At 60.0% G+C, this 115343-nt stretch carries 101 protein-coding genes and 1 riboswitch (2 of these 102 running past the window's edge); of the genes, 49 read left to right on the top strand and 52 right to left on the bottom strand.

Annotation, left to right across the window (positions count from 1 at the left end):
* Together B0D71_RS22455 and B0D71_RS22460 are read left to right on the top strand one after the other, a co-directional pair.
* Window positions 1–1243: the 3' portion of an MFS transporter gene (locus B0D71_RS22455; RefSeq protein WP_103396669.1), read on the top strand. 56 nt of this gene lie to the left of the window's left edge; 1243 of the gene's 1299 nt are visible here — the last part of the coding sequence; its start codon lies off the left edge, out of view; it ends in the stop codon at window positions 1241–1243.
* 183 nt (window positions 1244–1426) lie between these two features.
* Entirely contained in the window at window positions 1427–2056 is a 630-nt protein-coding gene (locus tag B0D71_RS22460) for a glutathione S-transferase (protein ID WP_205886028.1), read from the top strand.
* A 49-nt stretch (window positions 2057–2105) separates the two neighbouring features.
* Here B0D71_RS22460 and B0D71_RS22465 read toward each other — a convergent pair whose 3' ends face one another.
* Together B0D71_RS22465 and rloA2 are read right to left on the bottom strand one after the other, a co-directional pair.
* On the bottom strand, window positions 2106–4730 hold the full coding sequence (locus tag B0D71_RS22465; protein ID WP_240635724.1) for an RHS repeat domain-containing protein: 2625 nt from the start codon (window positions 4728–4730) through the stop codon (window positions 2106–2108).
* A gap of 380 nt (window positions 4731–5110) precedes the next feature.
* Complete coding sequence (gene rloA2, locus B0D71_RS22470; RefSeq protein ID WP_103396770.1) at window positions 5111–5617, bottom strand: retropepsin-like aspartic peptidase RloA2; 507 nt, start codon at window positions 5615–5617, stop codon at window positions 5111–5113.
* Window positions 5618–5781: 164 nt separating this feature from the next.
* Here rloA2 and B0D71_RS22475 point away from each other — a divergent pair, with 164 nt between their 5' ends.
* Entirely contained in the window at window positions 5782–6669 is an 888-nt protein-coding gene (locus B0D71_RS22475) for an acyltransferase (protein WP_103396672.1), read from the top strand.
* Window position 6670: 1 nt separating this feature from the next.
* On the opposite strand, the gene B0D71_RS22480 is transcribed toward B0D71_RS22475, so the two are convergent.
* Window positions 6671–7225 (bottom strand): DUF2780 domain-containing protein, encoded by a 555-nt coding sequence (locus tag B0D71_RS22480; RefSeq protein WP_103396673.1) that lies wholly within the window; start codon window positions 7223–7225, stop codon window positions 6671–6673.
* Window positions 7226–7512: 287 nt separating this feature from the next.
* On the opposite strand from B0D71_RS22480, the gene B0D71_RS22485 reads away from it, so the two are divergent.
* Genes B0D71_RS22485 through B0D71_RS22495 form a run of 3 tightly spaced genes read left to right on the top strand, consistent with a single transcriptional unit; the run spans window position 7513 to window position 9458 of the window.
* Window positions 7513–8106: a fasciclin domain-containing protein gene (locus tag B0D71_RS22485; protein ID WP_103396674.1), complete on the top strand. Its 594-nt coding sequence runs from the start codon at window positions 7513–7515 to the stop codon at window positions 8104–8106.
* A 54-nt stretch (window positions 8107–8160) separates the two neighbouring features.
* A complete protein-coding gene (locus B0D71_RS22490; RefSeq protein WP_103396675.1) occupies window positions 8161–8787 on the top strand; it encodes a sigma-70 family RNA polymerase sigma factor in 627 nt (208 codons plus the stop codon).
* Entirely contained in the window at window positions 8784–9458 is a 675-nt protein-coding gene (locus B0D71_RS22495) for an anti-sigma factor (RefSeq protein WP_103396676.1), read from the top strand. Before B0D71_RS22490 ends, B0D71_RS22495 begins: the two co-directional genes overlap by 4 nt.
* Before the next feature lie 205 nt (window positions 9459–9663).
* Here B0D71_RS22495 and fdhA read toward each other — a convergent pair whose 3' ends face one another.
* From fdhA to B0D71_RS22535, 8 genes are all read right to left on the bottom strand, one after another.
* Window positions 9664–10863 (bottom strand): formaldehyde dehydrogenase, glutathione-independent, encoded by a 1200-nt coding sequence (gene fdhA, locus B0D71_RS22500; RefSeq protein WP_103396677.1) that lies wholly within the window; start codon window positions 10861–10863, stop codon window positions 9664–9666.
* A 201-nt stretch (window positions 10864–11064) separates the two neighbouring features.
* Window positions 11065–11922, bottom strand: a complete 858-nt coding sequence (gene purU, locus B0D71_RS22505) for a formyltetrahydrofolate deformylase (protein WP_007981374.1) — start codon at window positions 11920–11922, stop codon at window positions 11065–11067.
* A gap of 150 nt (window positions 11923–12072) precedes the next feature.
* Window positions 12073–12705, bottom strand: a complete 633-nt coding sequence (locus B0D71_RS22510) for a sarcosine oxidase subunit gamma (protein WP_103396678.1) — start codon at window positions 12703–12705, stop codon at window positions 12073–12075.
* Window positions 12706–12855: 150 nt separating this feature from the next.
* Window positions 12856–15873 carry a sarcosine oxidase subunit alpha gene (locus B0D71_RS22515; protein ID WP_103396679.1) on the bottom strand — a complete coding sequence of 1006 codons (3018 nt, stop codon included), beginning with the start codon at window positions 15871–15873 and terminating at the stop codon, window positions 12856–12858.
* Window positions 15870–16199 (bottom strand): sarcosine oxidase subunit delta, encoded by a 330-nt coding sequence (locus B0D71_RS22520; protein ID WP_056726580.1) that lies wholly within the window; start codon window positions 16197–16199, stop codon window positions 15870–15872. The genes B0D71_RS22515 and B0D71_RS22520 overlap by 4 nt, the downstream gene beginning before the upstream one ends.
* Before the next feature lie 15 nt (window positions 16200–16214).
* Entirely contained in the window at window positions 16215–17465 is a 1251-nt protein-coding gene (locus tag B0D71_RS22525; protein ID WP_007947735.1) for a sarcosine oxidase subunit beta, read from the bottom strand.
* A gap of 23 nt (window positions 17466–17488) precedes the next feature.
* Window positions 17489–18742, bottom strand: coding sequence for a serine hydroxymethyltransferase (glyA, locus tag B0D71_RS22530; RefSeq protein WP_008048190.1), 1254 nt, complete (start codon window positions 18740–18742; stop codon window positions 17489–17491).
* A 314-nt stretch (window positions 18743–19056) separates the two neighbouring features.
* The gene (locus tag B0D71_RS22535; RefSeq protein ID WP_103396680.1) at window positions 19057–19773 is read right to left on the bottom strand and encodes a TraX family protein; all 717 of its coding nucleotides are present in this window, start codon (window positions 19771–19773) and stop codon (window positions 19057–19059) included.
* 156 nt (window positions 19774–19929) lie between these two features.
* Between B0D71_RS22535 and B0D71_RS22540 the strand changes: the two genes are divergently transcribed.
* On the top strand, window positions 19930–20970 hold the full coding sequence (locus tag B0D71_RS22540) for a threonine aldolase family protein (RefSeq protein ID WP_103396681.1): 1041 nt from the start codon (window positions 19930–19932) through the stop codon (window positions 20968–20970).
* Window positions 20971–21139: 169 nt separating this feature from the next.
* On the top strand, window positions 21140–21964 hold the full coding sequence (locus tag B0D71_RS22545; RefSeq protein ID WP_103396682.1) for an SDR family oxidoreductase: 825 nt from the start codon (window positions 21140–21142) through the stop codon (window positions 21962–21964).
* 125 nt (window positions 21965–22089) lie between these two features.
* On the opposite strand, the gene gbcB is transcribed toward B0D71_RS22545, so the two are convergent.
* Window positions 22090–23190 (bottom strand): glycine-betaine demethylase subunit GbcB, encoded by a 1101-nt coding sequence (gene gbcB / locus B0D71_RS22555; RefSeq protein WP_103396771.1) that lies wholly within the window; start codon window positions 23188–23190, stop codon window positions 22090–22092.
* A 296-nt stretch (window positions 23191–23486) separates the two neighbouring features.
* Here gbcB and gbcA point away from each other — a divergent pair, with 296 nt between their 5' ends.
* Complete coding sequence (gene gbcA / locus B0D71_RS22565; protein WP_103396683.1) at window positions 23487–24782, top strand: glycine-betaine demethylase subunit GbcA; 1296 nt, start codon at window positions 23487–23489, stop codon at window positions 24780–24782.
* 764 nt (window positions 24783–25546) lie between these two features.
* On the opposite strand, the gene B0D71_RS22575 is transcribed toward gbcA, so the two are convergent.
* The 8 genes from B0D71_RS22575 to B0D71_RS22610 all read right to left on the bottom strand — a co-directional run bounded on the left by B0D71_RS22575 (window position 25547) and on the right by B0D71_RS22610 (window position 35500).
* Window positions 25547–26764: a retropepsin-like aspartic protease gene (locus B0D71_RS22575; RefSeq protein WP_240635725.1), complete on the bottom strand. Its 1218-nt coding sequence runs from the start codon at window positions 26762–26764 to the stop codon at window positions 25547–25549.
* A gap of 185 nt (window positions 26765–26949) precedes the next feature.
* Complete coding sequence (locus tag B0D71_RS22580; protein ID WP_103396685.1) at window positions 26950–27516, bottom strand: GNAT family N-acetyltransferase; 567 nt, start codon at window positions 27514–27516, stop codon at window positions 26950–26952.
* Window positions 27517–27648: 132 nt separating this feature from the next.
* Window positions 27649–28431, bottom strand: a complete 783-nt coding sequence (gene etfB, locus B0D71_RS22585; RefSeq protein WP_103396686.1) for an electron transfer flavoprotein subunit beta — start codon at window positions 28429–28431, stop codon at window positions 27649–27651.
* A 15-nt stretch (window positions 28432–28446) separates the two neighbouring features.
* Window positions 28447–29667 (bottom strand): electron transfer flavoprotein subunit alpha, encoded by a 1221-nt coding sequence (gene etfA, locus B0D71_RS22590; RefSeq protein ID WP_103396687.1) that lies wholly within the window; start codon window positions 29665–29667, stop codon window positions 28447–28449.
* A complete protein-coding gene (dgcB, locus tag B0D71_RS22595) occupies window positions 29667–31616 on the bottom strand; it encodes a dimethylglycine demethylation protein DgcB (RefSeq protein ID WP_103396773.1) in 1950 nt (649 codons plus the stop codon). Before dgcB ends, etfA begins: the two co-directional genes overlap by 1 nt.
* A 221-nt stretch (window positions 31617–31837) precedes the next feature.
* Window positions 31838–33898 carry a dimethylglycine demethylation protein DgcA gene (gene dgcA, locus B0D71_RS22600; protein ID WP_103396688.1) on the bottom strand — a complete coding sequence of 687 codons (2061 nt, stop codon included), beginning with the start codon at window positions 33896–33898 and terminating at the stop codon, window positions 31838–31840.
* Window positions 33899–33913: 15 nt separating this feature from the next.
* Complete coding sequence (locus B0D71_RS22605; protein ID WP_103396689.1) at window positions 33914–34444, bottom strand: DUF5943 domain-containing protein; 531 nt, start codon at window positions 34442–34444, stop codon at window positions 33914–33916.
* Between the two features lie 78 nt (window positions 34445–34522).
* Window positions 34523–35500: a dipeptidase gene (locus B0D71_RS22610; RefSeq protein WP_008033250.1), complete on the bottom strand. Its 978-nt coding sequence runs from the start codon at window positions 35498–35500 to the stop codon at window positions 34523–34525.
* Between the two features lie 236 nt (window positions 35501–35736).
* Here B0D71_RS22610 and B0D71_RS22615 point away from each other — a divergent pair, with 236 nt between their 5' ends.
* The 5 genes from B0D71_RS22615 (at window position 35737) to B0D71_RS22635 (ending at window position 40183) form a co-directional block, all read left to right on the top strand.
* Entirely contained in the window at window positions 35737–36138 is a 402-nt protein-coding gene (locus B0D71_RS22615; RefSeq protein ID WP_103396690.1) for a lysozyme inhibitor LprI family protein, read from the top strand.
* Window positions 36139–36349: 211 nt separating this feature from the next.
* The gene (locus B0D71_RS22620) at window positions 36350–36604 is read left to right on the top strand and encodes a type II toxin-antitoxin system RelE family toxin (RefSeq protein WP_103396691.1); all 255 of its coding nucleotides are present in this window, start codon (window positions 36350–36352) and stop codon (window positions 36602–36604) included.
* Window positions 36588–36911, top strand: coding sequence for a helix-turn-helix domain-containing protein (locus B0D71_RS22625; RefSeq protein WP_103396692.1), 324 nt, complete (start codon window positions 36588–36590; stop codon window positions 36909–36911). The genes B0D71_RS22620 and B0D71_RS22625 overlap by 17 nt, the downstream gene beginning before the upstream one ends.
* 33 nt (window positions 36912–36944) lie before the next feature.
* Window positions 36945–37361, top strand: coding sequence for a DUF3010 family protein (locus B0D71_RS22630; protein WP_103396774.1), 417 nt, complete (start codon window positions 36945–36947; stop codon window positions 37359–37361).
* Between the two features lie 89 nt (window positions 37362–37450).
* Entirely contained in the window at window positions 37451–40183 is a 2733-nt protein-coding gene (locus B0D71_RS22635) for an RHS repeat domain-containing protein (RefSeq protein WP_103396693.1), read from the top strand.
* Here the strand turns inward: B0D71_RS22635 and B0D71_RS22640 are convergent.
* Window positions 40180–41175, bottom strand: a complete 996-nt coding sequence (locus B0D71_RS22640) for a GlxA family transcriptional regulator (protein ID WP_103396694.1) — start codon at window positions 41173–41175, stop codon at window positions 40180–40182. The genes B0D71_RS22635 and B0D71_RS22640 overlap by 4 nt on opposite strands.
* A 209-nt stretch (window positions 41176–41384) precedes the next feature.
* Between B0D71_RS22640 and B0D71_RS22645 the strand changes: the two genes are divergently transcribed.
* From B0D71_RS22645 to aac(6'), 7 genes are all read left to right on the top strand, one after another.
* Window positions 41385–42329 carry a choline ABC transporter substrate-binding protein gene (locus B0D71_RS22645; protein WP_103396695.1) on the top strand — a complete coding sequence of 315 codons (945 nt, stop codon included), beginning with the start codon at window positions 41385–41387 and terminating at the stop codon, window positions 42327–42329.
* A gap of 96 nt (window positions 42330–42425) precedes the next feature.
* Window positions 42426–43313: a 3-dehydrocarnitine:acetyl-CoA trimethylamine transferase CdhC gene (gene cdhC / locus B0D71_RS22650; RefSeq protein WP_103396696.1), complete on the top strand. Its 888-nt coding sequence runs from the start codon at window positions 42426–42428 to the stop codon at window positions 43311–43313.
* Window positions 43314–43485: 172 nt separating this feature from the next.
* Window positions 43486–44451: an L-carnitine dehydrogenase gene (locus B0D71_RS22655; RefSeq protein WP_103396697.1), complete on the top strand. Its 966-nt coding sequence runs from the start codon at window positions 43486–43488 to the stop codon at window positions 44449–44451.
* Between the two features lie 133 nt (window positions 44452–44584).
* Entirely contained in the window at window positions 44585–45061 is a 477-nt protein-coding gene (locus tag B0D71_RS22660) for a thioesterase family protein (protein ID WP_103396698.1), read from the top strand.
* A gap of 13 nt (window positions 45062–45074) precedes the next feature.
* Window positions 45075–46238 (top strand): gamma-butyrobetaine dioxygenase, encoded by a 1164-nt coding sequence (locus B0D71_RS22665; RefSeq protein WP_103396699.1) that lies wholly within the window; start codon window positions 45075–45077, stop codon window positions 46236–46238.
* Between the two features lie 340 nt (window positions 46239–46578).
* On the top strand, window positions 46579–46842 hold the full coding sequence (locus B0D71_RS22675) for a hypothetical protein (protein WP_103396701.1): 264 nt from the start codon (window positions 46579–46581) through the stop codon (window positions 46840–46842).
* 47 nt (window positions 46843–46889) lie between these two features.
* Complete coding sequence (aac(6'), locus tag B0D71_RS22680) at window positions 46890–47336, top strand: aminoglycoside 6'-N-acetyltransferase (protein ID WP_103396702.1); 447 nt, start codon at window positions 46890–46892, stop codon at window positions 47334–47336.
* A gap of 157 nt (window positions 47337–47493) precedes the next feature.
* Here aac(6') and gbdR read toward each other — a convergent pair whose 3' ends face one another.
* Window positions 47494–48597, bottom strand: a complete 1104-nt coding sequence (gene gbdR, locus B0D71_RS22685) for a choline metabolism transcriptional regulator GbdR (RefSeq protein WP_090325880.1) — start codon at window positions 48595–48597, stop codon at window positions 47494–47496.
* Window positions 48598–49133: 536 nt separating this feature from the next.
* Window positions 49134–50510, bottom strand: coding sequence for an L-serine ammonia-lyase (locus tag B0D71_RS22690; protein WP_103396703.1), 1377 nt, complete (start codon window positions 50508–50510; stop codon window positions 49134–49136).
* A gap of 435 nt (window positions 50511–50945) precedes the next feature.
* Between B0D71_RS22690 and B0D71_RS22695 the strand changes: the two genes are divergently transcribed.
* The 3 genes from B0D71_RS22695 (at window position 50946) to choV (ending at window position 53977) form a co-directional block, all read left to right on the top strand.
* A complete protein-coding gene (locus tag B0D71_RS22695; protein ID WP_103396704.1) occupies window positions 50946–51890 on the top strand; it encodes a choline ABC transporter substrate-binding protein in 945 nt (314 codons plus the stop codon).
* 66 nt (window positions 51891–51956) lie between these two features.
* A complete protein-coding gene (gene choW / locus B0D71_RS22700; protein WP_103396705.1) occupies window positions 51957–52802 on the top strand; it encodes a choline ABC transporter permease subunit in 846 nt (281 codons plus the stop codon).
* Complete coding sequence (gene choV / locus B0D71_RS22705) at window positions 52799–53977, top strand: choline ABC transporter ATP-binding protein (protein ID WP_103396706.1); 1179 nt, start codon at window positions 52799–52801, stop codon at window positions 53975–53977. The genes choW and choV overlap by 4 nt, the downstream gene beginning before the upstream one ends.
* A 253-nt stretch (window positions 53978–54230) precedes the next feature.
* Here the strand turns inward: choV and B0D71_RS22715 are convergent, their stop codons facing one another.
* The gene (locus B0D71_RS22715; RefSeq protein WP_240635728.1) at window positions 54231–56171 is read right to left on the bottom strand and encodes a BCCT family transporter; all 1941 of its coding nucleotides are present in this window, start codon (window positions 56169–56171) and stop codon (window positions 54231–54233) included.
* 381 nt (window positions 56172–56552) lie between these two features.
* Here B0D71_RS22715 and betI point away from each other — a divergent pair, with 381 nt between their 5' ends.
* The 9 genes from betI (at window position 56553) to yccS (ending at window position 70364) form a co-directional block, all read left to right on the top strand.
* Window positions 56553–57146, top strand: coding sequence for a transcriptional regulator BetI (gene betI, locus B0D71_RS22720; RefSeq protein WP_103396709.1), 594 nt, complete (start codon window positions 56553–56555; stop codon window positions 57144–57146).
* Between the two features lie 62 nt (window positions 57147–57208).
* Window positions 57209–58681: a betaine-aldehyde dehydrogenase gene (betB, locus tag B0D71_RS22725; protein ID WP_103396710.1), complete on the top strand. Its 1473-nt coding sequence runs from the start codon at window positions 57209–57211 to the stop codon at window positions 58679–58681.
* A gap of 215 nt (window positions 58682–58896) precedes the next feature.
* Window positions 58897–60597 (top strand): choline dehydrogenase, encoded by a 1701-nt coding sequence (gene betA, locus B0D71_RS22730; RefSeq protein ID WP_103396711.1) that lies wholly within the window; start codon window positions 58897–58899, stop codon window positions 60595–60597.
* 268 nt (window positions 60598–60865) lie between these two features.
* Entirely contained in the window at window positions 60866–62308 is a 1443-nt protein-coding gene (locus B0D71_RS22735; RefSeq protein WP_103396712.1) for a TldD/PmbA family protein, read from the top strand.
* The gene (locus B0D71_RS22740; RefSeq protein WP_103396713.1) at window positions 62308–63645 is read left to right on the top strand and encodes a TldD/PmbA family protein; all 1338 of its coding nucleotides are present in this window, start codon (window positions 62308–62310) and stop codon (window positions 63643–63645) included. The genes B0D71_RS22735 and B0D71_RS22740 overlap by 1 nt, the downstream gene beginning before the upstream one ends.
* 156 nt (window positions 63646–63801) lie before the next feature.
* On the top strand, window positions 63802–65229 hold the full coding sequence (mdtD, locus tag B0D71_RS22745) for a multidrug transporter subunit MdtD (protein WP_103396714.1): 1428 nt from the start codon (window positions 63802–63804) through the stop codon (window positions 65227–65229).
* Window positions 65230–65334: 105 nt separating this feature from the next.
* Window positions 65335–66672, top strand: a complete 1338-nt coding sequence (gene dbpA, locus B0D71_RS22750; RefSeq protein ID WP_230853210.1) for an ATP-dependent RNA helicase DbpA — start codon at window positions 65335–65337, stop codon at window positions 66670–66672.
* 154 nt (window positions 66673–66826) lie between these two features.
* Window positions 66827–68005, top strand: coding sequence for a BaiN/RdsA family NAD(P)/FAD-dependent oxidoreductase (locus tag B0D71_RS22755; RefSeq protein WP_103396715.1), 1179 nt, complete (start codon window positions 66827–66829; stop codon window positions 68003–68005).
* 175 nt (window positions 68006–68180) lie between these two features.
* Window positions 68181–70364, top strand: coding sequence for a YccS family putative transporter (gene yccS, locus B0D71_RS22760; protein ID WP_103396716.1), 2184 nt, complete (start codon window positions 68181–68183; stop codon window positions 70362–70364).
* A 129-nt stretch (window positions 70365–70493) separates the two neighbouring features.
* Here yccS and B0D71_RS22765 read toward each other — a convergent pair whose 3' ends face one another.
* Entirely contained in the window at window positions 70494–71231 is a 738-nt protein-coding gene (locus B0D71_RS22765) for a substrate-binding periplasmic protein (RefSeq protein WP_103396717.1), read from the bottom strand.
* Between the two features lie 257 nt (window positions 71232–71488).
* Here B0D71_RS22765 and B0D71_RS22770 point away from each other — a divergent pair, with 257 nt between their 5' ends.
* Window positions 71489–71941, top strand: a complete 453-nt coding sequence (locus B0D71_RS22770; protein WP_103396718.1) for a GNAT family N-acetyltransferase — start codon at window positions 71489–71491, stop codon at window positions 71939–71941.
* A 96-nt stretch (window positions 71942–72037) separates the two neighbouring features.
* On the opposite strand, the gene B0D71_RS22775 is transcribed toward B0D71_RS22770, so the two are convergent.
* The 3 genes from B0D71_RS22775 to B0D71_RS22785 are packed head-to-tail and all read right to left on the bottom strand — an operon-like array spanning window position 72038 to window position 75030.
* Complete coding sequence (locus B0D71_RS22775) at window positions 72038–72334, bottom strand: winged helix-turn-helix domain-containing protein (protein ID WP_095964160.1); 297 nt, start codon at window positions 72332–72334, stop codon at window positions 72038–72040.
* A 35-nt stretch (window positions 72335–72369) separates the two neighbouring features.
* Window positions 72370–72861: a YgjP-like metallopeptidase domain-containing protein gene (locus B0D71_RS22780; RefSeq protein WP_103396719.1), complete on the bottom strand. Its 492-nt coding sequence runs from the start codon at window positions 72859–72861 to the stop codon at window positions 72370–72372.
* A 45-nt stretch (window positions 72862–72906) separates the two neighbouring features.
* Window positions 72907–75030: a putative bifunctional diguanylate cyclase/phosphodiesterase gene (locus tag B0D71_RS22785; RefSeq protein ID WP_103396720.1), complete on the bottom strand. Its 2124-nt coding sequence runs from the start codon at window positions 75028–75030 to the stop codon at window positions 72907–72909.
* Between the two features lie 323 nt (window positions 75031–75353).
* On the opposite strand from B0D71_RS22785, the gene B0D71_RS22790 reads away from it, so the two are divergent.
* Complete coding sequence (locus B0D71_RS22790) at window positions 75354–76022, top strand: polysaccharide lyase family 7 protein (protein ID WP_103396721.1); 669 nt, start codon at window positions 75354–75356, stop codon at window positions 76020–76022.
* Window positions 76023–76240: 218 nt separating this feature from the next.
* On the opposite strand, the gene fba is transcribed toward B0D71_RS22790, so the two are convergent.
* The 6 genes from fba to tkt all read right to left on the bottom strand — a co-directional run bounded on the left by fba (window position 76241) and on the right by tkt (window position 82652).
* Window positions 76241–77305 carry a class II fructose-bisphosphate aldolase gene (gene fba / locus B0D71_RS22795; protein WP_007981624.1) on the bottom strand — a complete coding sequence of 355 codons (1065 nt, stop codon included), beginning with the start codon at window positions 77303–77305 and terminating at the stop codon, window positions 76241–76243.
* Between the two features lie 260 nt (window positions 77306–77565).
* Window positions 77566–77907 (bottom strand): MliC family protein, encoded by a 342-nt coding sequence (locus B0D71_RS22800; RefSeq protein WP_103396722.1) that lies wholly within the window; start codon window positions 77905–77907, stop codon window positions 77566–77568.
* A gap of 56 nt (window positions 77908–77963) precedes the next feature.
* Window positions 77964–78185: a hypothetical protein gene (locus B0D71_RS22805; RefSeq protein ID WP_103396723.1), complete on the bottom strand. Its 222-nt coding sequence runs from the start codon at window positions 78183–78185 to the stop codon at window positions 77964–77966.
* A gap of 35 nt (window positions 78186–78220) precedes the next feature.
* Window positions 78221–79384 carry a phosphoglycerate kinase gene (locus B0D71_RS22810; protein ID WP_103396724.1) on the bottom strand — a complete coding sequence of 388 codons (1164 nt, stop codon included), beginning with the start codon at window positions 79382–79384 and terminating at the stop codon, window positions 78221–78223.
* Between the two features lie 26 nt (window positions 79385–79410).
* Window positions 79411–80469 carry an erythrose-4-phosphate dehydrogenase gene (epd, locus tag B0D71_RS22815; protein ID WP_103396725.1) on the bottom strand — a complete coding sequence of 353 codons (1059 nt, stop codon included), beginning with the start codon at window positions 80467–80469 and terminating at the stop codon, window positions 79411–79413.
* Window positions 80470–80654: 185 nt separating this feature from the next.
* Entirely contained in the window at window positions 80655–82652 is a 1998-nt protein-coding gene (gene tkt / locus B0D71_RS22820) for a transketolase (protein WP_103396726.1), read from the bottom strand.
* Between the two features lie 262 nt (window positions 82653–82914).
* Here tkt and B0D71_RS22825 point away from each other — a divergent pair, with 262 nt between their 5' ends.
* The 4 genes from B0D71_RS22825 to B0D71_RS22840 all read left to right on the top strand — a co-directional run bounded on the left by B0D71_RS22825 (window position 82915) and on the right by B0D71_RS22840 (window position 87461).
* Window positions 82915–83910 carry an ArsR/SmtB family transcription factor gene (locus B0D71_RS22825; protein WP_103396727.1) on the top strand — a complete coding sequence of 332 codons (996 nt, stop codon included), beginning with the start codon at window positions 82915–82917 and terminating at the stop codon, window positions 83908–83910.
* Window positions 83911–83928: 18 nt separating this feature from the next.
* Window positions 83929–85119: a methionine adenosyltransferase gene (metK, locus tag B0D71_RS22830; protein ID WP_103396728.1), complete on the top strand. Its 1191-nt coding sequence runs from the start codon at window positions 83929–83931 to the stop codon at window positions 85117–85119.
* 170 nt (window positions 85120–85289) lie between these two features.
* The gene (ligB, locus tag B0D71_RS22835) at window positions 85290–86969 is read left to right on the top strand and encodes an NAD-dependent DNA ligase LigB (RefSeq protein ID WP_103396729.1); all 1680 of its coding nucleotides are present in this window, start codon (window positions 85290–85292) and stop codon (window positions 86967–86969) included.
* A gap of 96 nt (window positions 86970–87065) precedes the next feature.
* Window positions 87066–87461, top strand: a complete 396-nt coding sequence (locus tag B0D71_RS22840; protein WP_103396730.1) for a DUF1090 domain-containing protein — start codon at window positions 87066–87068, stop codon at window positions 87459–87461.
* A gap of 49 nt (window positions 87462–87510) precedes the next feature.
* Here the strand turns inward: B0D71_RS22840 and B0D71_RS22845 are convergent, their stop codons facing one another.
* Window positions 87511–87960, bottom strand: a complete 450-nt coding sequence (locus B0D71_RS22845; protein ID WP_103396731.1) for a c-type cytochrome — start codon at window positions 87958–87960, stop codon at window positions 87511–87513.
* A 128-nt stretch (window positions 87961–88088) separates the two neighbouring features.
* Here B0D71_RS22845 and mltA point away from each other — a divergent pair, with 128 nt between their 5' ends.
* On the top strand, window positions 88089–89273 hold the full coding sequence (mltA, locus tag B0D71_RS22850) for a murein transglycosylase A (RefSeq protein ID WP_103396732.1): 1185 nt from the start codon (window positions 88089–88091) through the stop codon (window positions 89271–89273).
* Between the two features lie 128 nt (window positions 89274–89401).
* Here the strand turns inward: mltA and B0D71_RS22855 are convergent, their stop codons facing one another.
* Together B0D71_RS22855 and B0D71_RS22860 are read right to left on the bottom strand one after the other, a co-directional pair.
* Window positions 89402–89785, bottom strand: coding sequence for an MAPEG family protein (locus B0D71_RS22855; RefSeq protein WP_103396733.1), 384 nt, complete (start codon window positions 89783–89785; stop codon window positions 89402–89404).
* A gap of 49 nt (window positions 89786–89834) precedes the next feature.
* A complete protein-coding gene (locus tag B0D71_RS22860) occupies window positions 89835–90668 on the bottom strand; it encodes an EamA family transporter (RefSeq protein WP_103396734.1) in 834 nt (277 codons plus the stop codon).
* Window positions 90669–90982: 314 nt separating this feature from the next.
* Here B0D71_RS22860 and B0D71_RS22865 point away from each other — a divergent pair, with 314 nt between their 5' ends.
* Entirely contained in the window at window positions 90983–92152 is a 1170-nt protein-coding gene (locus tag B0D71_RS22865) for an MFS transporter (protein WP_103396735.1), read from the top strand.
* 33 nt (window positions 92153–92185) lie between these two features.
* Here B0D71_RS22865 and B0D71_RS22870 read toward each other — a convergent pair whose 3' ends face one another.
* The 3 genes from B0D71_RS22870 to B0D71_RS22880 all read right to left on the bottom strand — a co-directional run bounded on the left by B0D71_RS22870 (window position 92186) and on the right by B0D71_RS22880 (window position 95607).
* The gene (locus B0D71_RS22870) at window positions 92186–94048 is read right to left on the bottom strand and encodes a DUF3857 domain-containing transglutaminase family protein (protein WP_103396736.1); all 1863 of its coding nucleotides are present in this window, start codon (window positions 94046–94048) and stop codon (window positions 92186–92188) included.
* 113 nt (window positions 94049–94161) lie between these two features.
* Window positions 94162–95034: a formate/nitrite transporter family protein gene (locus B0D71_RS22875; RefSeq protein WP_103396737.1), complete on the bottom strand. Its 873-nt coding sequence runs from the start codon at window positions 95032–95034 to the stop codon at window positions 94162–94164.
* A 168-nt stretch (window positions 95035–95202) separates the two neighbouring features.
* A complete protein-coding gene (locus tag B0D71_RS22880; RefSeq protein WP_103396738.1) occupies window positions 95203–95607 on the bottom strand; it encodes an acyl-CoA thioesterase in 405 nt (134 codons plus the stop codon).
* Window positions 95608–95805: 198 nt separating this feature from the next.
* Window positions 95806–95905: riboswitch (S-adenosyl-L-homocysteine riboswitch) on the top strand.
* Between the two features lie 23 nt (window positions 95906–95928).
* Here B0D71_RS22880 and ahcY point away from each other — a divergent pair.
* From ahcY to B0D71_RS22900, 4 genes are all read left to right on the top strand, one after another.
* Window positions 95929–97338: an adenosylhomocysteinase gene (gene ahcY, locus B0D71_RS22885; protein ID WP_103396739.1), complete on the top strand. Its 1410-nt coding sequence runs from the start codon at window positions 95929–95931 to the stop codon at window positions 97336–97338.
* A gap of 200 nt (window positions 97339–97538) precedes the next feature.
* Window positions 97539–98384: a methylenetetrahydrofolate reductase [NAD(P)H] gene (metF, locus tag B0D71_RS22890; protein WP_103396740.1), complete on the top strand. Its 846-nt coding sequence runs from the start codon at window positions 97539–97541 to the stop codon at window positions 98382–98384.
* 192 nt (window positions 98385–98576) lie between these two features.
* Window positions 98577–99392: a substrate-binding periplasmic protein gene (locus B0D71_RS22895; protein ID WP_103396741.1), complete on the top strand. Its 816-nt coding sequence runs from the start codon at window positions 98577–98579 to the stop codon at window positions 99390–99392.
* Between the two features lie 222 nt (window positions 99393–99614).
* A complete protein-coding gene (locus tag B0D71_RS22900) occupies window positions 99615–101477 on the top strand; it encodes an RNA helicase RhlE2 (protein ID WP_103396742.1) in 1863 nt (620 codons plus the stop codon).
* 166 nt (window positions 101478–101643) lie between these two features.
* On the opposite strand, the gene B0D71_RS22905 is transcribed toward B0D71_RS22900, so the two are convergent.
* Complete coding sequence (locus B0D71_RS22905) at window positions 101644–102237, bottom strand: YceI family protein (protein WP_103396743.1); 594 nt, start codon at window positions 102235–102237, stop codon at window positions 101644–101646.
* A 32-nt stretch (window positions 102238–102269) separates the two neighbouring features.
* Complete coding sequence (locus tag B0D71_RS22910; protein WP_103396744.1) at window positions 102270–102821, bottom strand: cytochrome b; 552 nt, start codon at window positions 102819–102821, stop codon at window positions 102270–102272.
* Window positions 102822–103284: 463 nt separating this feature from the next.
* Between B0D71_RS22910 and B0D71_RS22915 the strand changes: the two genes are divergently transcribed.
* Window positions 103285–103833 (top strand): hypothetical protein, encoded by a 549-nt coding sequence (locus tag B0D71_RS22915; protein ID WP_240635726.1) that lies wholly within the window; start codon window positions 103285–103287, stop codon window positions 103831–103833.
* Between the two features lie 409 nt (window positions 103834–104242).
* On the opposite strand, the gene B0D71_RS22920 is transcribed toward B0D71_RS22915, so the two are convergent.
* Window positions 104243–105994 (bottom strand): flavin monoamine oxidase family protein, encoded by a 1752-nt coding sequence (locus B0D71_RS22920; protein WP_103396745.1) that lies wholly within the window; start codon window positions 105992–105994, stop codon window positions 104243–104245.
* A 223-nt stretch (window positions 105995–106217) separates the two neighbouring features.
* Between B0D71_RS22920 and B0D71_RS22925 the strand changes: the two genes are divergently transcribed.
* Both B0D71_RS22925 and B0D71_RS22935 read left to right on the top strand, forming a co-directional pair.
* Entirely contained in the window at window positions 106218–107624 is a 1407-nt protein-coding gene (locus tag B0D71_RS22925; RefSeq protein WP_103396746.1) for an adenosylmethionine--8-amino-7-oxononanoate transaminase, read from the top strand.
* 199 nt (window positions 107625–107823) lie between these two features.
* On the top strand, window positions 107824–108543 hold the full coding sequence (locus B0D71_RS22935; protein WP_103396747.1) for a 16S rRNA (uracil(1498)-N(3))-methyltransferase: 720 nt from the start codon (window positions 107824–107826) through the stop codon (window positions 108541–108543).
* A gap of 122 nt (window positions 108544–108665) precedes the next feature.
* On the opposite strand, the gene B0D71_RS22940 is transcribed toward B0D71_RS22935, so the two are convergent.
* The 3 genes from B0D71_RS22940 to trhA all read right to left on the bottom strand — a co-directional run bounded on the left by B0D71_RS22940 (window position 108666) and on the right by trhA (window position 110514).
* A complete protein-coding gene (locus B0D71_RS22940) occupies window positions 108666–109502 on the bottom strand; it encodes an IS3 family transposase (RefSeq protein WP_240635652.1) in 837 nt (278 codons plus the stop codon).
* Window positions 109499–109804 carry a transposase gene (locus B0D71_RS31920; protein WP_240635653.1) on the bottom strand — a complete coding sequence of 102 codons (306 nt, stop codon included), beginning with the start codon at window positions 109802–109804 and terminating at the stop codon, window positions 109499–109501. Before B0D71_RS31920 ends, B0D71_RS22940 begins: the two co-directional genes overlap by 4 nt.
* A gap of 92 nt (window positions 109805–109896) precedes the next feature.
* The gene (trhA, locus tag B0D71_RS22945) at window positions 109897–110514 is read right to left on the bottom strand and encodes a PAQR family membrane homeostasis protein TrhA (RefSeq protein WP_103396748.1); all 618 of its coding nucleotides are present in this window, start codon (window positions 110512–110514) and stop codon (window positions 109897–109899) included.
* Window positions 110515–110737: 223 nt separating this feature from the next.
* On the opposite strand from trhA, the gene B0D71_RS22950 reads away from it, so the two are divergent.
* Window positions 110738–111652 carry a LysR family transcriptional regulator gene (locus tag B0D71_RS22950; protein WP_103396749.1) on the top strand — a complete coding sequence of 305 codons (915 nt, stop codon included), beginning with the start codon at window positions 110738–110740 and terminating at the stop codon, window positions 111650–111652.
* Between the two features lie 93 nt (window positions 111653–111745).
* Here B0D71_RS22950 and madM read toward each other — a convergent pair whose 3' ends face one another.
* The 6 genes from madM to B0D71_RS22980 form a co-directional block, all read right to left on the bottom strand.
* Complete coding sequence (gene madM, locus B0D71_RS22955; RefSeq protein WP_103396750.1) at window positions 111746–112510, bottom strand: malonate transporter subunit MadM; 765 nt, start codon at window positions 112508–112510, stop codon at window positions 111746–111748.
* 1 nt (window position 112511) lies between these two features.
* The gene (gene madL / locus B0D71_RS22960) at window positions 112512–112928 is read right to left on the bottom strand and encodes a malonate transporter subunit MadL (RefSeq protein ID WP_103396751.1); all 417 of its coding nucleotides are present in this window, start codon (window positions 112926–112928) and stop codon (window positions 112512–112514) included.
* Between the two features lie 61 nt (window positions 112929–112989).
* On the bottom strand, window positions 112990–113901 hold the full coding sequence (mdcH, locus tag B0D71_RS22965; RefSeq protein ID WP_103396752.1) for a malonate decarboxylase subunit epsilon: 912 nt from the start codon (window positions 113899–113901) through the stop codon (window positions 112990–112992).
* Window positions 113898–114518 (bottom strand): malonate decarboxylase holo-ACP synthase, encoded by a 621-nt coding sequence (locus tag B0D71_RS22970; RefSeq protein WP_103396753.1) that lies wholly within the window; start codon window positions 114516–114518, stop codon window positions 113898–113900. Before B0D71_RS22970 ends, mdcH begins: the two co-directional genes overlap by 4 nt.
* The gene (gene mdcE / locus B0D71_RS22975) at window positions 114512–115315 is read right to left on the bottom strand and encodes a biotin-independent malonate decarboxylase subunit gamma (RefSeq protein ID WP_103396754.1); all 804 of its coding nucleotides are present in this window, start codon (window positions 115313–115315) and stop codon (window positions 114512–114514) included. Before mdcE ends, B0D71_RS22970 begins: the two co-directional genes overlap by 7 nt.
* Window positions 115312–115343, bottom strand: the 3' end of a protein-coding gene (locus B0D71_RS22980) for a biotin-independent malonate decarboxylase subunit beta (protein WP_103396755.1). Its footprint extends 820 nt past the window's final position; the window shows 32 of its 852 coding nt (coding positions 821–852); the start codon falls outside the window, past its right edge — the gene reads right to left on this strand; the stop codon is at window positions 115312–115314. Before B0D71_RS22980 ends, mdcE begins: the two co-directional genes overlap by 4 nt.

Raw genomic sequence — 115343 nt, forward strand, 5'->3', positions numbered from 1 at the left:
GGTCAACTACCTGGCTCGCAATACCCTGTCAGTGGCCGCCCCGACCCTGATGAGCGAAATGAACATCTCCACCGAGCAGTACTCGCACATCGTGGTCGCATGGCAGGTGTGCTATGCGCTGATGCAACCGGTGGCCGGCTACATCATCGATGCCATCGGCACCAAAATGGGCTTCGCCATTTTTGCCTTTGCCTGGTCGATTGCCTGCGCACTGGCAGCCCTGGCGACCGGTTGGCAGGGCCTGGCCTTTGTCCGCGGTCTGCTTGGCCTGACCGAAGCGGCGGGGTTGCCGGCAGCGGTCAAGACTTCCACTGAATGGTTCCCGGCCAAAGAGCGCTCGGTGGCCATCGGCTGGTTCAACATCGGTTCGTCGATTGGTGCCGTACTGGCGCCGCCACTGGTGGTCTGGGCGATTCTGCACAGCGGCTGGGAACTGGCGTTCCTGATCGTGGGCGGCCTGGGCGTGGCCTGGACGTTCCTGTGGATGGTCCTCTACAAGCACCCACGAGACCAGAAGCGCCTGAGCGACGAAGAACGTGACTACATCCTCAGTGGTCAGGAAGCGCACTTCAAAGACACAACCACAAAAAAAGGCAGCTGGAAAAAGATCATCGGCAGCCGCAACTTCTACGCCATCGCCAGTGCGCGGATGCTCTCGGAACCGGCGTGGCAGACCTTCAACGCATGGATTCCGCTGTACCTGATGACCGAACGGCACATGAACATCAAAGAAATCGCGATGTTCGCCTGGCTGCCGTTCCTGGCCGCCGACCTCGGCTGCGTACTTGGCGGCTACCTGAGCCCGTTCTTCCACAAGTACTGCAACGTGTCGTTGTTCACCTCGCGCAAGATGGTCCTGCTGTTCGGTGCCTCGTGCATGATCGGCCCGGCCTGCATCGGCTTGGTCGCCAGCCCGTACACCGCGATTGCACTGCTGTGCATCGGCGGCTTCGCTCACCAGACCTTGTCGGGCGCGCTGTATGCGATCACCTCTGACTCGTTCGGCAAAAACGAAGTGGCCACCGCCACCGGCATGGGCGGCATGTTCGGTTACCTGGGCGCGGCTGCGTTCACCTTGGTGTTTGGCGTGATGGTGACCAAGATCGGCTACAGCCCGCTGTTCGTGGTGCTGGCGATTTTCGACATCGTCGCTGCGTTCATCGTCTGGACCGTGGCTCGTGAGATCAAGCCGCAGGTGGCTCCGGCTTCTGAAGCAGGGCAGACACTACAACCCGCCAGCTAAAACGCAACCCCTGTAGGAGCGAGCCTGCTCGCGAAAGTCGTTAACGATGACGCTGGGCACCTGACACCACGCGGCGCCCTCAGGTTTTTCGCGAGCAGGCTCGCTCCTACAGGTGACAGTGATCTTGAGCTATCGCATCCACACGCTATGCTGCCCGACACTGCCACCGATCGAGACACTGCCATGTCCGCCCCCAGCATGACCCTGTACCACAACCCGCTCTCTCCCTTCGTTCGCAAAGTCATGGTGCTGCTGCACGAAACCGGTCAACAGGACCGCGTGGCGTTGCAGACCAGCGTACTCACCCCGGTCAACCCGGACCTCACGCTGATCGAAGACAATCCCCTGGGCAAAATCCCGGCGCTGCGCCTGGCCGATGGCAACATCATCCATGACAGCCGGGTGATCCTCGATTACCTCGACCAGCAGCACGTCGGCAACCCGCTGATCCCCCGCGAAGGCTCGGCCCGCTGGCGCCGCCTGACCCTGGCGTCGCTGGCCGACGGGATCATGGACGCGGCCGTGCTGGTGCGCTACGAAACCGCCCTGCGCGCCCCGGAAAAACACTGGGACGAATGGCTCGACGGCCAGCGCGACAAGATCCGCCGCGCCCTGGCATTGCTGGAAAAGGACGCGATTGCCGAGCTGACCTGCCACTTCGACGTGGCGGCGATCAGTGTGGCGTGTGCGTTGGGTTACCTGGATTTGCGCCATCCGGATCTGGATTGGCGCACGGCGAACCCGCAACTGGCGGCCTGGTATTTCGAGGTGAGCCAGCGGCCTTCGATGCTTCAGACTCGGCCGTCGGGTTGATTTCCAATCAGTAGAAAACAGAACCCCTGACCCGAACTGGCCACAAGGATCAATAATCCGGTTCAGGCTCGGGCATCGGGTTACTGTTATGTCTAAACAAATTCCTGAGCGCTCCTCCACCAACAAGCATCGCTGTCATCGAAAAGGAATCGGCATTGTAGAACAGGGCTCTGGATCGAAACTGTGGATCCGTTTCAATACCGCGGGCGAGTGTTGACAAATTTGCGGTGCCAAAAATACCAACTAGCTCTCGATCACTAATTTTTTTATCCGCGACGAGCGCTGTCAGTTTTTTTACAATATCTGATGGACTACCCTCCAAACCTTTGCTAGCAACTTCGGCCTCGTACTTCAACCCATCCAATAAGCCGTGATAATCTTCATTTGACAATGCCGCCTCTGAATAATAGTAAAAGTCATGTGTATTAAGTACCAAATGTGAAACTTCATGAATAAGCGTCATAGCCAAATTAAGTGTCTTTTTTTCGTCTTGAACTGCCTTAGCCGTTAAAAACACGCGCCTGTGTTTATCTTGAGGAAACACAAAAGCTAGCGTTGAATTTTTTTTCTGGACAGAATTCAAAAACACAAATTGATCTCTGTTACTTCCAGAAATGTATGACACAAACTCATTCCTGAGCTTCTTATACCAATTAATCAATGCAGGCTTGAAGCCAATACCTATTCCTTTCCCGTATACATCATCCAGCCTGGTGTCCATCGCTGAGCCACTTTCCAGCTCAGCGATAGTTTGGTGAAGTACGCGTTGAGCCGCATCCAGCCCTCGATCGAGGAGTAGGTTTGTTGATGGTGTTTGTTGCGAGCGACCACGACCAAGAATCCTGTAGCCGAGAACTTGCTCAACGGCAATTTCATCTATATCACCAACACCACTATATAAGCCAAACTCATCCCTAAGGACGATCGGGTTATTACGCACCATTTTATAAAAGTTCAATCCATCAATACCCCACGCCGGATCAGGATTAATCCACCGCCCTAACCAAGGTGCATAATAACGAAACCCATAATAATAAAGCCCCGTTACATCCAGCTCCTTACCAGAGTAACGCACGAACTTATATTTAACCTCTACTTGGGAGCGCCCCATCCACCAGGCGGTCCCTCCATAAGGGTAATATCCTTCATAGCTGATCAAGTCAGCCTGTTCATCCAGCTCCAACGCACTACTACCCAAAAGATCATCGAGACTATAACGAAGTTGATCTTTTGAAATCTCAGAGGGCCGACCCTCTTTCCAATGTAATAGCCGAACAGAACTGCGTCCGGCCTGCGTCGTGATGACATGCAGCACTTCGTCATCGGTATCTGCCCCTTCGGTGCGAATTTCCAGACCGGGCAAATACCGTACCTGCACCTTTCGGGTCACCTTTGCCGCGAGCAAAGTGCGCAGTTTGCGAACCCGCAAGCCTGCACTGTCATAGAGGTATCGTTCGCTGTCGTTCTCAGCACCTGGCCGATGGACCAGGATCACTTCCGCCAGTTGGTTGCGCACCGTCCAGCGCATCAGTTGGCCTGGAACCAGCACCTTGAGATTTCCGTTGCTGTCGAAACTCGCGCCAAAATCCGGCTCCTTGCCTTCAACTCGAACCAGGCCACGATTACTGTCAGGCGCAATGTCCATGAAATGGCTCGGCCTATCGCTATGACGTTGTTCGATCCGGTTGCCGCCTGCGTCATAGCTCCACGTTTGCAGGTAATTCTGCAGTCGACTGGGGTCCACGGGCGATATCAAGCCAGGCAAGCCAGGACCGTTGCCCGCTGAAGCCACCTCACGACCGGTAGCACTGATCAGTTGATAAAGGGAGTCGTAGCAGTAACGGTTGATTGGATCAACGCGCTGGTTGGCAAACCAGGTGACCGGCTGGGACTGATCGTCCATGGAAATAATGTTGCCCACAGGATCATAGTCGTACCGCAGGTCTTGCAGAACTCGTCCACCTTTGCGGGCTGACAATTGCCGCATACGGTCGTCAGCAGGATCATAGGTCCACATGCTAATGACGCCGTTTCCTGCCTTTTCCTGTTCTATCTTGCCTGAGGCGTTGTACATCTGATCGCTAACCAGGAGGCGCTCATCCTTGTCGGCTACAACCAGCCAGGCCGCCTCCAACTGACCGGCCAAATCGTACCGATAACGCCGGGCGTGCCCGGCGGCATCAATCTGCAGAAGGGACTCCCCCAGCACGCTGTACTGCCACCGAGTGGTGTAGATTTTATCGGCGCCCGGTTCAAGCAGAGCATCCTGCTCATCCTCGTTAGCGGGCCAGCCGACGTGTTCGAATTCGGTTAGAAAGCGGCGGGACTCTTCAAGCGGTGCTCCTTGCAGACCAAAGTGAGCCACGGCATGAACCCCCGCCGTATCCGCATGACGAATCAGTTGGCCGCAATGATTTCGCTGACTGAACTCAGGCCCGCACGATCCATAGTAAAAACGCTCAATGCACAGATCCGGGCCGTGAGCAGTCGATTGCTCAATGCTCAGGGGCCGCCCCATCCCATCAAACTCAAAGCAGGACATATTCCCCATGCCATCCCATTGTTGGCGTACTTGGCCAGTCTCATCCTGCAAGGAAAGGCGCCAACCCGCATCAACGCTCTGGGCCAGTAGCACTGCCCCGGACAAGCTGTTCACGCGGGTGACCGCATCCACGCCAACGCCCCCTGCACTCAGGCGCGGGTCCTGGTTCGCCACCAGGTGCCCAGGCACGGAGTAAATCTGCCGGGTAGTGCGCGGGGCGGGGCGGGTCACAGAATCGGGTGTCTGGTGATAAACCACAGTCGCTGCCGCGAGGCCACGAGGGTCAATCAGGGAAAGTTGGGGGGTATGTCGATGTACGACAGTGACGAATTCCATTCTTGGGCCCTCCGCGCTGATCGATCAAGGCTAGATGAACACCCAGAGGGGCCGCCTTGCCGGTCGTCTGGACTATCAGAATTGATAGTCCAGGCACAGGCTCATGCAGGGGTGACCTTCTCGCCTTGCAGGGCAAAAAATCAGCGCGCCGGCAATGGCCGCTTCGTCATCGTCAATCAGCAATCGGGTTTGTCTGCCGTAAACCGCCGGGCCGGGTTCACCGCCGCGCCAAATTCACGCAACGCCTTGGCGCCAATCAGTAACGGGTAGTTGAAGCTGCTGCGGTCGGTGAGGTTGACCTCGACGGTGCGCTTGACGTTGCCCAGGCACAGTTCCAGATCAACCACCGGACGCTTGGTGGGCGCGACGACTTCGTTGTCTTCTTCATCCTCTTCGGAACGGGTCTTGATCTTGCTGATGCGCGCGATCTTGTGTTCGTAGACCTGGTTGCTCGCATCCTTGGTGCCGAGGCGGAATCGCACCCAGTCTTCACCGTCACGCTTGAAGGTTTCGATGTCCCTGGCCGACAGCGATGCGGTCAGGGCGCCGGTGTCCATTTTGGCCTTGAGGACTTGCCCGCCGATTTCCGGCAGGGCGATGTATTCGTAACGCCCGTACAGGGTCGGCTCGGCGGCCATGACCGGCAGAGCGATGAGGGAGAGCACTGCAAGGAGGGATTTCACGTGATGGGCTTCCATGAGAGTGAACAGCCGAATTTTAGACCGTTGTCCGCTTGATCGTTCCCACAAGGTTACCGGCCTGAAGGTGAAACATTCGTCACCCCCGATTTGGCCTGTCGCCCGAAGCTGCTTATCATGGCGCGCCCAACCGCTTCCACGAGTGACCTATGCGCCGCCTGCTCACCGGCTGTTTCGTGACCCTGCTGCTTTTGCTCAACACCCTGGTCCTGATCGGGCCGTTGATGGTGTTTGCCCTGCTCAAACTGGTCTTGCCCGGCCGCTTTCGCGATTACGCTTCATCGGCGGTGATGTGGATCGCCGAGACCTGGTCGGAATTCGACAAGCTGATTTTCCGCCTGTGTATTCCCACCCGATGGGACATCCGTGGCGGTGACGATCTGCGCCGCGATACCTCGTATCTGGTGATCAGCAACCATCAATCCTGGGTCGACATCCCGGCGCTGATCCAGACGCTGAACCGGCGTACGCCATTCTTCAAATTCTTCCTCAAGAAAGAGCTGATCTGGGTGCCTTTCCTTGGCCTGGCGTGGTGGGCGCTGGATTACCCGTTCATGAAGCGCTACAGCAAGGCGTTCCTGGCCAGGCACCCGGAACTGGCGGGCAAGGATCTGGAGATCACCCGACAAGCCTGCGAGCTGTTCAAGCGCCAACCGGTGACGGTGGTCAATTATCTGGAAGGTACGCGCTTCACCCCGGCGAAAAGCGCTCAACAGCAGTCGCCATTCACTCACCTGCTCAAGCCCAAGGCCGGCGGAGTGGCCTTTGTGCTGGCCGCGATGGGCGAACAGCTGGACGCGATTCTCGATGTGACAGTGGTCTACCCGCAGCAGAAGATTCCGGGGTTCTGGGACTTGATCAGCGGCAATGTGCCAAGGGTCATCATCGACATAAAGACCCGCGAACTCGACCCGGCGCTGTGGCAGGGCGATTACGAAAACGATCCGCTGTTTCGCGAAAAAATCCAGAACTGGGTCAACCAGCTCTGGATCGAGAAGGACCGGCGCATCGACGCCTTGCGCGCCGAGTCTCGTTGAATCAGCTACCGGTGCCGGCACCCCAGATGCTACCCAGGCTGCCCAGCAGCGAACCACCGACGCCCTGCTGACCGAGGTATTGCAGGAGCACCGGAGCAAACTGGCCGATCATGCCGCTGTCCATGCCCAGGGCGCTGAAGGCGTTGTTCAGGTCGTTGGTGTCCTTGACGTTGCCCAGGGCGTTATCCAGCCCTGCCGCTTTGCCGCTGGAACCGAGCAGGCCGGCCAGCGCGCCCAACTCACCGCCGCCCGAGAGCATGTCGATGCCCGGCACGCTTTTGGCCAGTTCCGAGTAATCGGTCGAACTCAACTGATTCTTCGCCAGGCCCAGCATCGCCCCGGCACCGCCGACGGCTTGCTGTGGGGTGATGTTCAATTGACTGAGCGTGCTCAGCAGGTCGGCTGTCTGCGGCGTTGGTGCGGCAGTCGCAGCCGCGTCACCGCCCTGCATGCCCGCAATCGCGCTGGCCGCATCGCTCAGGTTGAACTGTGCAAAGGCCGGGCTGACCGCCAGGGTCAAGAGCGATGCCAGGGCAAAACCACGTAAAACCTTCATTCAGACATCCTCTATGAACACCGCCCGGCAATGGGCGGCGAAAAACTGCCCATTGGACTGGAATCCCCGAGGATTGTTCCCTCCCCCCTGTAAGAGCGAGCTCGCTCGCGATGAACTCCAAGGCAACGCGTTGATTCAGGAAGTGTGCGTTAGCGTTGACGTCCATCGCGAGCGAGCTCGCTCCTACATGAAAAAACTTCCCCACCCTGCATCCAGTCTGGCTCCTCCCGCGTATATCAAGCACGGACAGACACTCCTGGCCGATTCTCATCACAAGGATCATCCCCATGAAACGCACTTCGATCAAAACGCCATTGATTGCCAGCCTGCTGACCCTGGCCCTTGGTGGCGGACTCGTCCTGAACACCGTGCAAGCGGCGGACATGGGCCACGATGTCGTCACGGTCGGTGGCCAGACCATGCTACCGAGCAAGGACATCGTCGATAACGCGGTGAACTCCGCCGATCACACCACCCTGGTTGCCGCGGTAAAAGCCGCCGGCCTGGTCGACACCCTCAAGGGTAAAGGCCCGTTCACCGTGTTCGCCCCGGTCAATTCGGCCTTCACCGCCCTGCCTGCCGGCACCGTCGACACCCTGCTCAAACCGGCCAACAAGGCCACGCTGACCCACATCCTCACCTACCACGTGGTCGCCGGAAAACTCGACATGATGACCCTGGCCGAGAAGATCAGGGCCGGTGGCGGCAAAGCCGAACTGACGACGGTTGCCGGCGGCAAACTGTGGGCAATGATGAACGGCCCGCACAACATCACCATCAAGGATGAAAAAGGCGACGTCGCTGATATCACCATCTATGACGTGTACCAGTCCAACGGGGTGATTCAGGTCATCGACAAGGTGCTGATGCCGAAAAGCTGAGCCGAGCCGCCGTCCCCGCGCCTCGGGGGCGGCCGTCTTCCCGAGGTGTTCGCCGTGAATGGAACAACTGCGCACCGTGAACTAACCTCTGCCTGCAACCGGCCCCCTGCCCCGCTTTCCGGGAGAACCGCTATTCCCATCACCGACGCCGATCAGCTCAGGCAACTGCTGGCCCAGTGTTCACTGGGCGACCGCCGCGCGTTCGAGACGCTGTACCGCAGTGTCGGCCCGCGTTTGCACGGGGTAGCGCTGCGCTTCATGGGCCGGCCGGACCTGGCCGAAGAGGTACTGCAAGAGAGCTTTGTGCGCATCTGGAACAATGCATCGCGCTACGAAGCGCATCTGTCGGCGCCGCTGACCTGGATGATCAACATCACCCGTCATCAGGCCATCGACCAGCTGCGCAAACATCGCGATCGGCCATTGAACGATCTCGAGGAACAGATGCTCGTGGATGAAAGCCCATCGGCCCACGAGCAACTGGCCAGTGCCCGCGACGCCAGCGCCTTGAACCGCTGCCTGGACAGCCTCGAAGGCATGCAGCGCCAGTCGATTACCGTCGCCTATTTCCAGGGGCTGTCATGCTCCGAGCTGGCCGAACACCTGGCCGCGCCGCTGGGCTCGGTGAAATCCTGGATTCGCCGGGGCATGGAACGCCTGCGCAGGTGCCTTGAATCATGAACTATCGAACCCCGACCCTGCGCCGCGCCCTCGCCGCCGACTATGCCATTGGCCTGATGCCCGCCACCGCGCGCCGGCGTTTCGAACAGCTGTTGCTGGAGGATGCGGCCTTGCGCGCGGAATTGGCACAGTGGCATGAAAGCCTGGCCAGCCTGACCGACGCCCTGCCGGAGCAGCCGGTACCGGATCGCATCTGGCAAGGCATTACCGCGCGAATCGAACCACAAGTGCTGCACGTGCCAGAGAAGCGTCCGTTCTGGAATTGGCTGCGGGTGACGGCGGCGGTGTGCTCGCTGGTGATCGCAGTGACTCTCGGCGTGCTCTACCTCCCCGACGATGCCCGCTACAGCGCCACGCTGGTCAACGCCGAGGCACAAGCGGCATTGCGCGTGCAGGCCCACCAGGATTACCTGCAGGTCGAGCCGCTGGCGTTGGCCGCGATCGAGCCGGACCGCAGCCTGGAACTATGGGCAATCCCCGCGGACGGCAAGCCGATTTCCCTTGGTGTGATCCCGGCGGGCGGCAAAGGCAAAGTTGAGCTGAGCGACGCGCAGAAAGCGCTGATCGGCAAGCCGATTGCGCTGGCGGTCAGTCTTGAACCGAAGGGCGGTTCGCCGACCGGGCAACCGACTGGGCCGGTGCTGTACCAAGGGGCGTTGGCAGCCCTGTAATTGCCTTTGTGGCGAGGGGGCTTGCCCCCGCTGGACCGCGAAGCGGTCCCAAATCCTGAAAAAGGGAACTGTCAGACACACCGCATTTGCTGGTTTCACGACTGCTTCGCAGCCGAACGGGGGCAAGCCCCCTCGCCACAAGGTATTGTTTACAGCTCAAAAAAAACGGCGACCCGAAGGTCGCCGTTTCATTTGGCCTGAAGGCTTACGCCGCGCTGAACATCTTGTGCGGATCGATCACAAACTTCTTCGGCACGCCGGCATCGAACTCGCCATAACCCTGCGGCGCCTGATCCAGGCTGATCACCTGAACACCCACCACTTCGGCGATGTTGATGCGGTCCCACATGATCGCTTGCATGAGCGCGCGGTTGTACTTCATTACCGGGGTCTGACCGGTGTGGAAGCTGTGGGATTTGGCCCAGCCCAGACCGAAGCGAATGCTCAGGCTGCCCATTTTCGCGGCAGCGTCGACAGCACCCGGGTCTTCGGTCACGTAGAGGCCGGGGATGCCGATCTTGCCTGCCACACGCACCACGCCCATCAGCGAGTTGAGCACGGTGGCCGGGGCTTCGTGTTTCACGCCGTCGTGGCCATGGCCACGGGCTTCAAAGCCGACGGCGTCGATAGCGCAATCCACTTCCGGTTCGCCCAGCAGCGCGGCGATCTGTTCGTGCAGCGGCGTGTCCAGCGACAGGTCGGCGATCTCGAAGCCCTGGGCCTTGGCGTGAGCCAGGCGAACGGTGTTGACGTCACCGACAATCACCACTGCCGCGCCGAGCAGGCGAGCGGATGCGGCCGCCGCCAGACCGACCGGACCGGCACCGGCGATGTACACCGTGCTGCCAGGACCAACGCCGGCGGTCACGGCACCGTGATAGCCGGTCGGCAGGATGTCGGAGAGGCAAGTCAGGTCACGGATTTTTTCCATGGCCCGGTCGCGATCCGGCAGTTTCAGCAGGTTGAAGTCGGCGTACGGCACCATGGCGTATTCGGCCTGGCCACCGGTCCAGTCGCCCATGTCGACATAACCATAGGCACCGCCCGGACGCGCCGGGTTGACGCTCAGGCACACGCCGGTATGCATCTCTTTGCAGGAACGGCAGCGCCCGCAAGCGACGTTGAACGGTACGGATACCAGGTCGCCGATTTGCAGGTTCTCGACGTCGCTGCCCTTCTCGATCACTTCGCCGGTGATTTCGTGGCCCAGTACCAGGCCGGTTTGAGCGGTGGTACGACCGCGCACCATGTGCTGGTCGGAACCACAGATGTTGGTGGAAACCACACGCAGGATGACGGCGTGGTTAATCTTCCTGCCACGCGGGTCCTGCATTTTCGGATAGTCAATCTTCTGCACTTCGACCTTGCCAGCGCCGAGATACACCACACCACGATTGCCAGACATGCTTTCACCTCGCTGTTGTTTTTATGAAACCGCGTTGCCCAGGCAGGCAGCGCGTTAAGTGCTCGGGTATAGATGCTGTTTCTTTTGTTGCCTGTTAGGGCCTCATCGCTGGCAAGCCAGCTCCTACAGTGATTCGGGGCGAACACAAGATTTGTGAACGACACAAAATCTTGTAGGAGCTGGCTTGCCAGCGATGGCGATCTAGAGAACGACCGTGCGATTGGCGTTCAAAAACACTCTTCGTTCAATGTGATACCCAACGGCACGGGCCAAAGTCAGCCCTTCGATATCCCGCCCCTTGGCGATCAGATCTTCCGGGTAATGACTGTGATCCACCGCCTCGACGCCCTGGGCAATGATCGGACCTTCGTCGAGATCGTTATTGATGTAATGCGCCGTGGCGCCCACCAGTTTCACGCCCTTGTTGTAGGCCTGGTGATACGGCTTGGCGCCCTTGAACCCGGGCAGCAGGGAGTGATGGATATTGATCGCCTTGCCATCGAGCTTGCGGCACAGCTCCGGCGACAGCACTTGCATGTAGCGCGCAAGGATCACCAGTTCGGCACCGGACTCTTCGATCACCTGCCACACCTGACGCTCTTGCGACGGCTTGTCGTTCGGGTCCAGCGGGAAGTGGTAGTACGGAATCTGGTGCCAGTCGGCCAGTGGCTTGAGGTCCGGGTGGTTGGAGACCACGGCAGCCACGTCCATCGACAACTGGCCGATGCGCTGGCGATAGAGCAAGTCGTTGAGGCAGTGATCGGCCTTGGAGACCATGATCACCACTTTCGGCCGATAGTTCGGCGCGGTCAGTTCGAAGATCATGCCAAACGCTTCGCCACGCTCGGCCAGGCCCGCGCGGAACGACTGTTCGTCGAAGCCATCGGGTTGGCGGAATTCCACGCGAATGAAGAAACGGCCGGAGAGCCGGTCATCGAAGGAATGGTGCTCGGTGACGTAGCAGCCCTGCTCGAACAGAAAGCGGGTCACCGCGTCCACGGTGCCGAGCACGCTGGGGCAGTCGGCGGTCAGAATCCATGTGTCTGGGGCGCGGCTCATGGTGCGGTGACTCCTGTGAAATCGGTGGATGCCTACTGTAGGAGCGAGCCCTGCTCGCGATGGAGGCCAACGATGACGCGTACTTCCTGATTCAACGCGTTGCCTTGAAGTCCATCGCGAGCAGGCTCGCTCCTACAGTGGCGGTGGTGATCAGGCCTGAACGCTGAGCCCGTATTCAGCCGACGCATCCTGCAACCACAGCCACCAGTAATCCGAGAAGCTGCGACGAATCAGCAGTTCCCAGGTGTCTTCGGCGGTGTGACGGATCATCAGTTGCGACTTGGCGAACACCGTGCCGACGGCTTTGCCCACCGGGAAGTTGTTCGGGTGCACGTCGTAGCTGGTGGACTTCATCAGTACCTGGCGCACGTTCGGGCCGCTCAGCTCGAGGACTTGCTGACCACCGCTGACGTTGACGATTGCAATGTGCAGATCGCCCAGCGCTTCGCGTAGTTTTTGCTCGGCGGCCAGTTCTTCACCGGTCGGCACGATCAGCAACCACTCATCCGGCCCCATCCATTGCAGGCTGGTTTCGCCTTTGACGATGACGGTCAGTGCACCCGGCAATTCGATGCCCAGGGCTTTGTGTACGCCTGCGGCAAACGCGGCATCGTGGCCATCGCCACGGATGGTCAGGTGGCCGAGAAGTTTTTTCTCACGCACGGTCACGCCGGCGTTCTTGCGGCCCTTACCCACCAGGCTGGCGAGGTCGGCGTGATGCAGCGACGACTCGGCCTTGGCCCCGGAGGTTGGGCGTTGTTGGTAAACATTGGCTGCGGTCATAAAGCACCTTTCCTGAATTCTGTTGATGGTGCGGTTGCCTCCTGTGGGAGCCGGCTTGCTGGCGATCCAAACGACGCGGTGTATCAGATGCACCGCGTTATCGTTCATCGCCAGCAAGCCGGCTCCTACAGTCATCACCACATCCGGCAATCACACGTTCTGGCGTTCGCCTTTCGGATCGAAGAACACCGAAGAAACGATTTCCGCCTCGATCACGCTGCCGTCGGCCAGCGGTGCGAACACGCGCTCGCCCATCCGCTGCAACCCGCCCTTGACCACGCCCATGGCGAACGAATAGCCCAGGGAGTTGTGCAGGTAACTGGAAGTCACGTGACCCACCATGGTCATCGGGATGGCTTGCTTGGTGTTGAACACCAGTTGCGCACCTTCCGGCAGCCATTTGTTCGGATCGATCGGCTTCAGGCCAACCAGCTGTTTGCGCTGATCACGCACGCAGTCTTCACGGTTCATGCCACGCCAGCCGATCCACGAGAACGGTTTGGTGCGACCGACACACCAGCCCATGTTCAGGTCGTCCGGGGTCATCGAGCTGTCAGTGTCCTGACCGACGATGATGAAGCCCTTCTCGGCCCGCAGCACGTGCATGGTTTCAGTGCCGTACGGGGTCAGGTTGTACTTCTTGCCAGCATCAACAATTTTTTCCAGCACGCCCATCGCATAGTCGGCTTGCACGTTGACTTCGTACGAGAGCTCACCGGTAAACGAAATCCGGAATACCCGCGCCGGCACACCACCGACCAGACCTTCTTTCCAGGTCATGAACGGGAAGGCTTCGTTGCTCAGGTCGATGTCGGTGACTTCGCTGAGCAGCTTGCGGCTGTTCGGCCCGGACAGGGTCATGGTTGCCCAGTGGTCGGTAACGGAGGTGAAGTACACCTTCATGTCCGGCCATTCAGTCTGGTGGTACAGCTCCAGCCACTGCAGGACGCGAGCCGCGCCGCCAGTGGTGGTGGTCATGACGAAATGGTTGTCGGCCAGGCAAGCCGTCACACCGTCGTCGAAGACCATACCGTCTTCTTTGCACATCAGGCCGTAACGCGCCTTGCCCACATCGAGCTTGGTCCAGGCGTTGGTGTAGACGCGGTTGAGGAACTCACGCGTATCCGGGCCCTGGATGTCGATCTTGCCCAGGGTCGAAGCATCCAGCAGGCCGACGCTGTCGCGCACGGCTTTGCATTCGCGCTTCACCGCGGCATGCAGGTCTTCACCGGATTTCGGGAAGTACCAAGGACGCTTCCACTGGCCGACGTCTTCGAACTCGGCGCCGTTTTTCAGGTGCCATTGATGCAGTGCGGTGTAGCGCACCGGCTCGAAGATGTGCCCACAGTGACGGCCGGCCACGGCGCCGAAAGTCACCGGCGTGTAGTTCGGACGGAACATGGTGGTGCCCATCTGCGGGATGGTCACGTTCAGCGAGCGGGCAGCGATAGCCAGGCCGTTGACGTTGCCGAGCTTGCCCTGATCGGTGCCGAAGCCCAGCGCGGTGTAGCGCTTGACGTGCTCGACCGACTCGAAGCCCTCACGGGTTGCCAGTTCGATGGCGGCGGCGGTGACGTCGTTTTGCAGGTCGACGAATTGCTTCGGCGCCCGTGCGGTGTTCTTTTCATGGGGCACCTGGAACAGCGCCAGGGTCGGCTCTTCGAGACGGCTCAGGGCTTTCGGCAACAAGCCCTCGACAGTCTGGAACCCGGCTTCAGCGGCGGCGCGAGCGCCTCCTTCAAAACCGTCGGCCAGGGAATCGCCGAGGCCGTAGACGCCGTTGATGCCACCGACGCACACGCGTTTCTGCGGTGCTTCGCCCGGTACGAAACCGAGGATGTCTTCGCGCCAGATCGGCTTGCCACCCAGGTGCGAAGCCAGGTGAACCACCGGGCTGTAGCCGCCGGAGCTGGCCACCACGTCGCAATCGAGCCATTCGCCAGGGCTGGTCACGGTGTGCGCCTTGACATCGATGGCGGCCACGCGGGCAGCGGTCACGTGCTTGCTGCCACGGGCTTCGATCACGGCGCTGCCGGTGAGGATGCGGATACCTTTGGCGCGGGCTTCTTCCACCAGCGCCCCGCGAGGGTTGCTGCGGGCGTCGGCGATGGCCACCACTTGCAGGCTGGCATCGAGCCAATCCAGGGCAACGCGGTAGGCGTGGTCGTTGTTGGTCGACAGCACCAGCTTCTTGCCCGGTGCCACGCCGTAACGACGCACGTAGGTCGAGATGGCGCCGGCGAGCATGTTGCCCGGTACGTCGTTGTTGCCGTAGACCAGTGGACGCTCGTGAGCGCCGGTCGCCAGCACCACGCGCTTGGCGCGAACCCGGTGGATGCGCTGACGCACCTGGCCAATCGGTGCGCGGTCGCCGAGGTGATCGGTCAGGCGCTCGTGAATGGTCAGGAAGTTATGGTCGTGGTAGCCGTTGACGGTGGCGCGCGGCAGCAGCAGCACGTCCGGGGTGTTCTTCAGTTCTTCGATGACGCTGTCCACCCACTCCATCGCAGGCTTGCCGTCGAGGCTTTCGCGGGAATCGAGCAGGCTGCCGCCGAACTCTTCCTGTTCGTCAGCCAGAATGACACGGGCACCGCTGCGCGCAGCCGCCAGTGCAGCGGCCAGGCCAGCAGGGCCGGCACCGACAATCAGCACGTCGCAGTGCTGGTTCATGTAGTCGTAGGTGTCCGGATCGTTCTCGGTCGGCGAGCGGCCCAGGCCGGCAGCCTTGCGGATGTACTTCTCGTAAGTCATCCAGAACGATTGCGGGTACATGAAGGTTTTGTAGTAGAAGCCCGGCGGCATCAGCTTGCCGCCGACCTTGCCGAGAATCCCCATCATGTCGTTGTTCACGCTCGGCCAGCCGTTGGTGCTGGTGGCGACCAGGCCTTGGTACAGCGCCTGTTGCGTGGCGCGCACGTTCGGGATCTGCGTGGCTTCGGTGGCGCCGATCTGCAGCACCGCGTTCGGCTCTTCGGCACCGGCGGCGAAGATGCCGCGCGGACGGGAATACTTGAAGCTGCGACCGATGATGTCGACACCGTTGGCCAGCAGTGCAGCGGCCAGGGAATCGCCTTCGAAGCCTTTGTAGTTCTGGCCGTTGAAGGTGAAGCTCAAGACTTTGTTGCGGTCGATCCGTCCGCCGTTGGACAGGCGATTGATCTGGCTCATACCTTCTCTCCCAGAGCCGTGCTGGCCGCTTTCGGGCTATCGGTCTTGTCGGTGAATTGTGGCTTGGCGCCGATCTTGTAGGTTTCGAGAATCTCGTAGGTCACGGTGTCGCGGGTGACGTTGAAGTACTGACGGCAACCGGCGACGTGATCCCACAGCTCGTGGTGCAGACCGCGCGGGTTATCGCGGAAGAACATGTAGTCGCCCCACTCCTCGTCGGTGCAGGTGTTCGGATCCAGTGGACGCGGGATGTGCGCCTGGCCGGATGCATGGAATTCCTCTTCGGAGCGCAGTTCGCCGCAGTGAGGACAGAAGATATGCAACATAGGAAATTTCTCCTGTTAGTGGGCGACGGCAGCAGCGCCGTGTTCGTCGATCAGCGCACCGTTGTGGAAGCGGTCGATGGAGAAAGGTGCCGCCAGCGGGTGCATTTCACCCTTGGCCAGGCTTGCGGCAAACACGTTGCCCGAGCCGGGTGTGGCCTTGAAGCCGCCGGTGCCCCAACCGCAGTTGAAGAACATGTTCGGGACCGGGGTTTTCGAAATGATCGGGCAGGCATCCGGCGTGGTGTCGACGATGCCGCCCCACTGACGGTTCATGCGTACACGCGACAGCACCGGGAACATCTCGACGATGGCCTGGATGGTGTGCTCGATCACCGGGTACGAACCACGCTGGCCGTAGCCGTTGTAGCCGTCGATACCGGCGCCGATCACCAGGTCGCCCTTGTCGGACTGGCTGATGTAGCCGTGTACGGCGTTGGACATGATCACGCTGTCGATAATCGGTTTGATCGGCTCGGACACCAGCGCTTGCAGCGGGTGGGATTCGATCGGCAGGCGGAAGCCGGCGAGCTTGGCCATGTGCCCGGAGTTACCGGCGGTCACCACGCCGACGCGCTTGGCACCGATGAAGCCCTTGTTGGTTTCAACGCCGATGCACACGCCGTTTTCCTTGCGGAAACCGATCACTTCGGTCTGCTGGATCAGATCCACGCCGAGGGCGTCGGCGGCCCGGGCAAAGCCCCAGGCCACGGCATCGTGACGGGCCACGCCGCCGCGACGCTGGACGGTCGCGCCCATCACCGGGTAGCGAGTGTTCTTGGAGCAGTCGAGGTACGGAATCTCGTCGGCCACTTGCTTGGCATCGAGCAGTTCGCCATCGACGCCGTTGAGGCGGTTGGCGCTGACACGACGCTCGGAATCACGGATGTCCTGCAGGGTGTGGCACAGGTTGTAGACGCCGCGCTGGGAGAACATCACGTTGTAGTTCAGGTCCTGGGACAGGCCTTCCCACAATTTCATCGCGTGTTCGTACAGGTGCGCCGACTCGTCCCACAGGTAGTTGGAACGCACGATGGTGGTGTTGCGCGCGGTGTTACCGCCGCCCAGCCAGCCTTTCTCGACCACGGCCACGTTGGTGATGCCGTGTTCCTTGGCCAGGTAATAGGCCGTTGCGAGACCATGCCCGCCACCGCCGACGATGACCACGTCGTAGACCTTTTTAGGGGTCGGCGTGCGCCACATTTTCTGCCAGTTTTCATGGTGGCTGAGAGAGTGTTTGAAGAGGCCGAAGCCCGAGTAGCGTTGCATAGTCATTTACTCCAAAACCGCACTCAGCGATAAACCGGGAAGTCCGCGCACAGGGCTGCCACTTGCTCGGCGACATTGGCCTCGACATCGGCATCGCCGAGGTTGTCGAGGATGTCGCAGATCCAGCCGGCCAGCGTGACGCACTGGGTCACCTTGAAGCCGCGGGTGGTGACCGCCGGGGTGCCGATGCGCAGGCCGGAGGTCACGAACGGCGACTGTGGATCGTTCGGGACAGCGTTCTTGTTCACAGTGATGTGGGCGCGACCGAGGGCGGCATCCGCGTCTTTGCCGGTCAGGCCCTGACGGATCAGGCTGACCAGGAACAGGTGGTTATCGGTGCCGCCGGACACTACATCGTAGCCGCGTTTGATAAACACGCCGGCCATGGCCTGGGCGTTGTCGATCACTTGTTGTTGGTAAGCCTTGAAGCCAGGCTCCAGCGCTTCCTTGAAGCACACCGCCTTACCAGCGATCACGTGCATCAGCGGGCCGCCCTGGGCACCCGGGAAAACTGCCGCGTTGAGCTTCTTCTCGATTTCTTCGTTGGACTTGGCCAGGATCAGGCCGCCACGTGGACCACGCAGGGTCTTGTGGGTGGTGGTGGTGACCACATCGGCGTACGGCAGCGGGTTCGGGTACAGGCCGGCAGCGACCAGACCGGCCACGTGGGCCATGTCGACGAACAGCAGCGCACCGACCTTGTCGGCGATCTGACGGAAGCGTGGGAAGTCCAGCGTCTTGGAGTAGGCCGAGAAACCGGCAACGATCATCTTCGGTTTGCACTCAACCGCCAGGCGCTCGACTTCGTCGTAATCGATCAGGCCGGTCTTGGTATCGATGCCGTACTGCACGGCGTTGTATAGCTTGCCCGAGGACGACACTTTGGCGCCGTGGGTCAGGTGACCGCCATGGGCCAGGCTCATACCGAGGATGGTGTCGCCAGCTTGCAGCAGGGCCAGGTACACGGCGCTGTTGGCCGAGGAGCCGGAGTGCGGCTGGACGTTGGCGTAATCGGCGCCAAACAGTTGCTTGGCGCGTTCGATGGCCAGGGCTTCAACCTTGTCGACGTGTTCGCAACCGCCGTAGTAGCGCTTGCCCGGGTAGCCTTCGGCGTACTTGTTGGTCAGGCCGCTGCCTTGCGCTTCCATGACGCGTTTGCTGGTGTAGTTCTCCGACGCGATCAGCTCGATGTGATCTTCCTGACGTTGCTCTTCGGCATTCATCGCCGCCAGCAGTGCATCGTCGTAACCCTGGATCTGGTCTTGCTTGCTGAACATCGCGTCTCTCCCAGCGGCGGCGGTGCGCCATTCGTCTCGGTGAGGCACTGGTTTTTCGGCAGTGCCCTTTGATAGCGATGGTATGACTGGCTTGGAGTCGTCAAATGCCTACGGGCGCCACGCAAAGGTTCGTTTACGACATGGCGGGAAATGGCTGGGCTGAGGATATCTCTGTGGCGAGGGGGCTTGCCCCCGTTCGACTGCGAAGCAGTCGCAAATCCGGCAGGCGTGGTGTACCTGAAAAAACGCTGTTCCAGCATTCGGGGCCGCTACGCAGCCCAACGGGGGCAAGCCCCCTCGCCACAAAAGCAGAGTCAGGCAATGAGTTGGCGCACTGCAAGCAACAACAGGAAATGCACGGGATAGAGCGCATACGCCCAACGCCGCATCGGTGGTGGTTTTACGCCCTTTGCATGTCGCAACAAGAACAGCCCCAGCCATGGCGCAATCAGGCACGTGACGATGGCCGGAATCGCCGCGGCATTGCCCAGCCGGGCAGCGTGATACAGCACCTGCCATTGGTTGGCGGCCACACAGACCAGCCCCGCCAACAGCCCGAAATACCAGGGTCGATGCAGTACGAGCAGCAAGGCCAGCGGCAACAGAACGCCAAAAAAACCGAACATCAATCGCTGGGAGAAAAACCCTGCCAGCAGCACCGCGCCAACAGCCAGCAGGCGCGACGCAAGCACCGGTTGCTGCCAGCCACGAACCACCAGCAAGCCCAGGGCAAGGGTAGGCAGCACATTCAAGGTGTCGGGACTGGAAATGAACATTCGATAAGGAATTTCACTCACCGCGCTGAACAGCAACAGCCAGCCCAGATAGCGCCACTGGCCACCGGTCGTCGTAGTCCGTACGCGCGCCAGATTGGCCGCCATCGCCAGGCAGAACCACGGAAATGCCAGGCGTCCCGGCACATACAGCCAATCGGCGGAATACCCGACATATCGCAGGTGATCGAGCACCATGCTCAAAAGCGCCAGCCACTTGAGCAGATCCAGTGCCCCGTCCCGCTGCTTTAAGTGCATGGTCTTGTCTATTGTCACGTGCATAATTGCCCTTCGACACTGTATTTTCCCGACAGCGACATCCTGTGCACTCCACCTGACGATCTTGGGTACAGTGCGCACCCTCATTGACCACGGGACGCTTCACCATAGGCATCTCGACCACGGAAGCAGGCCATGACCGACAAGAGCCAACAATTCGCCAGCGACAACTATTCCGGCATCTGCCCTGAAGCCTGGGCAGCCATGGAACAGGCCAACCACGGCCACCAGCGTGCATACGGCGACGACGAGTGGACCGCCCGCGCCTCCGACGGTTTCCGCAAGCTGTTCGAAACCGACTGCGAAGTGTTTTTCGCCTTCAACGGCACCGCCGCCAACTCGCTGGCACTGTCGTCCCTGTGCCAGAGTTACCACAGCGTGATCTGCTCGGAAACCGCCCACGTCGAAACCGACGAATGCGGCGCCCCGGAATTCTTCTCCAACGGCTCCAAACTGCTGATCGCCCGCACGGAAAACGGCAAGCTGACCCCGGACTCGATCCGTGAGGTTGCGCTCAAGCGCCAGGACATCCACTACCCGAAACCCCGCGTCGTGACCCTGACCCAGGCCACCGAAGTCGGCAGCGTCTACACCCCGGACGAAATCCGCGCCATCAGCGCTACCTGCAAGGAACTGGGCCTGAACCTGCACATGGACGGCGCGCGTTTCTCCAACGCTTGCGCATTCCTCGGCTGCACCCCGGCTGACCTGACCTGGAAGGCCGGCGTCGACGTGCTGTGCTTTGGCGGCACGAAAAACGGCATGGCCGTGGGCGAAGCCATCCTGTTCTTCAACCACAAACTGGCTGAAGACTTCGACTACCGCTGCAAACAGGCCGGGCAGCTTGCTTCAAAGATGCGCTTCCTGTCGGCACCGTGGGTCGGGGTCCTGGAAAACGACGCCTGGCTCAAATACGCCAATCACGCCAATCACTGCGCTCAATTGTTGGCCGAACTGGTCAGCGACATTCCCGGCGTGGAGCTGATGTTCCCGGTACAGGCCAACGGCGTGTTCCTGCAACTCTCGGAACCGGCCATCGCCGCGCTGACCGCCAAGGGCTGGCGTTTCTACACCTTCATCGGCAACGGCGGCGCACGCTTCATGTGCTCGTGGGACACCGAGGAAGAGCGAGTGCGTGAGTTGGCGAAGGACATTCGTGAAGTGATGTCTCACTAAATTTCTCTGTGCACATCCTGTAGGAGCTGGCTTGCCAGCGATGACGGCCGACCTGGTACCGCGTCGTCCGGATCGCTGGCAAGCCAGCTCCTACACAAAGCAGTGCGCGCTCATGGTCTACATTGTTTGTCGAGCCTGTGCTCACATAACAATAACCAGGAGCGCACGCATGTCCCTTCAAGGCAAAACCCTGTTCATCACCGGCGCCAGCCGCGGCATCGGCCGCGAGATCGCACTGCGGGCCGCCCGCGATGGCGCCAACATCGTGATCGCCGCCAAAAGCGCCGAACCCCATGCCAAGCTGCCGGGCACGATTTTCAGTGTGGCCCAGGAAGTGGAAGCGGCAGGCGGCAAGGCACTGGCCTTGCAGGTGGACGTGCGTGAAGAGGATGCCGTACGCGAGGCACTGGCCCAGGCCAACGAACATTTCGGTGGCATCGATGCGCTGGTCAACAACGCCGGGGCGATCAAGCTGACAGGCGTACAGCACCTCGAACTCAAGCGCTTCGACCTCATGCACCAGATCAACACCCGCGCCGTCTTGCTGTGCAGCCAGGCTGCGTTGCCGTACCTGAAAAAATCCGGCGGCCACATCCTCAACCTGTCCCCGCCGCTGAACCTGGCCACCAAGTGGTTCGCCCAATACAGCCCCTACACTGTCACCAAGTACGGCATGAGCATGCTGACGTTGGGCATGAGTGAGGAATTCAAGAATTACGGGATCAGCGTCAACTCGCTATGGCCACAGACGATGATCGCCACCGCCGCGATCGAGTTTCAGTTGGGGTCGAGGGAGTCGTTCAAGCACGCCAGGACGCCGGCGATCATGGCCGATGCGGCCCACGTCATTCTCGGTAGCACGAATCGCAGCCTGACCGGGCAGTTGTTGATTGATGAGGAGATACTGCGGAAGAACGGGGTGACGGAGTTCGAACACTATCGGTTCGCGCCGGACAGCAACGACAAGCTGATGACAGATCTGTTTATCGATTGACCCCCCCTGTAGGAGCGAGCTCGCTCGCGATGGAGGCTAACGATAACGCGTGCTTTCTGGATAAACGCGGCGTTTTCAAGTCCATCGCGAGCAAGCTCGCTCCTACAAGAGGCATTTCACAGCAATTAGAACTCGATCCGCACATCCCCCTTCGGCACGCTGCAGCACGACAGGATGTACCCTTCGGCTTCGTCTTCCTCGGTGATCCCGCCGTTGTGCTCCATCTCCACTTCGCCACCCAGCTTCAACACCTTGCAGGTGCCACAGATGCCCATGCCGCAGGCTTTCGGGATCATCAGGCCGACCTTGGCCGCCGCCGCATGCACGGTCTCGCCCGGTGCCACGCGAATGCTCTTGCCGGAGGCGATGAACTCCACTTGATGCAAGTCCGCGGCGTCGACTTCCGGTGCCTCGGCCGCTTGTTCGGCGTGTTCCACGGCGTCAGCGCGGGCCTCTGGCGGGGTCGCGCCGAAGGATTCTTCGTGATAACGCGACATGTCGAAGCCAGCGGCTTCCAGCAAGCGCTTGACCGCATTCATATACGGTGTCGGGCCGCAGCAGAATACTTCGCGCTCAAGGAAGTCGGGCGCCATCAGTTCAAGCATTCTGTGGTTCAGGTAACCGCGATAACCGGCCCAGGGCTCACCCATACCGTGCTTCTCGCAGATCAGGTGCAGGCTGAAGTTGTCGATCCGCGACGCCATGTGTTCCAGCTCACGGTGGTAAATGATGTCTTTAGGCGAACGGGCGCTATGGATAAACACCATGTCGACATTACCGTTGGTGTCGTAGAACCAGCGCGCCATGGACATGACCGGCGTGATACCAACGCCGCCGCTAAGGTAGAGTACTTTCGGCGCGGTGAAGTCCATCGCGTTGAACAGCCCGACCGGGCCGTGCACCGCCAGCTCCTGGCCTTCGTGCAGGGTGTCGTGCAGCCAGTTCGAGACCTTGCCGCCCGGCACGCGCTTGATGGTCACCGAAAAGCTGTACGGCACCGATGGCGAGCTGGAAATGGTGTACGAACGCATGATCGGCTGGCCTTCGATTTCCAGCTCCAGGGTGACGAACTGCCCCGGCTTGAAAAAGAACAGGATCGGCTGGTCGGCCATGAAGCAAAAGGTGCGCACATCCCAGGTTTCCTGGATGACTTTGACGCAACGGACGATGTGCCGACCATTGGCCCAGGTCTGGGTGGTTACCGGATTCAGGAAACTATTGGACATGCTGATCTCCACGGCCGACTGTCGGCCTTCATGTTGGCGATTCTGCGTATAGCGCGAACCACCCATTTACCTATCTGCGACATTGACATGCTTATCGCGACCAGCCCCCAACGACCGGGGCTTGCGCGTCGGGAACAGATTGCACCATGTCGCCCATGGATAAGGTTCTGGCCAGCGCCGGCCCCACACTCGCCCCATACCTAGACACTCCCTTTACACCTTGCGTAGTTACCCAAAGCAGTACACCTGATTAGCCACTTTCGCCGGCCACACAGAATGGCCTTGAGGATTAAACGATGGACGTCACTACTACCCTGAGCCTGGGCGATCCGCTGGAACCCGCACGCAAGGCCACTGCGCAGATGCTGCAAGAGCGCGAGCGTACCTTCTCGCTGCCGCAGCCGTTTTACTCGGACGAGCGCCTGTTTGATATCGACATGCAGGAAATCTTTCAGAAAGAGTGGCTGATCGCCGGCATGACCTGCGAGATCCCTACCAAGGGCAACTACCTGACCCTGCAGATCGGCAAGAACCCGATCATCGTGATCCGTGGCGCCGAAGGCGTGGTGCATGCGTTCCATAACGTCTGCCGCCACCGTGGCTCGCGCCTGTGCACCAGCGAGAAAGGCAAGGTCGCCAAACTGGTCTGCCACTACCACCAGTGGACCTACGAACTCGACGGCCGCCTGCTGTTCGCCGGCACCGAAATGGGCGCCGACTTCGACATGAACCAGTACGGCCTCAAACCGGTGAACGTGAAGACCGCTGGCGGCTACATCTTCATCAGCCTGGCGGAGAACCCGCCTGCCATCGATGACTTCCTGTCGACACTGAACCATTACATGGAACCGTACGACATGGAGAACACCAAGGTGGCGATCACCACCACTTTGATGGAAAAGGCCAACTGGAAGCTTGTGCTGGAAAACAACCGCGAGTGCTACCACTGCAACGCGTCGCACCCGGAACTGCTGAAAACCCTGCTCGAATGGGACGACGTCACCGACCCGCGCGCCGACCAGGCGTTCAAGGACCACGTAGCCGCCTCCGCCGCTGCCTGGGAAGCCGAGAAGATCCCTTACGCCCACGCCAGCTTCGGCCTGCGTAACCGCATCGTGCGCATGCCGCTGCTCAAGGGCACCGTGTCGATGACCCTGGACGGCAAACAGGGCTGCGCCAAGCTGATGGGCCGTATCAAGAACCCGGACCTGGGCTCGATGCGCATCCTGCACCTGCCGCACTCCTGGAACCACTGCATGGGCGACCACATCATCGTGTTCACCGTGTGGCCGATCAGCGCCCAGGAAACCATGGTCACCACCAAGTGGATCGTGCACAAGGACGCAGTCGAAGGCGTGGACTACGACGTGGAGCGCATGCGCCAGGTCTGGGACGCCACCAACGACCAGGACCGTCGCTTGGCCGAAGAGAACCAGCGCGGCATCAACTCCACCGCGTACCAGCCTGGTCCGTACTCCAAGACCTATGAGTTCGGTGTTGTGAACTTCGTGGACTGGTACAGCGAGCGTCTTCTGAGCAACCTGGGGGCCGAGCCTGCGCCGTACCTCAAGGGTGTGCCGGTTAGCGGCTAAATGAATTCCTGTAGGAGCGAGCTTGCTCGCGATGGACTTGAGAGCGCCGCGTTTAACCAGAAAACACGCGCCATCGTTAACGACCATCGCGAGCAAGCTCGCTCCTACAAGGATCTGTTAGAACTGTACGAAATATGATCTATCTCGTTCAGGCCTATGCCCACCGCACCTCCCAGCCTTCCGCAAACAAGTTATCCACACCTCCACCCACAGCTATTGGGGACAACTGTGGAAAGGTTGCAAAAATTCTCTATAAAAACCAAAGAAAAACCGTGACTTATCCAGAAGCATGCTTCCACTGACGGACTGATCATTTTTTGATCAAAAGCCTGAAGGGCACGAACGGCATGGCTTTCAGAGGATGGCAAACACCTTATCCACAGAAGCGCCAACAGACTTTGGGGTTAACTTCGAAGGCTCTGTGGAAAACCGCTATAAGCCGTAAGAAACCAGCGTTTATGTGGAACTCTACGACTCAGAACCCTCAATTGATCACTTTTTGATCACACCAATGAAAGCCTCTGTTTATAAGGCCTACAGCCGACAGCAAACATCTTATCCACAGAAGCGCAAACAGAGATTGGGGGCAACTCTGCCTCAACAACAGCACTTATCCCCTTGAAAAAGCTTAAAAAAATCACGAGCAAGGCTGGTTGTTTTTTAAGCAACGGCTTGCAGGGCTTGATTTGTATGGGGTGCAGCGAGGGGCGAACATGTTATCCACAGAACCACCAACAGGGATTGTGGGTAAACACCGGCGTTGTTCAGATTTTATTGAGGCATGAGTGACCTGAATCCAGGTCCAGGTTCAATTCAAAGTCCTTGAAGGCGCGCCATCCGAGCAATATCGACGGGACGTATTGCCCGTCGATCAGCGACGGCGGGATGGTAAAGCCCGGGTAGTATTTGTAGGTGACCGCCATGGTATTGCCTTGCAGGGCCAATACGCCGTCGAAGCGTTGAAAGCGCTTGTTGTCGTGGGTGGAAACGCCCGAGCTTCCCGGTGTCAGCGCCTGTGCATCGCTGAGTTTCCTGCCAGGTGACGAGGCCGTCAGGTAGTCGACATTTCCGGTATCGATGATGGCCTGCGTTACCCGGCGATCCAGTTGTGCGGCCACCACCAGCCGTTGATTGAGATCCAGGCGGCTGATGACAATCGACGCATCACAGCGTGTGGCCGGCGGCGGATTCAGCTCCAGTGTTCTGCTGGTGATCTTCAGGCGCCCCAGCTTGCTGATCAGATCCAGCCCCAACAGATTGTCCCGGTCGCTGACAAAGACCAGGACGTTCCTGAATTCGCGGGTGCCGACTTTCAGCGACCTGAGAATTCCCAGCCTCGCGGCCAGGTCCTTTTCGCCATAAAACGTGCTGTAGCGATAAAAAGCATCGGGCAACAACTTGATGCCCATCTGTTTCGCAGTGCCGATGTTGACCCGGGTTTGCGGCGCGCCCGTGTCCAGTACAAAACGCGCCGTGACACCATTGGCCGAGCCGACCTCGATAAATGGCAGCACTTGTTCAGCGATGTAAAAGTCGTTGGCATATGGGTGGAGCGGCAGCACCTCATGCCGCGCCGAACCGTTGACCGTGAAATCGCCGGTCGCCGCCAGGATAGCCAGTGATTTGCTGCCAAACGTGGAGAACAGAGGCTTCAGATCGGCGCTGGCGGCAATCGCCCGGGCATGCTTGGCCTTGATCGCCAGGTAGTATTCGGGGAGTTGGTTGGCGGCCTTGGCTTCGAGCAATCTGGCGAAGACCGTCACCGAACAGCTGAGGTGACTATCGGCATCCAATACCTTGTCGCACTGTTGCCGCAGTTGCGCCAGGGACGCGCTACGCCCCTGTTCGGAGTCTATCCAGCGGTAAAAATCCTGATCAGCCTCAGCCGGTGCCACGGGCGCTTTTGTCTGGGCAGCAGAGATCAATCCCGTGGATAGCCACATGGCCAATGCAAGGAGCGCCAGAAGAGCGATCGTCTTCATATTCAGGCCAGTCATAAAAACCGGGTTTCATGAGTCAGCGCTGAATGTCTGAAAACTCCCGAAAGCGTGCCGCACCCTTGATCAGCGCCTAGAAAACTTTAGCTCATCGCCCTCGTCGGCGTGGGACGAGAGCGAGGGTTCGTGGCGTTGTGGATAACCGACGCCGGTCGAGCCCTCGAGCAAGCTCAAGGCCTGTGCATAAGATAGGCGTCACCGGTGACGCGGATCATGGGATGAGGGGTGACCTGGCAGGTCTTGATGATCCCGAAACCGTGCCGCTCGTAAAAACGCCGGGCGCCAGTGTTGGCGGCGTAGTCGATCAGGCTCAGACCATTGAGCCCCAGTTGGTCGGCGCGTTCTTGAGCATGGGCGAGAAACTGCACGCCCAGCCCCCGGTTACGCCAGCCTTCATGCAGGGCCAGGCTGGAGATGTACAGGGTATCGGGTACCTCCATGTCGGCGTAAGGCGCCAGTACCGGGTCGGTCGTCGGCACCGCCAGTGGATCGTGGCGCATCACGTAGCTGTGCATCATGCCAATGACCTGGCCTTCGGCCTCGGCAATCAGGCAGTTCTGGTAGGAGAAATCCACGTCGTCTCGGGCGTATCGAATGGCGCCAACGTCCAACAGATCCTGGCCGGGCTCTGCGATCTGGCTCCAGATGTAGTCTGAAGCGCCCTCGGATGAAATCTGGAACAACCGCGCAATCTCACGCGCATCCGCGCGCACTGCCGAACGAAATTCAACTGTCATTGTTTTCCCGTGAATGTTGGTAACCGACGATCAAAACTGTAGGAGCGAGCCTGCTCGCGAAAAACCTGAGGCCCCCAAAGTCAGTCAGGCATCCCGCGTCTTCGTTGACGACCATCGCGAGCATGCTCGCTCCTACAGGGGATTCGTGCGGACGACGCCTTCTTCAATCAGCAACTTGAGAATGGCTTCAGCCCCAGCTTGCGCCGTGACGCCTTTGAGCACTTGTCCGCCACCACCACTGGCTTTCGCTGTTGCAGCTTTCATTCGATCGGCGCCGCTCTTGGCCTTGATCACTTTCAAGCGTTTTGGCCGAGGTTTCGCGGGTTGCAATGTCGCAACCGCCAGCAGCTCATCGTCGACGACTTCCACGTCGTTGGCCTGCAACACCCCGCGTCGGGCCGGGCCGTACGCACTCTGGCGAGGCTTGGGTGCGGCGTTATCCACAGTCGCCAGGAACGGCAAACGCACCTTCAACCGACGACGCTGACCACGGGGCAAGGCTTGCAGCACCAGCGCCGAACCGCCATCGATGGACTCCACCTGCGCCAGCCCCACCACCAGAGGCCAGCCCAGGCTTTCGGCTAGCAGGAAGGGCAGCATGCCCGAACCTTCACCGGTTTCCGCCTGGCTGCCGGTCAACACCAACTGCGCCCCGGCATCGCGCAAATAGTCGGTCAGCGCCGGTAGCGCGTCGGCGCCTTGGGGTTGTTCCAGCACATGCAGTTGCTCAAGCCCCATGCCCAGGTAAGCGCGCAATGCAGGCTCGGCGATGTCGCCGGCATGCAGCACTTGCAGGTTATCCCCAGCCAGTTGCAGGCCCAGTTCTACCGCCCGCGCATCCTGTTCCGCGCGGCGCGGCCGACCGGAAGTCGGGTGGGCGCCGATGGACACCAGGCTGATGATTTTCGTGCTCATAACCCTTTCCTTCCCTTAAGCCGCATCGCGCTTGGCGTCGTTGCGGTAAGCCTCTACCGCCTCGATCAAGGCTTGAAGAATCTCCGCACTCTCGCCGATCACCGAGAGGTCGGCACGCTTGATCATGTCGCAGCCAGGGTCGAGGTTGATCGCCACCACCTTGTCGCAGGCACCGATGCCTTGCAGATGCTGGATCGCCCCGGAAATCCCCACTGCCACATAAACCCGTGCGGTGACCCAGGTACCGGACGCGCCGACCTGACGATCGCGGGCCATGAATCCGTCGTCCACCGCTACCCGCGATGCACCTTCGGTCGCGCCGAGGGCTTCGGCGGTCCTGTGGAAAAGTCCCCAGTCCTTGACCCCGTTGCCGCCGGAGAAAATGAATTCGGCTTCGGCCATAGGAATCGCCGCCGGGTCCACTGCCACCGCGCCCAGATCTTCGATCCGCGACAGGCTGCGCGCCACGGTTGTGGATAACTCCACCGGCAAGGCTTCGTGACGGGTTTCACTGACCGGTTCGGCGCACTCGGCAGCCGCCAGAATCAAGCGCGCCAGCGGACGGGCAAGGTCTTGCAGACCCGCGCCGGCGCGGCCGATGCACTCCTGATCCTTGACCTGCCAGACTCGCGTGGCCGGGCGCTCGCCCAGTGCCGCAGCAAAACGCCGACCGAGTTCGCCACCGCCATTGCGGCTGTCCGGCAGCAACCAGTGACGCGGGCTGAACTGGTTATCCACAGCCCGCAAGCCCTGGACCCGTTGCTCCGGTGCATAACCGCTGAATGCTTCACCTTCCAGCACCAGCAGGCGGTCGACGCCCGCCGTGGCGAAAGCGTTTTCCTTGTGCTCGCCGAAGACCACGACCAACACCGCACCATCCTTTCCGGCCATCTGATGGGCCAGGCCCAACAGGTCGCGGTCGTGACTGCTCAAGCGGCCACCGACCATGTCCGGCACCACGCTGATGTAAAACGCTGGCGCGGCCACCTGATGCAATGGCAACTGCACTTCAACGGCGGCTGAACGTTTGGTCGCCCCGCCCTGCTGGGCGCCGCTGCGGTCGATGCGTTTGATGCCGTTGGGGCCAATGAAACCGATGCCATGAGGGTTCTTGCGGATGACGCCGTTGGGCCCCATCCAGCTGTGTTGCACCGGTTGCATGGCCGCGTGCAGCGGATGCAGACGGTTACGGGCGATCCATTCGGCCCGAGGGTCGCGGCGGATAATGTCGCTCATCAGTGGGCCTCCGCAGGTTCACGTTGGGCCGGAGCCGCTGGCTTGCTTGGCGCTGCGTCTTCGAGCAACGCGTCAGCCACCAGTTCGGCAATGTCCTTGATCAGCGGTCGGGGTTCGACCACGCCTTCGAGCATCGCGGTGCATTGTGGACAACCCACCGCCACCAGTTCGGCGCCGGTTTCGCGGATGTCTTCCATGCGCATGTCGGGAATCCGCTGCTTGCCGGGAATGTCGGTGATCGGCGCGCCGCCACCACCGCCGCAGCAGCGGGAGCGGAAACCGGAGCGTTGCATCTCTTTCACTTCAATCCCGAGGGCGCGTAACACCTGGCGCGGTGCCTCGTATTCGCCGTTGTAGCGGCCGAGGTAGCACGGATCGTGATAGGTCACGCTGTCGCCTTTGTGCTGGCCGAGATTGAGCGCGCCAGCATCGATGATTTCTGCCATGTAGGTGCTGTGGTGCTGCACCAGGTAGTTGCCATCGAAGGCGCCGTATTCGTTTTTCAGCACGTGGAAGCTGTGTGGATCGCAGGTGACGATGCGGTTGAAGCTGTATTTGGCCAGGGTCTGGATGTTGCGTTTGGCCAACAGCTGGAAGGTCGCTTCGTCGCCCAGGCGCCGGGCCACGTCACCGCTGTCGCGTTCTTCGAGGCCAAGCACGGCGAAATCGATTTTCGCCGCTTTCAACACTTTGACGAAAGCGCGCAGGGTGCGCTGGTTGCGCATGTCGAAGGCACCGTCGCCAACCCAGAACAGCACGTCGGTGGACTTCTTTTCGCTGAGCAGGTTGAGGTTCAGGTCCGCCGCCCAGTTCATCCGCCCGCCCGGTGCGAAACCGCCCGGGTTGTCGGTGGCGATCAGGTTTTCCAGGACCTCGGCACCCTTGTTCGGCGTCGCGCCTTTTTCCAGGGTCAGATGGCGGCGCATGTCGACGATGGCATCGACGTGCTCGATCATCATCGGGCATTCCTCGACGCAGGCACGGCAGGTGGTGCACGACCACAGGGTTTCGGCGTCGACCAGACCGTTGACGATCGGTTGATGCGGGTTCCCTGAATGCTCGCCAATGGCCTTACCCGGATAAGGGCTGCCGGCGAACTTGGCATCGGTGCCACCGGCCAGGCCGACGACCATGTCCTGAATCAGTTTTTTCGGGTTCAGCGGCTGGCCGGCGGCGAACGCCGGGCATGCCGCTTCGCATTTGCCGCACTGCACGCAGGCGTCGAAGCCGAGCAACTGGTTCCAGGTGAAGTCCTTGGGTTTTTCCACGCCCAGTGGCGCAGTCGGGTCGTTCAAGTCCAGAGGCTTGAGGCCCGTGGAACGACCGCCACCGAAGCGCTCGGCGCGACGGTGCCAGGCCAGGTGCAGCGCACCGGCGAAGGCGTGTTTCATCGGCCCGCCCCAGGTCATGCCGAAGAACAGTTCCGATACGCCCCACAGCACGCCGACGCCGAGAATCGTCGCCAACAGCCAGCCGCCGAAGTTCTCCGGAAGAATGCCCGCCACTGGCAGGGTGACCAGGAAAAACGACGCCGAGAACGCCAGCAGGCTTTTCGGCAGGCGCATCCACGGGCCTTTCGACAAACGCGACGGCGGGTTGCGCCGGCGCAGGTAAACAAAGATCGCGCCGACGAACATCACCGCAGACATCAGCAACAACGCATAGCCGAGGAACCGGTTATGCAGGCCGAAACCATGCACCAGAATCGCCAGCACGATGGACGCCACCGCACCGCCAGCCGTGGCGACGTGGGTGTTGGCAATGTATTTGTCTCGCGCCACCACATGGTGCAAATCGACCATGTAGCGCTTGGGCATGGCGAACAGGCCGCCGATCAGGTCGACTTTCGAAGCCCGGCCCCGGCGCCACATGGCCACCCGCCGCAACGCGCCCAGGACACCAAGGCCCAGGGCAGCGAACAACAGGATTGGAAGAAGGGTGTTCAACATGGTGAAGCTCCCAAAGACCTCGGTCTTGCAAGGGTTCATGTGCTTGCCGTTAAAGGCTTGGCACCGACCTGTGGCGAGGAGGCTTGCCCCCGTTCGGCTGCGAAGCAGTCGTAAATCGGTCAAATGCGTTTTCTACTGACAGACCGCATTGACTGATTTTAGGGCCGCTTCGCAGCCCAACGGGGGCAAGCCCCCTCGCCACAGTGATGGTGGTGATGCTCTTAGAAATCCTTGCACAAGCGCAGTGCGTCGTAGATCGCAGCATGCACGTTACGCTGGGCCACGCAGTCGCCGATGCGGAACAGCAAATAGCCGTCGCCGCTCTGCTCCAGGCAAGGTTGCGGCTTGATCGCGAACAAGGCTTCAACGTCGATCTGACCTTTGTTGCGCGAGCCTTCCTTCAGTGCGTAGTAGATTTCCTCATCCGGGCGCACGCCGTTTTCCACGACCACCTGGTCCACCACCCGCTCCTCTTTGGCGCCGGTGTATTCGTTTTCCAGCACTGCCACCAGCTTGTCGCCTTCGCGGTAGACCTTCTCCAGCATCATGTCGCCGGTCATGATCACTTCTTTGGGGTACATGCTGCGGTAGTAAGTCGGGAACGACGTACCGCCAATCGCCACGCCCGGCTTGATGTCGTCGGTGACGATCTCGACCTGGCTACCCTTGTCGGCGATGAAGTCGGCGGTCGACATGCCGGTGAATTCGCAAATGGTGTCGTAGACCAGCACGTTCTTGCCCGGTGCCACCTTGCCATCGAGGATGTCCCAGCTGCTGACGACCAGGCCTTCAGCCGCGCCCCAGTGCTCGTTCTGCTCGATGAACGGATGGCCACCGACAGCCAGCACCACCACGTCTGGTCGCAAGTCCATGATGGTCGGTGCATCCGCCGCAGTACCCAGGCGCAGGTCGACTTTCAGGCGTGCCAGTTCCAGCTGATACCAACGGGTGATACCGGCGATCTGGTCCCGCTGTGGCGCTTTCGACGCCGTGGTGATTTGCCCGCCGATGAATTCTTTCTTCTCGAACAGGGTCACGTCGTGGCCACGTTCAGCGGCAACGCGTGCCGCTTCCATCCCGGCAGGACCGGCACCGACCACCACGACCTTGCGTTTCACGCCGGTGGTTTTTTCGATGATGTGCGGCACGCCCATGTATTCACGGGAGGTGGCCGCGTTCTGGATGCACAGCACATCCAGGCCTTGATACTGACGGTCGATGCAGTAGTTGGCACCCACGCATTGTTTGATCTGGTCTATCTGGCCCATCTTGATCTTGGCGATCAGGTGCGGGTCAGCGATGTGGGCGCGGGTCATGCCGACCATGTCGACGTAGCCGCCTTCCAGAATGCGGGTGGCCTGGTTCGGGTCCTTGATGTTCTGCGCGTGCAGCACCGGAACCTTGACCACTTCCTTGATCCCGGCGGCCAGGTGCAGGAACGGCTCCGGTGGATAACTCATGTTCGGAATCACGTTGGCCAGGGTGTTGTGGGTGTCGCAACCCGAACCCACGACGCCGATGAAATCCAGCATGCCGGTGTCGTCGTAATACTTGGCGATCTGTTTCATGTCCTCATGGGACAGGCCATCCGGGTGGAACTCGTCACCACAGATGCGCATGCCCACGCAGAAATCGTCACCGACCTCGGCGCGCACGGCCTTCAAGACTTCCAGACCGAACTTCATGCGGCCTTCGAAGGTGCCACCCCATTCGTCGGTACGCTTGTTGACCCGCGGGCTCCAGAACTGGTCGATCATATGCTGGTGCACGGCCGACAGCTCGACACCGTCCAGGCCACCGGCCTTGGCGCGGCGCGCGGCTTGCGCGTAGTTGCCGATCACCCGCCAGATCTCTTCCGGCTCAATGGTTTTACAGGTGGCACGGTGCACCGGCTCACGCACGCCCGATGGCGACATCAGCGTCGGCCAGTTGAAGCCGTCCCAACGGGAGCGACGGCCCATGTGGGTAATCTGAATCATGATCTTGGCGCCGTGCTTGTGCATGGCGTCGGCCAGATTCTGGAAGTGCGGGATGATGCGGTCGGTGGACAGGTTGACCGAGCTCCACCATTCCTGCGGGCTGTCGATGGCCACCACGGACGAACCGCCGCAAATCGCCAGGCCGATCCCGCCCTTGGCCTTCTCTTCGTAATACTTGACGTACCGGTCGGTGGTCATGCCGCCGTCGGTCGCGTAGACCTCAGCGTGCGCGGTGCTGAGCACGCGGTTGCGGATGGTCAGTTTGCCGATCTGGATCGGCTGGAACATTGCTTCGAAAGCCATGGCGGGTTCCTCGACTTACAACGGCTTGACGATGAACAAGCCGTCTTCGTGGCCCTCTTCGGAGCCACCGTAGACTTGCTCGGCCACGGTGCGGATCTTGCTGCCGCGAGCGGCGAGGATCTGATCCATTGCACCGGCAAACCAGCCGGTGAACATGTAGTCGACCTTGCGCCCGACCTTGCCGTACACGTAGACGAACGCCGAGTGTTCGAGCTTGACGCTGGCGGTGCCTTTGTCGAGGTCGATGTCCTGGATCTTGAACAGGCCCCAGCCGCGCTGCGACAGGCGCTTCATGTAGTGCTCGAACACCGCTACACCTTCCAGGCCGTGGCATTCGGCTTCTTTTTCACACCAGTGCCAGGCGGACTTGTAGCCGGCCTTGTAGAGGATTTCGGCATAGGCTTCAGCGCCCAGCACTTCCTCGATGCCCATGTGGTTGTTGACGAAGAAATGGCGCGGCACGTACAGCATCGGCAGGGCGTCGGAGGTCCAGATACCGGTTTCGCTGTCGACTTCGATTGGCAATTGCGGGGCGATCTTAGCCATGGAAACTTAACTCCAGAAAATTCGTTGTGTTGCCCGCTGCACGGACGGCAGCGGGAAATGATTCAGAAGTGCGGCGGCTTATTCGCCCCAGACATCTTTCAAGACGTTGACCCAGTTCTCGCCCATGATCTTGCGCACCACGCGCTCGGAGTGGCCGCGCTTGAGCAGGGTCTCGGTCAGGTTCGGGAACTCGCCCACGGTGCGGATGCCCAGCGGGTTGATGATCTTGCCGAAACTGGTCAGACGGCGGGCGTAGCCCTTGTCGTGGGTCAGGTATTCGAAGAAGTCCTGGCCATGACCCTGGGTGAAGTCGGTGCCGATGCCGATCGCGTCTTCGCCAACGATGTTCATGGTGTATTCGATGGCTTCGGCGTAGTCGTCGATGGTCGAATCGATGCCCTTGGCCAGGAACGGCGCGAACATGGTCACGCCGACAAAACCGCCGTGGTCGGCAATGAACTTGAGTTCTTCATCGGATTTGTTGCGTGGGTGAATTTTCAGACCCGACGGCAAGCAGTGGGAGTAGCAGACCGGTTTTTTCGATTCGAGGATGACTTCTTCAGAGGTCTTGGAACCGACGTGGGACAGGTCGCACATGACGCCAACGCGGTTCATCTCGGCAACGATTTCGCGACCGAAGCCCGACAGGCCGCCGTCACGCTCGTAGCAACCGGTGCCCACCAGGTTCTGGGTGTTGTAGCACATCTGCACGATGCCAACGCCGAGCTGCTTGAAGACTTCGACATAGCCGATCTGGTCTTCAAAGGCGTGGGCATTCTGGAAGCCGAAAAGGATGCCGGTCTTGCCCTGCTCCTTGGCTTTACGGATGTCAGCGGTGGTGCGGACCGGAATCACCAGGTCGCTGTTCTCGCGGATCAGCTTCTGGCTGGCGGCGATATTGTTGACGGTGGCCTGGAAGCCTTCCCACACCGACACGGTGCAGTTGGCTGCGGTCAGACCGCCCTTGCGCATGTCTTCGAACAGTTCACGGTTCCACTTGGCAATAATCAGCCCGTCGATAACGATACTGTCGGCGTGCAATTCGGCTGGGCTCATCAGGCTGTCCCCTTATTAGCGATTCATGCGCCGAATCGTCTGCCGGCGCTTTGGGGCCAGCATATGCCTCGGTGCCTCGGCGACCGGGTGCAAAAACGACAGGGGGTTTGCCGAAAGCGTCAATCCGCGACAAAGGGTCGTCGCCAGGCACAATCGCCGACCTGTTCAAGGCCCTCTGCTTGGGCCAGAATTCGCCGCATCACTGGATGCTTCACTGGACAAGAGCGGCGACGATAATGAAATCGATCATTCTGGCAATGGCACTGATTGCGACCGGCGTACAGGCAGCGGAGGAGTCCGACGACAACCCCTGCGACAAAGTCGAAAACGACGTCCAGACCCTGGAATGCTCGGCCTTCAGCAAAACCACCGCCGAAGACCTGCTCAAGGAAAACCTCCAGGGCCTGACCGACCGCATGCAGTCGCAATACGGCAAAAACCCGTCGCAACTGGCCGACATCACCGCCAAGCTCAAGGCCGCCCAACAGCAATGGCTGAAGACCCGCGACGCAGACTGCGCCGTCGAAGCCTTCCCGGCCACCAGTGGCAGCAAGGCGTTCACCATCGCGCAAAACGATTGTGTGGCGCGGATGAGTGATGAACGGTCGGAGTTTTTGGAGTCGATTGGGCAGGAATAGTCCTGAATATTCCGGTGAAAGCTGGAACTGCATCCAGCTTTCAACAGTATTTTCCCTTCTTCCTACAACACGCTCCGACCTCACCTACACGCACTGCCTAGAAACCCCAATCTGTGGGTTTTTCACGCAATATTCTGACAACTGTTGTTGATTGGCCACCTGAAAATATAAGCGAAGATTCGCAAATCTTATAAAAGACTTATATTGTTCCATGAGCAGCATCCACTGGACTCGAAAGGCCGTTAAGCAACTCCTGAAATTGCATTCCGCTCATCAGGGCCAGGTTCGTGATGCCATCACGGCGCTGGCAGGCATGCCCGATGTAGGCAATGTCAAAGCTCTGGTCGGTCATGACTATGCTTATCGACTGCGTGTCGCTAACTATCGGGTCATGTTTGATTGGGATGGCGCGATCAAAGTGGTCAGTATGCAAGAGGTAAAAAAACGCGATGAACGCACCTACTGACATTCAAATCATCAACGACGCCGAAGGTAATCCAGCCTTCGTGGTCATTCCCTATGCACAATATGTGGCACAGAAAATCGAGCCCGACTTGATTCCCCATGAGGTGGTGAGCCGTATCGTCGATGGTGCTACTCCCATCCGCGCCTGGCGCGAACACTTGAACCTTACCCAGGATGAAGTGGCCAAACGCATGGGTATCACCCAACCGGCCTTCGCCCAGCAAGAAACCGTCGCCAAGCCTCGCAAGGCCACCCGTGAGAAGATCGCCGCAGCGTTTGGCATCACAGCCAGTCAACTTGAGCTGTAAGCTCTACACCCTCGGTCACTAATGGGAATGAACATGAAAGTCTGCGGCATCGAAATCAAGGGCAGCGAAGCGATCATCGCCGTGGCCACGCTGGACGGTCAGGCGCTGGGCCATGTCGCGCTCGCCACCAAGAAAATTGCCCTGGACGATGATGACGAAGCCGCCAACGTCAAAGTGTTTGCCGCTCAGGTCGCTTCGTTTGTCCGTGAGAACTCCATCGACCGCATCGCGATCAAAAAGCGCAGCAAGAAAGGTGAGTTTGCTGGTGGGCCGACGACGTTCAAGATCGAGGGCATTTTCCAGTTGCTGGAGAATTGCGAGGTGACCCTGCTGTCGCCGCAGACCATCACGGCGCAGTGCAAGAAATTCAATGTCGAGCTGCCACATACGCTGAACAAGTATCAGCATGAGGCGTACAAGGCGGCGTGCTCGGCGCTGGTGAAGAAGTAAATCAGCTCCGCACCTGTTGTTTATGACAGTAGTCAATTTGGCAAAAGCGGCGCATAGATTGGCATCTTCCATCAGCGTTCAACGATCATATGGCCGCCAACCTACACCGCTTCACTCCAACCTTGATGACACAGGACCCACGCAGCCATGTGATTCGCAGCGTGGCCTACTATCGCGCCCACCCGGACGAAACGCCAGAACCGCGCATTACCCGTCAGGCCTTCGGCAGGAACGGGCACCTGAGCGCTGGCTGGGATCCACGTCTATGGGCAACGCAAGGTCAGCCTAATCTGACCATGGTGTACGGCCTCTCCGGCGAGCCATTACTGAACAGCAACGTTGACGCCGGCTGGAAAGCAAGACTGCCGGGAGCCAGTGGCGAGCTTCGATTCGAGTGGGATGGTCGACAAAATCAACGTCAGATCGAGTACGACAACCTGTTACGCCCGATTGCCATCTCAGAGCAAGCTGTCAACGCAACCTCTGCCACGACTGAGCGGATGGTCTATGCCGACAGCCGCGCCGAGTACAGCCCACATAATCAGTGCGGACGCCTGATTCGCCACGACGACACGGCTGGCTGCCTGCATCTCGATGAATACAGTCTTGCGGGCATTCGGCTAAGCGAATCCCGACAGTTCATGAACGAACTGTCAGTTGCCAATTGGCCAGAGCGCTTGACTGACCGCGACAGCAAACTCGAAGCCGAAGGTGAAACCACCCAATGGCGCTTCAATGCCTTGGGCAACCTGGTGACCCAAACCGATGCGCGGGAAAACCAAAGGTTATTAGGCTATGACATCGCAGGCCAGCTCACACAGGTAACCCTTAAACGCAGGCATCTGCCGGACAAAACGCTGCTCAGCAACAGGTGCTATAGCGTCAGTGGTCAGATCGAGCATGAAACTGCCGGTAATGGTGTTACGACCACCCGCCGTTATGACATTCAAAGTGATCGCCTGTTACATCTCACCTCAAGCCGTCCAGGCCATGCTCTCCAGGACCTTGCCTACACCTACGATCCTGTCGGCAATATCACCCGGACCCAGGACTCGGCCACGGCTATACGCTACTTCAGGAACCAGCGTACTGAGCCCACCAACCACTATCGATATGACACGCTTTTTCAATTGATAGAGGCAAGCGGTCGAGAATCCATTGCGGCGAACCAGGGTCCAGTATTGCGTGCATCGCAATCGACAGTGACAAGTGCCTACAAACAGACATTTTCATATGATCCCGCAGGAAATCTTCAAACCCTTGTCCATGAAGGCCTTCGAGGTTACACCCGTGAGAGGGTGACAGAGCCTTCAAGCAACCGAAGTCTGCCTAAACCCCAGACAGGAGAGCCGGAATTCATCAAGAGCTTCGACAGCAACGGCAACATGCTGATCCTGTCCCCTGGCGCACAGGTCATGCACTGGGACAGTCGCAATCAACTCAGCGAGGTCATTCAAGTCACCCGACACGATGAACACAATGATGATGAACTCTATCGTTACGACGGCCACGGCCAGCGACTACGCAAAGTACTCCGGCGCAAGACAAAATCTGCAACTTTAACCAGCGAAGTGCGTTATCTGCCCGGGTTGGAGATCCATTACAACGGTCGCGAAGAAGTACGCTATGTCATGAATGTTGACGCTGGAGATTGCAACGCACGGGGTTTGCATTGGCACGAAGACCCGCCCGAAGGCATTGCCAACGACCAGATCCGTTACAGCCTGGGCGATCACCTTGGATCCTGCACGCTGGAACTGGACGAGGATGCCGCGCTGATAAGCCAGGAGGGTTACTACGCCTTTGGCGGCACCGCCTGGTGGCTCGCTCGAAATGACACCGAGGCCAGTTACAAGTCCATCAGGTACTCCGGAAAGGAACGGGATGCCACCGGGCTTTATTACTACGGGCTTCGTTATTACGCTCCCTGGTTACAGCGCTGGATCAACCCGGATCCGGCGGGTGACATCGATGGTTTGAACCGCTACCGGATGGTTCAGAACAATCCACTGCGCTTCAAGGACAGCCAAGGCCTTGCACCGGTTGATCCCATGAATGAAATGGAACAGGAAATGATCGCCGCTGGGCAGGAAATACTTTATCGGCGGGCCGATGATTTACCGAAAGAACAGAGGCTTGAATTCGAGAGCGATTTCTCGGCCATGATCGACTTCACGAACAATGCGATTTTGTCCCTCAGCGAACCAAAACTATCCAAAGAGACGCGAACAAAACTGAGAAATATCTACGGTCAAAAAAAGAGCAAGCAATATCTGAAATTTGCTGCGAGGGAAGCCAAAGGAAAGCTTGAAAGCATCCTTTCCGGTGCATTAGAGGATTATGTTAGTGGCGATCGTTTTGTCTTCACCGCGAACAACCAAAACTATCCTAGCGAGCGGGCATTTTCAAACCCGCTAGAAACAAAAGCGAATAAATCCATTTACTTTAACGTCAAGGCACGCGAACAATCAGAAATATACAGAGCAGGAACAATCTTTCACGAACTCAGTCATGTTCATGCCGAAACTCATGACTACTGGGATTTGTTTTCCGCCTCCTCGCGTAACGATACAAAGGAGACCAGCGAAGCAACGCTGAAGGAAGACATTGAGGAATCCTTACGGATTGCCGAAAACACTCCAGACCTGTCAGAAATCGGAGACAGGCAAAAAAACTCCATACAAGAACATGTACGCCTGGCACAAGAAACGTACCAAACTTCGGAACACCAAGCCTGGGCTGCACAAATAGCAATCACCACTCACAACGCTGACAGTCTGACCGCTCTAGTCCTGCAGTTCAGGTCCCCGCAGTTGCACTAAATAACCGGCGCCTCTGTGGGAGGAGGTTGCGGCACACCGGCACCTTGCCGAGCGCCAACACTACGCCGATCCTCCCGCGGACAACGCTCATATTTCGCCCGATAGCTGCGGGTGAAATACGACGGCGATTCAAACCCGCAGGCAATGCTCACTTCCAGCACGCTCATGTCTGTTTGCCGCAATAACTGCCGCGCCTTCTCCAGCCTCAAGCGCAGATAGAAATTGCTCGGTGTGTCGTTCAGATGCAGGCGAAACAGGCGCTCCAGTTGCCGACGCGTCACCTTGATCGATTCCGCCAGTTCCAGCGTGCTGAGCGGCGGTTCGCTGTGCTGTTCCATCTCGCCGATCACGTGCACCAGCTTCTTGTTGCTGATGCCATAGCGCGTGGCGACTTCCATGCGCTGGTGGTCTTTGCGCGGGCGGATGCGGCCGAGCACGAATTGTTCGCTGACCTGGATCGCCAGATCGGGACCGTGGGCCTGGGCGATCAGATCCAGCATCAAATCGATGGAAGCCGTGCCACCGGCGGAGGTGATGCGCCGACGGTCGATCTCGAACAGCTCCTGGGTGACGCTGAGCTGTGGATAGGACTCCTTGAAGGCGTCGATGGCTTCCCAGTGCAGGGTCAGGCGATGACCGTCGAGCAGACCCGCCTCGGCGAGTATGAAGCTGCCGGTGTCGATGGCGCCGAGGGTCACACCTTCGTTGTCCAGGCGGCGCAGCCAGTGTTCCAGCGCCGGGGTGGCGAACTTCAGGGGTTCGAACCCGGCGACCACCAGCAGTGTCGCGCCTTTCTTCAGCGGCTCCAGCGCCGCATCGGCGTTCACCGACATGCCGTTGCTGGCCAGCACCGCCCCGCCGTCGGCACTCAGCACATGCCAGCGATAGAGCTCGCCGCGAAAGCGATTGGCGACCCGCAACGGCTCGATGGCCGAGATAAATCCGATGGCCGAGAAGCCCGGCATCAACAAGAAATAGAAATCCTGGGACATGGAGCGCACTCGATTGGCAAGCAGCGAGAGGGCGGGGAGCATGAGGACGTTGATACGCCTGTTGCACGCGGCATTCAAGAGCACAGGTCGCTGCAGTGCAAGAGCTGGTCGCCGCAGTGCGCTTTCATGGCCGCTTAGCTGCGTAACTTGGCATCACCGGCGCATCAGACACCGGAACTCACAATAACGAACTGCCGAGGAACCTGAGAATGAAACGACTGATCAGCAGCTGTGTTCTTGCACTCAGTGGTACCGCGTTACTGAGCGCCAATGTCATGGCCGCCGAACCCGCCGCGTGCCAGAACGTGCGCATGGGTGTAGTGAACTGGACCGACGTAATCGCCACCAGCGCCATGACCCAAGTATTGCTCGACGGCCTCGGCTACAGCACCAAACAAACCAGCGCCTCCCAGCAAATCATCTTCGCCGGGATCCGCGACCAGCGTCTGGACCTGTTCCTCGGGTACTGGAACCCGCTGATGACCCAGACCATCACCCCCTTCGTCGATGCCAAACAGGTCAAGGTGCTTGAAGCGCCAAGCCTGCAGGACGCCCGCGCGACCCTCGCCGTGCCGACCTACCTCGCCGACAAGGGCCTGAAAACCTTTGCTGACATCGCCAAATTCGAAAAAGAACTGGGCGGCAAGATCTACGGCATCGAGCCTGGCTCGGGCGCCAACACCCAGATCAAGGCCATGATTTCCAAGAACCAGTTCGGCCTCGGCAAGTTCCAGCTGGTCGAGTCCAGCGAAGCCGGCATGCTCGCCGCGGTAGATCGCGCCGTGCGTCGCAACGAAGCCGTGGTGTTCTTCGGCTGGGCGCCGCACCCGATGAACGTCAACGTGAAAATGACCTACCTCACCGGCAGCGACGACGCCCTCGGCCCGAACGAAGGCAAGGCCACCGTGTGGACCGTCACCGCACCGACATACGCCGAACAATGCCCGAACATCGGTCGCCTGCTGAGCAACCTGACGTTCACCGCCGAAGACGAGAGCCGGATGATGCAGCCACTGCTGGATCACAAGGACGCTTTCGAGTCGGCCAAGCAATGGCTCAAGGATCACCCGCAGGACAAAAAACGCTGGCTTGAAGGCGTCACCACCTTCGATGGCAAACCAGCCGCTGAAAACCTGCAACTGACCAGTAAATAAACCCGAACGAACCACCGACTCGCAGCCCCAACGGGCTGCGAACCGGACTACCACGCCTGGCCAAAACCAAAAAACTCGCCTGTAAGGAACCGCCAAATGAACCACGACGTCATCATCACCTGCGCACTCACCGGTGCTGGCGACACGACCGCCAAGAGCCCACACGTGCCGGTCACCCCGAAACAGATCGCGGCTGCCGCCGTGGAAGCCGCCAAGGCCGGCGCCACTGTGGTTCACTGCCATGTGCGGGACCCGCAAACCGGCAAGTTCAGCCGTGACGTGGCGCTGTACCGCGAAGTGATGGAGCGCATCCGCGAGGCGGACGTGGACATCATCGTCAATCTCACCGCGGGCATGGGCGGCGACCTGGAAATCGGCGCCGGCGAGAATCCGATGGAATTCGGCCCGAATACTGACCTGGTCGGCCCGCTGACCCGCCTGGCCCACGTCGAAGAGCTGCTGCCGGAAATCTGCACCCTCGATTGCGGCACCCTGAACTTCGGTGACGGCGACACCATTTACGTCTCCACCCCTGCCCAGCTGCGTGCTGGCGCCAAGCGCATTCAAGAGCTGGGCGTGAAGGCCGAGCTGGAAATCTTCGACACCGGTCACCTGTGGTTCGCCAAGCAGATGATCAAGGAAGGCCTGCTCGACAACCCGCTGTTCCAGCTGTGCCTGGGCATCCCGTGGGGCGCCCCGGCGGACACCACGACCATGAAAGCCATGGTCGACAACCTGCCCGCCGATGCGGTCTGGGCCGGATTCGGTATCGGTCGCATGCAGATGCCGATGGCGGCGCAAGCGGTGTTGCTCGGCGGCAACGTGCGCGTCGGCCTGGAAGACAACCTGTGGTTGGACAAGGGCGTGCTGGCGACCAACGGCCAACTGGTCGAACGCGCCACGGAAATCCTCAGCCGCCTCGGTGCCCGCGTTCTTACGCCGGCTGAAGGCCGCAAGAAAATGGGTCTGACCAAGCGCGGTTAATCAAACCTACACCCCCCCTGTGGGAGGGCTTTTGTGGCGAGGGGGCTTGCCCCCGTTGGGGCGCGAAGCGGCCCTAAAAGCTTTACGACTGCTTCGCAGCCGAACGGGGGCAAGCCCCCTTGCCACAGAGCCCGCTCCCACAAGGGATCATCGAACTCTTCAGGAAGTCACCATGAGCTTTATCACCGAAATCAAAACCTTCGCAGCGTTAGGCAGCGGTGTCATTGGCAGCGGCTGGGTGTCCCGCGCCCTCGCCCACGGCCTGGACGTGGTGGCCTGGGACCCGGCACCCGGTGCTGAAGCGGCCTTGCGCAAACGCGTCGCCAATGCCTGGGGCGCGTTGGAAAAACAAGGCCTGGCACCCGGCGCATCGCAAGATCGCCTGCGTTTTGTCGCGACCATCGAAGAGTGCGTGCGCGACGCCGACTTCATCCAGGAAAGCGCCCCGGAACGGCTGGACCTGAAGCTGGACCTGCACAGCAAAATCAGCGCGGCGGCCAAGCCCAATGCGTTGATTGGTTCCAGCACCTCCGGCCTGTTGCCGAGCGAGTTCTACGAAAGCGCCACGCACCCGGAACGCTGTGTAGTCGGCCACCCGTTCAACCCGGTTTACCTGCTGCCTCTGGTGGAAGTGGTCGGCGGCAAGAACACCGCCCCTGAAGCCGTGCAAGCAGCGATGAAAGTCTATGAATCCCTAGGCATGCGCCCGCTGCACGTACGCAAGGAAGTACCGGGCTTCATCGCCGACCGCCTGCTCGAAGCGCTGTGGCGTGAGGCGCTGCACCTGGTCAACGATGGCGTGGCGACCACCGGCGAAATCGACGATGCCATCCGCTTTGGCGCGGGCTTGCGCTGGTCGTTCATGGGCACCTTCCTGACCTACACCCTGGCCGGTGGCGATGCCGGCATGCGCCACTTCATGGCGCAGTTCGGCCCGGCGCTGCAATTGCCATGGACCTACCTGCCGGCACCGGAACTGACCGACAAGCTGATCGACGACGTAGTCGACGGCACCAGCGATCAACTGGGCAAACACAGCATTTCGGCGCTGGAGCGCTATCGTGATGACTGCCTGCTCGCGGTGCTGGAGGCGGTGAAGACCACCAAAGAGAAGCATGGGATGACGTTCGCCGACTAAACACCGCAGCCCTTTGTAGGAGCTGGCTTGCCAGCGATGAGGCCGGTACATCCACCCCCTCTGCAGCGCTTCGACAACGCTATCGCCGGCAAGCCGGCTCCTACAGGTATTCATGACTTCAGGATTTGATGACATGCCCACCCTCACCACCTACCAAACCACCATCATCCCCGACTGGGTCGACTACAACGGCCACCTGCGCGATGCCTTCTACCTACTGATTTTCAGCTACGCCACCGACGCCCTGATGGATCGCCTGGGCCTGGACAGCAATAGTCGCGAAGCCAGCGGCAACTCGCTGTTCACCCTCGAACTGCACCTCAACTATCTGCACGAAGTGAAACTCGACGCCCAAGTCGAAGTGCACACCCAGATCATTGCCCACGACAGCAAGCGCGTGCACCTCTATCACAGCCTGCATCTGGTCGGTGATGACAAGGAACTTGCCGGTAATGAGCAGATGCTGCTGCACGTGGATCTCGCCGGGCCGCGCTCGGCACCGTTCAGCGAGCAGTCCCTGAGCCAGCTGCAAGCCATCGTCGCCGAACAGGCAGACCTGCCAACGCCCGAGTTCATTGGCCGAGTGATCGCATTACCACCCAAAAAATAACAAGGAGATCGCCATGAACACCGCCGCAGCATTTGCCGACTTTCGTACCTATCCGTTGATCAGCGCGCTGACTGGCGTGCAGACCCTGGCGGACCGTGTTCTGGTGAAGTGGGCCGACGATCGCGTCAGCCCTTTCCACCATCAATGGCTGCGGGACAATTGCCCGTGCCCGCAATGCGTCTACACCGTGACCCGCGAACAAGTGCTGGAAATCGTCGACGTGGCTCAGGATCTGATGCCTGACGCCGTACACATCGACACTGAAGGCTGCCTGTCGGTGGATTGGCAGGATGGCCACGCCAGCCGCTTCGATCCCGGCTGGCTGCGCGCCCACGCCTATGACGACGAATCCCGCGCCGAACGCCTGGCAGGCAAACCCAAAGCGCGGCTCTGGCACAGCGATTTGCAGTTGCCGGTGTTCGACTATCAGGCGTTGATGAACGACTCGCAGACGTTACTGCAATGGCTGCTGGCGGTACGCGATGTCGGGCTGACCCAGGTCCGTGGCGTACCCACGGAGCCCGGCTCGTTGAAGCTGGTCGCCCAACGGATTTCCTTCATCCGCGAGAGCAATTTCGGCGTGCTGTTCAACGTGCAATCCAAGGCCGATGCCGACAGCAACGCCTACACGGCTTTCAACCTGCCACTGCACAGCGATTTGCCAACCCGTGAGTTGCAACCGGGGCTGCAGTTCCTGCATTGCCTGGTCAATGACGCCGAGGGTGGCGAGAGCATTTTTGTCGATGGTTTTGCCATTGCCGACGCCTTGCGCCGGGAAGACCCTGGATCCTTCAAAAGCCTCTGCGAAATCCCCGTGGAGTTTCGCAACAAGGACCGTCACAGTGACTACCGTTGTCTCGCGCCGATCATTGCCCTGGATGCGTTGGGGCAGGTGTCGGAAATCCGCATGGCAAATTTTCTGCGCGGACCGTTCGATGCCTCGGTAGAGCAGATGCCCAGGCTCTATCAAGCCTACCGGCGCTTTATCGCCATGACCCGCGAACCCCGGTTTCGTCTGATGCAACGGCTCAATCCCGGTGAGCTGTGGTGCTTCGACAACCGTCGCACGCTGCATGCCCGCAACGCCTTCGACCCCGCCACCGGGGCGCGGCATTTCCAGGGCTGCTATGTCGACCGGGATGAGTTGCTGTCGCGCATTCTCGTGCTACAGCGTTAAACCGCGTCATCGTTCATCGCTGGCAAGCCAGCTCCTACAGGATTACGCGAACCTTGTAGGAGCTGGCTTGCCAGCGATTGCGTTTATGCAGACAAAAAAAGCCCCGATCAAGCCGTGACAGGATCGAGGCAGAGGGTACTGTTGAGGAGCTGCCGTGCGAGGGTGACCAAACCTTCGTGAAGCGAGCTGAGCCCAGTGTGCCCCCTCCTTTGGCCGGCAAGTTGCCCGAAAACGACCTGTTCATAGTCAATGCTGCCATTGCGACAAATCGCCCTTGCCGACACCCGGCACCCCCACCAGAATCGAACCACGACCCCGTTCCCTGAAGAAGGATTGCGTCATGATGCACGCCGATTTGATAGACCAGGAAGACCTGTTGGGCCAGCTCAAGTCGTTGGGATTTCAAGTGCCGAACGGCGCCACGGCCGAGCAGGCTTGCGAGTGCGCGGTACGAGGTTTGAACAATGAACGGGCGATAGTGCTACGCACCATGGTCAAGCAGATGTACACCAGCAGCGCGACCATCCTGCCGGCGGTGCGCCAGGCGATCGACAAGCAGTTGTTGCCGGCGCTGGCGGAGTATCAGCAGAGCCATCGCACTTGAGCGTTTGCTAGAGTGTCGGCCTGTCCGGCAACTACGAGTAAACGCTGATGTTCCGAATTCAACACTGCCAGTCCAGCGAACAAGCGGGCTGGCTTCCTTTGCGTCAGGCACTCTGGCCACATGCTTCGGAACAGGAGCATCGGGATGAAATCGACCAGCAACTGCGCGAGCCGCAACGCTATATCAACTTCGTTGCTTACGACAGCCGGGAGCAACCTGTCGGCTTGGTCGAAGCCTCATTGCGCCGCGACTATGTAAATGGCACCGACAACTCGCCGGTAGTGTATCTGGAGGGTATCTACGTGGTGCCCCAGCAACGCCGCCAAGGCGTGGCCGCACAGCTGATCGAGATTGTGGCGCAATGGGGACGAGAACAAGGCTGTGTACAAATGGCCTCTGACACCGAACTCGACAATCTTGCGAGTCAGGATACGCACAACGCGCTCGGTTTCGAGGAAACCGAACGCGTCGTTTTTTTCAAGCGCCAGCTTTGACTAGAGCCTTACGGCTACCTGTGGCGAGGGGGCTTGCCCCCGTTGGTCTGCGCAGCAGACCCAAGACCATTCACCGAGTAGTGACAGTTAGCGCTTGGTGATTGGTCTTGCGACCGCTTCGCGGCCGAACGGGGGCAAGCCCCCTCGCCACATCGGTTTAGAGCCTTACACTGGCAAACGTCGACTCATTACGCGCCTGGCTCAGTGCCGACAACGGCCCGGACAACGGAGACAGCACCAGCGCTTGCGGCAGCGGCATCATCGCCACTTGCTGGGTAGTGTTGGAGCCTACGCGCTCGTCACGCGGCGGAATGCCGAAGTACTCGCGGTAGCACTTGGAGAAGTGCGGCGTGGACACGAAACCACACACCGACGCCACTTCGATGATCGACATCGGCGTTTGCTTGAGCAATTGCCGGGCGCGGATCAGGCGCAGCTTGAGGTAGTAACGCGACGGCGAACAGTGCAGGTATTTCTGGAACAGGCGTTCGAGCTGACGACGGGACACCGCGACATACACCGCCAATTCGTCGAGGTCGATTGGCTCTTCGAGGTTGGCTTCCATCAGCGCAACGATTTCCTGCAATTTCGGCTGGTTGGTGCCGAGCATGTGTTTGAGCGGCACACGCTGGTGATCCTGCTCGTTGCGGATGCGCTCGTAGACGAACATTTCCGAAATGGCCGCCGACAGCTCACGGCCATGATCGCGGCTGATCAGGTGCAGCATCATGTCCAGCGGCGCGGTGCCGCCCGAGCTGGTGAAACGGTTACGGTCGAGGGTGAACAAGCGCGTGCTCATGGCTACCCGCGGGAAAGCTTCCTGCATCGCCGCCAGGCATTCCCAGTGCACGCTGCAATCGAAACCGTCGAGCAGGCCGGCGCAGGCCAAGGCCCAGCTGCCGGTGCAGACAGCGCCAAGACGGCGGGATTGGCGGGCCTGGCTTTGCAGCCATGACACGTGTTCACGGGTAACGGTGCGCTGGATGCCGATACCGCCGCACACGATGACCGTGTCCATTGGCGGGGCTTTGTGCATGGAGGCGTCGGGGGTGATCTGCAGACCGTCACTGGCCCAGACCTGGCCGCCATCGACGGTGAGGGTGGTCCAGCGATACAGCTCGCGACCGGACAACTGGTTGGCCATGCGCAGGGGTTCCACTGCGGAGGCCAGAGAAATCAGCGTGAAATTGTCCAGCAGCAGAAAGCCGATGGATTGAGGCGCACGGTTCTGGGGTTGGGCCCCAGAGTTGAACGACGTCATCGCGGTATCTCCTCACACAAAGCGGGTGATGGCCTCAGGCGGAGGCTCTTTTTATTGCCGGCGTTCTCGCGTGGGAGACGGGCTTTGTAATGACAGAGCAATTGCCATGCCTATTTTTGAATGTGCGTTCAATAACTCCTGAAAACGACGTCGGAATGGGTCTATATATGACGCGCATGGAGTGGGGATTTAAATGGCTATCAGGGCTGGCAAGCGCCTTGGCCCACACGCTGTGAGCAATTCGGTAGCACTTGTGGGAACGGCGTTGCGCCGCGATGGAAAGGAGTGTCACCGCAAGCACGGACGACGGGTGGTCGAAGGCCGGTTGGCCCTCGATCAGTGGCAAGACGATTTATCTGTAAGCGACGCGCCAAAAGGTGGCGCACTTTAAATCGGGTGTTCACTTAGCGCGCAGTTTTGACTGGTCTGGCTATGTGTAGGAGCTGGCTTGCCAGCGAAGAGGCCCGTACAGCCGACACATCTTCAGCGGTAGAACCACCGCTTTCGCTGGCAAGCCAGCGCCTACAAGTATTGCGTCAACACTCGACCGCACTCACCGCCAACCCACCCCGCGATGTCTCCTTATATTTGTCATGCATGTCGGCACCGGTATCGCGCATGGTGCGGATCACCCGATCCAGCGAAATAAAGTGCTGACCATCGCCGCGCAATGCCATTTGCGCCGCATTGATCGCTTTCACAGCAGCGATTGCGTTGCGCTCGATGCACGGCACCTGGACCAGCCCACCCACCGGGTCGCAGGTCAGGCCGAGGTTGTGCTCCAGACCGATCTCCGCCGCGTTGCACAGTTGCTCTGGTGTGGCGCCGAGGATTTCCGCCAACCCTGCCGCCGCCATGGCGCAGGCCGAACCGACTTCGCCCTGGCAACCGACTTCGGCACCGGAGATCGAAGCGTTCTTCTTGCACAGGATTCCCACTGCCGCCGCACTGAGGAAGTAGTCGACGACATTGGCGTCGGTCACCGCCTCGCTGAACTTCATAAAGTAGTGCAACACGGCCGGAATGATCCCCGCAGCGCCGTTGGTCGGTGCCGTGACCATGCGCCCGCCGGCGGCGTTTTCTTCGTTGACCGCCAGGGCGAACAGGTTGACCCACTCCATGGCGCTCAAGGTCGAGCCGATCACGTTGGGTTTGTTCAATTCCTGCAAGCTGCGATGCAACTTGGCCGCGCGGCGGCGTACGTTCAGCCCGCCGGGCAGGATGCCTTCGTGCTTCAGGCCTTGTTCGACGCAATCCTGCATGGCGCGCCAGAGCTTCATCAGGCCGCTGCGGATTTCATCCTCGCTGCGCCACACTCTCTCGTTAGCCATCATTAATTCAGCTACGCGCAGATTGTGCTTTTTACACAGCTCCAGCAGTTCGACAGCGCTGGAAAAGTCATAGGGCAGCACGGTGCGGTCGAGGTCGACGACACCGCTGGAGGCCTGAGCCTCATCGACGACAAAACCGCCGCCAATCGAATAGTAGGTGTCACGATGCAACTCGCCGTCATCACCCTCGACTATCAAGGTCATGGCGTTGGGGTGGAATGGCAGGTTCTCATCGATCAGGCGCATGTCCCGGGCCCAGATGAAGGGCACCGGCAAGCGACCGTCGAGCAGCAGCGTATCGGTCTCACGCAGGGTGGCGATGCTGATGCCGATTTGCGACGGATCGATCGCATCCGGCCACTCGCCCATCAAGCCCATGATCACTGCATTGTCGCTGCCGTGGCCGATACCGGTGGCCGACAACGAGCCGAACAGCTGGACTTCGACACGCCGCACCCGCTCCAGCAGCCCGCGCTCACGCAAGCCCTGTACAAACAACGCCGCCGCCCGCATGGGCCCCACGGTGTGAGAACTGGAAGGGCCGATGCCGATTTTGAACAGGTCGAAAACACTGATAGCCATTACTGCCGAACTCCTGGATGGGCCCACTGCGCACGCAAAAGCGCACGGTGACGGAGCTGCTACGCTCAAGCTGCAATCCGCCGAGATGACCGCATCATCAAGCTTTTATCGTGTTGTTCGACGTCTCTAACCGACGCACTCATGCCCACTAGCGCCGCGTGTCTTTTACGCCGTGTTTTCGCCGTTTTTTTGCGGTTCAGAGAGGGAAAAGGGGCTGAAAAAATCTGTAAACGACGTCACCGACACTGGATGCGACCATCCCTGTACTGGATACGACGCACCCTGTAGGCGTCAGATTTTCACTGGTACATGATCATATCGACTCGATTGCAAGGCGCCGTGGTAGAGCTGTCTCCAGAACGCCATCCAACCGCAACCTATAAGTGCGGTGGTCCAGTCGGAACACTGCCAAAAAAAACACCAAGGAGTCCATCCATGAAAGGTTCCCCGTCGTTGTTGTTGGCCGCCATGCTTAGTCTGCCGGTTCTGGCGCAAGCCGCAGAACCGGCGCAGTGCAGTACCGTAAACTTCTCCGATGTCGGCTGGACCGACATCACCGCGACAACCGCGACCACCAGCGTCGTACTCAACGCCCTCGGCTACAAGACCAAGACCACCATGATTTCCGTGCCCGTGACCTACAAGTCCCTGGCCGACGGCAAGAACATGGACGTGTTCCTGGGGAACTGGATGCCGACCATGGAAAACGACATCAAGGCCTACCGCGATGCCGGCACCGTGGAAACCGTGCGTACCAACCTCAAGGGCGCCAAGTACACCCTCGCCGTCCCTCAGGCGCTGTACGACAAAGGGCTGCATGACTTCGCTGACATCGCCAAATTCAAGAAAGAACTCGACGGCAAGATCTACGGTATCGAGCCCGGCAACGACGGCAACCGCCTGATCCAGTCGATGATCGACAAGGATGCCTTCGGCCTGAAGACAGCCGGTTTCAAAGTCGTCGAATCCTCCGAAGCCGGCATGCTGTCGCAGGTCGACCGCGCGCAGAAACGCGACACCGCCGTGGTGTTCCTCGGCTGGGCGCCGCACCCGATGAACAAGCGCTTCAAGATTCAATACCTGACCGGTGGTGATGACTTCTTCGGCCCGGATTTCGGTGCCGCCACCGTGGCGACCAACACCCGCAAGGGTTACGCCGAGGAATGCAGCAACGTTGGTCAGTTGCTGAAGAACCTGGAGTTCACCGTCGACATGGAAAGCGAACTGATGGGCAACATCCTGGACGACAAGATGAAGCCTGACGCGGCCGCCAAGGCCTGGCTGAAAAAGAATCCACAGGTGCTCGATACCTGGCTCGCTGGCGTGACCACCATTGACGGTAAACCTGGCCTGGAGGCCGTTAAAGCCAAATTGCAGTAATCGCTTATGCCGGACGGCTCACGCCGTCCGGGCTGTTTATTTCCTTGCATGCGGACGTTCACTACCATGCTGATTGATCAGAAAATACCCTTAGGCCAGTACATCGCGAGCTTCGTTGAATGGTTGACGCAACACGGCGCCAGCACCTTCGACGCAATCGCTGTGACACTGGAAACGATGATCCACGGCGTGACGTTTGCGCTGACCTGGTTCAACCCGCTGGCGCTGATCGGCCTAATCGCACTACTGGCACACTTCATTCAACGCAAATGGGGCCTGACCGCCTTTGTCGTTGCCTCCTTTCTGCTGATCCTCAACCTGGGGTACTGGCAGGAAACCATGGAAACCCTCGCCCAGGTGATGTTCGCTACCCTGGTCTGCGTGGTCATCGGCGTGCCGCTGGGCATCGTCGCCGCGCACAAGCCCATGTTCTATACTTTAATGCGTCCGGTACTCGATCTGATGCAGACCGTACCGACCTTCGTGTACCTCATTCCTACCCTCACCCTCTTCGGGCTGGGTGTGGTCCCGGGCCTGATCTCAACGGTGGTGTTCGCGATTGCCGCGCCCATCCGCCTGACCTACCTGGGTATCCGCGATGTTCCGGAAGAATTGATGGACGCCGGCAAGGCCTTTGGCTGCTCGCGACGTCAGTTGCTCTCGAGAATCGAACTGCCCCACGCCATGCCAAGCATCGCGGCCGGCATCACCCAGTGCATCATGCTGTCCCTTTCGATGGTGGTGATCGCGGCACTGGTGGGCGCCGACGGCCTGGGCAAACCGGTGGTCAACGCACTGAACACTGCTGATATCGCGCTGGGCTTCGAAGCAGGCCTGGCGATCGTACTGCTGGCGATCATGCTCGACCGTATCTGCAAACAACCCGACGCCAAAGTAGGGGGTGATGCATGAGCATAATTCGCTTCGATAACGTTGACGTTATCTTCTCCAAGGATCCACGCGAGGCGCTCAAGCTGCTGGATCAGGGCATGACGCGTAACGAAATCCTGAAAAAGACCGGGCAGATTGTCGGCGTTGAAAAAGCCAGCCTGGACGTCGAAAAAGGTGAGATCTGCGTACTGATGGGCCTGTCCGGCTCCGGCAAGTCCAGCCTGTTGCGCTGCATCAACGGCCTGAACACCGTCAGCCGCGGCAAGCTGTTCGTCGAGCACGAAGGCAAGCAGATCGACATCGCCTCCTGCACCCCGGCCGAACTGAAAATGATGCGCACCAAGCGCATCGCGATGGTGTTCCAGAAGTTTGCCCTGATGCCTTGGCTGACCGTTCGCGAGAACATCAGCTTCGGCCTGGAAATGCAGGGCCGTCCCGAGAAGGAACGACGCAAACTGGTAGACGACAAGCTTGAGCTGGTGGGCCTGACCCAGTGGCGCAACAAGAAACCCAACGAGCTGTCTGGTGGTATGCAACAACGCGTGGGCCTGGCCCGTGCCCTGGCGATGGACGCCGACATTTTGCTGATGGACGAACCGTTCTCGGCACTCGACCCGCTGATCCGCCAGGGTCTGCAAGACGAGCTGCTGGAGCTGCAACGCAAGCTAAGCAAGACCATCGTGTTCGTGAGCCACGACCTCGACGAGGCCCTGAAACTGGGTAGCCGCATCGCGATCATGAAAGACGGCCGGATCATCCAGTACAGCAAACCGGAAGAAATCGTCCTCAACCCGGCGGACGACTACGTGCGGACCTTCGTGGCCCACACCAACCCACTGAACGTACTGTGCGGTCGCAGCCTGATGCGCACCCTGGACAACTGCAAACGCATCAACGGTTCGGTGTGCCTGGATCCGGGCGGCGATTCGTGGCTGGACCTGGCTGAAGGCAACACCATCAAGGGCGCTCGCCAGAACGGATCTACGCTGGACTTGCAAAACTGGGTACCGGGTCAGGCCGTTGAAGGCCTGGGTCGTCGGCCAACCCTGGTGGACTCGAACATTGGCATGCGCGATGCGCTGCAGATTCGTTATCAGACCGGCAACAAACTGGTGCTGCACGATAACAACCATGTCGTAGGGATTCTTGGCGACAGCGAGCTGTATCACGCACTGCTCGGCAAGAACCTGGGGTAAGGCAACAGACACAAAAACGCCGCGAGATGATCGCGGCGTTTTTGTTAGTGCAGATATTCTGCCGTAAACAGAGAACCCAGTGGCGAGGGGGCTTGCCCCCGTTGGGCTGCGAAGCGGCCCCAAACCAAGATACCGAGACAGTTCAGATAAACCGCATTATCCAGATCTACGACGGCTGCGCCGCCGAACGGGGGCAAGCCCCCTCGCCACAATTAGAGCTGCGGCGCACTCACTGCACCGCTGACCTCAGGTTTCAGCTATAAACCCGGCCAAGGAGCTGGCGATGGCTTTCAAACTGATCGAGCACGTCACGGGTGATCTGATCCTGGGTGAAGCCCATCAAATCGTAGTCCTGGCTGCCGTTGTGCAGGTAGACCTCGGCGCGATAGAAACGCTGACGCGCCTCATCGGGCTGAGCCGATTCAGTCGGCGTGGCCAGGTAGCCGTCCAGGCTCACTTCGTAGACAAACGGGTTGCCCTCTTCCATCTCCACCCGCACCCCCATGCAACGCTTGGATTTGCCCAGCAGCGTTTGCACTTGCAGACCTTGAGCACGCATCTGCACGGTCGCATCTTCCAGCGCCGGGCTGACGTGCTTGTCCATGAAACGCTGAACCACCGACTGGCTCGGCTGCAGGTCCAGCTGGGTCAAGCGCTCACTGAAACCACGGCGACCGCGTGCCGCCAGTTCCGCTTGCTCCTGTTCGATCTGCACGTCCTGGCGCATGGCCTTGTGCAAGCCGAACATGAAGAGCACCAGCACCACCGAGAACGGCAGACCGGCCAGCACCACCATGGTTTGCATGGCTTCGAAGTTGCCGGCGAACAGCAGGCCAATGGTCACCAGGGTGATCACCACCGACCAGAAGATCCGCAACCAGTGCGGGGCGTCTTCGTCGACATTGCCGCCCTTGCACGACAGATTGGCCATCATCACCGCGCCGGAGTCCGCCGGGGTCAGGAACAGCACGAAACCGACAAAGATCGACACGCCGATCACAACCTTCGACGCCGGGTAATGCTCAAGCAACTGGTAGATCGCCATGGACGGCTGTTCCAGCGCCGTCTTCCCGAGCTCTACCGCCCCGTGGTTCATCACCAGGTCCAGGGCCGAGTTACCGAAGATCGACAGCCACGCCAGGGTAAAGCCCAACGGAATCAACAGCACGCCAGCGACCAGCTCGCGCACAGTGCGACCACGGGAAATACGCGCGATGAACATGCCCACGAATGGCGCCCAGGAAATCCACCAGGCCCAGTAGAACAGGGTCCACAGGCCCAGCCAGCGGTCGGACTTCTCACTGTCGCCTTCGTACACATAGAGGTCGAAGGTCTTCAGCACCACGCCGTTCAGGTAATCACCGACGTTCTGCACGAAACCGTTGAGCAGGTGCAGGGTCGGGCCGAACAACAGCACGAAAATCAGCAGGCCGCTGAACAGCACGATGTTGAGGTTGGACAGACGGCGGATGCCGTTTTCCACGCCCGACACGGCGGCGATGGTCGCCACGGTGCTCATCACGATGATCACGATCAGCAGGTTGGTGTTGCTGTGCTCCATGCCGAACAGGTTTTCCAGACCCGACGACACTTGCAGCGAACCAATCCCCAGGTTGGTCACCAGACCCAACAGGGTCACGAACATGCCGAAGCCGTCCACCGCATGCCCGGCCGCGCCCTTGACCCAACGCTCGCCCACCAACGGATACAGCGCCGACCGCAACGCCAGCGGCTGGTTATGCCGGTAAGCAAAATAGGCAACGGCCAGACCGACCAATGCGTAGATCGCCCAGCCGTGCAGGCCCCAGTGCAGGAATGTCAGTTGCACGGCCTGACGGGCGGCAAGGTTGCTGCCAGCCACGCCTTCCGGCGGGTTGAAGTAGTGGTCCAGCGGCTCGGACGCACCGAAATACAACAACGAGATGCCGATACCCGACGAGAACAGCATCCCCGCCCAGGCGCCGTAGCTGAAGTCCGGGGTATCGTCCTTGCTGCCCAGTTTGAGTTTGCCGTAGGACGAAAACGCCAGGCCGATGACAAAAATCAGGTAGGCGGCAATCACCACCATGTAGTACCAGCCGAAGCTGCGGGACAACCAGGCTTGCGCCGTACCCAGCATTCTGCCGGCCTCTTGCGGGGCGATGATCAGAATGGCGGTCAACAACAGAATCAACGCGGTAGAGGTGTAGAACACCCAACCGTTGACCGTCACCTTCTCGGGTGGGGTCTTTATTAGCGAGGCAGAACTCATGGCACAGATGCTCCGGGCAGTGCGAGAGAAGAACGCAAGACAAACGAGTTACCCGACCAATCGGTTAGTGGGCAGCCGACCGGCGGGTGATATAAAGACACCCCGAAAAAAGCCCGAAACCCCTGGAGCGCCGCAGCGCGTAGGTTTCGAGCAGTTTTTGATGTCGTTTTTCCGCCAACTACAAGTAGGAAAAACCTGTAGGCAGCGACGATTTGTCGCAGATCTTATTCTTTGTTGATTGAACGTTCAATCAAAACAAAATAGACTGGCCCTCAAGCCGATGGACGTTTTGCGTCCACCGGAAGGCCTAAGGAGATGTGCAAGATGCCCAAGGTCGGTATGCAACCCATCCGCCGCCAGCAATTGATCGAAGCCACTTTGCAGGCCGTCGATCAGGTCGGAATGGGGGACGCCAGCATTGCGCTGATCGCCCGTTTGGCCGGTGTCTCGAATGGCATCATCAGTCATTACTTTCAGGACAAGAACGGCCTGATCGCCGCCACCATGGGGTACCTGATGACTGTCCTGAGCGAGAACGTCACCGCGCGCCGGCAGGCGCTGACAGATGACAGCCCGCGGGCGCATCTGCAGGTGATCATCGAAGGCAACTTCGACGCCAGCCAGGTCAATGGCCCGGCAATGAAAACCTGGCTGGCCTTCTGGGCCACCAGCATGCACCAGCCGTCTTTGCACAGGTTGCAGCGGATCAACGATCACCGTCTGTATTCCAACCTGTGCTGCCAGTTCCGCCGTGTGCTGCCGCTCGATGATGCGCGCAGCGCCGCCCGGGGCCTGGCAGCGTTGATCGACGGTTTGTGGTTGCGCGGTGCGCTGTCGGGAGACGCTTTCGACACCGAGCAGGCGCAACAGATCGCTTACGAATACATGGATATCCAACTGGCCAAGCGGGTGAGTTAGAGCACACATAGAACGCTCAACCACCGGGCCGCGCCAATCACTCATGCACTTGCGAGGACTTTATGGCCCGTTTCGAACTGCAAAAACTCTACATCGATGGTGCGTACAGCGACGCCAGCAGCGACGCCACTTTCGAAGCCATCAACCCGGCTAACGGTGAAGTCCTCGCAAAAGTACAACGTGCGACCTTCGATGACGTCGAACGCGCCGTCGTCAGCGCCGAAAAGGGCCAGAAAATCTGGGCTGCCATGACCGCCATGGAGCGTTCGCGCATCCTGCGTCGCGCCGTGGAAATCCTGCGTGAGCGCAACGACGAACTGGCCGCCCTGGAAACCCTGGACACCGGTAAAGCCTTCTCCGAAACCAAGTACGTCGACATCGTTACCGGCGCTGACGTGCTGGAGTACTACGCAGGCCTGGTACCGGCCATCGAAGGCGAGCAGATCCCACTGCGCACCACGTCGTTCGTCTACACCCGTCGCGAGCCGCTGGGCGTCGTGGCCGGTATCGGCGCGTGGAACTACCCGATCCAGATCGCCCTGTGGAAATCCGCGCCGGCCCTGGCCGCCGGTAACGCGATGATCTTCAAGCCAAGCGAAGTCACCTCGCTGACCACCCTGAAACTGGCCGAGATCTACACCGAAGCCGGCCTGCCAAACGGTGTGTTCAACGTCCTGACCGGCAGCGGCCGCGAAGTCGGCACCTGGCTGACCGAGCACCCGCGCATCGAGAAGATCTCGTTCACCGGCGGCACCGACACCGGCAAGAAAGTCATGGCCAGCGCTTCGGCTTCGTCGCTCAAAGACGTGACCATGGAACTGGGCGGCAAATCCCCGCTGATCATCTGCGACGACGCCGACCTCGATCGCGCCGCCGACACCGCGATGATGGCCAACTTCTACAGCTCCGGCCAGGTCTGCACCAACGGCACTCGCGTGTTCGTACCGGCCCACCTGAAAGCCGCGTTCGAAGCCAAGATCGTTGAGCGCGTTGCGCGCATCCGCGTCGGTAACCCGCAAGACGAAAACACCAACTTCGGCCCGCTGGTCAGCTTCGCCCACATGGAAAACGTGCTGGGCTACATCGCCAAGGGCAAGGAAGAAGGCGCACGCGTACTGTGCGGCGGCGAGCGCCTGACCGACGGCGAATTCGCCAAGGGCGCCTTCGTCGCGCCGACCGTGTTCACCGACTGCACCGACGACATGACCATCGTCCGTGAAGAAATCTTTGGCCCGGTGATGGCGATCCTCACCTACGAAACCGAAGAAGAAGTGATCCGTCGCGCCAACGACACCGAATTCGGCCTGGCCGCCGGTATCGTCACCAAGGACCTGAACCGCGCCCACCGCGTGATTCATCAGCTGGAAGCCGGTATTTGCTGGATCAACGCCTGGGGCGAGTCCGACGCGAAGATGCCGGTTGGCGGCTACAAGCAGTCGGGTGTTGGCCGTGAAAACGGGATCAGCTCGCTGAACAACTTCACCCGCATCAAATCGGTACAGGTCGAGCTGGGCGATTACGTCTCGGTGTTCTGATTCGCACGCGCTCTGGAGTGAACGCCATTGTGGCGAGGGGGCTTGCCCCCGTTGGGCTGCGAAGCAGCCCCATCCAGACGCCGCATGCTTTCAGATAGAACGAGGTCGCTGAATTTGCGACTGCTGCGCAGCCGAACGGGGGCAAGCCCCCTCGCCACAGGTTATGCAGTGTCCCAGCGACCTCGACCTGACCAACATCAAAGAGGGTGCATTCAATGTCCCAAGAATTCGACTACATCATCATCGGTGCCGGCTCGGCCGGTAACACCCTGGCGACCCGTCTGACCGAAGACGCCGGCGTCACCGTCCTGCTGCTCGAAGCGGGCGGCCCGGACTACCGTTTCGACTTCCGTACGCAAATGCCGGCCGCCCTGGCGTTCCCGCTGCAAGGCCGTCGCTACAACTGGGCCTACGAAACCGATGCCGAGCCACACATGGACGGTCGCCGCATGGAATGCGGTCGCGGCAAGGGCCTGGGCGGCTCCTCGCTGATCAACGGCATGTGCTACATCCGCGGCAACGCCATGGACTACGACGGCTGGGCGAAACTGCCAGGCCTTGAAGACTGGTCGTACCTCGATTGCCTGCCGTACTTCCGCAAGGCTGAAACCCGCGACATCGGCCCGAACGACTACCACGGTGGCGAAGGCCCGGTCAGCGTGACCACGCCCAAAGCCGGCAACAATCCGCTGTTCCACGCCATGGTTGAAGCCGGCGTGCAGGCCGGCTACCCGCGCACCGAAGACTTGAACGGCTACCAGCAGGAAGGCTTCGGCCCGATGGACCGCACCGTGACGCCGAAAGGTCGTCGTGCTTCCACCGCCCGCGGTTACCTGGACGTCGCCAAGAAGCGTTCGACCCTGACCATCGTCACCCACGCCCTGACCGACAAGATCCTGTTCGAAGGCAAGCGTGCGGTCGGCGTGCGTTACCTGGTGGGCGACGCTGAAGAGCGCGTTGAAGTCAAAGCGCGCAAGGAAGTGCTGCTGTGCTCCGGCGCCATCGCTTCGCCGCAGATCCTGCAACGCTCCGGCGTCGGCCCGGCCGAACTGCTGAACAAACTCGATATTCCGGTGGTCCACGACCTGCCGGGCGTCGGTGAAAATCTGCAGGATCACCTTGAGCTGTACCTGCAATACGCTTGCACCCAACCGGTCTCGCTGTACCCGTCGCTGCTCTGGTACAACCAGCCGGCCATCGGTGCCGAGTGGCTGTTCAACGGCACCGGCATTGGCGCCAGCAACCAGTTCGAAGCCGGCGGTTTCATCCGCACCCGTCCGGAATTCGAATGGCCGAACATCCAGTACCACTTCCTGCCTGTGGCGATTAACTACAACGGCAGCAACGGTGTGAAAGAGCACGGTTTCCAGGCGCACATGGGCTCCATGCGTTCGCCAAGCCGCGGCCGCATCCAGGCCAAGTCCAAGGACCCGCGCCAACACCCGAGCATCCTGTTCAACTACATGGCGACCGAGCAGGACTGGCAGGAATTCCGCGACGGTATCCGCCTGACCCGTGAAATCATGCAGCAGCCTGCGTTGGACGCCTTCCGGGGTCGCGAGATCAGCCCGGGCATCGAAGTGCAAACCGATGAACAGCTGGACAAGTTCATCCGCGAACACGCCGAAACCGCGTTCCACCCATCCTGCTCGTGCAAGATGGGCACCGACGAAATGGCCGTGGTCGATGGCGAAGGCCGCGTGCATGGCATGCAAGGCCTGCGTGTGGTCGATGCCTCGATCATGCCGATCATCACCACCGGCAACCTCAACGCACCAACGATCATGATGGCCGAGAAAATCGCCGACAAGATCCGTGGCCGCAAGCCATTGCCGCGCAGCACTGCCACTTACTATGTGGCCGGTGAAGCGCCAGTGAAGGGCAAGCCGGTGCGGGAAGTGAGCCAGATCGCTTAAGGCGTTACACCGCGGTACGGCTATTCGCGAGCAGGCTCGCTCCCACATTTGATCTGTGAACGACTCAGATCCTTTGTGGGAGCGAGCCTGCTCGCGAAGAGGCCTTACCAAGCAACACATATCTCCCGGTCCACCCCGGTAATCCCTCCCAACACCGCACCACCCTTGATCCTCCCCCCTCGCAGGCCTAATCTAGCGCCACGCAACCGTTTCACCCCTCCCCTCGCAACACCGCTCCATCGCCACTCCACACCCAGGAGGTTCACGAATGTTCGATTTCCATCCCCAGCTCAAGCAGCGCTTCGCTGCCTTGCGCACGGGTGCCGAATTCTTTTCCCTGCGTTACGTGCGCGAATCCGGGCAGTACCTGTCGGTGCGCAAGAACGTCGCCGAACCGCCGAGCCTGAGCCGTGACGAAGGGGCGATGCTGACCGTGCGGGTCAATGGCGTCGAGGCCTATGCGGCCACCAACGATCTGTCGCAACAAGGCCTGCAAGCCGCTCTCGAGCGTGCCGAGCTCCAGGCCCGTAGACTCAAGCCCCACGCCTTGCTGGACCTGCGCGAACAAGCCGTTTCCAGCGACCGCGCCGATTACTTTTCGCCCAACCTCGAGCAGGCCTTTCCGTCCCTGAGCGAGTGCTACCAGTTGCTCGGCACCGAATCCGCCGCCGTCCCCAGGGATGAGCGTCTGGTGAACTGGCAGGTCAGCCTCGGTATCACCCACGTCGAGCAGATCTACCTCAACAGCGCCGGCGCCGAACTGCGCCAGGCCCAACGCTTTGTGTACCCCGGCTTGGACGTCACGGCCTACGACGGTAACGACAGCCAGACCCGCAGCCTGGGCCGCGAGAACTTCGGCCAGCAAGGCGCGGCGGACGTCATCAGCCGCTGTGGCCTGATCGGTGCCGGTGCCCAGGTGGCCGACCAGGCCCTGCAATTGCTGCTGGCGCCAAACACCCCGCAGGGCAAGCGCGACCTGCTGCTGATGCCAGACCAGATGATGCTGCAAATCCACGAGTCCATCGGCCATCCGCTGGAACTGGACCGCATCCTCGGTGACGAGCGCAATTACGCCGGCACCAGTTTCGTCAAAGCAGAAGATTTCGGCCGCCTGCAATACGGTTCCGGCCTGCTCAACGTGACCTTCGATCCAGAGATCCCCGAAGAACTCGCCAGCTACGGCCATGACGACGACGGCACGCCCGCCAGCAAACAGTTCCTGATCCGTGAAGGCCTGTTGCTGCGCCCGTTGGGCGGTGCGTTGTCGCAATTCCGTGCCGGCATGGACGGCGTCGCCAACAGCCGCGCCTGCGGTTGGAACCGCCCACCGATCGATCGCATGGCCAACCTCAATATCGAGCCGGGCGATCAGTCCATCGAGCAGTTGGTCGGCGGCATCGAACACGGCGTGCTGATGTCGACCAACCGCTCCTGGTCGATCGACGATGCGCGCAACAAGTTCCAGTTTGGCTGCGAATGGGGCCAACTGATCGAAAACGGCGAACTCAAGGGTGTGGTAAAGAATCCCAATTACAGGGGCATCTCCGCGCAGTTCTGGAAAAGCCTCAGCGCCGTCGGCAACGCCAGTACCTTAAAGGTCCTTGGCACACCGAACTGCGGCAAGGGCGAACCGAACCAGGTGATCCGCGTCGGTCACGCGTCACCGGCCTGCGTGTTCAGCAACGTTGATGTATTCGGAGGAGACGCCTGATGAATCCTTCAATCAGCCAGTCCGCGTCGTTCAAGGCGCTGGTCAATAGCTTGCGTGAGGCGCTTCTCGAGCCCGAGCAGTTCACCCTCAGCTACGCCGCCGAATCGTCGGCCTTCGTGCGTTTCAACAACGCCAAGGTTCGCCAGGCCGGTCAGGTGCAGCAGGCGAGCATCGGCCTGAAACTGATTAACGAAGGCCGGCATGCCGACCTGCAAATCACGCTGGCCGGCGATCCGCAGGTGGATGCGCAGCGCCTGAGCGAGGGTCTGCAACAGCTGCGCGACACCTTGCCGCTATTGCCTGCGGACCCGTACCTGCTGCTTAACTACAACGGCTGGCAGAGCAATAACGTGCAGTCGCACCCGCTGCCGGACACCGAGGAAGTGGTCGCGCAAATCACCCAGGCCGCCGAAGGCCTGGATCTTGTCGGCTTCTACGCTGCGGGGCCGATCAGTCGTGGCTTTGCCAGTTCTTCGGGCGCCTTCGGCTGGCATCAGGCCAACAGTTTCAATTTCGACTTCAGCCTGTTCCACGAGAACGGCCAGGCCGTGAAAGCCAGCTATGCCGGGCATGACTGGAGCAACGACGGCTTTGCCAAACGCTTCCAGCAAGCTCGCGAGCAGCTTGAGTTTCTGGGTCGGCCGCTGCGCACGTTGGCACCCGGCCAGTACCGCGCCTACCTGGCGCCGGCGGCGCTGGAAGAAATCATGGGCATGCTGTGCTGGGGTGGTTTCTCGGCACAGTCGATTGCCAGCAAAAGCAGCCCGCTGCAAAAGCTCTACGGTGGCGACAGTGCGTTCAATCCGCTGGTCTCGCTGGATGAAAAAGTCACCGGCTCGCTGAGCCCGGCATTTTCCGATGAAGGTTATCCGCGCAGCGACCTGGAGTTGATCGTCAACGGCAAGGCCGGGGCACAACTGGTCAGCTCGCGCAGCGCTGCGGAGTACGGTTTGACCGCCAACGGCGCCAGCGGCGGTGAATCACCGAGCGCACTGAACATGAAAGCCGGGACATTGCCTGACACGGACATCCTCAAGCAACTGGGCACGGGGCTGTACATCAGCAACCTGTGGTACCTGAACTTCTCGGATCAACCGGCCGCACGCCTGACCGGCATGACCCGCTTTGCCACGTTCTGGGTCGAGAACGGCGAAATCCAGGCACCGGTCAGCACCATGCGTTTTGATGACAGTGCCTTCAGCCTGCTTGGATCACAGCTCGAAGCATTGACCGAGGAACGCGAGTTGCTGTTGTCGGCGAGTACCTACGGCCAGCGGGCGACGGCTTCGGCGTTGTTGCCGGGGGCGCTGGTCAGTCGTTTGACGTTAACCCTTTGAAAATATTCGCGAGCAGGCTCGCTCCCACAAGGACGACGCAAATCCTGTAGGAGCGAGCCTGCTCGCGAAAAATGTGAAGGCTGCGCATTTATTCAGACAGTACGCATCATCGCTCACGTCCATCGCGAGCAAGCTCGCTCCTACAGAAGAGGTCCCATGCCCAACCGCCCACCTCTCGACGCTGTCACCGCCCGCTGGATACCGTGGGTGGTCGCCATTGCCTTCTTCATGCAGTCCCTCGACGGGACGATTCTCAACACTGCCCTGCCAGCCATGGCCCGCGACTTGGCCGAAGACCCGTTGCGCATGCAGGGCGTGATCATCGCCTACATGCTCACGGTCGCGTTGCTGATTCCCGCTTCGGGCTGGATCGCCGATCGCTTCGGCACCAGGAAGATCTTCTTCAGTGCGATTTTGCTGTTCAGTCTCGGTTCGCTGCTCTGCGCACTGTCGACCAGCCTGACCCAGTTGATCGGTGCGCGGGTGATCCAAGGCCTGGGCGGCGCGTTGATGCTGCCGGTCGGGCGGCTGGTGGTGTTGCGCGCCTACCCCCGTTCGGAGCTGGTGCGCATCATGGGCTTCATCACCATTCCTGGACTGCTCGGCCCGTTGATCGGCCCGACCATGGGCGGCTGGATGGTGCAATACCTGACCTGGCACTGGATCTTCCTGATCAACCTGCCGGTGGGGCTGGTCGGTTGCTACGCCGTGTGGAGGTTCATCCCGGACCTGCGCGGTTCCGAGCGCACCCGCTTCGATAGCCTGGGTTTCGTGTTGTTCGGCGCGGCGATGATTCTGATCACCATTGCCATGGAAGGCTTGGGCGAACTGCACCTGCCGCACCTGCGGGTGATGTTGCTGCTGTTCGGCGGCATGGCGTGCCTCGCGGCGTACTGGTTGCGTGCCGGGCATATCGACAATCCGTTGTTCGCGCCGTCGCTTTTCAAGACCCGGACCTTTGCCGTGGGCATTCTCGGCAACCTGTTCGCCCGCCTCGGCAGCGGCGCCCTGCCCTTTCTGGTGCCGCTGCTGCTGCAAGTGGCGCTGGGCTATTCGCCGTCCCAGGCCGGGATGAGCATGCTGCCGCTAGCGGCAGCGGCAATGATCGCCAAATGGGTCGCGCGGCCGCTGATCGAGCGTCTGGGGTATCGCATCGTGCTCACCGGCAACACCCTGGCGTTGGGGATCATGCTGGCAAGCATGGGCCTGGTCAGCGAGCAGACGCCGTACTGGCTGCTGCTGTGCCAACTGGCGATCCTTGGCGCGATCAACTCCCTGCAGTTCACCGCGATGAACACCGTGACCCTGATCGACCTCGACGATGCCAGCGCCAGCAGCGGCAACAGTTTGCTCTCGGTGGTCGCGCAATTGTCCCTGAGCCTGGGCGTGGCCTGCGCCGGTGCGTTGCTCGGCGGCTTCACGGCGGAGATTGGAAACGACGGGGTAGACACGGTTCTGGGTGCCTTCCAGCTGACGTTTGTCACGGTCGGAATCATGGCGATGCTGGCCGCGACGATCTTCTCGCAGCTGTCGAGAGAAGACGGACGGCGCGTCAAACGTCCGGAAGAGCACATAGAGCCTTAGGGCGAATGGCCATCGGACTGGTACACTGCGCGACATTTTGTTTTGCAGGCCAGTCCCGTGACCACCATTGCCACCGAATTTAATACTTTGCCGCTGTCCGCCGCCATGCTGGCTAACCTCGACTCCCTCGGTTATGCCCAGATGACGCCGATCCAGGCGCAAAGCTTGCCGGTGATCCTCAAGGGGATGGACCTGATCGCCCAGGCCAAGACCGGCAGCGGCAAGACCGCCGCGTTCGGCATCGGCCTGCTGAACCCGATCAATCCGCGCTACTTCGGTTGCCAGGCGCTCATCCTGTGCCCGACCCGTGAGCTGGCTGACCAGGTCGCCAAGGAAATCCGTCGCCTGGCCCGTGCCGAAGACAACATCAAGGTCCTGACCCTGTGCGGCGGCGTGTCCCTCGGCCCGCAGATCGCTTCGCTGGAGCACGGCGCGCACATCATCGTCGGCACCCCGGGCCGTATCCAGCAGCACCTGCGCAAGGGCTCGCTGGTTCTTCATGGCCTCAACACCCTGATCCTCGACGAAGCCGACCGCATGCTCGACATGGGTTTCTACGATTCCATCGAAGAAATCATCATGCAGGCCCCGGAGCGTCGCCAGACCCTGCTGTTTTCCGCCACGTATCCGGTGGGCATCAAGCAGCTGGCCTCGAAGTTCATGCGTAACCCGCAGCAGGTGAAGGCCGAAGCGTTCCACGACGACACCCAGATCGAACAGCGCTTCTACGAGATTTCCCCGGACGACCGCATGAGCGCGGTGACCAAGGTGCTTGGCCACTTCCGCCCGGCTTCCTGCGTGGCCTTCTGCTTCACCAAGCAGCAGGTCCAGGAAACCGTCGACCACCTGACCGCCAAAGGCATCTCCGCCGTCGGCCTGCACGGCGATCTGGAACAACGTGACCGCGACCAGGTACTGGCGATGTTCGCCAACCGCAGTACTTCGGTACTGGTCGCCACCGACGTCGCCGCTCGCGGCCTCGATATCGATTCCCTGGACATGGTGATCAACGTCGAACTGGCCCGTGATTCGGAAATCCACATTCACCGCGTTGGCCGTACCGGTCGCGCCGGTGAGAAAGGCCTCGCGATCAGCCTGGTCGCACCGTCCGAAGCACAGCGCGCCCAAGCCATCGAACAATTGCAGAAAACGCCGCTGACCTGGGATCAGGTGGACAACCTCACCTCCAAGGGCGGTGGCCCGCTGCTGCCGCAGATGAGCACGCTGTGCATCGCTGCCGGCCGCAAGGACAAGGTTCGCCCGGGCGACATTCTTGGCGCACTCACCGGTGATGCCGGTATTCCGGGTGCCCAGGTCGGCAAGATCGCGATTTTCGACTTCCAGGCCTATGTGGCCGTGGAACGCGGCGTCGCCAAGCAGGCCTTGCAGCGTTTGAACGACGGCAAGATCAAGGGCCGTTCGTTGCGCGTACGCATCCTGTAAGAACAACGCACATCCCCTTGTAGGAGCGAGCTTGCTCGCGAAAAACCTGAGCTCACCGCGCTGAGCCAGGTTGCCAGCGTTATCGTTGACGCCCATCGCGAGCAAGCTCGCTCCTACAGTTTGTTTTGTGGTGAAACACCGTGAGGACACCGTTTTGCGCTCTACCGAAGTCGTGATCATTGGCGCTGGCGCCGCAGGGTTGATGTGTGCGCTGACCGCCGCCGGGCGCGGGCGCAAGGTGTTGTTGCTCGACCATGCCAACAAGGCCGGCAAGAAAATCCTGATGTCGGGCGGTGGCCGCTGCAATTTCACCAACATGTACACGGAACCGAGCAACTTTCTCTCGCAGAACGCTCACTTCTGCAAATCCGCCCTGGCCCGTTACACCCAGTGGGACTTCATCGGCATGGTGGCCAAGCACGGCGTGCCCTACCACGAGAAAAAACTCGGCCAGCTGTTCTGCGATAACAAATCCAGCGACATCCTGGAAATGCTGCTCAACGAGTGCGACCAGGTCGGTGTCAGCCTGCACCTGGACACCTCGATCCAGACCATCGAGAAGCTCGAAAGCGGCTACCTGCTGGACACCACGCTCGACCAGATAACGTGCGAATCGCTGGTGATCGCCACTGGCGGCCTGTCGATCCCGACCCTGGGCGCCACCGGCTTCGGTTACCAGGTGGCCAAACAGTTTGGCCACGAACTGCTGCCGACCCGCGCCGGTCTTGTGCCATTCACCATCACCGATCAGCTCAAGGCCCTGTGCACCGAGTTGTCCGGCACATCGGTGGATTGCCTGGTCAGCTGCAACGACCAGAGCTTTCGCGAGAACATCCTGTTCACCCACCGCGGCCTCAGCGGCCCGGCGATTTTGCAGATCTCGTCGTTCTGGGAATCCGGCGATACCGTCGAGATCAACCTGATGCCCGACCATGACGTGCCGTCCTGGCTGCAACAGCAACAGGCCGAGCGTCCCAACAGCGAACTGAAAACCCTGCTCGGGGAAATCTTCACCAAGAAGATGGCTAACCTGCTGGCGGACAACTGGTTCGTCTCCAAGCCGATGAAGCAGTACACCCACGCAGAGCTTGCCGATATCGCGGAAAAACTGGCGAGCTGGAAAGTCGTGCCGGCCGGGACGGAAGGCTATCGCACCGCCGAGGTGACCCTGGGCGGCGTCAACACCAATGAAGTGTCGTCCAAGACCATGGAATCGCTGAAAAGCCCTGGCTTGTATTTCATCGGCGAAGTGCTCGACGTGACCGGGCATCTGGGCGGCTTCAACTTCCAGTGGGCGTGGGCTTCGGGCTACGCGGCGGCGCAGTACGTCTGATCCAAAAACCTAAACACCCTCCCACAGGTTTCTCGGCCAGCCAAAAACTTGTGATCAACCCAGATCACCCATGCTCAAAGGAACAGATTTTGCTGTCTGATGTGATCGGCGCCATTGCGTCGGCGTCATTAGTGGCTCAATTTAGCGTCATTGCCTCGGAAGGCCTTCGCATTTCATGTCATCGACTTCGTTCCGCCAGTCTCTGCGTCGCCTTTGGGCGCTGGATAAATTCAGCTACAGCGTGCGGGTATTCATTGCCCTGACCGGCACCATGGCGCTGTGTTGGTATCAGGACGAGATGGGCCTGCTGATCCCGTTGTTCCTGGGGATTATCGCCAGCGCCCTGGCCGAGACCGACGACAGCTGGCAGGGCCGTCTCAATGCGCTGGCCGTGACGCTGGTGTGTTTCGCTGTCGCCGCCCTGTCTGTCGAACTGCTCTTCCCCTACCCCTCGCTATTTATCATCGCCTTCGCCCTGGCCGCGTTTTGCCTGACCATGCTCGGCGCCCTCGGCGAGCGCTATGGCGCGATTGCCTCGGCGACGTTGATCCTGTCGGTCTACACCATGATTGGCGTGGACCAGCGTGGCGGTGCCGTCATCGACGTGTGGCACGAGCCAGTGCTGCTGGTGGCCGGTGCCGCCTGGTACGGCCTGCTCTCGGTGTTATGGCAGGCGCTGTTTTCCAATCAGCCGGTGCAGCAGAGCCTGGCGCGGTTGTTCCGCGAGCTGGGTTTTTACCTGAAGCTGAAGTCCTCGCTGTTCGAGCCGATCCGGCAGATGGACGTCGAGGCGCGGCGCCTGGAACTGGCCCAGCAGAACGGCCGGGTGGTAGCGGCACTCAACGCCGCCAAGGAGATCATCCTGCACCGGGTCGGCAACGGTCGCCCCGGCTCGAAAGTCAGCCGCTACCTCAAGCTGTACTTCCTCGCCCAGGACATCCACGAGCGCGCCAGCTCATCGCACTACCCCTATAACGCCCTGGCCGATGCCTTTTTCCACAGCGACGTGCTGTTCCGCTGCCAACGCCTGCTGCGCCAGCAAGGCAAAGCCTGCCGGGCCCTGGCCGAATCGATCCAGATGCGTCAGCCGTTCACCTACGACGCCAGTTTCGCCGAAGCCCTGAGCGACCTCGACGCCTCCCTCGAACACCTGCGCGTCCAGAGCAACCCGGCCTGGCGCGGCTTGCTGCGTTCACTGCGGGCACTGGCGGCCAACCTTGGCACCCTCGACCGCTTGCTCAGCGACGCCAGCAACCCCGACGCCCTGGCGGACGCCACCGACAGCAGCTTGCTCGACCGTTCGCCGCGCAACCTCAAGGACGTTTGGCTGCGCTTACGCACGCAGCTGACGCCGACATCGCTGCTGTTCCGCCATGCCCTGCGATTGCCCCTGGCCTTGAGTATCGGCTACGCCATGGTGCATTTGATTCACCCGTCCCAAGGCTACTGGATCATCCTCACTACGCTGTTCGTCTGCCAACCGAACTACGGCGCCACCCGCCGCAAACTCGGTCAACGGATCATCGGCACCGCCATCGGCCTGACCCTGGCCTGGGCGCTGTTCGACCTGTTCCCCAATCCGCTGATCCAGTCGTGCTTCGCCATTGCCGCCGGGGTGGTGTTCTTTACCAACCGCACCACCCGCTACACCCTGGCGACGGCGGCGATCACCCTGATGGTGCTGTTCTGCTTCAACCAGGTGGGTGACGGTTACGGGCTGTTCTTGCCTCGGTTGTTCGATACCTTGCTCGGCAGCCTGATCGCCGGCCTCGCGGTGTTCCTGTTCCTGCCCGACTGGCAGGGCCGGCGCCTGAACAAAGTGCTGGCCAATACCCTGGCCTGTAACAGCATTTACCTGCGCCAGATCATGCAGCAATACGCGGCGGGCAAAAGCGACGATCTGGCTTATCGCCTGGCCCGCCGCAATGCGCACAACGCCGACGCCGCGCTGTCGACCACACTGGCCAATATGCTGATGGAGCCGGGACACTTTCGTAAGGAAGCGGATGTCGGCTTCCGCTTCCTGGTGCTGTCGCACACGCTACTCAGTTACCTGTCGGGCCTGGGCGCGCACCGGGAAACCCAACTGCCGGCAGACGTGCGTGAGCATTTGATTGAAGGAGCCGGGGTGAAACTGGCTGCGAGTATCGACGAGATTGCCCAAGGGCTGGCGAGCAAGTCTTCGATTGCGATTCAAAGCGATGAAGAAGAAGCATTGGCCAATGAACTGGAACAGATGCCTGATGAAATCGATGAAGGCCAGCGGCTGGTGCAGACGCAACTGGCGCTGATTTGTCGTCAGCTTGGGCCGTTGCGGACATTGGCGGCGCATCTCATCAAGGACACCAGTGAAGATTAAGTGACGGGCTGGCTGTGCCGGCCCCTTCGCGAGCAGGCTCGCTCCCACAAGTGTTACGCATTCCAATGTGGGAGCGAACCTGCTCGCGAAGAGGCCGGCAAAAACAACATAGATTCTGGATCAGCCGACTCACATCCCATGCTGCTTCATCAACTTGTCATAACTCCCGTCCGCCTTCATCGCCGCGATCTCGCGGTCGAAACCGGCGACGATCTGCTCGTGCTGCGGATTCTTCAGGCTGACCAGAATATGCAGGCTGTTCTCGCTCAAGGGCTTGGGCAGGAACTCCACGGCGTTACGTACCTTGGGTGACTCGCGGGCCAGGTAGTAGCGGGCGACGTATTCATCTTCCAGCGTCAGTTTGACCCGCTCCGCCGCGAGCATGCGCACCGCCATGGCGAAGCTGTGCACGGGGATCTTCTGCAATGAGTCATCGTTGTCGAACGAGGGCGAGTAAGCGTATCCACGCACGATGGCGATTGGATAAGTGTGCAATTGCTGCAGGTTATTGAATTCGATGGGCGCGTCTTTACGCTTGAGAAAACGCACGCGATTGATCAAGTACTCGCCGGAAAACTGCCCGAGTTTTGTACGCTCGTCGTTGTACCAGGCGTTGACCAGCACGTCGTATCGGCCCTCGCCCAATCCCATCAAGGCCCGCGCCCAGGGCACCTGTTCGAACTCACTGGCATAGCCGGCCCTGGCCAGTGCGGTACTGACAATGTCCGTGGCCAGCCCACCGTTGGCGAGCGTGGAATCGGTAAATGGGGGCCAGGCATCAGCGACCAACCGCAGTTTTTCTGCCGCCGCTCCCTGAACCAGCAACAGCAATCCAATCAAGGCAAAAGCTCGATGCAATCGCGGCATGCTAGAAAATCCTTAGCGGGCGGATTGCCCGACGTGTTTTCAGCCAAAACACCAAAGCCCCGTACCGGCAAGACCCGGGTACTAAACATTAGCTCATCGAAGCCATAGCACAGCGCTTGGATTCAGATTACACAAAGAAGACATCCGCGCGAAAAATGAATGATGGCATTTTGGCCTATGTCACAGATTCTTCCGCCATAAAGACTTCTGGCGTCAGTGCGCTTAGTATCGGAACGACGTTTTCAGGGAATCAAAACATGACAGTCGATTGGATCTGCAAACACCACAGCGACCTGGGCAAGGAGCAGCTGTATGCCATTTTGCAGTTGCGCGCCGAGGTGTTCGTCGTCGAGCAAAAATGCGTTTACCAGGATATCGATGGCCAGGATCTGGAAGGTGACACCTGCCACGTGATGGCCTGGGACGGTAACCGGCTGGCGGCCTACCTGAGGCTGCTTGACCCGCAATCACAGGGCGGCGACGTAGTGATCGGCCGGGTGATCATCGCCCCATACGCACGCGGCACGGGGCTTGGGCATGAGCTGATGGATCAGGCGCTGCATCAGATCGAAAAATATTGGCCCGGCCTGCCGGTCTACCTCTCGGCCCAAGCGCATTTGCAGGGGTACTACGGGCGGTACGGGTTTGTCGTGGCGGGTGAGGAGTTTGTAGAGGATGGCATTCCACACATTGGCATGCGCCGCCCTTAAAGACCCTATCGCTGGCAAGCCAGCTCCTACAAGGACGATGCAAAATCTGTAGGAGCCGGTTTGCCGGCGATGTCGTCGGCCCAGTCACCGCTGAAGTCAGGGATATTCCAGCACCGCCTTGATCTGCCGCAGATTACGCTCGATCCACCCGCGATCGATCGCTCCCCACTCGCGAATCCGATAGCGCCCCGCATGATTGCGCGCGCCCTCTTCCTGCTCGAACTCACAGACGATATCCAGGTCCGCCAGCGCCGCGATGGTGTCCTGTGCCGTGCGCCGGGGCATGCCGGTGACCTCGGTCAACGCCGGGACGCTGCAGGCCAGCCCGCTGTCGATCAGGTACGCCACGTACAGGCGGCGATAGAAACTGCTTTTGGTCTTGCTCACGTCCATCCACACACTCCTTGTTGCGATTCTCGGCGGCGTAGCTACTGCATGTCCCGCCACGTCAGGTACACCCGCACATCAAATTCCACCTGGTGATAACCCGGCAGCATGTGTTCGCACAGTTTGTAGAAGGCCTTGTTGTGGTCCGACTCCTTGAAGTGCGCCAGCTCATGCACCACGATCATTTTCAGGAACTCGCAAGGCGCTTCCTTGAACAGCGAAGCGATGCGGATTTCCTTCTTGGCCTTGAGCTTGCCACCCTGCACGCGGGAGATCGTGGTGTGCAGGCCGAGTGCGCGGTGAGTCAGGTCCAGGCGGTTGTCGAACAGCACCTTGTCGATGGCCGGGGCATTACGCAGGTACTCCTGCTTGAGGTCCAGGGCATAGGTGTACAGCGCCTTGTCGCTCTGCACCCCATGCTTTTGCGGGTAACGCTGGCTCAGGTAATCACCCAGCCGACCGTCGGCGATCAGCTGGCGCACCTGATCCTGCAAGGTAGTGGGATAGGCCTGGAGATATTTCAACACGGTCATCGGGGCGGCAATACAGGTCACTGAAAGATCGCCAGTGTAGCGAATTCAGCGGGGCAGCGCGCTCCAGTCAAACGGCTGGACAAAGACCCCGATGTCTTCGGCCATCATCGGCCGGGCCACCAGAAAACCTTGCACATACTCACAGCCGTTGGCCTGCAGCCACTCATACTGCGCGACGGTTTCCACCCCTTCGGCAATCACCAGCATGCCGTACTGTTTGCACAGGTCGATCACACTGCGCACCAGCGCCGCATCCCGTACCGACTCCGGCAACCGGGCGATCAAATGCCGGTCGAGCTTGAGGGTGTCCAGTCCCAGGTCGCGCAAGTGCACCAGGGAACACGGACCGACCCCGAAGTCATCGAGTGCCACTCGCACCCCCAGGTTGTGCAGCAGACGCAGTTGCTTGCGGGTTTCTTCGGGGTGATGCATCAAGGCCTCCTCCGTGACCTCGACTTCCAGTTGGCGCGGCTGCAAGCCATGGCGCTCCAGCACCTGACGCAACTCAGTGACCAAGTTGGGCATGCCGAATTGCGTACTGCTCAAACTGACGCCGAGCACCAGATCCTCGGCAAACATGGACTCCCAGGCTTTGCGTTGCCCGGCGCTGCGATGGTAGATCCAGCTGCCAAGACGACTGATCAGCCGGGCCTCTTCCAGTAATGGCAAAAACAACCCCGGAGGTACATCGCCAACGCTAGGATGCTGCCAGCGCAACAAGGCCTCGAAGCCACGAAGCCGCCCGTCGGCAATCGCAACCTGAGGCTGATACACCAGATTGAAATCGCGGTTCTCGATGGCTGTTCGCACACTTTCTTCGAGCATCAGCCGCGAGCGCGCCCGACCGTTCATTTCGTGATCGTAGAAGCGATATTGCTGGCGACCGGCGCGCTTGGCTTCGTACATGGCAATGTCCGCCGCCCGCAGCATCCCGTCGAGATTGGCACCACAATCGGGGAATGTAGCGATGCCGATGCTGGTACCCAGGGCGATATCGAGGCCGTCGACTTGCTGGCAGATCGACACACGCTCGATGAGTTCCTCGGCAATCTTCGCCGCTTGCTCGGGAAACTCCAGATCCAGCAGCGCGGTGAATTCGTCGCCGCCCATCCGCGCCAGAATGTCGAAGGGCCGCAAGCAGGCTTTCAACTGTTCGGAAACCCAGCGCAACACCCGATCGCCGGCATCGTGCCCGAGCGAATCATTGACGCGCTTGAAGCCGTCGAGGTCCAGGTACATCAAGACCCAGGAACTGTCGGAACGCTCACCGCGTAATAGCAGGTTCTCTACGGTCTGGTAGAAACCCCGGCGGTTGAGCAATCCGGTCAGTGGATCGGTGACTGCCTGGAATTCCAGTTGCTGATGCAGATGGCGCACCACCGACATGTCCAGCACCGTTACTACCATTGCATGTTGTTCGGCGGGTAATGGCGCGCAGGACAAGGCCACCGGCACCTGCTGGCCGCGGGTCGTACGCAGCAGGGCATCGTGCAGACGCAAGGTCTCGCCGCGTTTGTAGCCCGTGAAGAATTCGGAATCGGCCCAGATCGGGACATGTGGTTTTTGCAGGTAGTCCAGAAATTCCTTGCCTTGCAGGTCCTGCACGGGGGCATTGAGCAGTCGTGACATTGCCGGGTTGGCAAAGCGAATCAGACCGTCCTCCCCCAACACCAGAATGCCTTCGGCAGCGTTATCCAGCACCGACGCATTAAAGGCACGAGCGGATTCCAGATCATGACTCAGGCGCTGCAAGGCCCGGCGGTTACGCTGGTGTTCGAGCAACGCCTGGACCTTGGGCGTGAAGATCTGCGGGTCGAACGGCTTGAACAGGTAATCCACCGCACCACTGGCATAGCCCTTGATCACCGCATCCTGGGACTGTTCGTTGGCGGTCAGGAAAATGATCGGCGTGAGACGGGTCCGCTGGCTACCGCGCATCAAGCGCGCCACTTCATAACCGTCCATGCCCGGCATCTGCACGTCCAGCAGCACCAGGTCGATATCGTGTTCAAGCAACAAGCCGAGGGCTTCGAAACCCGAGGCTGCGGTAATGACCCGCCAGTCCTGGCGCTGTAACAACGCGCGCATGCTGATCAGGTTTTCAGGGTAATCGTCGACAACTAAAAGGGTTGAGCCGCCTTCTACTGGCGTGGGTTGCGCGCATTCCATGCTGCTTCTCTAATTGCGGGGGTGTCAGGCCGGTTTCTCGTGAAAACCGGACAAATACTGTGCTTTCACTCTAGACCCGTTCTGCAAAAGCAGAAGGTGTCAGTGAGCCATCATTTAATCATTGTGTCTTTTTACCGACTAACGGTCGAATGTTTGGTCCGATGGAAACCGGGAAAGATGGCATTTCGACAGGATGTTGACGTCAACCACCCGTCAGACGGGCGTTAACAAAATCCCCCACTACGCTTATAAAGGCCGCCCCAAAGGTGCGGCCTAGAGCTTCTGGCACGTCCGTGCAGCATGAATCAAGTGGAAGAACCGACATGATCGATCTTGCAACCTGGAACCTCAGCGTCCCCGTCGGCAGCCCGCCGTACACCGTCGAAACCGCCAAGCTGGTAGATGGTTTCAAGGATCAATACTTCCATTCCGACACCGGCACATTGTTTTTCTGGACGCCCGTGACCGGCTCCCGTACGGAGAACGCGATTTATCCGCGCACCGAATTGCGCGAAACCTACAGCAACGGCACGTTGAAAAACTGGTATTACCCGGAGGCCGACAATTTGCTGTACGCCACGCTGGCAGTGAACCAGGTGCCCAGTTCCGGGAAAGTCGTCATCGGCCAGATCCATGCCTATCAAAGCCAGAAACCGCTGGTGAAGGTCGAGTACCAATACAAAGCCAAGACCGGCACCGGCAATATCGTCGCCAAGGTCCGGATGCATCCCGACGATGATGAGGGCCGGGTGATCATCGTGGCGACGGGGGTGAAACTCGATCAGCAGTTCAACTATCTCATCCACCTCAGCCCCGGTGGCGCCTTGGGCATCAGCGCGGCAGGATATCAATGGGATACGCAAATCAGCGCCACCTGGCGCGACAAACCGCTGTACTTCAAGGCTGGGGTGTATGTGCAGGACAACACCGGGTACACCTCTGAAGGCGGGAAAGTGACCTTCAGCAAGCTGGATATCGATCACGACAAGTAGAGGGTATGGCCAGCCATTGTGGCGAGGGGGCTTACCCCCGTTGAGCTGTGAAGCGGCCCCAAACAGGTCAATCCGTTTTGTTTAGAAAAAGTGCATTTGTCGATTTTACGGCGGCTGCGCCACCGAACGGGGGCAAGCCCCCTCGCCACATTGGATCATCGCCCACAAAAAACCCGCCTCTCGGCGGGTTTTTCATCAAGGCAGTTTAACGCTCAGGCTTAGTTGACCTTGGCGTTCAACTCACCCTTCAGGTAACGCTGATACATGCCTTCCAGCGAGATCGCCTTGATCTTCGAAGCGTTGCCGGCAGTACCGAAGGCTTCGTAGCGAGCGATACACACGTCGCGCATGGCGGTCACGGTGGCGCCGAAGAATTTGCGCGGGTCAAACTCGCTCGGGTTGGTGGCCATCAGGCGACGCATTGCGCCAGTGGATGCCAGACGCAGGTCGGTGTCGATGTTGACCTTGCGCACGCCGTGCTTGATGCCTTCGACGATTTCTTCAACCGGTACGCCGTAGGTTTCTTTGATGTCGCCGCCGTACTGGTTGATGATCGCCAGCCACTCTTGCGGAACCGAAGACGAACCGTGCATCACCAAGTGAGTGTTCGGAATGCGCTTGTGGATTTCCTTGATGCGGTCGATCGCCAGCACGTCGCCGGTAGGTGGCTTGGTGAACTTGTAGGCGCCGTGGCTGGTACCGATGGCGATGGCCAAGGCATCAACCTGAGTGCGTTTTACGAAGTCAGCGGCTTCTTCCGGGTCGGTCAGCATCTGGCTGTGATCCAGAACGCCTTCGGCGCCGATGCCGTCTTCTTCACCAGCCATGCCGGTTTCCAGCGAACCCAGGCAGCCCAGCTCGCCTTCTACCGAAACGCCGCAGGCGTGGGCCATGGCAACGGTCTGCTGGGTAACGCGCACGTTGTAGTCGTAGTCGGTCGGGGTCTTGCCGTCTTCGCCCAGGGAACCGTCCATCATCACCGAGCTGAAGCCCAGTTGGATGGAGCGCTGGCAGACGTCAGGGCTGGTGCCGTGGTCCTGGTGCATGCACACCGGGATGTGCGGGAATTCTTCGATGGCTGCCAGGATCAGGTGACGCAGGAACGGTGCACCGGCGTATTTGCGAGCACCGGCCGAAGCCTGGACGATCACCGGGGAGTCAGTCTTGTCAGCGGCTTCCATGATGGCGCGCATCTGCTCAAGGTTGTTGACGTTGAAAGCTGGGACGCCGTAGCCGAACTCGGCTGCGTGGTCCAGCATCTGGCGCATGCTGATAAGTGCCATTGTGTGTATCTCTCCCGGTTGAGGGTCGTTAATCGTGCCAGCCTGCCGTAGCGGCGGCGGCTATTCAAGTTATTGCAGATCGGGGGTTGGCCCGGGCTGCGAATTCGGTGCTGCGAAAATCTCAAGAACTTCCCCGGAACCCCTGTGGGAGCGAGCCTGCTCGCGATGGTGGCCCAGACAACGCGGACATTCAGGTACCCAGCGTTATCGTTAACGACCATCGCGAGCAGGCTCGCTCCTACAGGTACGGCGTAGTCCGTTTATTGCGCTTTACAGCCACGGCCAATCAAATCATTGGTGGCGACCCAGTAAACCAGGCCTTCCTCACCTTTTATGTGAAACGCCAGCATGTCATTGCTGTACAGCGAACCCGATGCACCCGGTTCCTGCTTCAGACGGTAGACCTGATCGGCACCGCCCAGGCGCACGTCGACTTCCCTAAGGCTGTCGTCGGTGTAGCGCCACAGCACTTTGGCCTGGCTGTCGCAGGTCCAGGTGGTCCAGTTATCCACAGGTGCGGACGACTGGAACGGATTCAACTGATTGAACTGAGCACAACCGGCCAATAGCGCCAGCGCCGTCACGGCGATAAAACCTTTCATCCGTGTCCCTCGGCTGACGGCGCACGCGGCCAGCCCTGAGTAAAGAGTCAGACCCGTCAAGGACAACCATGTTCCTTGGCGGGTGTCCGGGTCTCGTATTTGTCCAGGCCCTCGGGCCCGGAACGCTTGTTGAGCACCGGGTTGGTTTCGGCCTGCCAGTCAGCCTGGTAACAGCCTTTATCCGACTCGGACGGCGCAGGTTCCGGCAGGGCCTTCGGGTTACTCCCGCACGCTACCAGTGAACCCGCGACGATCAACAGCGCTAACGTCTTGACCATTTCAACACTCCCTTGCCTGGTCAAACGGGCGACCCTCAGGCCTTGGCCCGGCTTTCCAGGACTTCAACAGCTGGCAACACTTTGCCTTCGACGAATTCGAGGAACGCGCCACCACCGGTAGAAATGTAGGAGATCTGCTCGGCCACACCATACTTGTCGATGGCGGCCAGGGTGTCGCCACCACCGGCAATGGAGAACGCCGCGCTGTCTGCGATGGCCTGGGCCAGCACTTTGGTGCCATTACCGAATTGATCGAATTCGAACACGCCGACCGGGCCGTTCCACAGGATGGTCTTGGACGACTTCAGCAGCTCGGCGAAATTGGCAGCAGTCTGCGGGCCGATGTCGAGGATCATGTCGTCGGCAGCGACGTCAGCGATCAGCTTGACGGTCGCAGTGGCGCTTTCAGCGAACTCCTTGGCAACCACGACGTCCACCGGCAGCGGTACGCTGACTTTGGCGGCGATGGCGCGAGCCGTGTCGAGCAGGTCCGGCTCGTACAGCGACTTGCCGACCGGGTGACCGGCAGCGGCCAGGAAGGTGTTGGCAATGCCGCCGCCGACGATCAACTGGTTGCAGATCTGACTCAGGCTGTTCAGGACGTCGAGTTTGGTCGACACCTTGGAGCCGGCAACAATGGCAGCCATTGGCTGGGCCGGAGCGCCCAGGGCCTTGCCCAGAGCATCCAGTTCAGCCGCCAGCAGCGGGCCGGCAGCGGCGACTTTGGCGAACTTGGCCACGCCGTGGGTCGAACCCTCGGCACGGTGAGCGGTGCCGAAGGCATCCATCACGAACACGTCGCACAGGGCGGCGTATTGCTGGGCCAGTTCGTCGGCGTTCTTTTTCTCGCCTTTGTTGAAGCGCACGTTTTCGAACAGCACGATGTCGCCGGCCTTGACGTCGACGCCGCCCAGGTAGTCGGCCACCAGCGGCACTTCACGGCCCAGCGCCTTGCTCAGGTAGTCGGCGACAGGCTTGAGGCTGTTCTCGGCCGAGAACTCGCCTTCGGTCGGACGGCCAAGGTGTGAGCAGACCATCACGGCCGCGCCTTTTTCCAGGGCCAGCTTGATGGTCGGCAGCGAGGCCAGGATACGCGCATCGCTGGTGACAACACCGTCCTTGACTGGGACGTTGAGGTCTTCGCGGATCAATACGCGCTTACCTTGCAGATCGAGGTCGGACATCTTCAACACGGTCATGGGTCGCATTTCCTGAGTAGCTGATCTTAGAGAGCAGGTTTTTTTGAAGTCGCTGTTTGCAGATAGTGCTCTGCAACGTCCAGCATTCGGTTGGCAAAACCCCATTCGTTGTCGAACCAGGCCAGGATGTTCACCAGCCGTGGGCCGGAAACTCGGGTCTGACTGGCATCGACGATCGCCGAATGTGGGTCATGGTTGAAATCACAGCTTGCATGAGGCAACTCGGTATAGGCCAGCAGGCCTTTGAGCGGGCCGCTGGTGGCGGCTTCGCGCAGGATTCGGTTGACCTCGGTGGCGTCGGTCGCAGTGGCGGTCTGCATCGTGATATCGAGGCAGGACACGTTGACCGTCGGCACCCGCACGGCTTTGGCCTGAATTCGTCCGGCAAGTTCCGGCAACAGGCGCTCGATACCACGCGCCAGACCGGTGGACACCGGAATCACCGACTGAAACGCCGAACGGGTGCGGCGCAGGTCTTCATGGTGATAGGCATCGATGACCGGCTGATCGTTCATCGCCGAGTGAATGGTGGTGATCGACACGTAATCCAGGCCAATGGCCTGATTCAGCAGGCGCAGCAGCGGCACGCCGCAGTTGGTGGTGCAGGACGCGTTGGACACCAGCAGTTCGTCGCCAGTCAGGCAATCCTGGTTCACGCCGTAGACGATGGTGGCGTCGACATCGGTCTCGCTGGCCATCGGCTGGGAAAACAGCACGCGCGGAGCGCCAGCGTCGAGGAAACGCTGGCCGTCTTCGCGAGTGTGATAAGCGCCGGAGCACTCCAGCACCAGATCGACGCCCAGGGACGCCCAATCGATGCCTTCGGGGGTGGCACTGCGCAGGACCTTCACGCAGTCGCCATTAATATGCAGACAATCGCCGTCGACTTTCACTTCGCCGGGAAAACGCCCGTGGGTGGAGTCGAAGCGTGTCAGGTATTCGATGCTGGCCATGTCCGCCAGATCATTGATCGCGACAATCTCGAACCCGGCCTTTTCGCCTCGCTCGAACAACGCACGCAAGACGCAACGACCAATCCGGCCGTAGCCGTTGAGTGCAACTTTGTAGGGACGCGGTTGAGGCATGGGGTTCTCGATAGACGCAGTCAGACGAATTTTCGCTAACAACACATCCTTGTAGGAGCGAGCTTGCTCGCGATGGACTTCAGGACAACGCGCTCATCCAGACAGCCAGCGTTATCGTTAACGACCATCGCGAGCAAGCTCGCTCCTACAGGAGATCGCGGCGGCCAGGGCCACCGCGTCGTGTTTTAGTCTTCCAGTAGCTCTTCAGCCTGACCCAGGATGTTTTCCAGGGTGAAGCCGAACTCTTCGAACAAGGCCGACGCAGGCGCCGACTCGCCGTAGGTGGTCATGCCGATCACGCGGCCTTCCAGGCCCACGTACTTGTACCAGTAGTCCGCGTGAGCGGCCTCGATGGCGATACGGGCGCTGACCTGCAACGGCAGGACCGCTTGCTTGTAGCCGGCGTCCTGGGCATCGAACACGCTGGTGCACGGCATGGAAACCACACGCACCTTGCGGCCCTGCTCGGTCAGCTTGTCGAAGGCCTGAACGGCCAGACCGACTTCCGAACCGGTAGCGATCAGGATCAGTTCCGGCTCACCCGCGCAGTCTTTCAGTACATACCCACCGCGGCTGATGTCGGCGATCTGGCCGGCATCACGGGTTTGGTGCTGCAGGTTCTGACGCGAGAAGATCAGGGCCGAAGGACCGTCCTTGCGCTCCAGCGCGTACTTCCAGCTCACCGCCGATTCAACGGCGTCGGCTGGACGCCAGGTATCGAGGTTCGGCGTGCAGCGCAGGCTGGCCAGTTGCTCGATTGGCTGGTGAGTCGGGCCGTCTTCGCCCAGACCGATGGAGTCGTGGGTGTAGACATGGATCACTCGCTGCTTCATCAGGGCCGACATGCGTACCGCGTTGCGCGCGTATTCCATGAACATCAGGAAGGTCGCGCCGTAAGGCACCAGGCCGCCGTGCAGGGCAACGCCGTTCATGATTGCGGTCATGCCGAACTCGCGCACGCCGTAGTACATGTAGTTGCCGCTGGCATCTTCGGCGGTGACGCCCTTGCAACCTTTCCACAGGGTCAGGTTGGAACCGGCCAGGTCAGCCGAACCGCCGAGGAACTCAGGCAGCAGCGGGCCAAATGCGTTCAGCGCATTCTGGCTGGCTTTACGGCTGGCGATGGTTTCGCCCTTGGCAGCCACTTCGGCGATGTAGGCATCGGCTTTTTCGCTGAAGTCAGCCGGCAACTCGCCGCTCAGGCGACGGACCAGTTCGTTGGCTTCAGTCGGGAAAGCGGCGGAGTAAGCAGCGAAACGCTGGTCCCACTCGGCTTCGACAGCTTTACCTGCTTCCTTGGCGTCCCACTCGGCGTAGATATCGGCCGGGATTTCGAACGGGCCGTGGTTCCACTTCAGCGCAGCGCGGGTCAGGGCGATTTCCGCGTCACCCAGCGGGGCGCCGTGGCAATCTTCCTTGCCTTGCTTGTTCGGCGAACCGAAGCCGATGGTGGTCTTGCAGCAGATCAGGGTCGGCTGCTCGCTCTTGCGGGCCGTCTCGATCGCAGTCTTGATCTCTTCCGGGTCGTGACCGTCGACATTGCGGATCACTTGCCAGTTGTAGGACTCGAAACGCTTCGGCGTGTCGTCGGTGAACCAGCCTTCGACTTCGCCATCGATGGAAATGCCGTTGTCATCGTAGAAGGCGATCAGTTTGCCCAGGCCCAGGGTACCGGCCAGGGAAGCGACTTCGTGGGAAATGCCTTCCATCATGCAGCCATCACCCAGGAACACATAGGTGTGGTGATCGACGATGTTGTGGCCAGGACGGTTGAATTGCGCCGCCATGACTTTTTCAGCCAAGGCAAAGCCCACGGCGTTGGCCAGGCCCTGGCCCAGTGGACCGGTGGTGGTTTCTACGCCCGGGGTGTAGCCCAATTCAGGGTGGCCCGGGGTGCGGCTGTGCAGTTGACGGAACTGTTTCAGGTCATCGATCGACAGGTCGTAGCCGGTCAGGTGCAGCAGCGAGTAGATCAGCATCGAGCCGTGGCCGTTGGACAGCACGAAGCGGTCGCGGTCGGCGAACGATGGATTGCTCGGGTTGTGCTTGAGGTAGTCGCGCCAAAGTACCTCGGCGATATCCGCCATACCCATTGGGGCACCGGGATGGCCGCTGTTGGCTTTTTGCACGGCATCCATGCTGAGGGCACGAATGGCGTTGGCACGCTCACGACGGCTAGGCATCGCTGTTCTCCTGGGGGACTTGAATAAAACGAAACGGAAAAAAGGCGAGCATTTTCCCTCACCCGGACGCCTCGGGGCAATGACAGATAGTCATCTGGAGGCGTTTTTCCCATGGATAACGACGTATTCGCTTGGTGAAACCTTTCCGCCGTCCGTTTGTTGACTGAAGCTAAGGCCTGGAAGTGCCATCTATCGAGCAATATCAAAACTTTTTGATATTGCTCTTGCGATGCCTTCGACCCGTGACTAGACTGCCGGCCTTATGAATTTACGCGTGCCCTCCATTCAACATGACGATTGCGATGAGCTGGCAGCCTTGTGCAAGGCTGGCGGCGATCCCTTGCGGTTGAATGTTTTGCGCGCGCTGGCCAACGATTCGTTCGGCGTGCTGGAACTGGCGCAGATCTTCGGCATCGGCCAGTCCGGCATGAGCCACCACCTCAAGGTGCTGGCCCAGGCCGACCTGGTGGCAACGCGCCGCGAAGGCAACGCGATCTTCTACCGTCGCGCCCTGCCCCACACCGAACTGTTGGGCGGCAAATTGCACGCGGCCCTGCTCGAAGAAGTGGACAACCTGACGCTGCCGGCCGACGTACAGTCGCGCATCACCCAGGTCCATGGGCAACGCGCGGCGGCCAGCCAGGACTTTTTCTCACGGGTGGCGGAGAAGTTTCGCGCCCAGCAAGACTTGATCGCCGGCCTGCCGCAGTACCGCGAAAGCGTGGTGGCCCTGCTCGACAAGCTGAGTTTCGACAAAGACGCCACGGCCATTGAAGTCGGCCCCGGCGATGGCGCATTCCTGCCGGAGTTGGCGCGCCGCTTCTCGCAAGTCACGGCGCTGGATAACAGCAGCGCGATGCTCGAACTGGCGCGCCAGGTCTGCGAGCGCGACAAGCTGACTAACGTTAGCCTGCAACTGGCCGATGCATTGAACGGCGTCAGCCTCAAGGCCGATTGCGTGGTGCTGAACATGGTGCTGCACCATTTTGCCGCGCCGGCCGATGCGCTCAAGCACATGGCCCACTTGCTGCAACCAGGCGGTAGCCTGTTAGTGACAGAGTTATGTAGCCACAACCAGAGTTGGGCCAAGGAGGCCTGCGGTGATCTCTGGCTGGGGTTTGAACAGGACGATCTGGCCCGTTGGGCCACCGCTGCGGGACTCGTTCCCGGGGAAAGCCTCTATGTAGGCTTACGTAATGGTTTCCAGATCCAGGTCCGCCATTTTCAGCGGCCGGCTGGCGACACTCACCATCGGTAATTTCAGGAAAAAATCGAGATGAGCGAATACTCCCTTTTCACCTCCGAGTCCGTGTCTGAAGGGCATCCGGACAAAATCGCCGACCAGATTTCTGATGCGGTGCTGGACGCCATCATTGCTGAAGACAAGTTCGCCCGTGTGGCGTGCGAGACTCTGGTGAAAACGGGCGTGGCCATCATCGCCGGCGAAGTCACCACTTCGGCCTGGGTTGACCTGGAGCAGATCGTTCGTGACGTGATCACCAACATCGGCTACACCAGCTCCGACGTCGGTTTCGACGGCGCCACCTGCGGCGTGATGAACATCATCGGCAAGCAGTCCCCTGACATCAACCAGGGTGTTGACCGGGCCAAGCCTGAAGATCAGGGCGCCGGCGACCAGGGCCTGATGTTCGGCTACGCCAGCAACGAGACCGACGTGCTGATGCCAGCACCGATCACCTTCTCGCACCAGCTTGTACAAAGGCAAGCTGAAGCCCGTAAATCCGGCCTGCTGCCTTGGCTGCGTCCGGACGCCAAGTCGCAAGTCACCTGCCGCTACGAAAACGGCAAGGTTGTCGGTATCGACGCTGTTGTTCTGTCGACCCAGCACAACCCGGAAGTGTCGTACAACGACCTGCGCGAAGGCGTGATGGAGCTGATCGTCAAGCACGTGCTGCCTGCCGAACTGCTGAGCAAAGACACCCAGTTCCACATCAACCCGACTGGCCAGTTCATCATTGGCGGCCCGGTGGGTGACTGCGGCCTGACCGGTCGCAAGATCATCGTCGACAGCTACGGCGGCATGGCTCGTCACGGCGGTGGCGCATTCTCCGGTAAGGATCCATCGAAGGTTGACCGTTCGGCGGCCTACGCCGGTCGTTACGTGGCCAAGAACATCGTTGCCGCCGGCCTGGCCGAGCGCTGCGAGATTCAGGTGTCCTACGCCATCGGCGTTGCCCAGCCGACGTCAATCTCGTTGAACACCTTCGGCACCGGCAAGATCAGCGATGACAAGATCGTCAAACTGGTCCGCGAAGTGTTCGACCTGCGTCCATACGCGATCACCACCATGCTTGACCTGCTGCACCCGATGTATCAGGAAACCGCTGCGTACGGCCACTTCGGTCGCACCCCGGCAACCAAGACCGTTGGCGAAGATACCTTCACCACGTTCACCTGGGAAAAAACCGACCGCGCCGACGCCCTGCGTTCTGCTGCCGGCCTGTAATACTCCCCCGCAACACCGAAAAGCCCCGCACGGTTCGCGCCCTGCGGGGCTTTTTATTGGCTGCGTTTGAGACCGCGTGGCCGCCGGAAATACCCGGCAAAACACCCCCTCGCTGCACCCATTGATACTGACCTAGCCTTCACGCACCTCACCGAGCAAGGACGCTCAAGATGTTTGCCGACCTGCGCCTGTTTTTCGCCTTTCTACTGACTTTTGCCTACCTGACCGCCAATGCCGCCGAGTGCCCCGACTGGCCCCCGGAACGCGCCCTGAACGAAGTCAACAGACTACAACAGCAAATCGACCTCTGGGACGACAGCTACCACCGACAGGGACGCTCGCTGGTCGCCGATGAACTCTATGACCAGTCCCGTGCGCGACTCACCCAATGGCGCCACTGCTTCAACCTGAGCCTGTCCGCAAACCCCTTGCGCACTGCACGCGGAACGCTACTCCACCCCATCGCCCATACGGGCCTGGACAAACTGCACGATCGCCCCGCCGTGGAAAAATGGCTGCGTGATCGGGTGGACGTCTGGGCCCAGCCTAAAATCGATGGCGTGGCAGTGACCCTGGTTTACCGCAACGGTCTGTTGGCCCAGGCTATCAGCCGCGGCGACGGCAAGAGCGGTCAGGACTGGACGGCTCCGGCACGACAGATTCCGGCCATCCCGCAACGGCTATCGCAGGCCCAGGACTTGATCGTGCAAGGCGAACTGTATTGGCGCCTGACCGATCATATGCAGGCCCGGGCCGGCAGCCTCAATGCTCGTGCCTCGGTGGCCGGTCTGATGGCACGCAAGGTCTTGAGCGCCGAACAGGCCGCCGGCATCGACCTGTTTGTCTGGGACTGGCCCCAAGGGCCGGCGAGCGTGCCCGAGCGTGCCGCGGCGCTGACTACGTTGGGCTTCCCGAGTACCACGGCCTACAGCCAGCCAATCGCCTCCGTCATTGAAGCCGAACGCTGGCGCGACCACTGGTATCGCTCCCCCCTGCCTTTTGCCAGCGATGGCATCGTCCTGCGCCAGAACCAGCGCCCGGCCGCTGAGCGCTGGCAGGCCAGGTCACCCTACTGGGCCATCGCCTGGAAATACCCTTTCGCCCAGACACTGGCCGAAGTCCGCCAGGTTCACTTCAAAATCGGCCGGACCGGGCGGATCACGCCGGTACTTGAACTGACCCCGGTGAAGCTCGATGACCGACAGATCAAACGCGTCAGCGTCAGCTCGTTGCAACGCTGGCAGGCACTGGACATTCGGCCGGGCGATCAGGTCGCCATCAGCCTGGCCGGGCTGACCATTCCCAGACTCGATAGCGTTGTATTGCGCAGCAGCGAGCGCGGCGAATTGAACCCGCCGCAAGCAGCGGACTTTCATTCATTGAGTTGCTGGCAACCGACTCCGGGCTGTGAGAGCCAGTTTCTCGCGCGCCTGACCTGGCTCGGCAGCAAACAGGGTCTGGCGCTGCCCAATGTGGGTCCAGGTACGTGGGAAAAACTTCTTGCAACAGGTCGCCTGGAGGGTCTGCTGGATTGGTTGACCCTCGATGCCCAAGAGCTTGCTACCATTGACGGTTTCGGCGAGCGCAGCGCGGCTCGTCTTGCGGACAGCTTCAACCAAGCCCGGCAACGTCCGTTCGCACACTGGCTGAAAGCCCTGGGATTGCCGCCGACAGGTCAGGCGCACCTCGGCGATTCATGGCAGGCTCTGGCGCAGCGAGACATCGAACAATGGCAGACCGAGGCTGGTATCGGGCCAGGACGCGCGGGGCAACTGACCGCCTTTTTCCGCGATTCGCAGGTCCTGGCCTTGAGTGAAACGTTACGTGATGCGGGGATTGACGGCTTTTAGCAGTCAGCCTTGCGCCCAGCGGGAACCCCAAGGGGACCGCCGGGCTCCAACAAGCCATTGCCACACCGCCCGCTTGCCTTCTTACATGGAGCTTTTATGAAACTTCTTTCACCGCTCGCCCTGTTGACCCTCTGCAGCGTGCTGGCCACTCCGTTGATGGCGGACGAGGAAGCACCGGGGCTGACCGGTTGCGCCGCCAAGAAGCAAGGCATCGTCAACCAGATCGAACTGGCCAAGGTCCACGGCAACGCCGACCAGCAGGCCGGCCTGGAAAAAGCCCTGAGCGAAGTCGAAGCGAACTGCACCGATGCCTCGCTGAAGAAGGAACGGGAAAACAAGGTGCTCGACGCCAGGCACGAAGTCAGCAAGCGTCAGGCAGACCTCGACAAAGCCATGAGCAAAGGCGACCCCGACAAGATCAACAAGCGCAAAGACAAACTCGCCGATGCCCGCAAGGAACTGCAAGACGCACTGGATGAGCTGGATAAGTAAGAACAGGGATCTTTGATGCTGCCAAAGCAGCCTTCGCGAGCAACGCCAATCAATGATCCCGAAACGCCTTATGACATGCACTGCAAGCATCTTCGACTTTCTGCACCGCCGGCCCCAGGTTGCTGGCCTTGTAGGGTTGAACCTGGCTGGCAATCACCAATTCACCGGTGGCGGATTCAAGATCACGGGCCATGGCCTGGAAACGCGCCTGCTGCTCCCAGACATCGCTCTTGGCGCTGGTGTGATCTTCCTCGCGGACCTGCGGAAAGTGTTGCCACGGCTCACGGGACAGCGCATCGAGTTTCACCGAGCCCTCGGCGAACTTCGGGCCATCGAACGGAATGCGCCCACGCAGCATGCCGCCCAGGTCTTCACCGGTCTTGAGCATCTGCTTGAAAATGGCCTTGCGCTGGCCGAGCGGCGAATTGGGGTCGACTCCGCCACAAGCGGACAATGTCAGGCAGGCCAGCAATACAACAGAAAGTCTTTTAAGAGTCATGGTGGCTTCAGGTCACGGGAAACGGCGGCCAGTATCCTCGCGTCATCGGCAAAGACCAATAGCCCTATTATCAATAAGGGTTGCTTGAGCGCATGGAGCGTCCAGGCAACCGACAAAGGAATCACTCCATGAACAGCTGTTTCAAGGCATGGCGTCACAGCCTGGCCTGGACCCTGCCGATGGTGGCCCTGCTCGCGGGCTGCACCGGAGGCGACAAACAACAACCGAAAACCCACGCCCTGGCCACCTACTCCAGCGCCACATGGGAAGCCCTGCCGGCGGTGTCCGACAGCGACCTGGTTGCCGGTTTCGGATCGTGGCGCAGCGCCTGCACCCGACTCAAGGCCGACCCGGTCTGGGGTGGCACCTGCGCAGCGGCGGCCAACGTGCCGCAAACCGCCAGCGACATTCGCGGCTTCCTCAAGCAGAACCTCGATGTCTATGGCCTGCGCGCCGCCAACGACAACCCCAACGGTTTGATCACCGGCTACTACGAACCGGTCTATCCCGGAAGCCTGACCCAGACCAGCGTTGCCAACGTCCCGGTCTATGGCGTCCCCGAGGACATGATCATCGTCGCCCTCGACAGCATTTACCCGGAACTCAAGGGCAAACGCCTGCGCGGTCGGCTCGAAGGTCGCGTACTCAAGCCGTACGACGATGCGGCAACCATCGAAAGCAAAGGGGTCAAGGCGCCGGTCGTGGCCTGGCTGACCGATCCGATGAACCTGCAGTTCCTGCAAATCCAGGGTTCGGGTCGTATCCAGCTCGACAATGGCCGCCAGTTGCGTATTGCTTACGCCGACCAGAATGGCCATCCATATCGACCGATCGGTCGCTGGCTGGTGGAACAGGGCGAGCTGAAAAAAGAAGACGTGACCATGGGCGCCATCAGCACCTGGGCCAAGGCCAATCCGTCTAGGATTCCCGAACTGCTCGGCAGCAACCCCAGCTATGTGTTCTTCACCCGCAACCCGGACAGCAACGAAGGCCCGCGCGGCTCGCTGAACGTACCGTTGACCGCCGGTTACAGTGCGGCGGTGGATCGAAAGGTGATTCCGCTGGGTAGCCTGTTGTGGCTGTCCACCACCAGACCGGACGGTACCGCGCTGGTTCGACCGGTGGCAGCTCAAGACACTGGTGGTGCAATTGCCGGTGAAGTTCGGGCGGATCTGTTCTGGGGCACCGGCGATGCGGCCGGGCAACTGGCCGGGGACATGAAGCAGCAGGGACAGATCTGGATGCTCTGGCCCAAAGGTGCGGCGTTGCCGCAAGTGCCGCAGGTGGCGGATGCCGAGAAGACCAAACCCTGACCTGTAGGAGCCGGCTTGCCGGCGATGGCGGCGGATTGATCAGCAACGATGTTGCCTGACACCTCGCTATCGCCGGCAAGCCGACTCCTACAGGATTTGCGCTACCCGGCAAAAACCCTGGAGATCTGTCAGACCGACACCACAAAGAAACTCACGATCAGCCCCATCCCCACGAACCACATCAACGACCGCAGCGTCGCCAGGTCCGCCAGATAGAAAATGATGTAAAGCAAACGGCTGGTGATGAACAACACCGACAACACATTGATTGTCACCAACTCGGCGTTGCCCGCCAGGTGCGCCACGATCACCGCGGCTGCAAACGCCGGTGTCACTTCAAAACTGTTCAACTGCGCCGCATTCGCCCGCTTGCCCAAGCCCTCCAGGGAATCGAGAAACCCTCGTGGATCATGATTGTCTTTCAGTCGGTACCCGCCACTGACCTTCGCGACACCCGTGCACAGGTACGGCAGGAAGATCGCAATCAAAATGCACCACAGAGCAACCGTCATTACGCAGTCCCTTCTTCATGTTGTAGAAAATCAAATCCATCAACGGCGATCAAAACTTCATCACCAATATGCCAATCAGCACCAGTCCACAGGCTAAGAGGCGCGGCCCGCCAAAAGGTTCTTTGAGATAACGCATGCCAAACAGCACCACGAGAATTACGCTGATCTCGCGCAACGCTGCGGCTTCTGCAATCGAGCCCAATTGCATCGCCCAAAGCACCAAAGCGTAGCTGAACAACACGCAAAACCCGACTGCCAGGCCCAACCGCCACTGTTCGCGCCAGAACAGCATGAACGCGGGTCGTTTGCGTACCAGTGCCAACAACGGAAACGGCCAGGCACTGAACAGAGTGACCCAGACCAAGTAATCCAGAGGATGGGACCAGCGCCGCAATGCCTGCCCGTCGATGTAGGTGTAGCAACCGATGCACAGGCCGATCAACGCCACTACCGGCAGCATCGACCACGGCAAACGCGCACCGCCGCCGCCCTGCCAGAGCAGGCACAGCATGCCGAACGGGATCAGCAGGATTCCGAAAATCTGTTGATGAGTCAGTACTTCCCCGGCAAAGATCAGCGTCAGTGCCAGTACCACCAACGGTGACAGACCGCGCATCAATGGATAGACCAACCCAAGGTCGCCGACCCGATAGGCCTGGATCAGTAAATAGCGATAGAGCAATTCGAACGCCGCCGATGCCAGGATCCACGGCCAGATTTCCAGCGGCGGCAGGCTCAGGAACGGCAACATCAGCGCGACAAAGAGCAGCGCCACGCTGTCCATGCAGGCCACCACCAACAGCCGCTCCGCACTGAACTTGATCAGGGTATTCCACGCCGCGTGCAACAGCGCCGCCACCAACACCAATACCGTTGCAAGCACGGCCTACTCCTTATATTGACCCCACCCCTTGTAGGAGCGAGCTTGCTCGCGAAAAACGTGAGGGCAACGCAGCCAACCGGCAAATACGCGTCTTCGTTCACGTCCATCGCGAGCAAGCTCGCTCCTACAGTGTTCGGTAGAGAATTGATTCGCCATATGTCAGCAGCTGTTTATACTGCAAACGACCACGCCGCACTCAGTTGCGCACAGACCAATTCCAATAAAATCTGCCCCTGCCCCGCTCTCCCCGAGAACGGTCTTTGGCATGCGTATGCCTGATCACAGCGTCAAGACTACCGACAGAGACCTTGCGCATGCCACTCGCTTTGCTTGCCCTCGCTGTTGCCGCCTTCGGCATCGGCACTACCGAATTCGTCATCATGGGCCTGTTGCCCGACGTCGCCCGCGACCTCAGCGTGAGCATTCCCGATGCCGGATTGCTGATCACCGGTTATGCCCTGGGTGTGGTATTCGGTGCACCGATCCTCGCCGTCGGCACCGCCAACATGCCGCGCAAAGCCACCCTGCTGGGCATGACGCTGATGTTCATCCTCGGCAACATGCTCTGCGCCCTGGCGCCGAATTACGCGACGCTGATGGCCGCGCGAGTGATCACCGCACTGTGCCATGGCGCATTTTTCGGCATCGGTTCGGTGGTCGCCGCCGGGCTGGTCGCACCGAACAAACGCGCCCAGGCAATTGCCATGATGTTCACCGGCCTGACCCTGGCCAATGTGCTCGGCGTGCCGTTGGGCACCGCCCTCGGGCAATACGCGGGTTGGCGCTCAACCTTCTGGGCGGTATCGGTGATCGGGGTGCTGGCCGCGATTGCGCAATGGGTCTGGCTGCCGAAAAACATCGCGATGGATAAAGCCAACCTGGCCAGCGAGTTCAAGGTGCTGGGCAAGGCCAATGTATTGCTGGCCCTGGGCATGAGTGTGCTGGCCTCGACCAGCCTGTTCAGTGTGTTCACTTACATCGCGCCGATCCTGCAGGACATCACTGGCGTCAGCCCGCACGGCGTCACCATCATGCTGCTGTTGTTCGGCGTTGGCTTGACCGCAGGCAGCATGCTCGGTGGGCGTCTGGCGGACAGCCGTTTGCTGCCTTCGCTGGTGGGCATGGCGCTGGCTGTACTGGTGGTGCTGGCGGCGTTCACGCAAACCAGCCATTCGGCAATTCCGGCGGCGATCACGCTGGTGCTGTGGGGGACGTTCGCCTTCGCCCTGTGCCCGATCCTGCAACTGCTGATCATCGATCAGGCCTCTGAGGCGCCCAACCTGGGTTCGACCTTGAACCAGAGCGCCTTCAACCTCGGTAACGCCACCGGAGCCTGGATCGGCGGCCTGGTGGTGGCCAGCGGTGCGGATCTGGCGGACTTGCCGTGGACGGGCGCACTGGTAAGCGGATTGACCGTATTGGTCGCGCTTTACTTTATCTATCGGCAGCGACACGCCGTAACACTGGTCAATGTATCCGGCTGAGGCGGGAGATAAAGCCCAGCCTCACCATGCCTCTTAAAGCGACTGTACGATGATCTGGCTTTTCAGATCACGGAGGACCAACTCGGCCGACGCCTTCATGGCCTCGAAATCTTGAGGCGTGCACACCACTTGCGGGTGCTTGAAGGCAAAACGCCGTTTAACCACAACGGCGTTGTCTGCCCTAGTGTAGTTCGCACTATAGTCAAAGCGCTCATGGCTCAACGATACATCTCTGGGAGCGGCAAGAATGCCGATCTCTTTCGCGAACTCGAACCTTGCCTGTTCTTCAATCACGCTGGAGAAGCACGCGAATGCCTGGGTGCGCTCCGGCTCAATGAGCAGGCTGAACACGTTTTGCGCGATGCCGCCCACCAGACTGCTCATAGTCAGCACACCGACAGGCCCGGGCAGGCTCACCAGATTCTCCACGCGCCCAACCAAATTGAGCTCAAAATGGTTGTCTGTGCCCTCCAGGCTCCCCGTCTCCATCTTGCCACTGCCATTGAGGCCGTAGGACATCAGAAACTGCTGGATCATCAAGTCTCGATCCGCGGGTTTGGTTGACCTGGCACCATAGCGATTCATCTCCGCGGCCCAACCGGTCACATTGGATTGATGGGTAAACTCTGCCGCGCCTTTCGACGAAACCTTGTACAACAAGGTGTTTTCAACCTTGTTCTCCTGAACTGCCGGGGTACGGGCGACAACCCCGGTTTTGGTCAGGACGACGGGCTTGTCCAGGACCATCAACGGCAGATAACCACCCGCAATTCCCTCGGCCGTAGAGTCCAGGTACAGATTGAGACCCGGCACAAAGGTAATCGCGTGATTGAGCACACCCAGCGTCGGCACTTCAGGCAACAGATAGGCATTGCCCAGGCTGACCAGCGCTGGCGTGCTTTCGATTCCCACTGCCGCCAGCAAGGCTTCGAGCAAGGCCACGTGGTCCTTACAGTCGCCATAACGGTTTGCCAGAATCGTTTCCACCGGATGCGGCACAACACCACCCGGGCCAACATAGACCGCCACATAACGGATGTTCTTGCGCACCCACTCGCTCAGGGCAATAGCCTTGGCCCGCGGGTTGTCCAGATGAGCAGTGAGCGAGCTGGCCAGCTCCCGAACCTTCGGCGTGACATTGACCTTCGCCCGTGAATCATAGGCTTTGGCGAACGCAGCAAAATCCGTGAAGGTCGAGACTGCAAGGTATTGACCGTAATCGAGGTACGAAACCGCACCCTGCTCGATCCGGGCCTTTTGGGCGGGCACGTAGTCCCAGCGATAAATCCTGCGCCCAGGCGCCGCAGCCGGTGTACTCGCGGCAAAGCCTTTGGCATCGGCATACAGGAGCATGTCGGCGGGCAAGTCATAAATCAGCGTGAACTGTCGGGTGGGGTTGAACGCGGGATAAGACAAGTCTTCAAATTGTCCGGGGAACAGCGCCGTGGTGCGGGTCTTTTTGAACTGAAGCACCATTCGATCACCGATGGCTACCTCGGGAAAAATCACCACTTTGACCCGCGTATCCTGAAACATTGGTGCCTGCGCCGAAGCAAGCTCTTGTTGCTCCTTAATCTGCTCAGGCCGAACCGCCACCTTGCGGCCATCAGGTTTTTCCGTGTACGCGTGGATGACGTCCAGGGTTTCCAGGGTGCTGTTGTAACTCAACGAGCGCTGGGCCTGTTCCTTGATAGCCCGCTCTTCGTTGATCAGGATCACGGTGTCACTGGTGACGACAAAACTGCCGTCGGCATTGATCACATTCGCCTGGATTTCTTTCTCGATCGTCACCGACGGATCGGTACCATCATCCTTTGCCTGGGCTGCGCCAAGCGTTACGGCAAGTAGTGTAAGTGCGCCGATCAGGCGCGTCGGGAACAACCCTGAGAATTGCATAAAGATCCGTCTTTGCTGAATGGGAAGCGTTCGCAGGATACAGCAAGTCTCACGCTCTCACTCCACCACCAGATTGATGCTTCATTGAATTCGTAGCGTTATGTTTCAAAGCACTATTCCTTCGCGACAGGTGCTGCCTGATCACCTTTGCTCGGCGGCCCGCTTTCGCTGCGAATCTGCGCATGGCTGATCAGCGCGAAAATAAAACTGCCACCGATGATGTTCCCCGCCAGCGTCGGCCCGGCGAACACCAGCCAGAAATCACGCCACGGCAGCTCGCCGGCAAACACCAGATACGAGACCTCCAGCGAACCGACCACGATGTGGGTGAAATCTCCCAGCGCCATAAGATAGGTGATGAGGATGATGATCCACATCTTGGCGCTCTCCATGGATGGAATCATCCAGACCATGGTGGCGATCATCCATCCGGAAATGATGCCTTTGGCAAACATCTGGCTGGCGTGGTTCTCCATGACCTTGCGCCCGATATCAAGAAAGGCGACATCGGTCTTGCTGTCGAAAATCGGCAGCTCCAGCATCACGTACGCCACCAGCAAGGTGCCGCAGAGGTTGCCGATCAATACCACCGCCCATAACCGCAGCAGTCGGCCGAAGTTGGCCAGTGTCGGCTTGGTCATCACCGGCAGCACGGCGGTCAGGGTGTTTTCGGTGAACAGTTGCTGGCGGGCCAGGATCACCGCGAGAAAACCGGCGCAATAGCCGAAGCTCGCGATCACCTTGAATCCTTCGCCATCCGGCAGGCGCGAATTGAGCAACCCCATCCCCATCAGCGACAGGCCCATGGTCAACCCCGCTGCCAGCGCCGACCACCACAACGCCGCAATGCTGCGCTCCAGTTCCTGGTCGCCCTGGGTACGGATGATCTCGTGCAATACCGCGGCACGGGGCGGCTGGCTCTTTTCGACTTCGTGCTCTTCTTGCGCCGAGAGGTTCGGGGTCTTGCCGTCGTGTGCCGAGTTCATGGGATGCGCAACCGGTGGCGGGCTATTTAGCTATGACCTGTGCAACGGGGATTCCGTTCTGTAGGAGCGAGCATGCTCGCGATGGCCGTTAACGATAACGCTGGGCACCTGACACCCAGCGGCGTTCTCGAGTCCATCGCAAGCATGCTCGCTCCTACAGGTCTTGCATCACTCGACGCTGGCATCATCCTGGAACTGATCCTTGACGTACTTGATCTCGGTCCGGCCATGAGGCGCCGGCAAACCGTCTTCGCCGAGGTTCACGAACACCATTTTTTCAACGGTGAGGATGCTCTTGCGGGTGATCTTGTTGCGCACTTCACACGTCAGGGTGATCGAGGTGCGGCCAAACTCGGTAGCCGTGATACCCAGTTCGATGATGTCGCCCTGGCGCGAGGCGCTGACGAAGTTGATTTCGGAAATGTACTTGGTGACCACGCGCTGATTGCCCAACTGGACGATGGCGTAGATCGCCGCCTCTTCGTCGATCCAGCGCAACAGGCTGCCGCCGAACAAAGTGCCGTTAGGGTTGAGGTCTTCGGGTTTTACCCATTTGCGGGTGTGGAAATTCATATTCACTCCTGAGCGTCTTGCCGAATGATGCTGACCATCATGGCAGAGCCCGACCTAGAGCTCTATTGAGCATCGACTATGGTCTCGATTACCGTTCGGACATTGACCGACAGAAACGCTTTGGAAGATCAGCATAGCCCGCTATAATCGCCACCGTTTCAAAACGGTCATCATCACTTGATACCGTTTTCCCGCCACCTGTCCGAGGGGCGCTGCAGCAGGCTAGACCTGTCAGGCTCGGATGGGGCGTTGCCTGGCCTTAAGCCAGACACTAAACGCACAACGGCGCCCATTCGCATACATTACGAATGGAGGCTCTTCATGAGCGCTGTCAACACGCCTGCAGATTTCACCGACTACAAAGTCGCCGACATGTCCCTGGCTGCCTGGGGCCGTCGCGAAACCATCATCGCCGAATCCGAAATGCCAGCCCTGATGGGTCTGCGTCGCAAGTACTCCGAAGAGCAACCGCTCAAGGGTGCGAAGATCCTCGGCTGCATCCACATGACCATTCAGACTGCCGTGCTGATCGAAACCCTGGTTGCCCTGGGTGCCGAAGTGCGCTGGTCGTCCTGCAACATTTTCTCGACTCAGGATCAGGCCGCCGCTTCCATCGCCGCTGCAGGCATCCCGGTTTTCGCCTGGAAAGGTGAAACCGAAGAAGAGTACGAGTGGTGCCTAGAGCAAACCATCCTGAAGGATGGCGCACCTTGGGATGCCAACATGATCCTCGACGACGGCGGCGACCTGACCGAGCTGCTGCACAAGAAGTACCCAGCTGTTCTGGATCGCGTCCACGGCGTGACCGAAGAAACCACCACCGGCGTGCACCGCCTGCTGGACATGCTGGCCAAGGGCGAGCTGAAAATCCCGGCCATCAACGTCAACGACTCGGTGACCAAGAGCAAGAACGACAACAAGTACGGCTGCCGTCATAGCCTGAACGATGCGATCAAGCGCGGCACCGACCACCTGCTGTCCGGCAAGCAAGCGCTGGTGATCGGCTACGGTGACGTGGGCAAGGGCTCCGCTCAGTCCCTGCGTCAGGAAGGCATGATCGTTAAAGTCTCCGAAGTCGACCCGATCTGCGCCATGCAAGCCTGCATGGACGGTTTCGAACTGGTTTCGCCGTTCATCGACGGTATCAACAACGGTACCGAAGCAAGCATCGACAAAGCGCTGCTGGGCAAGATCGACCTGATCGTGACCACCACCGGCAACGTCAATGTTTGCGATTCGAACATGCTCAAAGCCCTGAAGAAGCGCGCTGTTGTCTGCAACATCGGCCACTTCGACAACGAAATCGACACCGCTTTCATGCGCAAGAACTGGGCATGGGAAGAAGTGAAGCCACAAGTTCACAAGATCCACCGTACCGGCGCTGGCGACTTCGACCCACAGAACGACGACTACCTGATCCTGCTGGCCGAAGGCCGTCTGGTTAACCTGGGTAACGCAACCGGCCACCCGAGCCGCATCATGGACGGTTCGTTCGCCAACCAGGTTCTGGCGCAGATCTTCCTGTTCGGCCAGAAGTACGCCGACCTGTCGCCAGCCCAGAAAGCCGAGCGCCTGACCGTTGAAGTACTGCCGAAGAAACTCGACGAAGAAGTGGCCCTGGAAATGGTCCGTGGCTTCGGCGGCGTTGTGACTCAACTGACCAAGACCCAGGCCGACTACATCGGCGTGACCGTCGAAGGTCCGTTCAAGCCGCACGCTTACCGCTACTGATACGCCGCTGGTTTGCTCACGATCGCAGTGCGCCTTGTGCACTGCGTCGTCTGCATCGCCAGCAAGCCGGCTCCTAGAAGTGAGCGCTCATACGCAACATAACGGTACGACGCAAACTCTGTAGGAGCTGGCTTGCCAGCGATTAGCGGTGTAGCGGACATACCGGTTCCACAGGCTTACGCGTTTTCAAGGGTATTCCCATGTCCCAAGATCGTCGCTACAGCTTCGAGTTCTTCCCTACGAAGACCGATGCTGGGCATGAAAAGCTGCTCGCCACTGCTCGTCAGCTGGCTACCTACAACCCTGATTTCTTCTCCTGCACGTACGGCGCCGGCGGTTCGACCCGTGATCGCACGCTCAACACCGTGTTGCAGCTCGAAAGCGAAGTCAAAATCCCTGCTGCTCCGCACCTGTCCTGCGTGGGCGATAGCAAGGACGACTTGCGCGGCCTGCTGGCCCAGTACAAGGCTGCCGGCATCAAGCGTATCGTCGCCTTGCGCGGTGACCTGCCTTCGGGCATGGGCATGGCCAGTGGCGAAATGCGCCACGCCAATGACCTGGTGGAATTCATTCGTGAAGAAACCGGCGATCATTTCCACATCGAAGTCGCCGCCTACCCGGAAATGCATCCGCAAGCGCGCAACTTCGAAGACGATGTCGCCAACTTCGTGCGCAAGGCCAATGCCGGCGCCGACAGTGCGATCACCCAGTACTTCTTCAACGCCGACTGCTACTTCTACTTCGTGGAACGCGTACGGGCGCTGGGCGTAGACATCCCGATCGTGCCGGGCATCATGCCGATCACCAACTACAGCAAACTGGCGCGCTTCTCCGATGCCTGCGGCGCGGAAATCCCGCGCTGGATCCGCAAGCAGCTGGAAGCCTACGGCGACGACACCCAGAGCATTCAGCGCTTTGGCGAACAGGTCATCACCGAAATGTGCGAACAACTGCTGCAGGGCGGCGCTCCAGGGCTGCACTTCTACACATTGAACCAGGCTGAAGCGAGCCTGGCGGTGTGGAATAACCTGAAGTTGCCTCGCTGAAACAGCTACCAGCTTCAAGCTGAAAGCGACTAAGCAAAATCAAAGGATCGCATTCTTCGACAGCTCCTGTAGGAGCTTTCGCAGGCTGCGATCTTTTGCTTTCACGCACTATTAATGTGCGGCAATCCACGGACTTAGAGCATCTGCGGTCAGTTTCTGGCTCTTTGCGGTTTCTCGTCGTAATCTCAGCCCATGCCTTTGATCACGCAGTTAATCGCCTTGCTTGTTTTCACTTGCCTGAGTTTCGCCGCCCGGGGCGAGAAGTTGCGCATTGTCACGGAGCCGTGGGCGCCTTATGTGTACGAAGACAATGGCAAATCACTAGGCCTGGACTACGAAACCACCGCCATTGTCTTCAATCGCCTGGGCATCGAAGTGGAGTGGCAGTTCCTGCCATGGAAACGTTGCCTGTCGATGCTTGAAACCGGGCAGGCCGACGGCGCGCTGGACATCTTTCACAGCGACGAACGTGATGCGACCCTGCTCTACCCCAGCGAACCACTGTCTGAAGTCCAGTTCGTGATGTTCTACGCCAATGACCGGCCCCATCCGTTTCGCACCCTCGATGACTTGCGCGGCCTGACCATCGGCACCTCGCCGGGTTACCTGTACAGCAAGGATTTCAGCGATTCGAAGCTGTTCACCCGCGAGCCGGCCCCCACCCATGAAGCCAACTTCGGCAAACTGGTACGCGGGCGCATTGACCTGCTGATCACCGACCGCCGGGTCGGCCAGCATTTGCTCGACGAACTGGGCATCCGCGACAAGATCACCGAGAACCCCACGGTCATCAGCCAGCAAAGCCAGTTTCTCGCGGTGCGGCGCAATGCAGGCATGGACCTGCTGGTGCAGCGTTTCGGCGCCGAACTCAAACGCTTCAAACGCGAACCCGCCTATGCTGAACTGAGCGCCCGCTACGGCGCGGAACCGGGCGCTAGCGTGATGACTGAAAAGGCCAGGGTCGCCACGGAAAAAACCGTTGAGCAGCAGGAAAGCGGCGCGCAGTGATTGCTCTGTTATACTCCGGCCTTCCCGCCAGGCTCACGCCCGGACGCTCGGAATCGTTAAAGGCATCTCAACCCCGCTACTGCGCAGCTTTCAGCCCGCGCGAGCACTTGCAGACGAGCCTTCGAGACCCAGCAGGACCGGACGGGATAGCGTCTCCTTAAACGCCATTCGCGCCAGGCAAGACTCCCATTGGGCCAAGCCCTAACTAAAACAGGATTTCTCATGTCCTTTGCTTCCCTCGGTCTCTCCGAGGCTTTAGTCCGCGCTATCGAGGCGGCGGGCTATACCGAGCCTACTCCGGTGCAACAGCGGGCTATTCCCGCCGTGTTGCAAGGTCGCGACCTGATGGTTGCGGCACAGACAGGTACTGGTAAAACCGGCGGTTTCGCCCTTCCGATCCTGGAGCGGTTGTTCCCCAACGGTCACCCGGACAAATCCCAGCGTCACGGCCCGCGCCAGCCGCGCGTACTGGTCCTGACCCCGACTCGCGAACTCGCAGCCCAAGTGCATGAAAGCTTCAAGGTCTATGCCCGCGACCTGAAGTTCGTCAGCGCCTGCATCTTCGGCGGTGTCGGCATGAACCCGCAGGTTCAGGCCATGGCCCGTGGCGTAGACGTGCTGGTGGCCTGCCCTGGTCGTCTGCTCGACCTGGCCGGCCAAGGCAGCGTCGATCTGTCCCACGTGGAAATCCTCGTGCTGGACGAAGCCGACCGCATGCTCGACATGGGTTTCGTCCATGACGTGAAGAAAGTGCTGGCGCGACTGCCGGCCAAACGCCAGAACCTGTTGTTCTCGGCGACCTTCTCCAAGGACATCACCGACCTCGCCGGCAAGCTGCTGCACAACCCGGAACGCATCGAAGTCACGCCGCCGAACACCACGGTCGAGCGCATCGAACAACGCGTATTCCGTCTGCCGGCCAGCCACAAGCGTGCCTTGCTGGCTCACCTGATCACGGCCGGCGCCTGGGAACAGGTGCTGGTGTTCACCCGCACCAAGCACGGCGCCAACCGCCTGGCCGAGTACCTGGACAAACACGGCCTGAGCGCCGTCGCGATCCACGGCAACAAGAGCCAGAACGCCCGCACCAAAGCCCTGGCCGACTTCAAGGCCGGTACCGTGCGCATCCTGGTGGCCACCGATATCGCCGCCCGCGGCCTGGACATCGACCAGTTGCCACACGTGGTCAACTTCGAGTTGCCGAACGTCGATGAAGACTACGTACACCGCATCGGCCGCACCGGCCGTGCCGGTCGTTCGGGCGAGGCGATCTCGCTGGTAGCCCCGGACGAAGAAAAACTGCTGAAAAGCATCGAACGCATGACCAAACAGAAAATCGCCGACGGCGACCTGATGGGCTTCGATGCCAGCACCATCGAGGCGGAAAAGCCTGAAGTGCGCGAGCGTCCGGACATGCGCAACCCGCGTAATCCACGTGGCCCGCGCGGCGATGGTCCGAACGGCAGCGGTGGCGGTCGCAAGGACAAAGGCAAAGACAAGGGCAAGGAAAAACCGGCGGGTGAGCGCGGCGAGCGTCCGGCCCGCCAGCAAAAGCCACGCGAAGGCACTCCGGCTCGCGAACAGCGTCCGTCTCAGCCTCCTCGTGCCGCCGCTGACCGCGCCCCGGACGAGTTCCTGGACGACGATATCGATAACTTCGGTAACCGCGTCGACTACGTGCCGCAGCAGAAACCGGCTCAAGGCCGTGGTCGCCGTCCAGGTGCATCGGCACAAGGCACCGCTGCGGGTTCGGGCGCTCCACGTTCCGGCAAACCACAAGGTCGCCAGAGCGGTCCACGCAACAGCGATGGCGCCAGCACCGGCACTCCACCGGCCAAGCGCAGCGGCCCTCGCAGTGGCGCACCGCGCGACGGCCAGGCCCGCCGCGAAGACTCGCGCAATCGTCGCCCGGCCCGTGATGAGCCGCCACGTTCGGAACCGGCTGTGCAGAACCCGCGTGGCCCGGCGCCGAAGATCATGCACAAGGAGTCCAAAGCCGACCGCTTCCCGACACCTGAGCAACTGGATCAACTGCCAAGCCGTCCCCGTGGTGAGAAACCAGCGCTGCTGACCCGCAATCGCTGAGTTATCGCCGCAATGAAAAATGCCCCTGATCGCGAGATCAGGGGCATTTTTTAATGCATCAACACAGGACCTGTAGGAGCCGGCTTGCCGGCGATGGGATCACCCTGATTTCTGTGGCGTCGCCAATTACGCCTTCGCTGGCAAGCAAGCTCCTACAGGCTCAGCATTACTTCGCTTTAACACCTTCAAACGTTACGTACATATCCACGGCGTCAGACTGTGGACCCAGGTCCATCATCTTGCCGAAATCGGAACGCTTGATGCTGAAGGTACCCTCGAAGCCAGCACGGTAGCCGCCCCATGGATCCTTGCCTTCGCCCAGGAACGTGGCCTTGACCACCACTGGCTTGGTTACGCCTGCAATCGTCAGGTCGCCGGTCACGTCGGCAGTGTCTTTGCCAGCGGCGTTTTTGCCGGTGGATTTAACGCTGGTGGACTTGAAGGTAGCCTTGGGGAAATCAGCCACTTTCAGGAAGTCTTTGCTGGAGACGTGCTTGTCGCGCTCAGCGTTGTTGGTAAAGACGCTGGCAGTGTTCACGTTGAATTCGATCTTGCTGTCTTCAGGCTTGGCAGCGTCGAAGCTGAACGTGCCGTCGATGTCCTTGAAGGTACCGGTGATGTAGCTGTAGCCCAGGTGGCTGATCTTGAAGTCGACGAAGGCGTGCTGGCCTTGTTTGTCGACGGTGTAGTCAGCCGCCATCACGTTGGCGGACAGCAGAGCAGAGCCGATTGCCAGAGCGGCGAGAGTCTTTTTCAACATGCTTTGTTTTCCTTGGGAGTCGAGGTTGAACTTCAGGCTTTGCGACCCAGCATGCGCTTGAGGGTCACATCACGGTCGATAAAGTGGTGCTTCAATGCTGCCAACGCATGGAGGCCGGAAAAAATTACCAGCACCCACGCCAGGTAGAGGTGAATCGCACCGGCGTTATCTGCCTGGTCCGGCAGTCCGGAAACCAGGGCAGGCACTTCAAACCAGTCAAACACCGGAATCCCGACACCTTCTGCGGTGGAAATCAGGTAACCGGCAATCATCACAGCGAACAGACAGAAATACAGAAAGGCGTGGCCGAACATGGCGCCCAGACGCGTCATGCGACTGTAGCTGGTCAGCGTTGGCGGCGGCGGGCTGATGAAGCGCCACAACACGCGCAATACCATGACCCCCAACAGGATCAAACCGATGCTCTTGTGCAGATCCGGCCCAGCCTTGCGCCATGTGTCGTAATAACCCAGGTCGACCATCCACAGCCCCAGCGCGAACAAACCGAACACGGCCAGTGCCACGCCCCAGTGCATGAAGATGCTGACCCAGCCGTAGCGGGAGGTAGAGTTACGTAGCTGCATTGCCTAGATCCCTGTAAGTGCTGGCCCAAGACTATCGAGTTATCTATCGAATTAAAGCGGAAAATTTCGCTTTGAAATATCGAAAAATGCGATCAAGAGTCTGAAGGCGAAGGGTTAAGGAAAGATTAAAGTCGAAATTGTGAGAAAAAGTGAATACAAACCAGTGAACACCTGTATCAAATGGTTTATTCGATTCTGCTCCCGGTTTTTCTCCAGGCAAAAAAAAGCGCGGCCCGTGAGCCCCGCTTTTTTTCGCCTGAACGTTACTGCGCTGTGGTCTCAGTGGCCGCTCCACTGCTCTCCGATTCAGTTTTTTGACCGGTGCCGTCCTGGCAGGCTCCACCCTCCCCGATCCAAACACCTGATGACGGCCCTTTCCTTTTCTGCTTCAGGCTAAACATCGACGGTTTTTTTATTCAAGCGATAAATATGTATTGCCACTTCCGTAGTTGAACTTGGTTCAATGAGACCTCAACAGTTCATTGAACAAGGAAAAAAACATGGCTATTACTTACACTCCATTCCAAGCAAACGGCTCGCCTTTACTGCCCCCAATCAAATGATGTCGGCGGGACAGTACCTCATGTCTGAAAATGGACAATTTCGATTGGTGTTGCAGGCTGACGGAAATTTGGTTATTACCGACAATGGTGCTGTAGTTTGGGTTGCGGATGCCAATCAAATTTATAGCAGGACTTTATATCAAAAAAGAATGAATCAACGACTGCAGTTTGTAATCAGCAATAATGGCTTTTTATACGACCCATCTAGAAAGCGTCTATGGATTGCCGAAAGCACTCATAGCACTGATAAATCGCTTTGGTACAACGCTTGTATGGTCATGCAAGGTGACGGAAATCTAGTCATTTACGATGGACGGACGGGCAGCCTGCGCTGGGCTCGCTTTGGATTTGTCCCTGGCCGCATTCCAAAGCCAAAGGAAAGGCTGGTCAGAGTGCTTCCGGACGGCAAACAGATATATGAATGGAAATTCTCATTAGGCCCTCTTTAACAATGATCAACTACTTACCTATTCAAGAGCTTTTTAAAACTGGAGGTGGCTGTAAGCAATCAGGATCATACGGATTTATATCGCATTTATAAACCAACTCAGGACCGTATCCTTTGGGAAACAGCTGCCCACCCGCACAGCCATAAAGCGTTGTAAATATGAATATTGCTGCTAGTGCTTTCATACGCCCTCCAATTTTTAAGAGCATAAAGTTTCAAGCCAGGGGATATATATAATTTCCTTCTGATTGTTTTGTGGGAAGTGTCTGATATATCGCCGAAACGTGTAGGACCGGAATCATGGATTGTGCGATTCCTGGTTATTCCTCAGGTAAAATCGGATATCTCACGTTTGAAGGATAGGCAAAAAAAAGCGCGGCCCTTGAGCCGCGCTTTTTTACGCCTGACCGTTACTGCGCCTTGGCATCCGTTGCCGGGGTCGCAGCCGGTTTGGTCGCTGGCTTCTTCGCCGGCTCAGCCTTCTTGACCGGTGCCTTGGCCGGAGCTTTTTTCGCCTCGGTCTTGGCTGGCGTTTTCGCCGGAGCCTTTTTGGCCGGCTCTGCTTTTACCGGAGTCGCAGGCTTCGGTGCTTCGACCGGAGCCGGTGCAACGGCCGGGGCAGGTGCTGGCACAGGAGCAGGTGCTACTGGCTCAGGTGCCTTGACCGGCTCTGGCTTCTTCTCGTCATCCGAGCCGCCGAACAGGTTGCTGAAGAAGTTGCCTTTCTTCGCCGCCATCGCACCAGCGCCCGCCGCCGCGGCGGCCGCGCCCACTTTCGCCGGTTCGAACGACTTGCCCGCCGCCAGGTCTTCAACCTGGCTGGCCGCTCGCTGACCGGTGCGCAGCGCGCCTTCCAGGGTGCCAGGGTACAGGGTGTCGGTGTGCTCGCCAGCGAAGGCTACGCGCTGAATCGGGCGTTCCCACACGCGCCAGAACTTGCTGATCTGGCCCGGACCAAAGGCCAGGTAAGCGCCGCCCATCGACGGGTCGGTGCTGTAGCGACGGATTTCATAGCCAGTGAACGAACCGCGAGCCTGTGGATAGAACGCGTGCAGGCGGATCAACACCTGATCGACCATCTGCTTGTCGCCGAACGCCTGCATCACCCGCGCATTGTCGCCGGACAGGTTGATCACCACGTTGGCACCGCCCTTCAGGGCAGGCTCGACCCACAACATGCCCAGGCCGGCGTTGCTGTAGATCTCACCGGACATGCGCGCCTTGCTTTCCCACACCGGCGTCTTGAACTTGAGCATGATCTGGTCGCGCCAACCGTAGTTGGTGCCCTTGATCGCCGCCAGGTGCTGGGCGTCCAGCGCCGGGGTCATCTGGATCTTGTTCAGGGCGCGCAGTGGCACGGCCAGCACGACGTAGTCAGCCTGATAACCGACGCTGTCGACTTTGACGGTCACACCGTCCTTGTCCTGAATGATCGCCGAGACCGGGGAGCTGGTCTTGATGATTTTCAGCTGCTTGACGAAGGCCTGGGCCAGCACCGGGCTGCCACCGACGAGGCGCGAGGCACGCAAGTCACGATCGGAAACACCACGGTAGACGCGGCTTTGCTGCGCGAAGTACAGCAGCGACAAGCGCGAAGGTTCGTCGTAGCGGGTACGGATCTGCTGGTTGATCAACTGGCGCGCGGTGGCCGGTAGGTTCTGCTTGTCGAGCCAGCTCGACACGTTGATCTGATCCAGCGCGTGCAGCGTGTTGTTGGCGGCCGGGTTCTGCGGATCGTCGATTGAGCGCGCCAGGTCATCCACAGTCTTGTCGAAGCGCTTGAGCGCTTCGGCGGTGGCCGGCTGTTTGGTCGCCAGGTCGGCGGCGGAGAAATACTCGCCATCGATCAGGTAGCTTGGGGTCCGCACGAACTCAGGGGCCGGCGTGGTGCTCAGCTTGAAGTTCGATACGTACTTGTTCAGTACCGGTTGGGCCTTGTCGTTGCCGATCCACTCGCTGGTGGCCATGCCGGAACGGCCGCCCAGGCTCGACTTGGCTTCCAGCAGAGTGACCTGCCAGCCCTTGTTCTGCAGCTCGTACGCAGCAGTCAGGCCCGACAGGCCGCCGCCGATCACGATCGCGGTTTTATCCTTGGCCAGCGCAGACACGCTGAACAGCCCCAACATCACCAGCGCACAGGCGCGCAGCCAACCGACAGACATTCAGCGAACTCCGGAATTACACGAGGAAAACAGCAGTATTTGCGAGCCAGACGGCTCAAGAACCGCGAAGGATACGTCAGCCTTCAAACACCCGCCAGCAACGTCTATCGGCCTGAACAAAGTAGCTCATTCGACACAATGGGTTGTCCCCGTGGCACGCATTGCATAGGCTTGCGCGATTGTTTGTCCGCGCAGGTAACGGACCGCCTCCAGGAGAGTGAAAATGGGCCTGAATAATCAGTGGATGCAACGCGATCTCGCCGTGCTCTGGCATCCCTGCACCCAGATGAAAGATCACGAGCAACTACCGCTGATCCCGATCAAGCGCGGGGAAGGTGTGTGGCTGGAAGACTTCGAAGGCAAACGCTACCTCGATGCGGTCAGCTCCTGGTGGGTGAACGTGTTCGGGCACGCCAACCCACGGATCAACCAGCGCATCAAGGACCAGGTCGACCAGCTCGAACACGTGATCCTTGCCGGCTTCAGTCATCAACCGGTGATCGAACTGTCCGAGCGCCTGGTGAAGATGACGCCGGAAGGCCTGACCCGGTGTTTCTACGCCGATAACGGCTCGTCCTGCATCGAAGTCGCGCTGAAAATGAGCTTTCACTACTGGCTCAATCGCGGTCAGCCAAACAAGAAGCGCTTCGTCACCCTGACCAACAGCTACCACGGCGAAACCATGGCGGCGATGTCGGTGGGCGACGTGCCGCTGTTCACCGAGACCTACAAAGCGCTGCTGATGGACACCATCAAAGTGCCGAGCCCGGATTGCTACCTGCGCCCCGAAGGCATGAGCTGGGAAGAGCATTCGCGCAATATGTTCGCCGCCATGGAGCAGACCCTGGCCGAAAACCACGACACGGTCGCGGCGGTGATCGTCGAGCCGCTGATCCAGGGCGCCGGCGGCATGCGCATGTACCACCCGGTGTACCTCAAGCTGTTGCGTGAAGCCTGCGACCGCTATGGCGTGCACCTGATCCACGACGAAATCGCCGTCGGCTTCGGTCGCACCGGAACGATGTTCGCCTGCGAACAGGCCGGTATCCGTCCAGACTTCCTGTGCCTGTCCAAAGCATTGACCGGCGGCTATCTGCCGCTGGCGGCGTGCATGACTACAGACGAGGTCTACAGCGCCTTCTACGACGACTACCCGACCCTGCGCGCCTTCCTGCACTCCCACAGCTACACCGGCAACCCGCTGGCGTGCGCGGCGGCATTGGCGACCCTGGACATCTTCGAAGAAGACAATGTCATCGAGAACAACAAGGCCCTGTCGCAGCGCATGGCTTCGTCCACTGCGCATCTGGTCGATCACCCGAATGTTTCGCAAGTGCGCCAGACCGGCATGGTGCTGGCCATCGAGATGGTCAAGGACAAGGCCAGCAAGGAAGCTTACCCGTGGCAGGAACGTCGCGGTCTGAAGGTGTTCCAGCACGCCCTGGAGCGCGGTGCTTTACTGCGGCCACTGGGTAGCGTGGTGTATTTCCTGCCGCCGTACGTGATCACCCCGGAGCAGATCGACTTCCTCGCCGAAGTGGCCAGCGAAGGGATCGACATTGCGACCCGTGACAGTGTCAGCGTGGCGGTACCAAAGGACTTCCATCCAGGGTTCCGTGATCCGGGCTGACAGTCACTGATTACCCTGTGGCGAGGGGGCTTGCCCCCGTTCGGCTGCGAAGCAGTCGTAAAACGGCCAATGCGTTTTAACTGATGCAACCCAATGGCCGAATTAGGGGCCGCTTCGCGCCCCAACGGGGGCAAGCCCCCTCGCCACAGAGGCCCGTCAGCCACAAATGCGACTCCGATCCAATTTTTAGAGATTCATCATGAGACTGTCCCGCTTCTTCATCGACGCCCCCCTGAGCACCGGCGAGCACGAGTTGCCCGAAGCCCAGGCCCATTACATCAGCCGTGTGCTGCGCATGGCCGAGGGTGATGCGTTGCAACTGTTCGACGGCTCGGGCCAAGAGTTTCGCGCCAGGCTGGTCGACGTCGGCAAAAAACGCGTGGTGGTGCAGATCGATGAAAGCTTCGCCGGGCAGGTCGAATCGCCGCTGCAAATCCATCTCGGCCAGGGCCTGTCCCGGGGCGAGCGCATGGACTGGGCGATTCAGAAAGCCACGGAACTTGGCGTCACTGAAATCACACCGATCTTCACCGAACGCTGCGAAGTCCGGCTCAAGGACGAACGCGCCGACAAACGCCTGCTGCACTGGCGTCAGGTGGCAATCAGCGCTTGCGAACAGTGCGGGCGCTCGCGAGTGCCGGTGATTCATCCGCCACTGTTGTTGGCTGACTGGCTGAAGCAGACGCAGGCTGAGTTGAAGCTGGTACTGCATCCGGTGGCCGAGCCCTTGGTGAGCCACGCCAAACCCTCAAGTCTGGCATTCCTGATCGGTCCGGAGGGCGGTTTGTCCGATGCCGAAGTCGATCAGGCCAAGGCCAGCGGCTTCCATGCCGCCCGCCTCGGCCCTCGGGTGTTGCGCACCGAGACCGCGCCGGTTGTGGCGTTGGCGGTGGCCCAGCAGCTTTGGGGTGACTTCTAGGACGCTATCGCTGACAAGCCAGCTCCTACAGGTATCGGGTTGCCGCCAACACCGTGACCGACATCAATCCTGTAGGAGCCGGCTTGAACTGGTCAAGTAATCCCGGACACCGATTACGGTGTTTATGCCGCTTTTTGCTCCATAGCTATTGGCGACAGGTAGTTGTTATAGCTGTGGAGCCTGGTGCGGTTGTAGTACATGAAGAAGCGCACCATGTCGGTTTTTGCTTCCTCGACCATGCTGTAGCCGCTGCGGGGAACCCATTCTGATTTCAGTGTGCCGAAAAAACGCTCTGTTGGAGCGTTGTCCCAGCACTGTCCGCGATGACTCATGCTTTGCAAAATGCCGTGGCGGGCCAGTTCTTCTTGAAACTTGCGGCTGGTGTACTGACAGCCCTGATCCGAGTGGAACATCAGCCCCGGCGGGCAGGTTCGTACCTCTGTCGCCATGCGTAGCGCCTTGCTGACCAAGTTGGCGTCATTGACTAGAGAGAATGCCCAGCCAATGACTCGACGAGCAAACAGGTCAATTACGATGGCCAGGTGAACCCAGCGCTTGCCCACCATCAAACTGGTAACGTCGCCACACCAGACCTGATCAACAGCAGTCGGTTTGAAGTTGCGTTTGAGTCGATTAGGCGCAACAAATGCTTCAACCCCCTTGGACCTGAATGGATGCGGCTGGCGTTGTTTACTGACAATGTTTGCCTCCCTCATCAGCGCTCTGACAAGACTCCTTCCGACCGCTATGTTTTGCGAATTCAGGCCCTTGCTGATCATCCTGGAGCCCATGGCTTCACGGCTTTCGCTGTGAAGCTCAACCACTTTCAGCTTGAGCTCCTCGCGTCTGACCTGCGGCTTGGCGAGCCGCTGAAGCCACTCATAAAAGCTGCTGCGCTTCACATCGAAAACACGACACAGCAAGGCGGTCGGGAATGACTCTCTAAGCTCCGCAATCATCGAAAACGATCGGGATCCGACATCAAGAGAGCGGTAGCCTTTTTTAAGATCTCGGCTTCCATCTCCATGCGCTTGATCTTGGCTTTTAACTCCTGGATCTGGCGCTGATCCTCGGTAATCGCCTTGGTGCCTTTGACTGGCTGTCCCTCGCGTTCCTTGCGAACCTGATCGACCCAGCGCCGTAAAGCGGTGGGCCCAATATCCAGCGATGCACAAACATCTGGAACCGGACAGTTATCATCAAGCACCATGCTGGCAGCCTGAAGCTTGAACTCGCGGGTGTAGACCTTTCTTTCGTTCATGGAACCTCCAAGTTGGCGAAATCATATCGCCCTTAAGAGGTGTCCGGAATAATTAGGCCAGTTCAGCTTGCCGGCGATAGGCGTTACACGGTCTAGAGGACATAAAAGAATATCGCCACAAAGTGCAGCAAACTCCCCGCGATCACGAACAAATGCCAGATCCCATGGGCATGCCGCAGCCGGTCGTCCAGGGCAAAAAAGATAATCCCCACGGTGTACAACACACCGCCCGAGGCCAGCCACGCAAACCCGGCGCCGCCCAATGCCGCGAGTAACGGCTTGACCGCCACCAGCACAATCCAGCCCATCACCGCGTAAATCACGATCGACAGAATCCGCGCTTCCGAACGCGGCTTGATCTCCTGCAGGATGCCAATCAGCGCCAGCCCCCAGACGATCCCGAATAACGTCCAGCCCCACGGCCCACGCAGGGTCACCAGGCAGAATGGCGTGTAGCTGCCGGCGATCAACAGATAGATCGAAAAGTGATCGACCTTCTGCATGATCGCTTTCTTGCGCCCGCGCACGCTGTGGTACACGGTCGATGCGCTGTAAAGCACCAGCAAGGTAAAGGCGTAGATCGCCATGCTGACGATCTTCCACGGGCTGCCGTCGAGACTGGCCAGCACAATCAGCCACACCCCGCCGACAAACGCCGCCACGGCCCCGACCAGATGCGTCCAGGCGTTCAGTCTTTCCCCGTGATACATGCGTTACTCACCTCGAAATTCATTGCCGCAGAGCGCAAGGCTCGGGCCTGGAGCATAAAAGCGCAATGTTACAGAACCCAAATCCCCTGTAGGAGCCGGCTTGCCGGCGATGGAGCCATGGAATTTTGCGCTGTTTTCAAGCTTGCTATCGCTGGCAAGCCAGCGCTTACAAAGGTCCGTGAATACCGGGCACAATCGACCGATACCAAAAAGAGTCCGCCCCATGCTGATCGATGAAGAGTTGACCCTGAAAAAACTCGAGGTGTTCCTGGCTTTCATGCGTACCGGCAACCTGGCACGGGCCGCTGCCGAGTTGCAGACCAGCAACGTCAGCGTACATCGGGCGATTCATTCCCTGGAAAGCGCCCTGCGCTGCCCGTTGTTCAAGCACGAAGGCCGCAACCTGACGCCGCTGGAAAGCGCGTATGTGCTGGAAGAGCGAGCGCAGAAGCTGATTCAGGAGGTCGTCGAAAGTGTGCGCCTGACCCGCGAAGCCGCCGGGTTCTCCGCTGAGCGCTTTAAACTCGGCTCGCTGTATTCACTGACGGTGAAGACCGTGCCGCAGCTGATCATGGGTTTGAAGATCCGCCGCAGCGAGCTCAACATCGACCTGATTCTGGGCTCCAATATCGACCTGCTCTACAAGCTCAAGAACATGGAAGTCGATGCCGCCCTGGTGTCGCTGGACGAGACTGTCAACGATCCGGATTGCGAGCAGATCCCGCTGTTTTCCGACGACATCTTCCTCGCCACCCCCGCCGACTCGAAGTTTGCCCAGCGAACCGAAGTCGACCTGGCCGAAGTCCGCGACGAAACCTTCATCACCCTGACCCAGGGCTTCGCCACCCATCAGGACGGCAAGCGGGTATTCGAGCAGGCAGGGTTCGAGCCAAAGGTGGCGATGCAGGTCAACGACATCTTCACCCTGCTGAGCATGGTCAGTTCGGGCGTGGGTTATGCGTTGCTGCCGGGGCGGATTGCGGCGGTCTACGAGAACCGGGTGAAGCTGATCCCGTTGCAGGAAAAGTACCGGTTGCAGCAGCACATTGGCGTGGTGTTCTTGAAGGCCAAGGAGCGTGATCCGAATCTGCTGGCGTTGCTGGCGGAGTGTCGGATGTATGCCAATCGGCAGGTTTGAAACTGAGTCGCCTGCATCGCGGGCAAGCCTCGCTCCCACAGGAACTGCGCTGTCCCTGTGGGAGCGGGCTTGCCCGCGATGGCGTCGGTACGGTCAGCCCACAATCCCGCGAACAATAAAGAACAACAACGAAGGCCCCAGCAAGCAGCCAAGCCCGGTGTGGAAGGTCGCGGTCAACGCGCCATAAGGCACCAGGCGCCGGTCCGTCGCCGCCAAACCGGCGGTCACGCCACTGACAGTCCCGGCCAGCCCACCGAACACCATCGCCGAGCGCGGGTTATCCAGGCCCATCCAGCGCGCCGCCATCGGCGTGCCGACCATCACCAGAATCGCCTTGATCAGGCCGGTGGCAATCGACAGCGCCACCACATCGGAACTGGCGCCAATCGCCGCGCCGGTCACCGGCCCGACGATGTAAGTCACCGCACCTGCGCCAATGGTGGTCATGCTCACCGCATCGCGATAACCGAAGGCCCAGGCCATGCACGCGCCGACAATAAACGGCAGCACCGTGCCCAACAGCAGCGCGATCACACCGATCAAACCGGCCTTTTTCGCTTCGGTGGCCTGCACCTCGAATGCCGTGGCAACGATGGCGAAGTCCCGCAGCATGGCGCCGCCCATCAGACCGATGCCGGAAAACAGCGTCAAGTCCGCCAGGCCTTTTTGCCCGCCGGTCATCGTGCCGCCGACCCAGGCCAGTACCAGGCCGATGACGATGGCAATCGCCGAACCGTGGATGCGTCCGAAGGTCAGGCGTTTGGAGATCACCACTGACACCCACATGATCACGCCGACAAAGGCGAATGCGGTGACCAGACCGTTGTGCTCCAGACCGTTCTTGATGAGATCCCACATATCAGCGACCTCCCACTGGAGTGCCAACCGGCGTTAGATCCGCCGGTTCATCGGGCAAGGGTTCGCCTTTGTGGGTCCGGCTGATCAAGGCAATGGTGCAGCCGCAGATCACCACCGAACCGATCGCCGCCAACACCGCCACCGGACCACCGTGCAACGCCGTGACCACGTTCTGCTGCGCCGCCATCGCCACCACCACCGGGATATACATGGCGCCCCAGAAGCCGACGCCCAGCTCGCAATCCTTGGTCATGCCGCCACGCTTGTGCATCCACAACCGTGCGCAAATCAGCAGGATCATCGCGATCCCGACACCGCCGACGTTTGACTTCACACCCAGCAACACACCGAGCATGTCACCCATGATCACCCCTGCCAGCGTACAGATCGCCAACAGCGCCACACCGTAAATAATCATTGTTGTAGTCCTCAAAGTGCATTTCGAATGTTGTTTTTGTTGTTCGAAGCCTGAGTCGGTTTTAGGAGTGGTGACTGCCCTCCTCTCGCATCAGCGCCTGCAAGGTATCGAGCCGCGCACCGTCGAAAGCAATCACGGTGCCCTGCTCGAACACCCGGCGCGCCAGCCCGGTGAGCACCGCGCCGGGCGGCAGTTCGATCTGTAGACGTACGCCGCGCTCGTAGGCGCTTTGTACCGTGCCGCGCCAATCGACGATGCGGCACATGTTGAAGGCCAGGTCGTCACGCAAGGCTTCAGGCTTGATCAGCGGACGCGCGCGACTGCCACTGAGGTAGCCGATCGTCGGTGTTTGCATCGACACGCTGGCGAAGGCTTCGGCCAGGCGTTGCGCGGGTGCCTCAAGCAATGGGCAATGGGACGGCACGCTCACTGCCAGACGCTTGGCCAGGCCAGCCCCGCAACCTTTCGCCAACTCCGCCACCGCTTTCATAGCCGCATCACTACCGGCAATTACCACTTGGTTATCGGCGTTGATATTGGCCAGATAAACCGGCATTGGCGCGCTGTGCACCTGGGCCAGAAGCCCCTCCACCGTGGCCAGTTCGAGACCGATGATCGCCGTCATGCCGTAGCCTTGTGGATAAGCCTGCTGCATCAGCTCACCGCGCAGGCTGACCAGATGCAACGCATCGCTGAAACTCAAGGCACCGGCCACCACTGCTGCCGGGTAGGCACCGATCGACAAGCCGGCCACGTAGTCCGCAGTCATGTCCAACTGGCGTGAAGCGGCGACGCCAGCGATCAGCAGGCAAAGCTGCACCGCCCTCGTCGACTGCAACGCCTCGGCGGAATCCAGCTGCGTGACATCCTCACCCAGCAGATCGCTCGCCTCGGTCAACGTTTGCCGAGGCAAACGCGCCAGCATCCCGGGTTGTTGCGCGCCCTGGCCGGGGAACACCAGCAAGCTGCTCACGCTGCTTGCTCCTGTGGGTTCCACGGATCAGTGACCAGACTGGCCTGAGTGGCATTTTTCAGCAGGACCCGCGACGAAGCACTGGCCCATTCGCGCAAGGCAACGGCGCCCGAAGGTGTCTGCAACTGCAGGTCCACGCGGCACACGGACGTATCGAGAACGGCCACCAGCGCCTGCGCGTCGACACGACTCAACGGACATGGCGTACGCAGAATCAGATCGAGGTCGCTGCCCTCGTGCAACGCGGCAAATCCACTGGCCAACTCGAACCCGGCGCTGCCGCTGACACCCCAGACCCAACCACTGTCATCGAGGTGCGGGCGCAGTTGCGCCAAGGCTCGCAGCGCCGGGAAATCACGCCTGCCTTGAACATGGCAGAGTTCTTCCGGCCGCACCCGCCGCGTGATGGCGGCGACGTCCATCAGCGTCGCAAATCGCTGTTCACGCAACGACCCGCGCACGCCCACCGCCACCTGCCCCACCGCGCTCAAGGCGCGACGGACCACCACCGGCTGACCGGCACTGATCGACTCAATCACCCACGCAGGCGCATCCGCAGGCAATTGCTGCGGGGTCATCCCCCACAGCAGGTCGTGAGCCAGAAGCGCATTCACCACTGCGCTCTCAGCAATTGGCGAACCTTGCTCGAAGCCGCACGATTACTCGCACCGAGGCGACCGCTCAGATCACGACCACCGGCGGCCACATCGTCAATCGCCTGATGCAGGCAATCGGTCACCCGCGCCAGATGCGCCGCAGTCGGCTGCTCAATCTGCTCCACCGACAGGGTTTCCCACAGCAGCCCGAGGCTGGCATAGCTATCGATGTCGTAGGCCATGGGCGGCACGCTGGCAGCCAGGGCTTCGAGTTCCTCGACGCTGCGCAAGGTCACCCGCGCCGCCGATGCCTTGCCCATGGCGTGCACCATGACTCCCGGATCGCGCAAGGCAATCAAGCGGTTGGCCTGATAGCCGTGGGCCAGAAACGCGCCCGACATCGCCTTGCCCACCAGCAGACCGATCACCGCATGACCGGCCAGACGGGCACGGGCATAACTGTCCGCCGCAGCGGCCAGCGCCTGATGAATGCCGAGGGCCTCTTCGCGCCGACCATAGGCTTGGCTCGGCACGTCGACGATGGCGATCAGGGCGCGTTTGTGTGCCTTGCTCTGATCAGCGGCGATGACTTCATCCACGGCCTTGGCCAGGCCCCAGCCTTCGAGCAAGCCCACTTCGCCGTTACGTGCACGGACGAAGCGGTTTTCCGGGTCGGCCACCACCGCGATGAAACGCACAGGCTGATCGCCCAGCACGGCGTCTGCGACCTTCAGCGAAGCCGGCAAACCCTCGACCGCTTTCGCCCCGGTGCTCAAGGCGTTGAACCAGTTCAAACCTCGCAGGGAATACGAACTCATGGGCGTTCTCCTTGGTACAGGTCGCGAA

The organism is Pseudomonas laurylsulfativorans (assembly GCF_002906155.1).
GTDB lineage: Bacteria > Pseudomonadota > Gammaproteobacteria > Pseudomonadales > Pseudomonadaceae > Aquipseudomonas > Aquipseudomonas laurylsulfativorans.

Coding starts and splice junctions, on each gene's coding strand:
- B0D71_RS22925 (WP_103396746.1), top strand. CDS start 106,218: ATGGGCCTGAATAATCAGTGGATGCAACGCGATCTCGCCGTGCTCTGG.
- B0D71_RS22640 (WP_103396694.1), bottom strand. CDS start 41,175: ATGTCCCAGGATTTCTATTTCTTGTTGATGCCGGGCTTCTCGGCCATC.
- purU (WP_007981374.1), bottom strand. CDS start 11,922: ATGAGCCGCGCCCCAGACACATGGATTCTGACCGCCGACTGCCCCAGC.
- B0D71_RS22740 (WP_103396713.1), top strand. CDS start 62,308: ATGAATCCTTCAATCAGCCAGTCCGCGTCGTTCAAGGCGCTGGTCAAT.
- B0D71_RS31920 (WP_240635653.1), bottom strand. CDS start 109,804: ATGAACGAAAGAAAGGTCTACACCCGCGAGTTCAAGCTTCAGGCTGCC.
- B0D71_RS22875 (WP_103396737.1), bottom strand. CDS start 95,034: ATGAACTCGGCACACGACGGCAAGACCCCGAACCTCTCGGCGCAAGAA.
- B0D71_RS22660 (WP_103396698.1), top strand. CDS start 44,585: ATGCCCACCCTCACCACCTACCAAACCACCATCATCCCCGACTGGGTC.
- etfB (WP_103396686.1), bottom strand. CDS start 28,431: ATGAGCACGAAAATCATCAGCCTGGTGTCCATCGGCGCCCACCCGACT.
- choW (WP_103396705.1), top strand. CDS start 51,957: ATGCTGATTGATCAGAAAATACCCTTAGGCCAGTACATCGCGAGCTTC.
- ligB (WP_103396729.1), top strand. CDS start 85,290: ATGTTTGCCGACCTGCGCCTGTTTTTCGCCTTTCTACTGACTTTTGCC.
- metK (WP_103396728.1), top strand. CDS start 83,929: ATGAGCGAATACTCCCTTTTCACCTCCGAGTCCGTGTCTGAAGGGCAT.
- B0D71_RS22915 (WP_240635726.1), top strand. CDS start 103,285: ATGAGACCTCAACAGTTCATTGAACAAGGAAAAAAACATGGCTATTAC.
- B0D71_RS22645 (WP_103396695.1), top strand. CDS start 41,385: ATGAAACGACTGATCAGCAGCTGTGTTCTTGCACTCAGTGGTACCGCG.
- B0D71_RS22785 (WP_103396720.1), bottom strand. CDS start 75,030: ATGGAATGCGCGCAACCCACGCCAGTAGAAGGCGGCTCAACCCTTTTA.
- B0D71_RS22510 (WP_103396678.1), bottom strand. CDS start 12,705: ATGACCGCAGCCAATGTTTACCAACAACGCCCAACCTCCGGGGCCAAG.
- mltA (WP_103396732.1), top strand. CDS start 88,089: ATGAACAGCTGTTTCAAGGCATGGCGTCACAGCCTGGCCTGGACCCTG.
- B0D71_RS22810 (WP_103396724.1), bottom strand. CDS start 79,384: ATGACCGTGTTGAAGATGTCCGACCTCGATCTGCAAGGTAAGCGCGTA.
- ahcY (WP_103396739.1), top strand. CDS start 95,929: ATGAGCGCTGTCAACACGCCTGCAGATTTCACCGACTACAAAGTCGCC.
- B0D71_RS22845 (WP_103396731.1), bottom strand. CDS start 87,960: ATGACTCTTAAAAGACTTTCTGTTGTATTGCTGGCCTGCCTGACATTG.
- B0D71_RS22895 (WP_103396741.1), top strand. CDS start 98,577: ATGCCTTTGATCACGCAGTTAATCGCCTTGCTTGTTTTCACTTGCCTG.
- B0D71_RS22535 (WP_103396680.1), bottom strand. CDS start 19,773: ATGCACTTAAAGCAGCGGGACGGGGCACTGGATCTGCTCAAGTGGCTG.
- B0D71_RS22520 (WP_056726580.1), bottom strand. CDS start 16,199: ATGTTGCATATCTTCTGTCCTCACTGCGGCGAACTGCGCTCCGAAGAG.
- dbpA (WP_230853210.1), top strand. CDS start 65,335: ATGCTGGCTAACCTCGACTCCCTCGGTTATGCCCAGATGACGCCGATC.
- B0D71_RS22865 (WP_103396735.1), top strand. CDS start 90,983: ATGCCACTCGCTTTGCTTGCCCTCGCTGTTGCCGCCTTCGGCATCGGC.
- gbcB (WP_103396771.1), bottom strand. CDS start 23,190: ATGTCCAATAGTTTCCTGAATCCGGTAACCACCCAGACCTGGGCCAAT.
- B0D71_RS22855 (WP_103396733.1), bottom strand. CDS start 89,785: ATGACGGTTGCTCTGTGGTGCATTTTGATTGCGATCTTCCTGCCGTAC.
- B0D71_RS22765 (WP_103396717.1), bottom strand. CDS start 71,231: ATGCCGCGATTGCATCGAGCTTTTGCCTTGATTGGATTGCTGTTGCTG.
- B0D71_RS22695 (WP_103396704.1), top strand. CDS start 50,946: ATGAAAGGTTCCCCGTCGTTGTTGTTGGCCGCCATGCTTAGTCTGCCG.
- B0D71_RS22870 (WP_103396736.1), bottom strand. CDS start 94,048: ATGCAATTCTCAGGGTTGTTCCCGACGCGCCTGATCGGCGCACTTACA.
- B0D71_RS22805 (WP_103396723.1), bottom strand. CDS start 78,185: ATGGTCAAGACGTTAGCGCTGTTGATCGTCGCGGGTTCACTGGTAGCG.
- B0D71_RS22920 (WP_103396745.1), bottom strand. CDS start 105,994: ATGTCTGTCGGTTGGCTGCGCGCCTGTGCGCTGGTGATGTTGGGGCTG.
- B0D71_RS22575 (WP_240635725.1), bottom strand. CDS start 26,764: ATGAAGACGATCGCTCTTCTGGCGCTCCTTGCATTGGCCATGTGGCTA.
- epd (WP_103396725.1), bottom strand. CDS start 80,469: ATGCCTCAACCGCGTCCCTACAAAGTTGCACTCAACGGCTACGGCCGG.
- betB (WP_103396710.1), top strand. CDS start 57,209: ATGGCCCGTTTCGAACTGCAAAAACTCTACATCGATGGTGCGTACAGC.
- B0D71_RS22880 (WP_103396738.1), bottom strand. CDS start 95,607: ATGAATTTCCACACCCGCAAATGGGTAAAACCCGAAGACCTCAACCCT.
- B0D71_RS22910 (WP_103396744.1), bottom strand. CDS start 102,821: ATGCAGCTACGTAACTCTACCTCCCGCTACGGCTGGGTCAGCATCTTC.
- gbdR (WP_090325880.1), bottom strand. CDS start 48,597: ATGACGTCGTTCAACTCTGGGGCCCAACCCCAGAACCGTGCGCCTCAA.
- B0D71_RS22790 (WP_103396721.1), top strand. CDS start 75,354: ATGATCGATCTTGCAACCTGGAACCTCAGCGTCCCCGTCGGCAGCCCG.
- B0D71_RS22525 (WP_007947735.1), bottom strand. CDS start 17,465: ATGCAACGCTACTCGGGCTTCGGCCTCTTCAAACACTCTCTCAGCCAC.
- cdhC (WP_103396696.1), top strand. CDS start 42,426: ATGAACCACGACGTCATCATCACCTGCGCACTCACCGGTGCTGGCGAC.
- B0D71_RS22540 (WP_103396681.1), top strand. CDS start 19,930: ATGACCGACAAGAGCCAACAATTCGCCAGCGACAACTATTCCGGCATC.
- gbcA (WP_103396683.1), top strand. CDS start 23,487: ATGGACGTCACTACTACCCTGAGCCTGGGCGATCCGCTGGAACCCGCA.
- glyA (WP_008048190.1), bottom strand. CDS start 18,742: ATGTTCAGCAAGCAAGACCAGATCCAGGGTTACGACGATGCACTGCTG.
- B0D71_RS22480 (WP_103396673.1), bottom strand. CDS start 7,225: ATGAAGGTTTTACGTGGTTTTGCCCTGGCATCGCTCTTGACCCTGGCG.
- B0D71_RS22545 (WP_103396682.1), top strand. CDS start 21,140: ATGTCCCTTCAAGGCAAAACCCTGTTCATCACCGGCGCCAGCCGCGGC.
- dgcB (WP_103396773.1), bottom strand. CDS start 31,616: ATGTTGAACACCCTTCTTCCAATCCTGTTGTTCGCTGCCCTGGGCCTT.
- tkt (WP_103396726.1), bottom strand. CDS start 82,652: ATGCCTAGCCGTCGTGAGCGTGCCAACGCCATTCGTGCCCTCAGCATG.
- B0D71_RS22460 (WP_205886028.1), top strand. CDS start 1,427: ATGTCCGCCCCCAGCATGACCCTGTACCACAACCCGCTCTCTCCCTTC.
- betI (WP_103396709.1), top strand. CDS start 56,553: ATGCCCAAGGTCGGTATGCAACCCATCCGCCGCCAGCAATTGATCGAA.
- B0D71_RS22630 (WP_103396774.1), top strand. CDS start 36,945: ATGAAAGTCTGCGGCATCGAAATCAAGGGCAGCGAAGCGATCATCGCC.
- metF (WP_103396740.1), top strand. CDS start 97,539: ATGTCCCAAGATCGTCGCTACAGCTTCGAGTTCTTCCCTACGAAGACC.
- fdhA (WP_103396677.1), bottom strand. CDS start 10,863: ATGTCTGGCAATCGTGGTGTGGTGTATCTCGGCGCTGGCAAGGTCGAA.
- B0D71_RS22615 (WP_103396690.1), top strand. CDS start 35,737: ATGAAATCGATCATTCTGGCAATGGCACTGATTGCGACCGGCGTACAG.
- B0D71_RS22620 (WP_103396691.1), top strand. CDS start 36,350: ATGAGCAGCATCCACTGGACTCGAAAGGCCGTTAAGCAACTCCTGAAA.
- madM (WP_103396750.1), bottom strand. CDS start 112,510: ATGTGGGATCTCATCAAGAACGGTCTGGAGCACAACGGTCTGGTCACC.
- B0D71_RS22735 (WP_103396712.1), top strand. CDS start 60,866: ATGTTCGATTTCCATCCCCAGCTCAAGCAGCGCTTCGCTGCCTTGCGC.
- B0D71_RS22610 (WP_008033250.1), bottom strand. CDS start 35,500: ATGAGCCCAGCCGAATTGCACGCCGACAGTATCGTTATCGACGGGCTG.
- B0D71_RS22940 (WP_240635652.1), bottom strand. CDS start 109,502: ATGATTGCGGAGCTTAGAGAGTCATTCCCGACCGCCTTGCTGTGTCGT.
- B0D71_RS22675 (WP_103396701.1), top strand. CDS start 46,579: ATGATGCACGCCGATTTGATAGACCAGGAAGACCTGTTGGGCCAGCTC.
- B0D71_RS22475 (WP_103396672.1), top strand. CDS start 5,782: ATGCGCCGCCTGCTCACCGGCTGTTTCGTGACCCTGCTGCTTTTGCTC.
- B0D71_RS22690 (WP_103396703.1), bottom strand. CDS start 50,510: ATGGCTATCAGTGTTTTCGACCTGTTCAAAATCGGCATCGGCCCTTCC.
- B0D71_RS22780 (WP_103396719.1), bottom strand. CDS start 72,861: ATGACCGTGTTGAAATATCTCCAGGCCTATCCCACTACCTTGCAGGAT.
- B0D71_RS22665 (WP_103396699.1), top strand. CDS start 45,075: ATGAACACCGCCGCAGCATTTGCCGACTTTCGTACCTATCCGTTGATC.
- choV (WP_103396706.1), top strand. CDS start 52,799: ATGAGCATAATTCGCTTCGATAACGTTGACGTTATCTTCTCCAAGGAT.
- B0D71_RS22905 (WP_103396743.1), bottom strand. CDS start 102,237: ATGTTGAAAAAGACTCTCGCCGCTCTGGCAATCGGCTCTGCTCTGCTG.
- B0D71_RS22800 (WP_103396722.1), bottom strand. CDS start 77,907: ATGAAAGGTTTTATCGCCGTGACGGCGCTGGCGCTATTGGCCGGTTGT.
- mdtD (WP_103396714.1), top strand. CDS start 63,802: ATGCCCAACCGCCCACCTCTCGACGCTGTCACCGCCCGCTGGATACCG.
- B0D71_RS22485 (WP_103396674.1), top strand. CDS start 7,513: ATGAAACGCACTTCGATCAAAACGCCATTGATTGCCAGCCTGCTGACC.
- dgcA (WP_103396688.1), bottom strand. CDS start 33,898: ATGGCTTTCGAAGCAATGTTCCAGCCGATCCAGATCGGCAAACTGACC.
- yccS (WP_103396716.1), top strand. CDS start 68,181: ATGTCATCGACTTCGTTCCGCCAGTCTCTGCGTCGCCTTTGGGCGCTG.
- trhA (WP_103396748.1), bottom strand. CDS start 110,514: ATGTATCACGGGGAAAGACTGAACGCCTGGACGCATCTGGTCGGGGCC.
- etfA (WP_103396687.1), bottom strand. CDS start 29,667: ATGAGCGACATTATCCGCCGCGACCCTCGGGCCGAATGGATCGCCCGT.
- B0D71_RS22770 (WP_103396718.1), top strand. CDS start 71,489: ATGACAGTCGATTGGATCTGCAAACACCACAGCGACCTGGGCAAGGAG.
- B0D71_RS22605 (WP_103396689.1), bottom strand. CDS start 34,444: ATGGCTAAGATCGCCCCGCAATTGCCAATCGAAGTCGACAGCGAAACC.
- B0D71_RS22625 (WP_103396692.1), top strand. CDS start 36,588: ATGAACGCACCTACTGACATTCAAATCATCAACGACGCCGAAGGTAAT.
- B0D71_RS22950 (WP_103396749.1), top strand. CDS start 110,738: ATGCTGATCGATGAAGAGTTGACCCTGAAAAAACTCGAGGTGTTCCTG.
- B0D71_RS22635 (WP_103396693.1), top strand. CDS start 37,451: ATGGCCGCCAACCTACACCGCTTCACTCCAACCTTGATGACACAGGAC.
- B0D71_RS22495 (WP_103396676.1), top strand. CDS start 8,784: ATGAACTATCGAACCCCGACCCTGCGCCGCGCCCTCGCCGCCGACTAT.
- betA (WP_103396711.1), top strand. CDS start 58,897: ATGTCCCAAGAATTCGACTACATCATCATCGGTGCCGGCTCGGCCGGT.
- B0D71_RS22825 (WP_103396727.1), top strand. CDS start 82,915: ATGAATTTACGCGTGCCCTCCATTCAACATGACGATTGCGATGAGCTG.
- madL (WP_103396751.1), bottom strand. CDS start 112,928: ATGATTATTTACGGTGTGGCGCTGTTGGCGATCTGTACGCTGGCAGGG.
- mdcE (WP_103396754.1), bottom strand. CDS start 115,315: ATGAGTTCGTATTCCCTGCGAGGTTTGAACTGGTTCAACGCCTTGAGC.
- B0D71_RS22900 (WP_103396742.1), top strand. CDS start 99,615: ATGTCCTTTGCTTCCCTCGGTCTCTCCGAGGCTTTAGTCCGCGCTATC.
- B0D71_RS22655 (WP_103396697.1), top strand. CDS start 43,486: ATGAGCTTTATCACCGAAATCAAAACCTTCGCAGCGTTAGGCAGCGGT.
- B0D71_RS22935 (WP_103396747.1), top strand. CDS start 107,824: ATGAGACTGTCCCGCTTCTTCATCGACGCCCCCCTGAGCACCGGCGAG.
- B0D71_RS22580 (WP_103396685.1), bottom strand. CDS start 27,516: ATGACAGTTGAATTTCGTTCGGCAGTGCGCGCGGATGCGCGTGAGATT.
- B0D71_RS22515 (WP_103396679.1), bottom strand. CDS start 15,873: ATGAGCCAGATCAATCGCCTGTCCAACGGCGGACGGATCGACCGCAAC.
- B0D71_RS22775 (WP_095964160.1), bottom strand. CDS start 72,334: ATGGACGTGAGCAAGACCAAAAGCAGTTTCTATCGCCGCCTGTACGTG.
- B0D71_RS22840 (WP_103396730.1), top strand. CDS start 87,066: ATGAAACTTCTTTCACCGCTCGCCCTGTTGACCCTCTGCAGCGTGCTG.
- fba (WP_007981624.1), bottom strand. CDS start 77,305: ATGGCACTTATCAGCATGCGCCAGATGCTGGACCACGCAGCCGAGTTC.